Source organism: Kiritimatiellia bacterium (genome assembly GCA_026417735.1).
In the GTDB taxonomy this organism is placed as follows: Bacteria; Verrucomicrobiota; Kiritimatiellia; order PWTM01; family PWTM01; genus CAACVY01.
Genome location: JAOACR010000007.1, coordinates 57,672 through 173,014, shown reverse-complemented (window position 1 = coordinate 173,014; position 115,343 = coordinate 57,672). Strand labels below are relative to the sequence as shown.

Sequence of the window (115,343 nt, the reverse complement as noted above, 5' to 3'; positions counted from 1 at the left end):
GAATCTTCACCCGCCCGATGTCGTCCTCCAGCGCATGATGGCTGCAGGCCTCCGCGATCAGCACGCGATCGCCGTCCTTCAGCCGATCCACCGCGCGCACTCCGCGGACCGCGGCGGCCAGATCGCCCTTCAGTCGCGTGAAGAGAATGGAAAACGTGGTACAGCGCACCTCCGGCGGCGTGTCCGCGACGACCTTCATCACCACTTGCGAATCGCACACCACCAGATCCGGCGCGCTGGCCAGCCGGCGCAGCAGCGCGGCGTATTCCCGTTCCTTCACCACCAGCCCCGCCGCGTCATGGTCGAGCAGATCCCGAAGCGCCTGCACCTGCGGTAGGATCAGCCGTCCCTTCGGCGCCTGCAGATCGATCGGCACCACCAGCACCGCCAGCCCACCCGGCGGCACCAAGTCTCCCAAAAGCGGTGGCGTGCGCGTTCGCTCTGGCGGCAGCGCCCGCTCGATCGCCCGCTTCAGCTCCTCCAGCCGCTCATCGCGGTCCTCCGTGCGGACCGCACTGAGCACCACCACTGCCGCGCACCGTCGCCGCAGCTCCGCCACAAACGCCGCCGACGGCGCGCGAACGTCGGACTTGTTCACCACCGCGACCACCGGCAGCGCCCGCGCGCGCGACTCCGCGACGACCTCCTCCTCGAACCCCGTCCAGACCTCCGACTCCACCACCAGCAGCACCACCTCCGCCCGGTCGAGCACCTTCCGCGCTCGCTCGATGCGCAGCGCGCCGAGCTCCGAGCGGTCGTCGAGTCCGCCGGTGTCCAGCAGCGTGACCGGTCCCAGCGGCAGCAGCTCGATCGGCTTGGCGACCACGTCGGTGGTCGTGCCGGGCAGCGGCGAGACGATGGAAACCGGCTGGCCCGCGATCCAGTTCACGAGGCTCGACTTGCCGACGTTCGCGCGGCCGAACACTCCGATCTGCAGCCGCAGACCTGTGGGCACCCCACTCATTCGCTCGACCGGCGGCCGGCGGGCGCCAGCAGGCGCGCGGGCGATAGCGCCTCCGCCACCGTCGCCTCGCCCAGCCGCGCGATCAATGCCGCTCGCACGTCCGCGACACCCTCCCGCCGCAGTTCCAGCGCCAACTCCTCTGCACGACGGTAACCGAGCGCCGGCACCAGCGCCGCGACCAGCGCCGGACTGCGGTCCAGTCGGCGGCGACACTCGGCCTCGTCCGCCTCGATCTCCCGGACGTGCGTCGCCATCACCCGCGCCGCCGCCCCGACCAGATCCGCCGCCTCCAACCACGCGTCCGCGAGCGCCGGCATGAACTCGTTGATCCGCTCCGACCCCTGCGCCGCATATTCCCCCACCAGGCCGCAGAGCGCCGCCGCGCGCGTCGCCGCGGAAATCACCGCCTCCGGAATGACCGGGTTCACCTTCCCCGGCATCAGCGACGACCCCACCTGCCGCGGCGGCAGCCGCAGCTCGCCAGCGAAATGACGAATGCGCAAATCGCGCGCCATCTTGCCCAGATTCGCGGCACCCGCGGCGATCATGCCGGCGGTCTCGACGAGGCTGTCCACGTTCGACGTGCCGTCCATGCCGTTCTCCGCGCGCGTCAGCCCGTAGCCGGTGAGCTCCCGCAAACGTTCCACAACGAGAAACACGTAGTCCCGCGGCGCGCCGAGCCCCGTGCCCACCGCAGTGCCGCCGAGGTTAATGACCCGCAGCCGTTCCTCGCTCTTGAACGCCCGCCAGCGGTCGCGCGCAAACGCGTCCGCATACGCACCGAACTCCGCGCCCAGCACCACCGGCACCGCCTCCTGCCACTCCGTGCGCCCGATCGCTACAATGCCGGCGAACGCCCGCTCCCGGTCCTGCGCAGCGCCCTGCACCGCCTCAAACGCAGCGCTCAGCGAGCGGGCCGCTGCGATGGCTGCCAACCGTACCGCGGTCGGTACCACGTCGTTGGTGGACTGGTGCAGGTTCACGTGCTCGATCGGATGCACCGTCGCGTAGTCGCCCCTCGGTCGACCGAGCCGCTCCAGCGCCAGGTTCGCGAGCACTTCGTTCATGTTCATGTTCAGCGAGGTGCCCGCCCCTCCCTGCAGCGCGTCCACAGGGAACTGGTCCGCCCAACGGCCCTCCGCAATCTCGTCACACGCCGCCGCAATCGCGTCCGCAACCACGGCATCGAGATCGCCAAGCTCGCGGTGGGCGAGCGCGGCCGCCTTTTTCACTAGCGCGAGACCCCGAACAATGCCGGGGTGAACTCGGCGACCGGACAACGGAAAGTTCCGGATCGCACGAGCGGTGTGGATGCCCCAGAGCACATCGGCCGGCACCGGCAGTTCACCCAGCGCATCTCGCTCGATCCGCCACGCCGGATTGGCGATTTCTTCCCGCAGCATATCGCCAACCTACCACAGCCCATCCAGCCTCGCGACCCCCCCCTCCCGCCCCTTCGCCCCTGGCGACGCGATGCGCAGTTCTCCCGGGCCACCTGTGGGTCGCCCACAAACGGTCACACCGGGCACCCGGCCTCCGGTGCCCGCCGGTTTCCAGGGAGCACCGATGACACGGCGCCATCCAGAGTGTGGCGACCTCACGCGATTCGCTCCAATCTTTGGATCACACCGCCGCATCGAGCTCCAACCGTTGGACCGCCCAGCGCACGTCGCCTCGCGTCTTGCCACCCGCCCGCCGAACGCAGAGGATGACCCACCCATGAAGGAGCCCCGCGATCTTCTGCACCGGCCCGCCGGCCTGCTTGAGATTGCGCGCGTCGCCGCCCCCTTGGCGGTCGGAACCCTCTCGCTGGCGTTGATGCAGTTCTTCGACCGTCTGTTTCTCGCCGGCCACAGCGATGCCGCGATCCGCGCCGCGCTACCGGCGGGGATCCTCGCCTTCACGATGATGAGCGGCCTGATCGGTCTGGTCGCCTACGGGGGTACCCTCGTCGCGCACGCGCACGGCGCCGGCGACCGACGGCTCTGCGCGCGGGCCGCCGGTCAGGCGGTCCTGCTGGCACTGGCGCTCTGGCCGCTGTTGTGGCTGACACGGCCGCTCGGCCATGCGATCCTCCGGCGCAGCGGCCACGGCGCGGACGTGTTGCCGCTGGAACTGGCCTATTTCGACGTGCTGATCGCCGGCGGCCTCGGTCCGCTCCTCACGCACGCCTTCGCCGGTTTCTTCAGCGGCCGCGGTGACACTCGCACCACGATGTGGGCGCATCTCAGCAGCAATCTGCTCAACATCGGCCTCGACTGGGTGCTGATCTTCGGTCGGTTCGGTTTGCCCGCGATGGGCATCCACGGCGCAGCGATCGCCACCGTGATCTCTGGTTTTGTCAGCGCGGGCGTGCTCGCCGCCCGCTTTTTTTCGCCCGCCCATCTCCGAGACTACCACACCCACCGCGCACTCCGGCCGGACCTCCGCCTGCTGGGGCGGCTGCTCCGGTTCGGCGTACCCGCGGGCCTGCACATGTGGCTGGACCTGACCTCGTTCACGTTCTTCGTGCTCCTCACCGGGCGGTTCGGTGCCGCGGAGCACGCCGCCAGCAACATCGCGCTCGCCATCAACTCGCTCGCGTTCATGCCGACGCTCGCCATCGGACAGGCCGCCACCATCGTCGTGGGCCAGTACCAGGGCCGCGGCCGCCCGGACCTCGCCCGCCGGGCCGGCTGGAACGCACTCGCCATGGCCGCCGGCTACATGGGGGCGGTCGGTCTCTCCTACGTGCTGGCGCCGGAGATGTACATCGCCGTATTCACCGACCGCGGCCGCGGCGCGGTGCCCCACGCGGCGGTCGCACCGATCGCACGGCGGCTGCTCACAATGCTGGCGGTCTGGAGCACTGGCGACGCGGCGGACCTTGCGATCGCGGGCGCATTGAAGGGCGCCGGCGACACCCGCTTCGTGATGACCTTCTCGCTGCTGATGGCCTACGGCGTGTTTGTCGGTGGATTGCTGGTGATCGTCGGTGTGTTCGGCGGCGGCTTGATGGCCGCATGGCTTTGGTGTTGCGTGTACATTCTGGTGATGGGCGTCGGATATATCGCACGATTTCTCGGCGGGCGTTGGAGCTCGATCCGGGTGCTGCCGCATGACGGCGCCACGCCAGACGGAGTCGCGCCGTGCTGAGAAAGCCTGCTCGCCCGATCGCGTCGTTCGCGCTCGCGGCGATCACGGTGGCCGGCTGCGCGCGGCGCGGCCCGCCCCCGGAACCGGCCGCGCTGGACGGCGCGCGCGCGTTCGCGGAGACCGCCGCCTTCGTCGCGCTCGGCCCCAAAGCCGCTGGCACCGACGGCGCCGCACGCGCCGCCGCCTGGCTCCGCGACCGCCTCGAGGCGCTCGGCTGGACCGTGGAAGTGGACCAGTTCACCGAACCCGCGGCCGGCCGCCCGACGACTTTCCGCAACATCGTGGGCCGGCGACCCGGCGCGAAGCCCGACATTGTCATCTTCGGTGCGCACTACGACACAAAGGACGGCATTCCCGGGTTTCAGGGCGCGAACGACTCCGGCTCGGGCGTCGGTGTGCTGCTCGAGATCGCGCGCGCCGGCGCCGCGTGGCGATGGCCGTGCGAGCCGTGGCTGGTGTTTTTCGACGGCGAAGAGTGCCGCGTCGCCTACGGCCCGGCCGATGGACTGCACGGAAGCCGGCGACTCGCCGCCCGCCTTGTGCGCGAACGCCTCCACCGGCGCGTGCGCGCGGTGATCATCGTGGACATGGTCGGCGACCGTGACCTGGGCTTCACACTCCCCCGCAACAGTTCGCCTGAACTGGCCGGCGCACTGATGCGCGCTGCTGAGCGGCTCGGCGTGCGCGATCTGCTCCGGCTCGCGCCGGGGCCAATCCTCGACGACCACGTCCCCTTTCTCGAAGCCGGGATGCCCGCGGTCGACCTGATTGATTTCGAATATGGCTCCGCTCCCGGCCGGAACGACTACTGGCACACACCGCAAGATACGCTCGACCGGCTCTCGCCGCGCAGCCTCGAAATCGCCGCTCGCCTCGCGCTGGCGACCGCGTTGGACGCCCTCGCCCGGGCTCCAGCGGAACACGGTCAATCCCGCTGAACGCGACCGAACGCCGACCCTCCCCCCACTCCTGATTCCGATCGGCGCCGCGGGGAACCTCACACAATCCCGGCGAGCTCGATCAAATACATCTGGCGCCCGTCCCCTCCGTGCGCAGAGTCGATGCAGACCCGGCGTCCGTCACGGCTGCTGCGCGGATGAAGATCGCAACGCCACTCGCCCTCGTACACCTCCGGGGAAGGAAACCGACCCAACACAAGCCGGCGGCCGCTGGGGACGTGGACCACATAGAGGGCCTGTTCGCGTCCGCGCCGGCGGTCTGGGTACGTGTCGCAAAGAATCCACTCGTTCCGCCGTCCCGGCAGATAGGTACAGTGGCCGTCGACCTTCAGCATCCCGGCCACCGGTGCCGCCTCGCGCGTACGATCTTGAAACACTTGGAACGCCCACTGCCTCGCCTCGTCGCCCACTCCCGCATACGCCAGAATGTGAAGCGGATCCCTCCAGACGAAGTGCGACACCTTTCCGTTCGGGATCAGCACATGGAGGTCGCGCCCCTCGGCCGAGGCGGTGATCATCCGCGTCTTCCACGACGTGCCCTCCGCCGGCGAGCGCCACCGGTGCAAGAACGCGAAGCGAGCGCCGTCCGGCGAAACGAGAAGATGATTGGCCCAGTGCTTCGCGGACGCCGGGAACCCGCCCGGCGGCGGATCCCAGGCGACCATCGCCGCAAAGGAGAGGATCAATGTGGAGCGGCCCGTCTCCAGTTCAACGCGCCAGATGCCGGTGTCGTCTGGCGCGGAAACGTCCGCGCGCGGATCCGGCACTCCCGCGTATCCGTAACCGGGACGCACGTCATGCAACCGGCGGAAGTCCGGCGCCACCGCCCACCGACCGTCGGGCGAGATGGCGTAGACCGGCGATCCGATAACCCGCTCCGCGCCGGTGCGGACATTTCGAATCCGCGCGACGAAGTCATCGCCCTCGCGGTCGTTCCAAATCACCTCATCCGGGTGCCCGGGCCGCCACTGCAGCATGCACCCCTGCTGCCAGTTCCACGCCCGCGTCGAGCCGAGGCGCACCCATCGGTCGCCGTCCTGCAGATCCACCATCCCGAGCTCGATGCGGTCCTCTGCGGTCGGCGAGCGATGCTCGAACGTCACCCGATTGCCCAGCACCAGCCGGCCATCGGTGGAAAACTGCTCCTTGTCGTAGTAACCAAACCAATGAAACCCTGGGCCGCGCGTGATCGGCCGCACCGGCGCGTGACACTCCTCCTCGTCCTTCGGCGTCGCGGCGCGGAGCACGCCCGTGCCCGCCCCCACTCCCGCCACGCACGCCAGCCACTCTCTCCGGCTCCAATCGCGTTTCATCGTCGAACCGCCGCATTCCATCCCGCGTGCGCTGCGGCGTCAAGCATCGCCCGCTTGCGGCGACGCGGAGCGCCACGGACAATGACCCCATGGATCTGGCCCGCATCTTGCCCCGTTGGGACGGTCTCTGGGACTGCCACGCGCACCTGCAGGATGCGGTCTTCGACGGCCGCCACTCAGAGATCCTTGCCCGTGCGCGGGCGGCGGGAGTTGCCCGGATCGTCGTGAACGGCACTTCACCGGACGACTGGCCGGCCGTCGCCGCGCTCGCCGAACGGTTTCCCGAAATGGTGTTGCCCGCGTATGGCGTCCACCCGCTGTATGTCAACCGCGCGGCGCCCGGCTGGCACGACGAGCTCCGGCGGCGTCTAGAGGCCGATCCGCGGGCCTCCGTCGGCGAAATCGGTCTGGACCGCGCCGGGGCGGCCGGCCCGATAGAGCTCCAGCTGGACCTGTTCGAGAGGCAAGTGCGCCTTGCGATCGATCTCCAACGGCCGTTCACTGTGCACTGCCGCCGCGCGTGGGATCTGATGCGAGCCCGGCTTGAATCGCTAGCGCCCTTCGCGCACGGTTTTGTGCTCCACTCCTACGGCGGTGGCGCTGAGCAGGTGCGCTCGCTGGCAGCGCTGGGCGCGTACTTTTCCTTTTCCGGCACTCTGACGTGGCCGCGAAACCGTCGAGGTCCCGCCGCCGTCGTCTTGGCGCCACCGGACCGGCTGCTCGCAGAAACCGATGCACCCGACTTGCCACCCTGGCGGGAGGCGACGCCGTCCCCCCAGCTCCCCAACGAGCCGGCGAACCTGCCCCGCGTGGTCGAGCGCATCGCCGAGCTACGAGGTGGCACGACCGAGGAGTGGGCGGCGCGTCTTGCCGCAAACGCGCACCGCTGTTTCAACGGCGAATGACCCCGAATCCTCCGCCGCCCATGTCCGCCGATGCGTGCTTTTCCCGAACGCTCGCGCTGCTGGGACCGGCCGCGATGGAGCGGCTGCGCCGCGCGACGGTGCTCGTCGCCGGTCTTGGCGCGGTCGGTTCCTACGCGGTCGAGGCGCTCGCGCGCGCCGGCATCGGACGGCTGCGACTGGTGGATTTCGACGTCGTCCAGCCAAGCAACCTAAACCGGCAGCTCTTCGCGCTCACCTCCACCCTTGGCCGGCCAAAGGTGGAAGTCGCCGCGGAGCGCGTCCGCGACATTCATCCCCAGTGCACGGTGGAGACGTCGCGACTCTTCATCGCCGCCGACACCGTCGGCACGCTCTTCCGGGAGCCGCCGGACGCGCTGGTGGACGCGATCGACAGCCTTGGCCCGAAGGTCGCCCTGCTTGCCACCGCGCATCGCGTGGGTGTGTGGACCGTCTCCGCGATGGGCGCGGCCACCCGCACCGACCCCCTCGCCATTCGCGTCGCGGATATCTCAGCGACCGAGCGCTGTCCGCTCGCTCGATGGGTGCGCCGCCGGCTTCGGGCGCTCGGCATCGAGCGCGGCATCCGCTGCGTGTACTCGCTGGAGCCGGCACCGCGGCGCGCGCTGGCCGCCGCCGACCCGCCGCCTCCGGAGTTTGCGTTCCGCCGCGGCCGCCCGCGCCGCGCGCTCGGCAGTCTGCCGACCCTCACCGGCATGTTCGGCCTGATCGCCGCCAACGAGGTGATCCTGCACCTGGCCGACGCGCGCAGCGCCACTGACCGGTCACGCGACGGCGCCGCCGGCTGATCGCGACCGGGCCACCGCCCTTGCGGCGCTCAACGCTCGAAGTACGTGTAGCCGCGCAGACCCGCCTCGTACGCGTCCATGATCTCGCGACGCTCCTGCGCGCTGATCCAGCCGTTGCGCACCGCGCGCTCCGCGGTGGCCCGCACCCGCTCGACCATTTCTGCCGGGTTGTACTCCACGTACGAGAGCACGTCGGCGACGGTGTCACCATCGAACTCTCGAACGTACTCGATGCGGTTCCCCTCGCCGACGCGGATGTTCGCAACGTTTGTGTCGCCGAAGAGGTTGTGGAGATCCCCGAGCGTCTCCTGATAGGCACCGGCCAGAAACACACCCAGCACGTACTCCCGGCCGTCAAGCTCGTGCAGCGGCAGCGCGGTGCGCACGTCGTGCAGGTCCACAAAGCGCGTGATCTTTCCGTCGCAATCGCAGGTGATGTCCGAGATCGTGCCCAGCCGGGTCGGCCGCTCGTTCAGCCGATGGACCGGCATGATCGGGAACAGCTGGTCAATCGCCCACACGTCCGGCAGGGACTGGAACACGCTGAAGTTCGCGTGGTAGACGTCCGCGAGCGCGGTGGGGATGCCGCGCAGCTCCTCCGGCACATACGTGCACTCGCCCAGCAGCTCGTTGATGCGGACCATCACGCTCCAAAAGATGCGGTCCGCAAGCGCGCGGGTACGCAGATCGGTCAGGCCGTGCTCGAACAATGCGCGAATCTCGTCCCGGTAGAACACCGCGTCGTGATAGCACTCCTGCACGTTCTTCACGTTCAGCGAGCGCAGCACTTCGTGGAGATTCGCAAGCGCCTCCGGCGCACCCTCGGGCAGCCGGTCCGGCGGTGGCGTCGCCTCGAACCGCGTGACGCCGAGCACGTTGAACAGCAGCACCGAGTGGTGCGCGACGACCGCGCGGCCGGACTCGCTGACGAGCGTCGGATGCTCCACGCCGCTCTCATCCATGGCGCGGCCGACCCACTCGACGATGTCGTCCGCGTACTCCTGCATCGTGTAGTTGCTGCTGCAGGCAAAGCTGGTGTGCGAACCGTCGTAGTCCACCGCCAGGCCGCCGCCGACGTTCAGATAGCCCATCGGCGCGCCCTCCGCGACGAGGCCCGCATACAGCCGTGAGGCCTCGCGGCAGGCGTTCTGGATGATGCGGATGTTCGGAATCTGGGATCCGATGTGGAAGTGCAGCATTCGAAGGCAGTCGAGCAGACCGGCCGCGCGTAGCCGGTCCACCACTTCGATGACCTGGGAGATCGTCAGCCCGAACATGCCGCGGTCGCCCGCGGAGTCGGTCCAGTGGCCACTGCCGCGCGTGGAGAGCTTTGCGCGCACGCCGAGCACCGGCCGCACGCCCGCGCGCCGTGCCCGCTCGATCACCAGCGGCAGCTCTTCCGGCCTGTCGAGCACCAACACCGTCTGCAGACCGAGCTTGCGCCCATACAGCGCGAGGTCCGCAAACTCCTCGTCCTTGTAGCCGTTGCACACGATCAGCGCCTCTGGATCGTCCAGATAGGCCAGCGCCGCGATCAGCTCGGCCTTGCTGCCAGCCTCGAACCCGTAGTGCCAGGCGCGACCGAACTCCGCGATCCGCTCGATCACCTGCTGCTGCTGGTTCACCTTGATCGGATAGACGCCGCGGTACACGCCGCGGTAGCCAGCCTCCCGGATCGCGTGCTGGAAGCTCGTGTTCAGCAGGTCGATGCGCGACCGCAAAATATCCTCAAACCGCACCAGCACCGGCAGCGAGAGCCCGCGGTCGCGCAGTCCCGAGACGATGTCCATCAAACTGACCGCCGGTGCGTCCGGCCGGCGTTCCGGTCGAACCAACACCTCGCCCTCGGGCGAAATCTCGAAGTAGCCCCGCCCCCAATGACGAATGCCGTAGAGCTCCGCCGCCTGTTCCGTCGTCCACCGCGCGAGAACGTCGGTATTCATCCTCGTGGTCTGCTCTCCCGCTCGCACCGCCAAAAACTCCGCGCATGGTAGCTGCGCGGCGGCGGCTGGCAAGACGCCTCCATCAGTAGCGGTCCGGCACGAACAGTTGAGTGTACTTCGGCGCGCGTCGATAGCCGCGCGGCGGCGGCCGCGGCGGCAGCCGGATCCGCGGACGCGGCACCGACCGGTACGGAATCTGCTCGAGCAGATGCCGGATGCAGTTCAGCCGCGCCCGCCGTTTGTCGTCCGCCTCCACCACGTGCCAGCGCGCCTCCGGAATGTCGGTATAACGGAACATCTCGTCCTTCGCCCGCGAGTATTCCTCCCACTTCATCCGCGCGGCCAGATCAATCGGGCTGAGCTTCCAGCGCTTCGTTGGGTCGCGCAGCCGCGCCTGAAACCGCCGCTCCTGCTCCTCGAGGCTAACCGAAAACCAGTACTTGATCAGTCGGATGCCGGAACGGACCAGCATCCGCTCGAACTCGGGACAGGAGCGGAAAAACTCCTCCACCTCCGCCTTCGTACAAAATCCCATTACGCGCTCGACGCCGGCGCGGTTGTACCAGGACCGGTCGAAGATCACGATTTCGCCCGCGGCGGGCAGATGCGCGACATACCGCTGGAAGTACCACTGAGTGCGCTCGCGCTCGGTGGGCTTCGGCAACGCGACCACCGTGCAGCCCCGCGGGTTCAGACACTCCGTGATCCGCTTGATCGCCCCGCCCTTGCCCGCCGCGTCACGGCCCTCGAAGACGAGCACCACGCGCAGCGCCTTGTACTTGATCCAATCCTGCCAGCGCACCAGCTCGCGCTGCAGCCGCGCCAGCTCGCGCTCGTAGAACTTTCGCTTCAGCTTCGGGCGGGGGGCCGGTGCAATGTCACCCAGCTCCTCCACCCGTTCTGACCGGCCCCGTTCGCTCACCCCGCTGCGGCCTCCGGTTCACTGGCGGGCCACCGTGGCCCCCCGCATCGAAATAGTCCACCCCCAGCATCAGGTCAATCCGCGCCGCGACCCGCCGGTTCGGGCGAGGTCTCCTCCGCACGCAGCCGCAGCGCCCCACCCTCCGCCGAGGCGGCGTCGGCCACCGGCAACAGCGCGTCCGCGCGCACCCATCCATCGCGTCCGTCGAGCCGGATTCGCCGCCACTCCCCGCGAACTTCCACCACCTCCACGACCGACCCGAGCGGCAACGTGAAATGGGCACGCGCAGTGTCGAGCGGCGCAAACTGCGCGCTGCGGCCCGCTGCCACCACGACGTGCTCCGCGTCGAGCCGCCGACCGTGCCAGACGGCCGCCCCCCCCAGCGCCGCCGCGCACGCCGCCACCACCGCCGCCCGCCGCAGCCATGGCGCCGCCGCGCTCGCGCCCACCGCCCGCGCCGCCGTCAGCAGCCCCCACAACGCCCACCAGCCGGCCTGCCCCAACCATCGCGCTTCGTCCACGGACAGGCGCTCCAGCATCTCTTCGTACCAGCGCCGGCGGGGCGGCGACGCACCGCCCGCCTCCATCGCCAACCGGAGGTTCCCCAGAATCTGCGGATCGCGCGGTGCCAGCCGCCATGCACGACGGAACGCAGCAACCGCCGCACCCAACCGGCCGAGGCGGAACCGCGCGTTGCCGACGTTGAACCAGAGCGCCGCGTCGTCCGCTCCCTCCCGCAGCGCCCGCTCCCATATCGCCGCCGCCTCGGCATACCGCCCCCCATCGTAGGCCGCCGCCGCCTCCGGCCACCTCGGCTCCGCCCCCGCTGCGACCGCGGCAAACCACAGCGCCAGCACCGCCATCGCCGTGTGTGCGGCCACCCTCACCGCCGCACCCGCTCGCAACGCGCGAGCACCCCGAGCAGCCGGTCGAGCTGCTCCCGCCGCACCGACGCCGGCGCCTCTCCCCCCCCAAACCGCGCCGACGCACACTGCGCGAACAGCTCCGCAATGGCCCGCCGCACAGGTTCCTCGATCGCCGGTCCGAATGCGGCGAGCACCCGCTCCGCGTCCACATCGCCAGGTGGTAGGTTCAACCGGTCGCCAAAGTAACTGGTCAGCGCGCTCCACATCGCGTCGTAAAACTCTCTCGCGTTTCCTCCCACGGCTTCGCGCATCCGCCGGACCGCCGCCCGCGCCGCCCGGGGCGCGCGCGCGCGTCGCGCGAGCGCCGGATCCGATGCGATCCGCTCGCGCCGCCGAACCCAACCGAGCACCGCGGCCGCCAGCAGCGGAGGCGCAACCACGTTCAACGCGACGCCCACCGGCGAGGGCTGAAGCCCCCGTCGCGGGCGCACCGGCACGCTCTTCAAATAAGCGATCTCCGTCCCTTCCGAAACCACCTGCGGTCCAGTCGCTCCCCCAACCGGCACACTCACCCGCAGCGCGGCGGCACCGTTGGTCTGGGGCCGGACAACCAGCGGAAAAGGCCCCCGCACCAACTCGCGGTACTTCCCTTCGATGGGATCAAAATAGGCGAACGCCAGCGCGGGAATCTCGCGGGCGGTCTCGTCGCGCGGAATCACGATCTGCTCGAATACGCGCTCCCTCTCGTCCCGACCCGGCCGCGACACCAGACGCGGTTCATACACCCGGAATTCCGGCCCTAGCCGCACCGTCGGCGCGCGGACGGTGTCGAGGTTCGCGTCACCCCGGATCGTCATCGTGATCGTCACCGGTTCGCCCGCGTTCACCTCCATCGGACGCACCTCCACATCCCACGTGCACGCCCCGACCGCACCACTGAACGACTCCGGCCGACCTTCCAGCGGCAGCGGCCGGACCGTCAGCGTCACCGGCGCGGCCGGCAACACCACAGGGCGGCGCTCCACGCGCTCAAAGGGCGTGCCCACGAAGAAATCCTCAAACGGGCCGAACAGCGGATCACTGGACCGGCGGCCACGCCGCACGATCGCCTGCGCACTCAGCACCGGTTGCAGAGGCAACTCTCCAGAGTTCAGCGCGCGTGCCTCCGCTCGGAACGTCCGCACATCGAACACCTCCCCCTCCACGATTTCGCGGCGCAACGGCAGTTCCGCAAACGGCCCGATCTTCAGACCGGCGGTCGGCATGTTCTGCAGCTCCACCTGCCGGTCCAGTTCGACGCCGTGGCTGAGCAGGTCAATCTCAATCGTAAACGGCTCGTGCACATACACCGACGATTTGTTCAGTCGGAGGCGTGCCATCGCGCGAGCCTCCACTCCCGCACCGGCGCCAGCGGCCGCCGGCGCCACACTCAGCCGCACCGCCGGAAGCTCCCAGACGCGCCCCCCCGCCGCCACTCGCAACGGCCCGATCGTGTGCTCGCCGGCTTTTAGCGCGGTCAACGCAAACTTGTGAACGACCCACCGATCCGCCGCCCCGCCGCTCATCTGCAACCGGTGCTCCACGCCTGCAGGCTCGACTCGAAAGGCGTCCGTCGAGGGCGGCGAGGGGGCGTCCGCACCATCCAGATTGCGCAGCATGATCGTCGCCAACGCGGTCTCTCCGACCGCCAGCACGCGCGGCTGAACGTCGAAGAGCACGGCCGGCTCGCCCGCGACCACCGGCTCGCGGAGCGCGAGCATCAGCGCGGCGGCCGCCACACAACTACCCAGCCCAATCTTGATCCGCCCCCGGAACATCGCCACCGTGAGTTGGACCACGATGCGGCGGCTGCGTTCGAGACGCAAGCGCCGCGCCTCCCTCGTGCCGCAGCCTCCCCCGACTCCCTCAAAACAGCAACGCCGCCCCTTCGCGAGGGCGGCGTCGCGTCCGGCGCACAGCGGAGTGAGAGCTTAACGCCGCCGCCGGCGTAGTGCTTTGACCAACGTCGCGCCCAGCGCCAGCATCGCGACAGACCCGGGCTCCGGCACCACCGCCAGCTGGAAGTCGTCCACCGCCAGCCCCGGCGAGGAGGTCCCCGTCTTGTACCAGCGCAGCATCAGATACTGGCCACTGCCCAGCGAGCCGGACGACGCCAGCGGCACACTCGAGAAGGACACCTGGTTCGCCGGGCTGTTACCGTCAATCGCACCTGCCGAGCCCACTTGCGGCCCCGTGAAGTTGAGCGCCGTCTGAGGAGTCCACGTCCCGCTCAAGGTGTTCGCGATCGGAGACGAGGAGATCTGGTAGCTGAAGGTCAACGTCTGCGCGGCGGTTTGCCGTCGCCACTGCTCGCCCACATAGCTGATCAGAATGTTCGCGAGCGAAATCGGGCTGCCCGACCCGTTGACAAACTGCACACCGATACTGATGTCGGTTCCCGAGGAGGAGAGTGCGCCGATCGCGCGTTCGCTGCTGCCCGACGCCCCGTAGCTGTGACCTGCACCCGTCGTGTCCGTTCCCGGATCGGCGATGTAGCCGTAGCTATCGGGGTTCCGGGCCGCGTTGTTTGAATCCCACCACCAGCCGGGAATGGTCGAGTTATCCGTCCAGGAGTTCCCGCTTCCGCTGCTGGCGAGCGTGTTGAAATTCTGGGAGTATGAGAACGACGTCGCGTTGTTGATGTTGATGATCTGCGCGCGCGCCGCCCACGCGAGCGCAACCAGCCCCAATACGACCTTCCGGCTCATACCTCTCTCCTCAAAACTGCAGCGCCCCGCAGAGCGCCCCAGCTTCTGGCCCATACGATCGCAAATCGATCCCGCTCGCGCAAGAGGGCAATTGCAAGAAATTTGCTAAATTTTTCCCGCACTCCGAGCAACCCGGAAAGAGCGCCCGCCCGCCGCTTACCAGTCTTTCTCCACTGGTACTGGAGGAGCGCGAGAACGTGTCTTCCAGCGAATCGCCGCCTCCTCCGCCTTGATCTGATCCAGCAGCATCTCGGCCTCTTCCGGCGTCATCCGGCCTCGGCGCCGTTGCGCCGGCATCGTCTGCGGCCCACTCTCGCCGCTCGCCTCCGCCGGTTGCGGTGCGGCGTCGGCCGGCTGGCTGGCGTCCTCAGAGCGGGGCTGCGGCGTGGACTGGGGAGGCATCTCGTTGCCGGATTCGGCCGGCTGAGCGGACTCTTGCGGTGCGCCGGCCGGCGAGCTGCTGGGCTCGGGCTGCGTCGGCGACGGCGCGTTCGTGATTTGCCGTGTAATCTCAGCCAGCAATTCGCGCGCGAGCTCGTAGTTGACCCGTGCGTCGTGGTCAGAGGGGCGCAGCAGCAACACGTCCCGAAAATCGGTGAGTGCCATCGCCGCGTTCGTCTGCGCCTCCGGCAAACGACCGCCCTCTCGGGCCGCGGATGCCCGCTGCGCGCGCATCCAGCCACGGTTATAGAGTGCATCGGCCAACAGCGAACGGTCGGCGGTCCGCATCGCGTGCTCCAGCGCGGTCTCCGCCGCGGCGCTCTCGCCCGCACGCAACCGGGCGAGCGACTCGTTAAGACGGGCGGCGGCCGCATCGAGCCGCTCGGCCGGCGCCGCCTTCGCGGCAGCATCGAACGCGGCGGCGGCCTCGTGCCAACGATTGGCGCGGAAGTGACGGAGACCTTCCTCCATGCGCTCCCGGGCCCCACCCCCCGCCGCCGGCGCCCCGACCGTGGAGAGCAGGAGCAACGCGGCCGCACCCCCCGCCCGCACCGCCGGCGGTGTGCCGCGGAGCACCACTTCCAGGATCAGCATCAAGGCTGCCGCGGCGAGGAAGAGCGAAAACCGCTCCTCACCGGTGCGCAGTAGCCGGGCTTCCTGCTCCGCGCGCTGAAGCCGGCTCACATGCTCCTCGTAGAGCCGGTCCAGACCGAAGTCGCCCGGCGCCGCACGCACATACGCGCCGCCGCTGCCCGCGGCGAGTTTTGTGAGCACGTCTTCGCGGAGCCCTGCCTTCACCACACGGCCGGCGCGATCTTTCAGAAAACCTCCATCCGGCAGCGGGATCAGCTCGCCCTCCGGAGACCCAACGCCGACCGCATACACCCGCACTCCCCGGGCGCGCAGCTCGTCGAGCGTCTCCAGCGGATCATCCTCGTGGCTCTCCCCGTCGGTGACCAGCATCAGCACCCGGTCCCCGCCGGCCTCCGCATCGAACGCAGCCAGCGCGGTGCGGATTGCCGCGCCGACCGCGGTGCCGCCGCGAGGGATGGTGTCGGTGGACACATCGTCGAGCAGGATCAAAAACGCGCCATAGTCAGAAGTCAGCGGGCACTGCACAAACGCGTTGCCCGCAAACGCAACCAGGCCGATTCGGTCGCCGCGAAGCCGCGCCACCAAATCCCGCACACCCCACTTCGCCTGTTGCAGGCGGGACGGTTTCAGATCCGTCGCCAGCATGCTTTTCGAAACATCCAACGCAACGACAATCTGCAACCCCCGCCGCCGAGCAACCTCTTCGCGCTCCCCCCACTGCGGCCGCGCCAGTGCAACGCCGATCAGCGCCAGCGCCGAAAACCGAAGCGCCAGCCGCCGGCAGACGCGGCGGCGATCATGACGCGGGACCACAGCGGGCCATAGAGCGGGCTCGATCAGCTCGGCGAGCGCCCGCTCGCGGCGGCGCAGCATCCACCATGCCACCCGCGCCAGCAGTACGCAGACGGGCAGTAGCCACAACAGCCCCGGCCGCCCCCATGCGATCACGGCGGCAGCCTCCCAAACCGCGAAAGCCCTAGCACCGTCTCCAGCAGCAACAGCAGCGCCGACGCGACCGCCCAACCGCTGAAGCGCTCCTCATATCGAAGATAGCGACGACTCTCGATCGGCGTCTTCTCCATCCGGTCGATTTGCCGATACACCTCCTCCAGCGAGGCGAGATCCGTGGCCCGAAAATACTGCCCCCCCGTCTCCGCGGCGATGCGCTGCAGCAGCGCCTCGTCAATCTCCACCGCCTGGGGCACGTACTGTACGCCAAACGGCGTCTGCACCGGCACTGGGGCAGTGCCGCGCGTGCCGGCGCCGACTGTGTACACCTTCACCCCAAGCGCCGCGGCCGCCAGCGCGGCGTCGTCCGGCGATATCGAGCCGGCGTTGTTCATGCCGTCGGTCAGCAGCACCACAACGCGACTCTTCGCGCGGCTTTCCCGAAGCCGGTTCACCGCGGCGGCCAGCGCCGAGCCGATCGCGGTACCGTCGCCGACCATCCCGACGCGCAGTTCCGCAATCCGCTGTCGCAACCAGGCGTGGTCCACCGTCAGCGGTGCGGCGGTGTACGGCCAGCCCGCAAAGACAACCAGGCCGAGGCGGTCGTTCGCCCGCGCCCGCACAAACTCGTCCATCACCCGCTTGGCGGCGTCGAGCCGGTTCATTCGCCGTTGGCGCGTGGAGAAGTCCTCGGCCGCCATCGAGGGCGACACGTCCGCAACCAGCACGATGTCCACCGCATCGGTGCGCACGACGCTGTCTTCGAGTCCCCGCTGCGGCCGCGCAAGCGCAACAATCAAACACCCGAGACCCGCACCGTGCAGCAGCGGAAGCAGCGCTGCCACCCGCGTCGCCGGCGTCGCCGGCAGCCGCGCGAGCGCCGCCCCGTCCGAAAACCATACCCGCCCACGCGCGGCCGGTCGCGCGCAGAACCACACCGCGGCCGGTACCAGCGTCAACGCCAGCAGCCACCATGGATCGTGAAACGTCACCGCGGCTGCTCCTGCGCCGCCCCCGCGGCCGGCGCCGTCTCCTCGACAAACTGCCGCGCCGTCTCGAAGGCGGAGAGCATCTCGTCTGCCCCTGGCCGCTCCCGAGCGAATTTCACCAAGTCACAGGCGGTCAAAAAGTTCTTCAGGCAGGCCTGATGTGTCGCGGCCAACGCGCCAGACTCCGCCGCCTCGCGGAGAAACTCCTCCGTGGTGCGTTCGGGCGCATGCAACCCGAACCGCGCCTCCAGATATGCGCGCACGATGCGGGAGAGCTCCACGTACACATATTCCGTCTGCCCAGCCTCCATCGCACCAGATGCACGCAGTCGCTCCAGCGCGGCCAGCGCCACACGATCGGGCGGCGGAGGCGGCGGCGGGGGCGGTGGGGGCCGTCGAAGAAGCCGTGCGGTTCCCCAGCCGAGCGCAGCAGCGAGGGCGGCGATCAAACCGAACACCCACAGCCACCGCGGAAATCTGCCCGGCCAGACGGCCGGCCCCTTCAGCGGCCCCCAGTCGCTCTGACGGGCGTCCCGGACTGGCACCACGTCAATCGCGGCGGGACACACCGGGAACTCGACCCGGCCTTCAGCCGCCACAACGACGGGAAAACCGGTCCACAGCGCGTGACGCCCAAACTCAAACGAGGTCACGCGCCACCGCCACTCGTGAACCGCCCGTTCTCCCCGCCGCCGGCCCGGACGCACCTGCCGTTCCAGCACGATCACCTGATTGCTCGCACCCGCCGGTTCGACCACCGCCGGCGTTCCTCCCACGGGGTGGTCCACCCACAGCCGCACCCGGGCCGGTTCTCCCACACCGAACTGATTGGTCGGCCATTCGACCTCAACGCGCACCGGCCCGTTCGTCTCCCTCCATCGTGCCGGCCTCGGCGTGGGGTCAGCGCATCCCGCCATCAACAGCAGCACGAAGGCGGCTGGACGACTGCGGCAAGCCGCAACCATCGCGGAAAAACCAACCATCGTCAGAGACGCTGCCGGCGCTCACGCTCGCGGAAGAAACGCACCAACGCCCGGTCGTAGGGTTCCCCCGTGGTGACTTCAATCGCGTCGGCGCCGACCGCACGCAGCCGGTCCAGCCACGCCCGCCGGTGTGCGGTCGCGGCCTCGGTGAGCTGCCGGCGCACACGGGCGTTGGAGGTGTCCACCAGTCGGCAAAGCCCGGACTCCACATCCCACCACTCCACCACGCCGGCGCGCGGCCAGGCCAGCTCACGCCGGTCTTGGACGATCACCGCGATCAGGTCGTGTCGACGCGCGGCGACCGCCAGCGCACGCCGCCGCGGCTCGGGAAAGAGGAAATCGCTCAACAGAAACACCACCGCCCGCCGGTGCAGGGCGTGGTTCAGGAACTCCACGGCCGGCCCCACGTCCGTACCCCGCTGTTCCGGCTCGGCCGCCAGCACCTCCCGAATCACACGAAGACCGTGGGCTACGCCCTTGCGCGGCGGCACAAACCGCTCGACCTGGTTGGAAAAGAGCAGCACCCCCACGCGGTCGTTGTTGCGGATCGCGGAAAACGCGAGCACCGCCGCGATCTCCGCAATCAGGTCGCTCTTCAGCTGCGCGCGGCTGCCGAACCGGTTCGACGCGCTGACATCTGCGACCAGCACCACCGTCAGCTCCCGTTCCTCGACGTACTTCTTCACGAACGGCTGGCCCATGCGGGCGGTCACGTTCCAGTCGATCGTGCGCACATCATCGCCGATGGTGTACTCGCGGACCTCGTCGAACTCGATGCCGCGGCCTTTGAAAACGCTGTGGTAGCTGCCCGCAAAGACCTCGTTCACCAACCGGCGCGACCGCAGCTCGATGCGCCGGACCTTGCGCAGCAGCTCCTGCGGGATCATCGCACCGCGCGGGCCGCGCGCGCGGCACGCCGCGGCACGCTCCGGCGGGCGGTCGCGCGGCCGGACGGCGCCGACGCCGTCACCGCGCCGCGGCGCGCGGCCGGACGGCGCTGCGCCAGCGCGTCCGCGAAAGCCCGACCGTGCGCAAGAATCTGCAGCACTCTCGGGGGATGCAGCATCTGAGTTCTCCAGAGGAGCTCGATCAGATGCAGACAGCGGTCCGCGGCCTGCTCCAGCTGCTGCCAGAGACGGGGATCACGACACGGCAGCCCGCCGATGCTGTTCCACGTCTCGACGAAACGCCGGTGCGCGGCCTCCAGCTCCACGCTCAGCGCCTGGCCCGCCAGATCGTCGCGGGGCAACACCTCCACCAGATCGCGAATGCGGGCGATGAAACGGTCGGCCGCTTTCGGCAAATCGGAGATCTCGTACACGTCGTCCTCCTTCGTCGCACCGGCGCCGCTACGGCACCGGCAGTTCGCTGAGGACCCGGTTGATCAACGCATCGGGCGTGATCTCCTCGGCCTCAGCCTCATACGTCGGCAGTATGCGGTGGCGCAGCACGTCGGGCGCCACACTCTTCACATCCTGCGGTGTCACATACCCGCGCCCCTCGAGGAACGCGCGCGCTCGCGCGGCGAGCGTGAGATAGATCGTCGCGCGCGGCGAGGCGCCGTACCGGATGAACGGTGCAAGGTCGAGCTTGAACGCGGCAGGGTCGCGCGTCGCGGTGACAATATCGAGCACATACTCGCGGATCTTCTCGTCCACGTAGATTTCGTCCACCACCGCCCGGGCAGCCAGAATCGCCGCCGGGTCAACGACCGGCCGCACGTCGCGAACCTTCCGTGTACGCGCTTCCGCCTCAACGATGCGCCGCTCCTCCTCGCGGGTGGGATACCCCACCCGCACCTTCAACATGAAACGGTCCACCTGCGCTTCGGGCAGCGGATACGTTCCTTCCTGCTCGATTGGATTCTGTGTCGCGAGCACCAGAAAAGGCTCTGGCAGCGGATGTGCCTGACCCGCAATCGTCACCTGCCGTTCCTGCATTGCCTCGAGCAGCGCGCTCTGCACCTTTGCGGGCGCACGGTTGATCTCGTCCGCGAGCACAATGTTCGCAAAGATCGGACCGAGCCGAACGCTAAATGTGCCGTCTCGAGGGTTGTAAATCTGCGTACCGATCAGATCCGCGGGCAGCAGGTCCGGTGTGAACTGAATCCGCTGAAATTTCGTGTTGAGCGCCGCCGCCAGTGTCCGGACAGCCAGCGTTTTCGCCAGCCCCGGTACGCCCTCCACCAAAATGTGGCCATCGGCCAACAGCGCAATCAACATTCGGTCCACCAAATGCTGTTGGCCGATGATGACTTTCGCGATTTCCGCGCGCAGCCGCTCCACAAGCCCCGACTGCGCCCTAACCTGTTCGTTAATCCAACTGATTCCGCCGCTCATCCAAAAGGCACCGGATACACCCTTTGTCAGAAGGAGTGCACCGCCCATTTGACGTGTTCAAACCCCATAACGTTCGATTTAGTTTGCCAAAAAACCGGGAGTTTGACAATCCAATTTTTCCAAACCGTTATTCATCAATAGATTGTCAATGACGGCCTCTGCGCGACGAGCCGCACCACCCCGCCGATGTCAGATCCGTCTACGCCGGCTCCGCCTCAGCGGCGACGCAGCGGTGGCACTCGCCGGTCGCGGGGCGGCGCGCCGGGCAGGCGCAGCAGTGGCGTGGGTGCCCGAGCGGGCGCCGAGGTGACGCTCACGGTGCGGCTTTGCGCTAGCAACCGGTCCAGCGCCTCTCGCTCGATCACCGCAAAGCGCGTGGCCGGTGCTCCGGGGTAATGTTGGGCGAGCGCGCTCAACCCGTCGCGAACCGCACGGAACGCGTCCAGCGATACGGCAGCCCACTCCGCCGCCAACCACCGTTCAAGTTCGTCCTCCGCACGCCAGCGGTCGCGGACCCAGGGATTGCGCTCCAGCGCCCGAGCCACCTGCCGCAGTTCGACCTCCGCCGCAACGCCGCAGAGCCCGAAGCGGGGATCTTCGCGGATCGCCTCAACAAGCTGCGCACTGCGCTGCGGATCAGCTTCTGCGGCGAGCGCACGACGCGCGTCCGCCCACCACGCCGCAACCTCTGGATGCACTCCCTCCCCGCCATGCTGGCGGTAGAGGAACTCCGCCGCCAGCCACGCGTTGAGCCGTGGCGCCGAATCCGGCACCTCGTGGCCCTCGCCGAGATACATCTCGAAGGTGACGCTGGCCCCCAGCAACCGGTAGTACGCGGCCGCACGCCGGGCCGCCGCAAGGTTGGGATCGTGCTCGCCGGCTCCAAGGTAGACACGCTGACCCTTGAACGCGCCGGCCGGCGGCGACGGATCGCCCGAACGCCGCCCGGCAAGGAGCACGATGAGCCCAGCGTGGTCCGCCGGACGGCGGTCGTGCAACGCGGCGGCGGTCCAGCCACCCATGCTCACGCCGCCCAGGTAGAGCGCGGCGGGAGCCAACGGTGCGAGCGCGGCGACCCGGCGCCGCACCTCGGCCAGCAGCGCGCGCTCCGCCGCAAGCCACGCTTCGTGTTCCGCCCGACTGCGAGCCACCGCCTCCGGCTGCGCGTAAGCCATCCCTATGAGCAGGGCGTTCGATGCGGCCGGCTGCGCGAGCAGTGGCGCCACCGTCGGCCGGCCGTTCATGCCGTGATAGAAAAACACCGCCGGCCACCCCGGAGTGGGCGGGCGACCGTCCGGCACGTACACGACGACCGGATCCCGCGCGCCCGGCACCGCCAGCTCCCGCACCCTCTCGCCGGCCGCCACCCTCGCAGCTGCAAAGGCGGCCGCCACTAGCGCGACAAACGCCACCGCGTTCACCGGCGAGTCTCCACCAGGCGATGTATCGCAGGTTCGGCGCAGGAACAAGCCGCCCGCCCACCCTCGCAATCGGCTCCCACACCTGCCGCACACCGGCGGGGACCGGCTCAGTCGAACAGCACCAGCGCGCGGCGCCAATCGCCCTCCCTCGCCCGCGCAAGCGCCGCCTCCCGCAGCCGATCCCGCCACGCGAGATCGTCGAGCAGGCACTTCATCGCCTCGCTCCAAGCATCGGGGTCGTCGCGTTCCACGATGATGCCGGACCCATGCGACCGGACGATCTCCGGCGGCCCGCCCCGGCCCGCAACGATCGCGGGCAGCCCCGATGCGTGAGCCTCAATCACCGCGTTGCCGAAGGTGTCCGTGAGACTCGGAAACACGAACACGTCCGCGCTCGCGTATGCGCACGCCAGCTCCTCCCCATACAGCGCGCCGGTCCACACGATGCCCGGTTCGTTCGCGTACCGGCGCCGCATCGGCTCCAGTTCCGGCCCATCGCCCACCAGCACTAGCGCGACGTCCCGCCGTGAGCGCGCAAGACGCCGATACGCCTCAACGAGCAGCTCGAGATTCTTTTCACGTGCGATGCGCCCGACGTACAGGAACTTCGTACCGCCGTTGACGCCGTACCTCTTCCACAGGTCAGGATTGCGTCGGCTCGGACTGAACTGGTCCAAGTCAATGCCGCGGGGCATCAGCGTCAGACGCTGCGGGTCCAGCCCCATCGCCACCAACTGCTCGAGGGTCGCCCGGCTGGGAACATAGACACGATCGAGGCCGCTATAGAACCAGCGCATATAGCGAACGGCCAGATCGCGCATCAACTCGTCGTCGGTCCACAACCGGATGTAGTCGGGAAAGTCGGTGTGGTAGATGCCGGTCTGCCGCAGCGCGAGCAGCCGCGCCGCCCACAGGCCGCAAAGGCCGACGGGGCCCGGTGTGGAAATCAGCACGTGGTCAACACGCTCGCGCTCCAGAAACTCAATCACATCCAGCACCGGCGGGATGCGGAGCGGCTGCTGAGGATATTCCGGCAGCGTGAACTCGCCCATCGGCTCAAACACCTTGAGCGGATAGTCCGCCGCGGGCACCTCGCGCTGGCAGGTAACCACGACAACCTCGCGGCCCTCGCGGTGCGCGAGCGCCGCCAGCGACCGAACGGTGCGCGCAACACCATTCAGATCGGTGAGCGTGTCGGTGAGCCAGGCAGTGTACCGGCTGCGACGACGATGCGCAGCCGCACCCGGGATTCGGTCGGCGAGCGACTGCAGAAACGCTTCATCCTTGTGTTGCGCGGCGACCGCGGTCAGGTACGGAGCGGCCGCCAGCGCGAGCGGGCCCAGTGAGGCCCCCGCCTCGATCGCGTCGAGGATGCGGCCGGCCCGCAACCGCTCGAAGAAGCGCTCCGCAAACACCAGTGCCAGCCGGTGCGCGACGCGGGTCGCGCGGCGGAACGCAATCGTTTCCGGGTCGCTGTCTTCGACCCCGGCGTCGGGCGGCGGGGTTTCCGCGAGCGCGAACAGCTCCTCCGCGAACTGACGCTCCGCCGGCGGCAGCCGACGGTGCCGAACGCGGCGGACCACTGCAGCGACCGCCCGACGCAGCCGGTTGGGACCCGGTGCGGGTCGCTCCACGCCGCCGACGCGAGCGAGGACGGCACCGAGCAGGCTGCGCTCCCCGGCGAGCGCGGGAAATTTCGCGCGCAGAAACTCCGCGGCAATATGCAGCACGCTGTGCGTGAGCCGCAGACTGCTGCCGGCACGGCCGCCCGGCTCATGCCGACCCGCTCGCAGGTGGTCAAGAAACTCGGCAACGGTCACAGCGGGCGGCGTCGTCGTCCACGCTTCCGCAAGGTACAGACCGCTGTGATCGTCGCTACCGCCGGTGCAGCGTTTGCGTTCGGGCGCCAGCAGCGGGTTCGCGATGCGATGCCGCTCCGCAAACCTCGCCAGATCCTCGGTCGTCAGCGCGGCGAGGATCGCCTGAAACACCACGCCGGCGCGAGGATCCCGGGACCCGTTCACACCCTCGAACGTATCGAACAGCACCAGCAGCCGCTCCACATGGTCCGCGGTGAGCCGACCATCCACGCGGAACAGTGGGTGCGCGACCGCGTGGGGTAGCCGTTCCCTCCGCAGCCAGGCGCACAGCTCGTAAACGCTGGGCCGAAGTGACTGCACCGTCGCAAACTGCGCTTCGGAGAGGCCCCAGATCAGCACGTGCAGTTTCGCGCCGTCCTCGGGAAAGTAGCTGGTCGCCTCCACCGAAAGAAACACCCCCGGCCGGTCCGCGATCTCGAGGACGCCGTCGAGAGTGTTGTGATCGGTCAACGTGACGAAATCCATCCCGCGCTCGCGGCAGCGGCGGTACGCCTCTGCCGGCGCCAGGAAGCTCTCCGGGGCACCGATGCGCCGCAGAAACCATTCGCTCGGCCGGTCGGACGCCCGGCTGTGTAAATGCAGGTCAGCGCGCTCGGAGTTGTGCGGTGTCATCGCGGTCACCTTCAGCGAGGGGACGCATCCGCGCCCCAATCCCATCGTCGCCGCGGCCGGTTAACTTCGGATTGCGATTCGGCGAGCAAACCGTACGTTTCGCGTCGCGTCGTTCGTTCCCAGCCGAGCCGCCCCCCGAGCGGGCAAGTGGGCCGCGACTCCGCTCAGCGTCAACGGATGCACTCCGCAGGCCTCTCGACATTGGGAACATGCGGACGGCCGGCGGCAGCCGCATTTCATCGGAGACAACGGCGGCGGGATGCGGAGGCTCCAGCTGGACCGCTGCGCCATGTTCGTCTGCGGCACAGGATTACACACCGGGCTGCTGCTCCACCCGGCGTTCGTTCGATCGTCAGGCCGCCCGCCGCCGCTTGAACTCAGGCCCGGCCCTGCTGATTGCCGTGGAGAACCTCGTCCGCCGTGCGGACGCCGGCCGAATCGGGCAGAGGGACTGAATCAGCACGCACGGAAATGTGATCCACCGGCAAAAGGGCCACCCCGATAAGTCCCCGCGGAAACGCCTCGCCAAGGTCTGCGCTCTCCGGCTGCTTCCTGTACCGCACGCCATCCTTCGGATGACCCGCACACAGCCGCGGAATGCCGGTCCGCGCCCCCCCGCAGCCGCAGGCGCAGCTCTCACGTCATGCGGGATTCGCAGGGTCCGCTGGCGGCGGAGCGGACGGGGGTGGCAAATCATCCACCAGGGCGGGCGGCTCGACCGGGCGACGGTCCTCGCCCGGTGCGGAGTGCCGATGGCGGTGGTGCCGACGGCGCTTATTGCCGCTGTGCGGTCGGAACTCGTTGCCAAACCGCGACGGAGCGCCATATCCCCCCCCGGGATAGGCGTTTCCGTAGTTGCCAGTGTAGGCGCCGTAGCCGGTGGCCCGGTTATAGATCGAATTTCCGCGCCCTCCTCCATTCCCCCTCGCTTGTAGCTCATTCGCGATGTCGCGCAACAGGCGGGCCAGTTCGTGGAGCGGCATCTGCCGCAGGTCCATTCTCATCGCGCTCTCCATTTCTGCCCCGGCCCTACGGCCCTCGCCAAAGGGCGGCCAGGGTGTCGCCGATCCCTCCGCCGCACGGCACGTCGGCAGCCGCACGGCCTTTCACAGTTCGCGCAGACGGATGCCCGGCGCCCGGCCGGACATCGCCGCCCCGCTACACTGCGGTGAAGCAAAGCGTTGCGTTGTGTCCGCCAAATCCGAGCGAGTTTTTCAAACACGCCCGCACCCGCATCGGACGCGCCTCGTTGGGCACGTAATCGAGATCACAAGCGGGGTCGGGCGTCGTGTAATTGATCGTTGGCGGCACGACGCCCCGATGTATCGCCAGCGCGCACACGATCGATTCCACGCCGCCCGCGGCGCCCAGCAAGTGGCCGATCATGGACTTGGTTGAGCTGATTGCGACTCGGCGCGCGGCGCTCTCGCCGAGCGCCGCTTTGATCGCCATGGTTTCGCAACGGTCGTTCAGCTCGGTGCTGGTGCCGTGCGCATTGATGTAGTCCACCATGTCCGCGCCGATGCCGGCGTCGGCCAGCGCCAGCCGCATGGCCCGCGCGGCGCCTTCGCCCTGCTCGTCGGGAGCCGTGATGTGAAACGCATCGCAGGTGGCGCCGTAGCCGGCCAGTTCGCAGTAGATGCGCGCCCCCCGCCGCCGTGCGTGCTCATACTCCTCGACCACCAGCGCGCCGGCGCCCTCGCCAATCACAAATCCGTCCCGATCGCGGTCAAACGGACGGCTTGCCCGCGGCGGGTCGTCGTTGCGGGTACTCAGCGCCCGCATCGCGCAAAACCCCCCCACCCCCAACTCCATGACTGCCGCCTCGCTGCCGCCGGCAATGATCACGTCCGCCCGACCATCCCGGATCATCCTCATCGCCTCGCCGAGCGAATGGGTGCCGGTTGCGCAAGCGGAAACAATCGCGAAATTCGGCCCCCGCAACCCAAATTCGATCGCGATCAGCCCCGGCAAGATGTTCGTGATCATCTGCGGGATCATGAACGGCGAAAACCGGGATGGCCCCCGGTCGTAGAACACCTTCGTCTGCTGGAAGAGGATGTACAGCCCGCCGATGCCGCTGCTCATCAGCGCACCGGCACGGGTCAGGTCCTCGCGGCTCCAGTCAAGACCCGCATCCTCGACGGCGAGCTTCGCGGCCGCCATGCCATAGTGGCAGAACGGGTCCATGCGCCGCTGATCCTTCTTCGGGATGAAGCGGTCAATGTCGAACCCACGGACCTCACCGGCGATGCGGGAGTCAAACGCGGAAGCGTCGAACTTGGTGATCGGGCCAATACCGGACTCGCCCCGGAGCATGCGCGACCACACACCCTCGATGTCGCACCCCAGGGGGGTGACCCATCCGAGGCCGGTGATCACAGCCCTGCGGCGGTCGGACACGTGCCCCTCGTCATCCGGTATGTGAAGATCGGCCGGCGGCGAAACTTGTTCAGTTGAACCCTTTCTCCTTCAAGTAGTTCAACACCGCGCCCACCGTGGTGAGCTTTTCGGCATCCTCATCCGGAATCTCAACTCCAAACGCTTCCTCGAACGCCATCACCAGCTCCACGGTGTCGAGGGAATCGGCACCCAGGTCTTCAATAAACGACGCCTCGGGCGTGACCTGTTCCTTGTTCACGCCGAGCTGTTCAGCGATCAGATCCCGGACCTTGTCTTCGAGTGACATGTTCGGTTCTCCTTCCTCGGCTCGTGGCGGGTCAGGCCATCACCATCCCCCCGCACACGGAAATCACCTGGCCCGTCACGTAGGCCGAATCGTCGCTGGCCAGAAACAGAACCACGCGCGCCACATCATCGGGCTCGCCGAACCGCGCCAGCGGTATCGCGCTCAACATTCGGGTTCTCAACTCCTCCGGGAGTTTATCAGTCATCGCGGTCCGAATAAAGCCCGGCGCGACCGCGTTCGCCCGCACGTTCCGAGAGGCAAGTTCGCGGGCGACCGTGCGAGTGAACGCGATGAGCCCCCCTTTCGACGCCGCATAGTTGGCTTGACCGGCGTTGCCGATGATGCCGATCACGGAAGCGATGTTCACGATCGAACCGGAACGCTGCTTCAACATCCAACGACTCGCCGCCTTGGTGAACAGGAACGCCCCCTTAAGGTTCACGTTGAGCACCGCGTCCCAGTCGGCCTCGGACATGCGCGCGAGAAACGTGTCGCGGGTAATCCCGGCGTTGTTGACCAGCACATCGAGCCGGCCCCATGCCTTCGCGACTGCGTTCACCCCCGCCTCGACCTGGTCGGCCCGACTGACGTCGCACGCAAAGACCTCGACGCGGCGACCGGCCTGCCGGATCCCGGCCGCCGTTTCCTCCAGCCAGCCGGTTTCCAGATCGCACACCGCGACGTCGGCGCCGGCTTCGGCCAGACGCAGCGCGATCGCCCGCCCGATTCCGCGGGCGGCCCCGGTCACCAGCGCTGTTTTTCCGCTCAGATCCGCCATCGGTGGTCACCTACCTGCGCGCCACCACGCCCCTCACGCCCTCGCGGAATCAACCGGCGCCGGCAAGCGTCCGGACCACCGCATCCAACGTTGGGGAGTCGCAGATGTTATGGATTTCCGCATCCCTGTCAATGCGTCGAATCAGGCCCGACAGCACGCGGCCGGGGCCGGCCTCAATGAACCGGGAAACACCCATCGCGCGCATCGTTTGAACACAGTCCACCCACCGAACCGGCGAGGTGACTTGCTCCACCATTCGGGCACGGATCTCCTCGGGCGTTCCGTGCGGCTGCCCGGTCACATTGGACAACACCGGAAAGCGGGGTGACCGGATCGGCACACCAGCCAGCAGTTCCGCCAGCCGGCGGGCCGCGGGCGCCATCAGAGACGAATGAAATGCTCCGGCGACGTTCAGCGGAACGACCCGGCGGGCGCCACGCTCGGCCGCCAGACGCGCGGCGGCCTCGACGGCCTCCCGCCGGCCCGAGAGCACCGTCTGCTCCGGCGAGTTCAGGTTCGCGATCTCCGCCCCGCTCGCCGCCGCAATTTCTTGGAGCGTCTCCTCTGGCAGACCGATCACGCTCACCATGCCGCCGGGATTCGTCTCGCACGCCTCCTGCATGAAGCGGCCCCGCGCGGCCAGCACGCGAACGGTGTCTTCGAACGAGAGCGCACCGGCCAGCCACAGCGCCGTCCACTCTCCGGAGCTGAGGCCGGCCGCGGCCGCCCAGTTTGGCCGCGACACCTCCTCGGCGAGCGCCTCCGCACAGATCGCGCTGACCACGAAAATCGCCGGCTGCGCGCGGTCGGAGCGCGTCAGTTCCTCCACCGGTCCCTCCGCGCACAAGCGGCGCAAGTCCAACCCCAGCACCGCCGACGCCTCCTCAAACCGCGCCGCGGCCGCCGGGTACCGCGCCGCCAGGTCCGCTCCCATTCCAACGCATTGTGCCCCCTGCCCAGGGAACACCGCCGCCGTCGTCGGGGTGTTCATGTGCGGCTAGTCCACTCCATCACGGTCGCCCCCCACGTGAAGCCGGCGCCAAACGCAACCATCAGCACAAGGTCGCCATCGCGAATCCGCCCGTCGCGCACCGCCTCGTCCAGCGCCAGCCCGATCGACGCCGCGGAGGTGTTGCCGTACTTCTCCACATTCACGATGAATCGCTCGGCCCCGCAGTGCAGCTTCTCTCCGATCGCCGCAATGATCCGCAGGTTCGCCTGGTGGGGAATCACCCAGCGGATGTCCGCCATTGTCAGACCCGCCCGCTTCAGCGCCGCGAGCGCAGCATCGGCCATGTGCGTGACCGCGTGACGAAACACCTCCCGGCCACGCATGCGCAGATAATGCTCACGCGCCGCGACCGTCTCCGCGGTCGTCGGCCGCCGGGAGCCACCCGCCGGCACCATCAGCAGTTCCGACAGCGACCCGTCCGACCCCAGCACGGAGGAGAGGATGCCGCGGCGGCCGGGCGGGGCCGGCCGCAGCACCGCCGCGCCCGCGCCATCACCAAACAGAACGCAGGTGGAGCGGTCACTCCAGTCGAGCACTGCGCTCATCTTTTCTGCGCCAATCACCAGCGCGGTCTCCACCGCCCCGGCGGCGATGTGCCATCGCGCGGTCTCCATCGCGTACAGAAAACCGGAACAGGCGGCCTCCAATCCCATGCAGAACGCCCGCTCGGCCCCGAGCCGGCGCTGCACCAGACAGGCCGTGTTCGGAAACGGATAGTCCGGCGTGATCGTCGCGACCACGATCATGTCCACATCGGCCGGCACGACACCCGCCGCCTCCAGCGCACGCCGGCCCGCAACAGAAGCCAGATCGGAGGTGGCCTCGTGGTCTGCCGCAATCCGGCGTTCCCGCATGCCGGTTCGCGTCACGATCCATTCATGGGTGGTGTTCACGATCCGCTCGAGGTCGTGATTCGTCATCACCCGCGCAGGCACATAGGAACCCACGCCGGCAATCGCGACGGGGCGCAGCATCGCGCCCGCGCCCGGAGGCGATGCGGCCACGCCCTTCACGAACGCCCCCAACTCCCGATGCCGCGCTCGATCTTTTCCGGCACGCGACGGCGTACCGATTCGATCGCCACCCGGATTCCGTTCGCCGCCGCACGAGCGTTGGAAGCGCCATGCGCGATGATCACCACTCCGCGCACGCCAAGCAGCGGCGCGCCCCCGTAGGAGGAGGCGTCGGCCCGTTGGCGCAGCTCGGCGAGCCCGCGGCGGATCAACAGCGCCCCCAGACGCCGGGCCCAAGTTTGCAGGAGCGTCTCCTTCAGCGCATGGCCGAAAAAGTGCGCAACGCTCTCGCACGTTTTTAGCACCACGTTGCCGACAAAACCGTCGCACACCACCACATCCACCCGCCGCCCAAACAAATCGTGCCCCTCCACATTGCCCTCGAACCGCAACGGCGAATCCCGCAGTTTCGCGAAGGCCTCACGGGTGATCTCATTCCCTTTCGTTTCCTCCCCGCCGATGCTCAACAGCCCCACCCGCGGCTCCGCGATGCCGAGGATCTCCCGCGCGTAAACCGCTCCCATCACCGCGAACTGGACCAGCAGATCCGCCGAACAGTCCGGCGTCGCGCCCGCATCAATCAGCACCCAGGGCGTGTCGGCGGGCCCCGGCATCGAGGTGGCGATCGCCGGCCGCAGCACACCGGGCAGCGTCCTGAGTTTCAGCGTCGCACAGGCGACGACGGCACCCGTGTTGCCGGCCGAGAACATCGCATCCGCGACCCCGGATTTCACCAGCTCCATCGCGCGGTTGATGGACGAGTCGCGCTTTCGCCGTACCGCCGCGGCCGCCGGCTCCCCCATCTCGATCACTTCGCCGGCCGGCTCGATGCGCACGCGCGGCGGCAGCCGCCCCCCCGGCATCACCCCGAGGATTTCGGGCTCCCGCCCGACGAGAATCAACTCCTCCACATCCGCCGGCAAATCCGCTGCGGCCATCGCGGTGCCGGCGACGATCTCCCGGGGGGCATAGTCCCCCCCCATCGCATCAATCGCGATCCGCATAGCCGCCCGGCGGCATCACTCCGTGGTGACCGTCTCGACCTGCCGGTCCCGGTAGTATCCGCAGGTGGCGCAAACCCGGTGCGGCTGCGCCCACGCGCCACACTTTGGGCAGCGGCTCATCGGCGGCTTAGGATGCCGATGCGACCGAACCCGCATTTGCTTCCTGCTCTTCGACTTCCGTCTTTTCGGAACACCCATCAGCTCATCTCCTTACCGGTCGGCGGCGGCACGGCTTTCCACTTGTCCAACGCCGACCAGCGCGACTGGTTGGGTGACCCGCGCGGTTCACATCCGCAGGGACCGCTGTTCAGATCCCGACCACAACGCGGGCACAAACCGGCGCAGGCCGGCGCGCACAGCGGATGCGGATCCAACCGAAGCAGCAGCGCTTCCCGCAACTCGGGAGTCACGTCCACATCCCGCTGCCCTTCGCGCGTCTCGTACTCGTAGAGAAAACACGATTCGCGCAAAAAAGTCGAGAACGACCGAGCACACCGTCGGCAGCGCGCCTGAAGACGAATCTCCACGGCGCCGCTTACGACCAGCCGCCGCCCCACCTTGCGCGCAATCAGCCGATACCGGATCGGCTCCGACACCGTGTAGAGGTCGTTCGCACTCAGCTCGAGCAGCGCACCGTCCTCTTCTCCCTCGAAGAGCGAGCCCTCCGCGGAGACTTTCGCAATTTCGATGATCACTGCGGCGAACCTCCGGTGCGAGAGGCCGGCAACCGAGACTGGAGTGCCAGCCACGCACAGTGGGGAACAAATCGGCGCACATCTCCCCCCAGCTCCGCAATCTGCCGAACGGTGCTCGAACTCACATAGCTGTACTCCTCCGTCGGCATCAGAAACAGCGTTTCAATGTCCGGCGCCAGCTTCCGGTTCGTCAGCGCCATCTGAAACTCAAACTCAAAGTCCGAAAACGCGCGCAATCCCCGCACCAGCACCCGCACGCCCCGCCGACGCGCGAACTCCACCAGCAGCCCGTCGAAGAGCTCCACCTCCACGTTCGGAAGTTCCCGGACCGCCTCTGCGGCAATCGCCGCACGCTGCTCCGGCGTGAAAAGTGTTCGTTTCGGCGGGTTCTTCGCAACCGCCAGAATCAGGCGGGGAAAAATCGCCGCCGCGCGCCCGATCAGGTCCAGATGTCCCAGCGTGATCGGATCAAAGGTGCCGGCGTAAATCGCGGATCGGTTCATGGGCTCCCGCGGCTCCTCGTCCGCCGCGCCTCCCGGCCGGTTCAACGCCGCCTCCGTCGCTGCGCCGCGCGCGTCCGCGCCAGCTTCCGCCCCCGCGGCCTCGCCGCGACAGATCGCCGGCGGCGCGTCTTCGGCCGTTTGGACGTCTTGGCCGGCGTCGCCGGCGCCTCGGCAACGGCCGGCTCGTCGTGGAAGAACGGAGAATCCGGCGGCGGATAGTTCGGATGCGGCACTTTTTCCTCCAGCAAGTCCCTCAGCTTCGCGAGCGCCGAGTTCTGAAGCTGGCGCACTCTCTCGCGCGTGATTCGAAACCGCCGGCCAACTTCTTCCAGGGTCTCGACCGGCGCGCCGCGAAGGCCAAACCGATATTTCAGAATTTCCCGCTCACGGTACGGAAGATAGCGCACCAACGCCTCGGCCTGCGCACGAAGCTGCTCATCCAGAAGCTCCTCCGCCGGTGTCCGCGCCCTTTCGTCGCCAATGATTTCTCCAAATGTGCTCCCGTTTTCGTCCCCAATGGGCGCATCCAGCGAAGTGGGCCGAATCGCCACCGTCTGCCAGTGCGTGATGGTCGCCTCGTCCAATCCCATTTCCGCGGCGATCTCCGCATCGGTCGGATCGCGACCAAGCTCCTCCGCGAGCTTGCGCTCCGCCTTTCGCATCCGCGAGATCTTGTCCACTAAGTGCGCGGGCAACCGGATCGTCTTGCTCTGGTTCGCCAGCGCCCGCTTGATCGCCTGCTTGATCCACCACGCCGCATACGTGCTCAACTTCCCGCCCTTGCGCGGGTCGAACCGTTCCACCGCTTTGACCAACCCGATGTTGCCCTCGGAAATGAGATCGAGCAGCGGCAGTCCGTACCGCGCGTAGTCCTGCGCGATCTTCACGACCAGCCGCAGGTTCGCGGCGATCATGCGCTGCCGTGCCTCCATATCGCCCTTGCGGATGCGGGCGGCCAGCTCAATCTCCTCCTCCGGCGTAAGCAGAGGCACCTCACCGATCTCCTGAAGATAGATCCGAATGGTCTTGTCGCCGTCGCTCATGCTGCGTTCCGCCGTCGGCTGTCCCAACCGAACCGGCTGCCTCAACGACGCGCATTCTTCCATACGCGCGCCGCGAACGAAAGCCGCCCCGCCCGCGCTTCCCCGCTCACCGTCGCTGCACCGCATCGAATCTGCACCGGCATCACGGGAACGTCCTCGTATGGCCCCACCAACCCCCTCGACTGTGCGGCCATGCGATCGGCGATCTCCATGCCACCCACCACTGGCGCGAACACGCCGTACCCGTAGCCCTCGACGGTGGAGGACCCATAGTTCAGCGCCAAATTGTCGGCCAGATTGGTGAACACCTGCGCGGCCGCGCTGTGCGGATCCGGCGTGCGCGCCACGCGACCGTTCCATGCCGGCTCGTTACCCCATGGGCCGCAACATTGCGGATTGGCGGACGGGTTCGCTTCCCGCGCATGCCAGTGTGCCCTCTCCCCCTGAATCACGAACCGGGAATCACACTGTGGAAGATCGTACCGTCGTAGTGGCCCGCCCGAGAATATGCGGCGAAGTTTCGTGCGGTGTTCCGCGTGCATTCACGAAGGAGCTCGATCTCAATTTCTCCCGGGCTGGTGCGGATCGCCGCGCCCGCCGGCAGCCTGGCCACCTCCGGCTCCGACGACGCTCGCCATGGCGGGCTCGATGTATCCATCGCCGCTTCCCCCGACGTTCGCCCACTGCCCTCCACCACTGCCGCGCTGATCCGCGCAATCGTGGCGATCCGCATCGATTTCATCGCCGCCTCCTCGCCTCCACAACGCCCAGCATGGCGGGGACACCCTGCCCCGACGAGACACAAAACGGTCGCACGCGCTTCAGCAGCAGCGAACACCCTGCCGCCGCTGCCCCTCTGTGCGGCAAACAGCTCAGCCCGGGGCGGGCGCGCCCGAACGCCGTCTCCAATCCTTGGAGCCCCTCCATCCGCTCGCATCCAACGATCGGAACTGGCGCTCGCGGCCGCACCACTCCGGTCAAACATCCCGCGACGCGCCCGTTCGGACGGCCGCTGAGCTCCGGCGCCGAGGGGCGGTCCGCTGAGGTTGTTCAGCCGCCGCTGCGACTGCGGTCGAGGCGGTCTGCGCTGCCCCGTCGCAGGTGCGCCGCCTCCGGTCTTGCACGCATCGTCCCCTCCTCTTTCTCACTGCCCGTCAGGTGAAAGCAGCTCGATCTCGGCAACCGCTGCGTAGGGCTCCAAGCCACGGCCACGCAAAAAGCGGAGGGTCAACCCCCGGGTGCGAACCGGCTCCGCGAAACGCAGCTCCAGCGGCGCCACGTTCGTCGGCGAACGCTCCACGAACACTCCCGGTCCGTTCTCGCCGTCCGCGGTCAGCTGGACCTGTGCGAAATGACCGCCACCACGCTCCTCCTGACGCGGCCAGATGCGCACACCGGCAATGACCGTGGGCTCCGCCCAACTGAGCCTCAGCACATGCGGATAGGGTTTTCGCGCCGGCTCCCACGGCGAGTGCCAGATGGTCGAAAGACGACCATCCAGCGCCCGCCACGCCTCAAATCCGCGTTGTTCGCCATCCGCGGAAATCCTCGCCCGCAAACGTTCCGCCAGCGACGGCGGACGCACGAGCCCGCGAATTTGTTCCAGCGGTACGTCGACCTTCGGCTGGAACGCACCAGACATCAGATAGTCAAAGAGGCTCCGCCGAAACTGCCGGGCCGCGGCGCGACGGTCCAGATCGTTGTCCAGGTCCATCGAACACACCGCGAGACGCCCCTCTTCGACCCGTGCTTCAAAGAGCAAACCAAGCCGATGGCTGCGGAACCATGTGTCAATCGGTTGAACGAGCGGGCGCAGCTGGGGCGGCAGGTCGTCCAACACCATTGCGGCCGCGCCACGCAGCAGCTCCCACCACTGCCAATCGCAGTGTTCCGCCGTTGGAAACGAGGCGAAGACGGGGTGGCGGGGGTCGCAAAGCAGACCCAGCGTGTGGGGCGGCTGCCCGCGCGTCCAGGCGGTATTCCAAAACACGCTAGAAAACCCCAGTTCGACATCGGTCCGCACCGCCTGCGGAGGAACCAGCCACAGGACCGGGCCGCCGCGGCGGAGCGCGGCGACTGCGGCGTCATCAAGTTCACGAACCAGCGTGAGCCCTTGGGGGGGCGGGGCGTCGGGCTTCGGCGGGAACACCCAGACATCCCAGGAGTTGCGCGCGAGTTCGTTTGTGGATGCGTCCCCGGCCCCAAGCCCGACTTCGAGCGTCCAGCGCGCCGGCGAGGGTCCCGCCGCGGTGTTCAAGCGGGCAACGCCGGCCGTCACCAGCCCCACCGGCGCAACCGCGAGACCGAACTGCCCCGAGGCCTTGACGGCTCCACCCGCCGGACCGAACCACCAACGCACCGCGAGATCGCGCAGCTCGCGGCCGGCGTACTGCGCCACCTCAATGGACACCTCCATTTCTTCTCCCGCTTCAAGAACCCGGCGCGGAAGGCGGGCGAGCGGTACCACCGGCCCGCAGAACCGGCGAAACTCCGCACTGGTCACATAGCCTTTCTCCTCCCAAAACGCGTCCAGCACGCCGACCAGCGCTGTCCCCTGGCCAGGGAAGTCCTGCAGAGACAGAAGCTGAAATCCGGACAGCCCCGGCGTGCGCAGCGCCGCCTCGATCTCCTCCTTGTAGCAGATCGTCTGCAGCCGGCCAGACGCGAGCAGAAACGGCCGCGCGAGGTCGGCCATGTGCCGGCGCGCGAGCAAATCGCGGAAGATTTCAAAGTTTTTCGGCTTCAGGGGACCCGAGTACTTCGGAATTTCATCAAAGTTCGGGAACGCGCACCACTGGCCGCTTTCATGCGCAATGACCGCCGAGGGCAACGAGGCGACAATCCGCCGGAAGTCACTGGTGGTCTCGGGCGGCCTCGAATTGAGACGGGAGTTCAGCCCCTCCCCCCACTGGTGGAGGCGCGGCCTCGGTGTGACATGCACGTGTTCGTTGGTCAGGATCGGCCAGCCGGCAGCGCCCACGTATAGCCGGCGCGAATCCCGCTGTTTCCACCGTTCGACCCAGTCGGCGAGCCACGCCGCGTGACGGCGACCGGCGGGCTCGTTGCCATGGCAGAGGATCAAAAACGAAGGGTGGTGGCCGTACCACCGAACGATGCGCTCCGCCTCCCGCTCCACCCATGCGTCCAGGGGGCCACCGTCTCCGATGGTCGCGCCGCTGTTGGGCCAGGTGCCGCACTCCACGTGCAAATACACACCGGCCTCGTCCGCGGCCTCGAACGCCGCCTCGGGAGGACACCAGGAATGGAACCGCACGTGGTTGAAGCCATACTCGCGAATCTTCGCCATGATTCGGCGCCAGTCCGCGGGCGCGGTCGGCGGATAACCCGTTTTCGGAAAAACGCAGCAGTCGAGCGTACCGCGCAGAAACCGCGGAATCCCGTTCACGAGGATCGCACGGTCGCGCACCTCGACGTCCCGAAGACCAAACAGCAACCGCCGCGACTGGCTCCCGCCCGACGGCGCCTCCCACGCCACCTCCAGTGCATGGCAGTTCGGCGAGATGTCGTCCCACAGCGGCGTGTGCTGAGGCAGTTGGAGCACGACGTGAACCAGTGCACCGGTCGAGGTGAGTTCCGGCTCCAGCCGCGCCCGCGGGCCGTCGGGGACCATCCGCACTTCCAACCGGCCCCGACGGCCCACCAGGTCCGGCCGCGCGGCCAGGCGGACTTCAACGACCACGCTCCGGTGCGCCGCGGATGGATGGACGCTCGCCCATTCAATCCAGGCGCGAGGAGTCGCGCGCAGATGAAGGTCGCCCACCACGCCGTTCCAGTTGCCCTGTGTGTGGTCAGAGACACTGTGTGAGTTGGAACCAACATTGATTGCGAGACGGTTATCCACCCGGATCGTCAGCCGATGGCGACCGGGCTGTGCGTCGCCCAGGTCGAACACATGCGGGGTGGAGAGCGAATCGCTATCGCCGACCCGTCGCCCATCCCACCAGACGGTGGTGAACCAGTGTGGACGCTCCAGCGCCAGCTCGAGTCGTCGGCCGGCCGTCTCTGGAGGGATCTCCACTTCCCGCTGGTACCAGGCAGCGCCCACGTAGCAGACTTCCGGCTGGAGCCAGAACGGTACGCGAATCCGGCCGGGCTGTCGGTCCGCTTCGAACTCGGGCGCGGTGAACCAGGATCGATCAACGATGGTGCCCGTCCATGGGGTATGCAAACCGATGGGATCGCCGATGCGCTGCTCCACCAACGAGCCGGGCAGCCGGACGGGCTGGGTCTCCTCAACATGCTCAAACCACCGCTGACGTTCGCCCACGTCGGTCGGATCAAGGCGCAGTCGCCACCCACCGGCCAACGGCAGTTCCCATGCTCCGACGAGGGTCGCTGCGGTGGTCATCGTCACCGCCAACTCATGGCGGTACGCAGTAACGAACTTTCCGACTATGTGAGTGTGCGAGCAGCTCATGAAGCACCCCGTCCAGCACCCTGAAGTATCCCAACAGATGATCCTTCCACCGGCGCAACTGACTCTGCCATCGGACGGCAACCGGCAGTCTGTGCGCTCACGACAATGTCACCTCCTCCACCCCTCGCATGATGAATGCGTCTGCGATCCGTACCGCAGTGCTTCGCCACTCCTCAGCCGCTGGTTGCGACACTGTTACGGGCGCGCGGCGCTGGCGGCGATCCGCAGTTCCAGCACGCGAAGGTAACGGCGCGCATGCTCGTCCTCCGGCATCCACCGCAGCGCCTCTCGCAATGCTTCGGCCGCCTCCTGCAGCCGGCCCATGCGCTCAAGCTGCGCGGCGAGCCGCACCCGGAAATATGGGCGGTTGGGGTAGTCCGCGACGAGGCGCTGAAACGCTTTCAGTGCTGCCGCGTCGTCGCCGCGCAAGCTGAGGACCTGTGCTTGCAGATGTGCAAAACCCGGCTCGCGAGGGTTCCGACGAAGCCCCTCCTCGCAGAGCGTTGCCGCCTGTTCCAGCAACTTCGCTCGGCGCGCTGCGTCGGGCTCCGTCCGCGCCATCTGAATCGCCACCTCGGCCCGGGTCAACAGCGGAGCGATCGCGCGCGGATCCCAAGCCTCGGCGCGTTCCGCCGCGCGACCGGCCGCGACCAGGTCTCCGCGCGCGAGAGCGCGCTCGGCCGCGACAGCCACCCAGAAATGGGCACCCAGCGCCCGCACCGCGACAACCAGCGCCAGCACCGCCACCGCACCGCCCACCAGTGAAACCGCGCGTGCAATCCAGGGCGGCGGCAGACGGTTGCGAAGCTCACCGCTCGCATGCGCGACCGAGGCGACCGCTCCGATCGCCACCAGCAACGTGAGGCTGTTCCCGAAAATGTGCAGGTTGAAGTCCACCAGCGACTGCGCCAGTGCAGCCGCGAGCATGCCCAGCGCACCGGCCGCCAACCGCGCGCTTCGTTCGTGCCGGCTGCGCAGCACCAAGCGCAACAGTCCAACGACCATCGCAACGCCCGCCATCACCGCCAGTCCCAATCCGACCACTCCGTACTCGGCGGCGACATGGAGATAGTCATTGTGCGCATGCACGGCGGCCCGGCCCGGATGGAGATTCACATAAAGACTGTCGACCAGATGAAAACTCCCTCCACCGTGTCCCAACGCGGGCGCATCACGGATCATTCGGAGTGTGCCCCGCCACATTTCCACGCGCAACTGGAGGTCCTCCGGCGAGCGCTCCAGGCGCCCGCGCAGATCGTCCGCCCGTGTCCAAACGACCACTCCCACCACCACCGCGAGGACCGGCAGCGCCAGCAGTGCGGCGAGCGCGGCCTTCACGCCCCGGCGAGTTGACACCAGCATGCCCGTCAGCAACGGCGCGCCGATCGCACACGCGACCCCGGAGCGCGACTGCGAAAGGATCAGAGGCCAAGGCACCAATACCGCCGCATACGCGGCGATGACTTTCAGCGTCCAGCCGACCTCCGGTGCGGTCAGCACACCCGTCGCCAGTGCCGCGGTCATCGCGAGCAAATTCGCAAAATGGTTCGGGCAGACGTAGGTGCCGCCCATGCGCATTCCGTAGGAGCTGTCGCGCTCGATCCACAACACTGCGCGCGAGCCCTGTGCGTGCTGTGCCCAGGCGTAGACCGCATTGAGGGCCGCGAATGTCAGCAACGCGCCGAGCACCCACTTCCACCGGCCGGACCGGCCCGCCAGATTGGCCACCACCACATAGGCCGCCCAGCCGGCGCCGATCATCACAACGCGCAGCATCGCCTCGTAGGGTGCCACCGCGTTCGGAATGCGCGCGACCGCGTAGGCGAGAAAGAGCAAACCCGTCAGCGTTGCGGGCGGTTCGGACCATGGCACCATTGCCCGGAACACCAACGGCCGCAGCGCCAGCAGCAGAAACGCGAGCCAGGCGGAGATGCTCAACGGCAGAATGGACCACAGCCGCACTGCCCCGAACAGAACCGGACCGAGCAGCGCAGGCAGCACCGCGAGCGTGAGGGCGATCAATTCGTACGTCGCCGCCGCTGCGGGACGCCGCCGGATCCAGTCAGCCGGCACCTGGGCGCTATCAGGCATCGCCGGAGGGCGTGGTCAATACCAGGTGCGTTTGACGACGATCGTGTCGCCCGCTTCGATTTCGATGTCCTTTTCCGGGTTCCGCTCGATTTCGCGGCCGTTCAGACGGTAGGTCTTATCGCCGCGGGTCAGCCGAATGTCGCTGATATCGGCGAAGTCCGTGAATCCGCCTGCGGCGGCGATCGCCTGGAGCAGCCGAACCGAGCCCATCAGCGGGAACCGCCCCGGATTGCGAACCTCTCCGCGCACGAAATAGCTCCGGGTCGGCACGAGCACGTTCACGGTGATGAATCGGTAAATTTTTCCGTCAATGTAGAGCTTCTGGATCTGGTCTTCGACCTCGCGAGCGGTGCGACCCGCCGCCCGCACCGCGCCGATGTACGGCAGCTTGATGTCGCCGTTTTCGTCCACGACCATCTCGAACTGTTCGGACTGTACGGTTCGCAAAATCACCACGACGCTGTCACCCGGCCGTAGTCGGTAGGCTGCGCCACCTGCAGAGGGGATCATCTCGGCGGTGGTCTCGCCCGGGCGCGTGACCGGTGCCGGCTCCCCCTCCGCCGGCGTACGGTTGGTGCTCGCCCCGCTCGGCACCGCGGCGGTTTCCGCAGGAAATGGCGACGAACCTTCCAGCCGCAACGGCGGCAGATCCCCGCGGCGCCCCAGTCCTCCGTGACACCCGGCCGCCCACAGGAGCGCGGCGAGCGCGATGCCCACACTTCGGCAACCTTGCGTTGTTTGCTTCATGCTTGCCGATGCTCCGTCGGACCCGCCGGCTCAGGCCGGTTTCCCCGCCTCGGCCTTCGCCGCTTCCTCGGCCGGCGGCGCATGCTGATAATAATAGTTCGAGTAGTAGGAGTGGTAGTAGTAGTAATAGTCGTCGCGCAGGATGTTGATGTTGTTCAGCACCACCCCGACAATGCGGCCGCCCACATTTTCGATCATTCGCTTCGCGCGCAGCGACATGATTCTCGGGTATTTCCGGTACTGCACCACCAGCAGTACACCGTCCACCTCGCTGGCGAGAATGGAGGCGTCGCTGACGCCGATCACCGGCGGCGCATCGAAGAACACGTAGTCATAGCGCGCGCGAAGGTTTTTGATCAGCTCACGCATCCGCTGCGTGTTCAGTACGCCGACCGAGGACCTGGGGAGCTTGCCGCTCGGAAGGAAATGAAGGTTCGGCACGTTCGGCACCGCCTTGATCGTTTCCTCGATGGGCACGTCGCGCATCAGCACGTTGGTGAGGCCGAACCGGTTCGGCATGTTCAGAATCGTGTGCTGCACCGGCCGTCGCAGATCGGAGTCCACAATCAGCACCTTGTCGCCCATCGTCGCACACACATAGGCCAGATTGAAGAGGGTGGTGGACTTCCCCTCGCCCACGCCACCGCTGACGATGGCAAACGCGCCCCCTGGCACGCCCTTGTTTGAGAACAACAGATTCGTCCGCAGCACGCGGTACGCCTCCGCGTACGAGCAGTCGGGACCATCGAGAATCATCGGGCGGACTTTTTGCGGGATGATGCCGATCACGGGCAGGCCGAGGTACCGCTCCACGTCGTCCACCGTCTTCACGGACGTGTCGAGGTACTCGATGAAGAACGCGATCCCGAGGCCGGCGATGGTACCAATCATGAGGCCGAGCAGGATATTGAAGAGATGTCGAGGTCCCACCGGCCGCACCGGCGGTTCGGCTGGATCCACCAGCTCGACCGGCGTGCTCGGCACCTCGAGTTTGATGGCCTCCTGTCGCACGCGCGCCTCCAGCACCTGCAGCACGTTTCGCTCCAAGTCCAGCTCGCGCTCAGCCTTCGCAAACGGTAGGTACTTCTCGCCCTCCGCGGCGATGTCCGCCTCGCGCGCAGCCTTCAGCTCCTGGTCGAGCGCCTCGTACCGCGCGAGGCTCACCTCGTAGTCCGCCCGCACACCCCGTTTCAAACCGTTCAGCGCGTTGGTGAGCTTCTGCTGCAGCTCCTCGCGACCCGCGCGGAAGCGGACGACCTCCGGATGGTTCTCACCGTAGGTCTGCAGCAAAAGCTTCAGCTGCACGTCGGTGTCCACAAGTTGCCGCCGCAGCGTCGCAATCTCGGAGTCTTGCACGATCAGCGAGGCGGACTCCATCAGCTCCTCCGGCGTCATCGCCTCCAGCTGCTCCATCCGAGCCTTCCGATACAACATGTCCACCCGCGCCGCGATGCGATCGGCCTCCAACTGCTGCAGCCGCACCTTGTCCACGCGGAAGCCGCTGCCCGGCTGGCCCATGGAGCCGATCACTGCGACGCCCAGCTCCTTGCGGAGCCGTTCCACCTCCGCCTCCTTCGCCGCGACCCGCTCCCGCTGCTTTTCCATTTCCGCGCGCACGGCATCCAGCGCGCGACGCAGCTCGTTTCGCTTTACGTTCAACCGCTGGTCTCGATAGACCTGGGCCACCTCGTTCGCAATCCTCGCGGCCTCCTCCGGGTCACGGCTTCGCACGCGGATCGCGATGAGGCTGGTATCGCGGGACTGGTCTACCTCGAGACTCCGCATCAGATGTTCATACACTTCGTCCTTCGAGAGCGGTCGCTTGTCGGCGCGGAACCGTTCCCCCCAAACCTGCGCGAGGTTCAGGTTCGCGGCCACCTGGTAGAGGATCGGACGGGACTTGATGAGCTCGAACTGCGTGCGCAGAAAGTACGGGTTCCACCCGGTTTGAAACTCCCGCTCGAAGACCGGCAGGTCCAGCGCATCTTCTCGCACAAGGATGCGCGCCTGCGCCATGTATTCCGGTTCGAGCGAGAAGGTGTAGATCACCGCTGTGACGACCGTCAGCAGCAGTACGGCGAGCACCACCTCCTTGCGAGAGCGGATCACCCGCCAGTAATCAAAAAAATGAAGACTCGAATCGCTGGCTGTCGGTTGCTCGTCCATCGCGGACCTCTACGTCGTTGCGCCGGCGGCAATCACCCGCGGCACGCGACGGCGGGGGCCCGCGCCCCCGCCGCCCTCGTCCGGACCGCTGCGGATCCCACCCCGTTTGGCGACCACGATCCGCTTACAGCCGGATTTTCCACGCCACGTCGTACCGATTCCGGTCCACACCCTCGGCCAGCCGGAAGTCGGAGTCAAAGTTGCTGTACGAGTAGCCGAGGTCGATCCAGTTGTTCCGATCCAGCCGGTAGCTCACCCGAACGCCGAGCGAGGAGCTCGTCTCGGTGCCGTCCTGCACCTCGGCGACCGGCACCAGATTCACCGAGTCCTCGGCATCGTAGTCCGACTGATAGTACGCGCCCAGCAGCGAGAGCGTGATGCGCGAAGTCAGATCGTGTGCGAGGCTCGCGGAGAACGTCGTGCGGGTCTGGTTCGCGAAGGTCTGCAGACCCGACTGATACAACGAATATGCCGCCGACAGAGTCAGGCGTGTGGTCGGCACCGGGATGATCGTCACCTGCGCTTCGCCGTACGGCGAATCATCATCGCTCTGGTTGGCGGCCTCCATGTCCTTGTACGTATACCCACCGCGCACCCGGCCGAGCAAATTCGGGCTAAACACCCGCTCCACACCCAGCCCCACGTTGTACGTGACCGCGTCGCGGTTCGGAATCTGGTCCACGATCTGGCGGTTGTAGCCCGGCATCACCACCGTCTGCGTTTTGCCAGACCCCTCGTAGGCGATGTCTTCGATCGTGCCGTCCACATAAACGGTCGTCGCCTTGCCCAGCTGCGTACCCAGCGACGCACCGTACGCCCAAATGTCATAGTCCTCGCGGTCGGCGATCAGCTGATCGTCATACCGGAAGAGCTGGTGGCGCAGGGAGCCGCTCAGCCGCAACGTCGGCGTCAGCAACGCGGTCAGTGTACCGGCCGCCGTGTTGTAGATGTACCCGTAGTTGGGCTGGCGCAGCACACCGTCGCTGTCCACCACTTCCGAGCGGTCATACTGGATGAACGTCTCGGCGACGGCCAGCGAGAGCCGGCGGCCGAGCATCTGCAGCCAGTTGACGTCCACCGCATGCGTCCACTCGGTTTCCGAGTCCCGACCGAGGTCCTCATACCAATCGAGTGCCGGCCGATAGCGCAGCCCCAAGAAGCCGGTCTCGTACGTCTTGTCGAACGACAGCGCCAGCTCTTCGCGGATGAAGAACGTGTCAATCTTGTTCTGCTCCGCGTAGGTGACGTTGTCGTCGTAGCCCAAGCGCAGATAACTCTCCACATGGAAGGGACGTTCCCCCTCCGCCGCCATCGCGATCGCGCCGGCCGCCATAACTGCCGCGACAACTCCCCACCCGCTCATCCGCTTCATCGTGTGGCTCCTTTCCGACCTGTTTAAATGCTCAATCACAGCATCCGCCCGCCGCTCATGTCGGCGTCACCGGACGGGGCGGCGGACCCGGCGGCGGCACCCGCCGCGGTCCAGCCACGTCCGGGAACGCGATCGTGTTGATGAGCGCAGCCGCCGTAGACTCCGGGAGATACCGGCGTGCCAGCGGCTCGGGCGTCACTGAAAACAGCGGGAGCGCCTGCAGCGCATCCGCAAGGGGCGAGAGCGCCGCGAGCCCCGCCCCGACCGTGTCCGTCGGGACCTGGACGTCCTTCAGCACCTTCAGCCAGTTCTGCGGATCCCCCTTGTCCCCTTCAACCTGTCCTTCAAGCCGCAGCGCCCGAACCAGAACCACCGCGAGGTCCGCGAGGCTCACCTCTTTTGCCGGATCCAGGCTCCAGCCCGGCGCGGGGTTCTGCTCAGTTGGTGTCAGCGTCGGCGATGGGAACACGCCGTTCTGCGCCAGCAGAATCATGCATTCGACATCCGTCGGGTTCGCAGCAACGAACCGGTACAACCCGAGCTTTCGAACCAGAAGTTGAGCCAGCTCCCCGTGGGTGAGCAGCTTCGGTGCGGGTTCCTGTGCCGCCGCCTGCGCCGGCGCCTGCGCGGGTGGAGATGCCGGCGGGTTCTGCGCCGAGGTCTCCCACCGGAATGCGGCGACCGCCGCCGCGACCACCAACCAACCAATGTTCGCCTTCCTCATGGCTCCTGCTCCTTTGTGCTCGCTGATAATCCGCCGCCCGCTATTCTCACTAAACACTCTTTTTCCTCCGCCGTCAAGGCCGGATACCGGCCCCATCCATTCGTACACACACTATTAGATCACACTTGTCCGCACTTTGCAACCTATCCGCGCGATTCTGCACCCCCCCCTGCTGAAAAGATGGTATCTGCTTGTCGTACCTCGCTCAGTTCCGGATCGTTCGCGATCCACGGCCGCGTGGTCTGCGCCCGTCCCAGCGTCCGGACCCCCGATCCCAGCTCCGAAACACCCGGATCGCGGTTCACCGCCTCCACGAGCGCGCGCAGTTGCCGTGCCACCTCTGGCTGATGGGGCGCGACGTCCCGCCGTTCCCCGACGTCTTCGGCCAAATTGTCGAGCTCTCCGCTGCGCACAAAGAGCTCCACGGCCCACGGCGAACCCCTTCGAGGTGAAGAGCCCGGAAGTAGAGAAACACGCTACGCGGAGGCGACAGTTCCACCCCGCAACACCGGCCCGATGTCCACACCGTCCATCCGGCGCCAAGCCGGCAGTGTCGCGCCCGCCAGCCGCGCGGAGGTCGGCAGGATGTCCATCATCGTCGAGATCGGGTCGGCGCGCGTGCCGGCGAGGATGCGGCCCGGCCACCATGCGATCGTCGGCACGTGCATGCCTCCCTCCCACATGCTGCCCTTGCCCCCACGCAGCGGGCCGTTGGGTGAACCGTGCTCCGGCGCACCACCGTGGTCGCCGTTGAAAATGACGAGAGTGCGCGCGGCCAGCCCGCGCGATCGCAGCTCGCCGAGAATTTGGTCGGTGTTCTCGGCCACTTCCAGCACCCAGTCACCGACCAAATTGCGTCCCGAACGGCCGACAAAGACCGGATCCGGTGGAGAGCGGAAAATGCACCGCCGACTGCGCCAGATACAGAGAAGAATGGCCGATTCGCGTTGCGGCGGACGAACTCGGTCGCGCGTTCGGTGTACCTACCGAGGAGCAGGGCCCGCTCCGCTGCGTGCACACGCGCGACGACCCGCTCGTTTTCTAACAGCGGTAGCGACGCTTGCTCGGCGCCGAGGACGCCATCCTTGGGCGGGGGCACCGATGGTGGGGGGCGATCCTCCGCCGGCAGCGGTTCTCCGGTTTTGCTCTTTGCCCCAGCCCACGCAGGCCCCATGTCGATGGAGTACGGCAGACCGTAGTCCTCGTCGAGTCCCTGCCGCGTGGGCAAAAACTTCGGCTGGTCTCTCAGATGCCACTTGCCACTCTACGCGGTCGCCTAACCGGCAGACTTCAGCACTTCTGCCGCGGAAACCTCGTCCGGATTCAGCCAGAGCCGCGCCATCGGGAACAACACGTGAGGAATCGGCAGCCCGCCTTTCGGCTCGCCGCCGGTCATCAGGGGGCACGAGACGGCGAGCAAACCGGTGTGGCATCGGGCGAACGCAGCAGCCGCCCCTCGCGAGCCTTGCGATCGAGATGCTGCATCGGATACTCGGCGCCGAACGGCCCGATCTCCGCCCAGCCCAGATCGTCGACATTGATCAACACAAAGTTGGGTTGGGGGGCACCTTCCCTCTGCACCGGCCGAGACGCCGCGCGGCCCCTTGGCCGGGCGGAGTTGAACGCAGGATCGGGGCTGGGCATTTTCGCCCCGACCGCCGCACGCCGGCGCGCAAGCTCCTCGCGCAGCGTCCGCACGCGCTCGGCTTCACACGCCGCACAATTCATAGTCTCGCCGAGGCCGTCCCCGAGATAGTACAACTCCGCACGATCGTCCCCGTACCATGAGTTTCCAGTCGCCGCGGCGGACCGCGTTGCCGGGCGAACCTCCCTGACTCCCGTAACGGGGGTAGTGCCAGAACAGCGGCCGGTCCGGCGCCGACTCACCCCGCAGCGACGACGCAAGGGATACGCTGTTCGCCACTGCTACGCTTCCTAACCACCGCCTCACAAACGGTTCCAAAGATGTCTGGCGTGATCAGCGGGCCAGCGATCACCGAACCGGCCCGCGCAACGTCGAGCCAGCGGACGATGGGGGTACCCGAAGCCCGCCCTCGTCGGGCCATCCTTTGGCAGCGCGCAGCGGGAAGTTCGAGGTCGGCCAACCCTCGCGGGCGGCGAGGCAACCGTTGTCGCTGGCGAACAACACGAGGGTCGAACCGCTCAGTCAGAGCTCGTCCAGATTTGCCAACACCGTGCCCCACCGCGCGGCCCATGGTCTCGACCATCGCCGCGCAAAGGGGATGTCAGCCGCACGTCTCGCTCATGATCTCGGTCCCACCGCGCCCCGAGGCCCATCCGGAGCCGTTCCGCTCGAGGAACTCGGCGATCTCGGCGGCCAGCCGCAGGCAGATGTGCTCTCCGGCTGGACCATTGGACAATCAAGGGTTTCATAAGGCGAGAAATACTTGTTGCCGCCGGACGGCTCTCCGAGCTCGATGCCGCCGACGTTGTGGTCAACCCCCTGATCCTCCGGCACTAGCCCACCGGACCGACATGCCACTTGCCCGCAAAAAGGTCGTTTGGGCGGTCGCTTTTCCACCTTCGCAAGCGTGACTCCCTCACGGGCGAGCCGGTCGGCTTACCGCGCGGGTCACAGCCGCGGTTTGCCGTGCCACTGCTGAGGTTGCGCCGCCCCAAGAAAGTCGGTGACGAAGGTGCGCGATGGCCAGCGGCCGGTCATCAAACTGGCGCGGGTAGGAGAGCAGACCGGACTGGCCGCATAGGCAACGGTGACGCGCGCGCGCCTTCGGCGGCCAGCCAGTCGAGCGCGGGCGTCTCATAAAACCTGCTCCCCTCCCAGCCCGGATCGGCCTATCCGAGATCGTCCGCCACCACAATCCGCACGTTCGGCGATGGGCGGCCGACACGATCGTCGCCGCCCCCCGCGAGACGACCGGCGAGGCCCAGCGCAACGAGCAGCTGAACTAGAGCACGATGCACGTTTGTAACCTCGTCGGGCCTTGCCTCTCGTAACCGCCGAGCGGATGATGAAGGGCGGCACGTTGCGCCGACAACATCGCGTGCGCGACCGCGGCCTCCTCAACCAGACGCCGCCGGCCGATCGTTGGCGGTGTCCGGCGCCGCTGTCGCCGACCGTCGTCCGCCGCATTTGAAGATACCGTGCGGAGGAGTCCTGCGCCCGGCCATCATGCGGATCTTCTTCCTCGAAGGGCAGCGCAAGCGGGGCGCGATGCCAATCCGCGTGTTTTCGGAAGAGCTCCTCAATGTCCTGTGGAATTTCGCGACCTGTCGCGGTACTTCAGAAACCGCGTCCACTGCGCTCCCAGATTGTACCGATACGCCACGCATTCAATCTCATCGGCAGGGACGGCGCCCGCCTCGAGCGATGCCCGCACCCGCTCCCAATCTCTCTGGCGGCCGACCCGTAGGGCCAGCAGCGCCAGCGGCAGGGGACGGACCACGGACAGGGGAATGTCCGTCACGTTGCTCTCCTCCGCGGTCTTGACAGCCTCCCGCGCCAGCGCATCGTAGGCCACGACGAACTTGAGCGGCCACTCGCGAACACGGATCGCCTCGCCTTCGGCAGGGTAACCCGCCTGCTCACAAAACCGGCAGATGCGCCGCAAGACACTAGCCGTTCCCCCTCCGGCACAATCACCAGTACCTCTGCATCCAGCGTCGCGACCGGCTCCGTAGAGCGCGCGTGTGCCAGCGCACCATAGAGCACGTAGTCACGGATCACGCCCTGATCGCACATGCGGTTGAGCAACTGAGCGACTTCCTGCATCACTTGCCCGCTTCGTCCCAGGGGGCACTCCGTCGTGTCGCTGGCAGCTCCCCACCCGCTGCGCGCCGGCGCGGCCGCACAAATGTCCACCCCGACGCGAGCCCGTCGGCGAACAGGCGCGTCGCGCGCGTCAGCGCGAGCCGAGCAAGTGCGGCGGCAGGCCAAGCCCCCGGCTCCGGCAGCCGCGCCGCCAGCGGCAACAGAGCAAAGCGCCCCATGCTCGAGACGACGAACAGCGCGTGATGGTTCACCCATTGGAACGGCCCCCACTCCCAGCAGGCCGTGCCGATCGCATGCGCGAGCGCACCACCGGTGAGCGCGGCGATGGACTGCACCACGCCCGTGACGAGGCCGCGCACCGCCAAGCACGCGGTTCGATGGCGTTCCGGAGCCACCGCGAGCGCAAGATTGAAGTGTGCCAGATTGAAGCCCGGCCATGCGATACCGGTGAGCACCGCATCCAGCCAGATCGGCCAGAGCCGTCCGGGCGCAGCCAGCAACCACAACAGTGGCAGTCCGGCGACCGCGGCGGCGGTGATCACGAGCGTCGGCCGATGCCCCGCCCGGTCGGCCGCGCGCCCCCACAGCGGCTGAGCGGCAATACCGGTCAGCCCCGCCAGAATCGAATAGACCGCAACTGTGCGCAGCGGCATTTGCAGCTGACGCTGCATGTGCGGCGCGAAGAAGGGCGCCGCGATGCCGCAGACCAGTGCCCAGGCGGCGGAGAACACGATCAGACGGCGGAATGCCGGCGCAGCCCAGGCCGCAGCCCACATCTGATGCATCGGCAGCGGCGCCTCGACGCGCCCCGGCGGTTCCCACTGGCGCGTGTAGAGCCAGGTGGTCAACAGCGCGAACACTGCCGACGCGACGAAGAACGGCGCCACCGCGGCCGCGCCATCCGCTCCCCGGCGCCGCACCTCCGTCGCCAGCCAGCCGACCGCATAGGTGGCGGCCATGCCGACGCCGTTCACGATCGCGTTGCGGAGAGCAAAGTAGCGGCCCCGGCGGTCCGGCGGAACCAGCGCGGCCATCCAGGAAATCCACGGGTTTGCGGCGAAGTTCACCAGCAGACTCGAGATGAACATCAGCGCCAGAAACGTCCAGAGCCGAGCGCTTGCGCTGATCGGCACCCACGGCAGCGCCGCGGCCAGCGCCGGACATAACCGGCTGGCCACGGAGGGACCGATCACCAGGGGTTTCCATCGGCCGAGCGCGCCGGTCGCGCGGGCGCCCAGCAACCCGCCGGCGGTCGCCAGCGTGCCGAGCGCGGAATAGAGACCGAGATGCAGATCGCTGGCCCCCAGCGCCAGCAGAAACGCGATCACCAGCGCCTCGCCGCTCAGCGCACCGAAAAGCGCCGAGGAACAGCCCTCCCAGATCGAGATGCGTAGACTGCGCGCCGGTTCACCGGGTGGCGGCGCGGTGGGCAATGGGCGGGCCTCCATCGCGGCGCCCGCCGGCCTCAAAACAGCCGGCCCTGACGTGCGGAGGGCGGCACCGCCCCGATCGCCTCGTACGCGCGCTCGGTGGCGATGCGCCCCTGCGGTGTGCGCTGAAGATAGCCCTCCAAAATCAGATAGGGCTCGTACACTTCCTCGATCGTGCCGGGCTCGTCGCCCACCGAGACCGCCAGCGTGTTGATGCCAACCGGCCCGCCACCAAACTTGTGGATCACTGTCTCGAGAATCCGCTTGTCCATTTCGTCCAGTCCGCGTTCGTCCACGTTCAGCATCGCCAGCGCCGCAGCGGCGACGTCCCGGGTGATCCGGTTGCCAGCCTTCACCTGCGCGTAGTCCCGAACCCAGCGCAGCAGGTTGTTCGCGATCCTCGGCGTACCGCGCGAGCGGCGCGCAATCTCGAGCGCGCCCTCCGGCTCGATGTCCACGTTCAGAATCCTCGCCGAACGCTCCAGAATCCGGGCGAGGTCCTCCGCGGTGTAGTAGTCCAGCCGAGCGGTCATGCCGAACCGCGTGCGCAGCGGCGCGGTGAGCAGGCCGCTGCGCGTGGTCGCGCCAACCAACGTGAACTTTTGAAGATTCAGCCGCACCGAGCGCGCGTGCGGCCCCTGGTCGATCATGATGTCGATCACGAAGTCCTCCATCGCGGAGTAGAGGTACTCCTCGACCGCCTTCTGCATGCGATGGATTTCGTCGATGAACAGAATGTCGCCCCGCTCGAGGTTCGTCAGCAGGCCGGCGAGGTCGCCCGGCTTGTCGATCACCGGTCCGGAACTGGCGCGGACGTTCACGCCCATCGCCTCGCCGAGGATGTAGGCGAGCGTCGTCTTGCCCAGTCCCGGCGGCCCGCAGAGCAGCACGTGGTCGAGCACATCACCGCGGCCGCGCGCCGCCTCGACCATCAGCTCAAGCCGCTCGCGCACCCGCGCTTGGCCGACGAAGTCCGCGAAACGGCTCGGCCGCAGCTTCAGGTCGAACTCGCGGTCCGGCCGGTTCAGTGCCCGGCTGACCGGTGGCTGGGAGGAGCCCGGCATCGGCCCCGCAGACTAGCGAAGCGGCACCGCCCGCACAAGCGGGCGGCACTCAGCGGGCAGCACTCGCGGGCGGCGGCCGGTAGTGAAAGCTCTCCCAGTAGGCGCGGTCGGTCGCGTAGGGGTCCACCGGATCGCGTTCGCTCAGCCCCGCGGGGAGGATGCCGAAACGCTGCATCTCGCGGACGTAGTGCCGGTTCGGGCGGAACCCCGGCATGTCGAACCGGCGGACCTGCTGCAGCGTGTTCGACGCCGTCACGATCGCGGAGAGGATCTCGCGATAGTCGGGCGCGTCCTTCGACGCGAACCCCGGGCAGAGGCCGAGGCCGCCCGCCTCCTTCGCCAATGGCGCGCGTAGCAGGATCGAGCGCTCCGGTTCGTCGAGGTTGCACAGCCACTCCGGCCGGACGCCGAACGACCACTGCTGGACCGGCTGGCCGCGGGAGTCCTTCGCGTCGCGCAGATGGCACTCGCCGCATCGCCGCAGCGCGGCGGCGGGCAGCCGCACCGGGGCCTCCCCGCTGCCGAGCGCGGCATAGGTTCCGGGGTAAGTCGCGCTGGTTTCAATCCAGAGTCGCAGCACGCTCAACTCGCGCGCGTCGAGCCGCACATTGTGGTGACCCGCCCGCAGCACCTGCAGCAGCCGGCTGGCGGAGGAGCCGATCGAGCGCGGCGGCCGGTTCCCCCGCGGCTCGTTGCGGCCGTCCGCAATCAGGCGGCGGCGCACGATGTTCTGGTAGCTGGTGCGATAGCGAGGCGTTCGGCCACCGGTGAGATCCAACCGGCCCGCGTACTGTTCGGGGTTGTGGCAGCGGACGCAGTGCCGGTCCAGAACCGGCTGGACATCCCGCGAGAAGTCGAGCACGTCCGGCACACCGGGCACCGGTTCGATGCGATCCGCCGGGCGGCGCGCCGCGGCCGGCGGCTGCGCGACCGGCATTGCGTGCGTGCGCGGTTCGTGGCAGCCCACACAGCCGATCCGCTCCCCCGGCTGCACCGAACACCAGCTCTGCATGCGTTTGACCGCAAGCCCCTCCGCGTCGAGCGCGACGAAGAACACCGGCCGCAGCGCGGGCACCTCGAACCGCGCGGAGCCGTCCGGCTCGACCGGCACGGTACCGAGCACGCGCGCCAGCGTGAACGACCCGCCCATCGTCAGCGGCTCCATACCGCCAGAAAAGTTCACCGGCTTCGGCAGCTGTTCGAGCACCAGTAGCGACCGGATCTCCCCGGGCTTCACGCCGGTCATGTTGCGTCCGAGATACACGTTGTGCAGCACCATCTCGCCATGCGCGCGGGCCAGATCCACCCGATCCGGCACCCGCGCCTCGCGTGCACGCCGGATGACCGGACGGGGCTCGTGCGCGTCGCGACGGGGAGACATCGCGGCCAGCGCCGGCGGCCGGCGCCAGACGACCTCGCGGCGGCCGTCGCCGTCGATCACCGAGATGCCGTCGCGATCCGCAACTAGAAAACAGTTCGTCCCAAACGCCCAAGGGTCGCGGATGTCCGACCTGGTGCCGATGTAGCGGACCGCGGCGGCGTGGTCGGGACCGAAGCGCGGATCCACCACCGCCAGCCGGCCTTCATGCTCGGGTCGGCCGTGGCCGGGCGAGAACGACGCGACGATCAGCGGCGTGCCGTCAATGGGCTTCGCGTCGAGCATCACGTTGCCCGGGTTCTGGTTGCCGAAGAAGGCGAGTACCTGCGTGCCGTCCGGATTCATCGTCCAGAGATGGTGAAAGTCGAGCTGTGAACGGTCCACGTACTCCCATCGCATGTAGAGGATCCGGCCGTCCGGCAGCGGCCAGGGTGTGTTTTCGTGTTCGAGGTTCGGCGAGAGCATGCGCACGCCGGAACCGTCGGGCGCGCAGGTGTAGAGCGCACCGACCCGCGTGTGCCAGCAATTGACGAACCGCCGGCAGCGCGCAGAGATAAACACGATCCGGCCGTCCGGCAACCACGTCGGCTCGATGTCATCGTCCGGTCCATCGGTGAGCTGCCGGGGCGGCGCGTGGCCATCGAGCGGCATCTCGTAGAGGTGGTGGACGTGGGTGCCGCCGCGCCGCCAGGAAAACAGCACGCGGTCGCCGTCGTAGTGCACCTGCGGGTCGCGGATCCCGCCGCGCGGATCGTCGAGCAGCACGCGGAGCTCACCGGTGCGCAGGTTCAGCCGGCAGAGCTGGGCGCCCTCCCCATAGGCCCAGTAGACACCGTCCTCGAACTTGAACGCCCGGTCTTTCGGCTCCCGCAGATCGCTCGCATAGTTGCCAAAGTTCGCATACCAGTGATCCCGGCCGGAGACCCGGATCGCAAACACGATGTCCGTGACGCCGGCCATCGGGCCGGCGAGCATCGCGCGCAGCAGCCCCGCCGGCTCCCCCGGCGGCGGTGCGGCGGAGGCGGCGATCGCCAACGCCGGCAGCAGATTTCGTACACGACGCAGGTTCACCGTTGCGTCTCCCTGGAACCGCCCGGTCCGCCGCGCATGTAGCACAGGCTCCCGGCGGCATGCAATTCGTCGCGCAGGTTGCGCCGCACTGGGCGCAAGCGGTATTGGTGGCGAAGTACGCGCCGGCGGCAAAGGGCGGTCCGCCAGCGCTGCGCGGCATCCGAATGTGGTCGTTTCTTCAGCCGACGTTTCTGTGGGCCGGCCTCGCGGCGGCGATCCCGCTGATTCTGCATCTATTGGCGCGGCGGCGATCGGTGCGCATCCGGTTCCCGACGGTCCGATTCCTTCGGCTCGCCCAGCATCGCTCGTCGCGGCGGATCCGAATGGAGAACTTCCTGCTCTGGCTGCTGCGCACGCTGCTGATCGCGCTGCTCGCGCTCGGTTTCGCGCTGCCGGTGGTCCGCAGCGGCCGCTTCGCGGCGCTCGGCGCCGCGCGGCGCGACGTCGCAATCGTCTGGGACGTTTCGGCGAGCATGACCTACGAGAGCGGGGGCCGCAGCGTCTGGACGGACGGGCGCGAGGCGGTGCTGGAGATCCTGCGGGGGCTGGCCAGCGGTGACCGAGCCGCGGTGATTCTCGCGGCGGAACGAGCCGAGCCGCTGGTCGCGCGCCCGACCGCGGACCTCGCCTTCGTGATGGATCTCGTGCGGCGCCAGTCGCCGCGCCCGACCGGCTCCTCGCTGATGCCCGCGCTTCGCGCCGCGGTGCAGGCGTTGGCGGAGTCCGGGCCGCGGGAGCGGGAGTACTACATCGTCACGGATGGCCAGGCGCGCGCATGGGAGGAGTTCGCCGGCACAACGAACGTCACGGGCGGCGCATGGGACCCGGCGCCGATCGAGCAGCGCGGCACGCTGATCGTCGCGCTGGTCGGCGCCGCCTCACCCCACAACGCGGCACCGGTCCATGCGCAGCTGCAACCCGGCCTGCTGCTGGAAGGGCGGGCCGGGCGGTTGTCGGTGCGCGTGGCGCGTTCGCGCGCGGAGGACGCGACGCCGGTGACGCTCGAGGTTAACGGCCGCGAACTCGCCCGGCAAATTCTGCCCGCTGGCGCTCCCGCGGCGGAAACAGTCTTTGCGTTGCCGCCGCTCGAACCGGGCCGTCACGCGCTGGTTGTTCGCACGCCGCCGGACGGTTTCTCCGCGGACGACGCGTTTCATCTGCTGCTCCACGTCCGCGACCGTGTACCGGTTGTCTGCGTCGGAGAGGAGAGCGATCTGCTCTTTGTGCGCCGCGCGCTGCAGCCGGGTGGCCGCGAGTCGGGAATGGATGTGCGCCTGGTGCGGCCGGCGGCGTGGGACAGCGCCGCCTTGGATCGCGCGCTGTGCGTGCTGCTCGTCAACGCGGTGCCGTTGCCCGGCCCGGCGCTGGTGGATCTGGAGCGATATCTGCGCGCGGGGGGGGTCGTCGCGGTGTTTCCCGGCGATCGCGCCGCCCCCGCCGACTACGCAAACCTCAGCTGGCTGCCGGCGCAGCCCCGCGCCATCGAGGACATCCGCCCCGGACAGGGGCGGCGCACGCTGCGGTTGCGGGCGCCATCGGATTCGCTCTTTGAGGAACTGCGCCTGCCCGCCGGCGCAGTGCCGACCCTCGCGTTGCGTCGGTGGCTGGTGCCCGGCCCGCTCGCGCCCGACGCGGAGACCCTGATCGCGATGGAGGGCGACGCGCCCTTTCTGCTGGCCCGCCCGCTGGATGCCGGCCGCGCGCTGCTGTTTACCGTTGGCGCCGATCGCGACTGGAGCAACCTGCCGCTGACGCCCATCTTTCTGCCGCTGCTGCATGAAATCGCTCGACACGGCGCGCAGCGCGTCCGTGAGCCGCTTTGGGCGGTCTCTGCGGCGGAGCTGCCGCTGCCCACCCTCGGCGGGACGGTGCCGGAGCGGCTGTCGGGGCCGGACGGCGTCACGGTCAAGGTGCGGGCGGTCCGCCGCGGCGGCCGCGACGTTCCGCTCATCGAGGAGCCGCCCTGGCCCGGCATCTACTGGACGGAGATGGAGGGTGCGCGGCGCGCCGTACTCGCGGTGAATCTGCCGCCGGTCGAGTCCGATCTGGCGCCGGTGGACCCCGCGACGATCCCCGACCGCCTCGGCGTGCGCCGGGCGCAGGTGGCGCGCGGGCGGGAGGAACTGGCGCGCCGGATCGAGGAGGTGCGGGTAGGCCGGCCGCTGGGCGAGCTGGTGCTGTGGCTGGCACTCGGGGTTGGCACCGCCGAGTTTCTGCTCGCCAATCGGGTGAGCCGCCGCACCGCGGCGCGGCGAATGAGGTGGATCGTCGAGCCCTCGGGGCGTGTGCGGAGCGCGGCGCCCGGATGAGCGGCTGGCCGGACATTGTGCTGGAGCACGCGGTGCCCACCGCGGTGTGGGCCAGCGCGCTGGCGGTGATCGCCACCGTCGCGGTGATCTCGGCGGTGCGGATGCTTTCGCTCGACCGAATCGGCATCGCGCTGCTGGCGGTACGACTGGCCTGGCTCGGCGTGCTGGGCTGGTGTCTGCTGATGCCGGCGCGGCGCGAAACGCTGCGGGAAGAAGTACGTCCGCGCTGGATCGTGCTGCTCGACGTGTCGGCGAGCATGACCAACGTGGCGACCGCCGAGGGCACCACGCGCTGGCACATCGCACGCACCGCGCTCGACGGCCGCTGGGTTCGCGAGGCCGCGCGACGCTGGTCGGTGGACGTTCATCCCTTTGCGGAGGACCTTCGCGGCCGGCTTGACCCCGCGGACGCCGCGCGTCTCCACCCCGACGGCACCGCCACCCGCCTGCGCGACGCGCTCGCACGCATCGGCGCGCTGCACCGGGGCCAGCCCGTCGCTGGCGTGTTGGTGCTCAGCGATGGCCTCGACACCCGCGAACCGCGCGACGACTGGGCCTCCGGGCCCTGGCCGTTCCCAATCTACACTCTCGAGATCGAAACGCCGGCCGTCGTGCCCACCCGCCCCCCCGACCTGCGAGTGGACGCGCTGGACACGCCGTTGCGCGTGGTCGCGGGCTGGAACAGCCGGCTCACCGCGACCATCTCCGGCGAAGCGCCACCCGATCGCGCGATCGCAGTGCGGCTGTACCGCAACGATCAGCTCCTGCAGGAGATCCCCACCCAGCTGGGCCCCGGCGGCGGCTCGCGCGACGTCGTCTTCCACCTCGACAACCCCGCGGTCGGAATCGTTCGCTACCGCGTCGAAGTGCCGCCGCTGGAGGGAGAGACGCGGACGAACGACAACACCGCCGCGGTCACCGTGCAGGTGGTCGACGCGCAGAACCGCCTGCTGTACGTCGAGGACGTGCCGCGCTGGGAGTCGAAGTACCTGATTCGCGCACTACGCGCGGGCAGCCCCGTGACGCCGCTGGCGTTCGTGCGCGGGCCGGACGGCCGTTTTCTCACCTACGGCGGCCGCGGCGGCATGACGCTGGATCTCACGCCCGAGCAGCTGGCCGGCTTCAAAACCGTGGTGGTCGGCGATCTGGACATGCCGGCGCTCGGTGAGGCGCGCGCTCGCCACCTCGTGGACTTCGTGGAACGTGGCGGCCGACTGGTGCTGCTGGGCGGCCCGAAGGCGTGGGGACGGGACGGCTTCGAATCCGGCCCGCTGCGCGCGCTGCTGCCGTTCGACCGCCGCGGTGTGGCGCCACCGCTGGAAGGCTCCTTCGAGGTCGCGATCACCGACGAGGGCCGCGCCCACCCGGTGTTCGGCGGCACGGACCAGTTTGAGGGAGGGTTGCCGCCGGTGCTCAGCGTGTTTCCGGGCGCGATCGCGAAGCCCGCCGCCGAGGTGCTGGCGGAGGCGCGGACTTCCGCCGGTCCACATCCCCTCATCGTCGTGCACCGCTACGGCCAGGGGAAGGTTGCGGCAATCCTCTCGGAATCGCTATGGCGGTGGTCCCTGGCACCGGGGGAGACGGATCTCTACCGGCGCTTTTGGAACCGGCTGCTCGACTGGCTTAGCCCGGAGCAGGAACAGTTGGCACCGTTCGAGGTGGATTTGTTCGCGGGCACCGCGATGCTCCACGCCGGCGAGCCGATCCGCCTCTGCGCGCGGGTCGGTGGCCCCGACGGCGCGAAGGCGGAGGTCACCTGCCGCATCCGCACCCCCGACGGCCGCTGGCTCCCATTCCGAATGTCCTCCCGCCCGATCGAAACCGCCGACGGCCGGACAATGCCGGGATTCGAGCTCATCTTCACACCGGAACAGCCGGGAGCCTATCAGGCCGTGGCAACCGCCGAACTCAACGGTCGGCGCGCGGACTCTCCACCGTACGACTTCGCCGTGCGAACGGTCGGCGCAGAGGCGACGGGCCGTCCCGCGAACCTCGAACTGTTGCGCAGGCTCGCCGAGTCCTCCGGCGGGGCCATGGTGCGGCCGGACGCCCTCGACGGGGCTATCGCGGCGGTGCGCGGCGAGGGACGCGAGGAAGTGCGCACGGTGTGGCGGTCGCTGTGGAACCACTGGCTGGCGCTCGGCGCACTGTTGGCGCTGGCGCTGCTGGAGTGGACCATCCGCCGCCGCGCGAACATGGCCTGAGGGCCGACCCGCGCTGGCGGTCCAAGCGTTGGAAGCGCATCGGCCGGAGACGTCCCAGCGTTGGAGGCGCCTTGCGCTCAGCCGTTCGGTGGCGCGGTGGACGTCGCCTGGCTGTCCACGGGGGCGGGTGCCGGGGCCGCCGGCCAGGTCGCCTCGCAGAACGTGCGCCAGTCGGCCTCCAGCCGGTCCAAGTCCACACCGAACGCCTCCTCGACGTACAGCCCCAGATCAAAACTGCTGTGCGCCCGGACCGCCTCAAACAGCCTCGGCAACCGCTCCGCATAGGGCGGGCGCTCCTTCAGCATCCGGAAAACGGTCACCAGCTGCCAGTAGTCGCGAACGTTCACCGGACGCGCCGAGCACAGTTCCCGAAGCGGCCGGGCCGCGTTCGAAGCCAACGCGCTGCGCACCAGCGCATCGAAGTTCGGCTGTGGGAACAGCTTCAACTGGAGGTAGCTGGCGACCGCCTCGTGTAACCAATGCCCCTCACAGGCCAGTCCGCCCGCCTGCGCGAGCCACGCGTGCGTGAACTCGTGGAAGTAGACGGGGCGCAGGGACCCTTTCTGCGGGTCCCAAAACGATGTCGCCACGCCGGCGACGGTGTACCCATCCGTGGTCGGCTCCGCCGCAATCGCCCCCATGCGCTGTGCGAGCTGGCCGGGAAACTTCCGGTACTGTGCGCGGTCCGCGAACACCAGCAGCACCGGCGGCCGCGCCGGCGCCGGCAGAAACGGCAGCAGCCTCCGCAGTTCCCGAGTCAGTTGCCCCATCACCGTACGGATCGCCGCCAGGTCGAGCTCCGCGCAGTCGGTCATCACGGCGGACTCCGCATCCCGCACCAGCCGCACCGTACCGGTCGGGGCGCCGGGGAAGGCGATCTCGCGCAGCTCCTGCAACGAGATGTCCGGTCCGCAGCCCTCCGCGCACACCACCGTCACCGCGTCGAGCTCCGCGGTCACCGCCTGCCGAGCGTACAGGCTGAAATGGCGCACCTGCCGCCATTCGGGCAGCCGTGCGCCGGTCGTGCGGAAGAAGCGCAGCGGCAATTCGAACGCCTCCCACTCGGAGTTGCTCAACGTCACTTTGCGCCAGAACCGCGAGCGGCCGTCCGGCTCGATGAACTGCACTTCGATTTCGGCGGGCGTCGCCCCCTGGCCCCCGATGCGCCGCAGCCACAGACGAATCGCGCAGGCCTGCGCAAGGCCGTCCGGTACCTGGCTCAGCAGCACACCGCCGCCGGCCCCCGCACTGATGCGCAGCGCATGGCCCTCCGGCCGCGGCGCCGGCCCCCCGCCGCCCGCCGGCGCAACCGCCTCCACCACCTGAACCGACGCGCCGCGCCCGGCCCTCCACGCGGCGCCGGCATCGGAACCCTCGAAATCCAGCCAGGGCCGAACTTCTGCACTCACCCAATGACTGCCCGCGGCGGCGGTCAACATCCATGCGAACAAGCGGTTCATTCGCGAGCCCAGCCCGAACAGCGTATGCTACAGACTGCGGCGGGTACCTGTAAATCTGCAGCGAGTCCCGTCCAGCGGAGCGGTCGAAACGGAAGATGACCGGGACATGAGCCGCACAACGCTCATCCGCACGGCGACGCGCGGAATGCGCCGGCCGCCGGTTCTGCGAGCGCGCCGGTTGCCGGCGCGAACGGGCGCGAGCGCGGCGGCCTGGCGACTGCGGCGCCAGCAGCCGCCACTGCAGAAGTACGCCGCGATCGCATCGTTGGCGATCCATGGCGCGCTGCTCGCGGTGCTGGGGAATGTGGTCGTCGTGCGGCGGCCGGCGACGAACGGCGATCGACCTGTGGTGGTGGCGGTGGACGTCGGCCGGTGGGTGAGCTCGCCACCGCGCGAGCCGCCCCCGCCTCCGCTGCCCGAGCTGCCGCCGCGATCGATCTCGGCTCCGGAGCCGCTGCCGATTCCGGAGCTGCCCGCAATCGAGATCGCCGCGGTTGAATGGCCACGCTCGAGCGCGGAACCTGCGCCGGACCTCGATCGGGCGCTCGAGGAGCTGCTGGCCGCGCTCGAGCCGCCGCCCGCCGAGCAGCCACCGAGCGTGCCGCCGGAGTCTCCGCGCTGGCAGGCGGTGCGAGAAGCGATCATGCGGGCGCTTCGCTACCCCGAGGCCTCGCGGATCCGCGGCGAGGAAGGGCGCGTCTGGATCGTGCTGCGGCTGCGCGAAGACGGCTCGATCGAATCGCTCGAGGGCGCCGGCGACATCCCGCGGCTGGTCGCCGCCGCGTTGGCCGCGGTGCGGCGCGCAGCGCCGTTCCCAGGCTCCGGACCGGCAACCTACCGGATTCCGGTGAGCTTCCGACTGGTGGAATCCCGAAGCGCGAACGCCCGCCCGCCATTGCCGCTGCTGTAACGCGGCGGCCGGAACGGACGTAAGGAGATAGTGATGAACCGTGGAGCGCTGATCCGCACGACGCTCACCACGCTGCTGCTGCTGGGCGTCGCCATAGCGACGTCCGCGCGCGCCGCCCCTGCGCTCGAAAAAGTGCGCGTGAGCGCAACGCGCAAGACGATCGCCAGCCGCAAGGGGCCCTCCCAGCAGCTCGCGCAGGTCTCGGGCCGCGTGGATGAGGACGAGGTCGTGTACCGCTTCGAAATCCAGCGCCTGGCGCCGGACGTGCCGGAGAATCTCCGCGTGCGGTACCTCGTGGTGATCCAGGGTGCGACCGGCAGCCTGCGCCCGGGCGTGATGAAGGAGGAGGAAATCGTGCTGGCCGGCGCCACACCTGCCACCTTCGAGACCGAGCCGGTGACGCTGCGGCGGATTGAGTGGAATCGCAGCGGGCCGGGATCCGGTGAGCTGCGCGAGAAAGCCTACGGCTGGGCGATTCGCGTTACCGACGAGCAGGGCCGCATCCTGCTTGAAAAGTGCCAGCCAAAGGACATTGAACCCCAGCTGGAACGCTTAATGAAGGAAGCGGCCCGGCCCGCGGACGCGGCGACCGAGCCGCTGCGGCCGTTCCGGGAACGTCGGCGTTGACCACTCAACCGGTCCCGTGGTTTCCATAGGGCCGCTTGAGCACGCCGTTCCATACAGGCGCAAGTGCGAGGGATCCGCGCTCCGGTCGCGCACAGGCGGTCTGCGCGCTGGCCGGTAGCGCACTGGTGCTCGGCGCGCTGACGGTGATGGTGCTGCGGCATCACTCGATCCGCGCCTGGTCGGACCCCGTCAACTGGTTGGTCTTCGCGCGGGAGCTCGGGAGGGAGTTTTTCACCAGCCGCCACGCCTGCGGATATCCCCTGTTTTTGCGCCTGATCCTCCCGCTGACCGGCCCCTACGGGATCTTCTTCAGCAACCTCCCGTTGATCGCGGGCGTGATCGCCGGCGCGGGCATACTCGCCGCGATGCTCACGCCGGGTCCGCCGGCTCGTCGAGCCGCGGCGGCGGCGTTCGCGGTTCTGATTCTCGCGACGTTCGACCCCTGGTTGATCCAGGCGATGACCAACCCGTACCGCGACCCGCTCTCCCATCTGTTGCTGCTCGGCGCGATGGGCCTGGCGGCCGCCGAGCTGCCTCGTGAGCGCTGGCGCGGTACACGGGCGATCACCGCGGGTACGTTGTTCGGACTCGCGTTCAGTGTGCGCGAGCCCGCACTGCTGGCGGGCGTTCCGCTGGGGGGGCTGGTGCTCACGCGCGCACGGCGGGTCGGTGCGGCAGCGGGACGCGCGGTCGCGCTCGCACTGGCCGGCGCGCTTCTCGGGGCCGCACCACTGCTCGCACAGGGTCTGTTGCGACGGGGCGGCGGGGGCCTGCTGCCTCCACAGGCGCTCGCGGAACAGCGCTGGCTTCCCGGGCTGCACTGGGTCGCATTCGGCGAGGTCGCACCGCAGGTGTTGGAGTATCTGACCCAATGGCCGCGCGCCGCGCTGCTGTTCAGTGCGCCGCTGGTGTTGGGACTGGTTACGGTGGTCCGCGAACGGAACAGCCCGGCCGCAGTGATGCTGGCCGCACCAACAGCGATCTACACGCTGTTCTATTGCTTCTACTGGACGTTCGTTCCACGGTACCTCTGGATCGCCGTCGTGTTTGGGTCGGCGTTGGGAGGCATCGGCGTGACCGCTGCGCTCGGCGCGCTGCTGCGTCGATCACCATGGGGCGAACGAACGGCCGCGGTGGTGGCGACGGTTGCCTGCGCGCTCGGCGCGGTCTGGCTCCTGTCGCTCCGCCCCACCGAGCGCCGATTCACGGTCCAAGACGCCCGAGCGCTCGCCCGGGAAGTGGCCGCGCGGATCCCCGCCGGCACCAAGGTTCTTGCGCGCCGACACTTTTGCGAGATCATCCGATGGTTCAATCACCTCGACGCGTACCCCGCCTCCTGGCACTGGGCCGCGAACGCGCATGATCCATCCGATAGTTTGCGCGAACGCCTCGCGCCGGAGTTTGCGTCCGGCCGGCCGGTTTGGTGCGCGGAGGTCCGTTCCGGCGGCCGGCGCGACATCGAATGGGCGGCGGTGCGCCGCGCCTTCGACGTCATTCCCGCCGGCGTCGAGCCGCTGGATCTGGCCGACTTTTCGCTGACGCCGGCGCGCGTGGATTTCTGGCGCCTCCGGCCTTGGTCTTCCACCGGCACCGTGTTGGAGGTGTATGTGCCGGAGCCGGGGATGCGCCTGGAACTCGACGCCCGCGCGGTGGGGGCCGGTGCGCGACTGATGCTCCGGCGGCGCCCCTCCCCCGCGAGCACGGAAGTGCTGGCGGACCGCGCCGCGGTCCGGGGAGCGAACTTTTTCGCGCTGGGTACTCACACCGGCCTGCTCGAGGTGGTGCTCAGCGCGCCGGCCGGTGTGCCGGCGGTGCCCGGCATCCGGCTCTACCGCGCCGCCGAACCCGTGCTGCTCGACTTTGACCCGACCGCCGAACCGTGGTGTGGCGCAACGCTCGGTGAGGGATTTCTTCTACCGCCGTATGGCCAGAGCTGCCCCCGAGTCTTCGGACGGGCCGAGGTGCGTGTCCCCGCGGACCTGGTCGGCCCCGACGGTGCGGACCTTCAACTGCGCTGGCGAGGGACTCGACTGGACCGCGCTCGTTCCATCGGCCTGCGGGTCAGCTCGGGCTCGCACTCGGTGGAGCTGCGCGCTCCCTGTGACCGCGCATTTCGGATCAGCGACGCCCGCGCCGCGCCGGCAGATCCGGACGGGCCAGTTGCGCGGCTCCACCTCGAGGTGCGGCCGGAGATGCCGGGACACGGCATCGAGATCGAATGGATCGCGGTGCGTGCCCGCCAAGCCGCCAAGCGTTGAGGCGTATTGTTTGCGGCGCACCGCCGTTTCGGCGATGATCACGGCGGTATGCACCCGAACGAATCAACCTCGTCGCTTGCGCCGCCGCCGTGGTGGCGGTCGCGCCGGTGCGCGGACGCCATCGCGACCGCCGCGGGTGTGGTGTTTTTGGTGCTGTGCATGGCGTTGCCGCTCGTCGGTCCGGCGGCGGCGCGGGGCTCCGGTTCGCCCGGCGCGACCCGCGCCGCACACTATCCGAAGAACGTCACCGCATTTCTGCTGATTTGGGTGCTCGCCGCGACGCTGACCGGCCTCGGCATCGCACTGCACCGCGGCCAGCGCGCCGATCGCGCGCGCCGCCACGTGCTGGCCGCGCTGATCACGCTGGCGGCATTGCTGGCGGGAATTCTTATCGCGTTCCTCACCGGGGCGCTGGCGGCCTGACGGGGCCGGGCGGTTCGCCCTCTGTGCCGGCTTCGGAAGTGTCGTCCACCACCAGCTCCGCATCCAGCGCAGCGCCGAACCCGCGAATGCGGCAGAGGTGCGCACCGACTTCAAGGAGCGCCCAAGAGGGCTCCTCGGGCGCGCTGTCCACGAGCCCCGCCACCGTGTAGTACAGTGCGCGGCCGATGCGCCGTACGTTCGGTTCATGACGATGCCCTTGGACGACAAGCACCGGTCGGCCACTCGTCGCGATGAGTCGACGCACCTGCGCACTGTTGCGCACGGCGAAGGGATCCGGCGGATCGAGGTCGAGCACCTGGTGCACCGCGATGAGCGCCAGCCCGCGCCCTCCCGCGAGTTCCCGCTCGAGCCACTCCATCTGCCACCCCGGAATCGTCGGATCGGTCCAGTTCAGATGACCGTCTCTCAACGGCGTCCCGTCGGGACGGAAGTTCGCGTCGAGCACGAGCCACCGCCACCCGCACAGCTCGAGCGCGAACGCGCCAGCGCCGGGCGGTGCGCCCGCGGGCTGACGGATCAGCGCAAGAAACTCATCCTTCGTGAAACAGTCCACGTCGTGGTTGCCGACCACGTGCAGCGCAGGCAGCCCCGCCCCCTGGAGGATTGCCTCCACGCGTGCGACCTCCGCAGCGGACCGCGCCCGGTCCGGTGGCCCGCACTCGTCCAGATCTTTCAAATCGCCAAGCTCGATGATCGCGCAGGCGCCGAACTCTCGGGCGCGGCGTACTACCGCCGCCAGCATCGAGGGCGCCTGCCGGTAGTGACGCCCGAGGCGATCGTCGGTCTCGCAGTAGTGGATGTCGCTGACCAGCGCGAAACGCCGAAGTGGGTAAAGTGGCTCTGCCATGGTCCACGAGCGTACACCGGGGATGTGGGCGGGACGACTGCCACCGCGGCGTCGTTGCGTTCAGCCGCCGACAACTGAACGCAACGCGCGACGCAGCCCCTCGAGGCTGAACGGCTTTTGCACAAAAGCGGCGAAGCCAGCGTCCGCATAGCGCCGCGCGACGTCGTGCTCGTCATAGCCGCTGGCCAGCACCACGGGCACGCGCGCGCTGATCGCACGCAGCTGGCGGCACGTCTCCGCGCCGTCCAGATGCGGCATCGTCAGATCAAGGATCACCGCCGTCAGCCGATCGTGGTGCGCACGGAAGACGCTGATCGCCTCGCGGCCATCCGCCGCGGCGATCACCTGAAACCCCAACCGCGTCAGCAGCCGCGAGGTGACGGAGCGCACAATGTCTTCGTCGTCCACCAGCAGCACCGTCCCTTGTCCGGTCCAGTCCGAGGTGGCGCCCACAGGCTCTTCCCCCAGCGGCGGGGCGGGCTCGGTCTGAACCGGGAACAGCACGCGGAAAATCGAGCCGAGGCCCGGCTCGCTCTCCACACCGATCATGCCGCGATGCGAGCGCACGATGCCCAGCACACAGCTGAGCCCCAGGCCGCGTCCCAGCATCTTGGTCGAGAAGAATGGCTCGAAAATGCGTGTGAGCTGGGCGGGCGAAAGACCGCAGCCGGTGTCCGCCACCTCCAGTACGACGTATCGGCCCTCCGGCCGGTCCTCCTGCAGCCGGTAGGACCGCAACTCCTTGCGGTCGAACGTGCGGACCTCGGTGGAGATGGAGATCAGACCGGTTCGCTCGCCGATCGCTTCCGCCGCATTGATGACGAGGTTCATCACCACCTGCTGGATCTGCGCGGGATCGCCTCGAATCGGAGGCAGATCGGGAGGGCAATGGAAGTGCAGCTCAATCTTGCGGGGTACCGACACCCGGAGCATCGGTTGCATTGCGAGCACCAGCTCGGACAGGTTCACCTGGCGAGGCGCAATCTGCGCGCGGCCGGCATACGCAAGCAATCGCTGGGTGAGTTCGGTTGCCTGACGCACCGCCCGCTCGGCCGCGAACAGGTCGGCACGTGCAGCAGAATCGGCGGCCAGGCCATCGGCGGCCAGCGAGATGTGCCCGAGCACCGCAGTGAGCAGGTTGTTGAAGTCATGCGCGATGCCACCCGCTAGCAGCCCCAGACTCTCCAGCTTCTGCGCCTGCTGCAGATCGCGTTCCAGCTCCACCAGCCGCTCGTTCGCCCGCTTGAGGGAGGTGATGTCCGCCAGATAACCCTGCCATTCGTCCGGCTCCCCCCCTTCCAGCCGCACCACCCGTTCCCATACCCAACGGGTTTCACCCGCCGCCGTCCGAATCGGATACTCGCCCTCCCAGGCACCGCGCTCACGAATCGTCGCCTCCCGCTCGCGTTCCACCGCCGCCCGGCTGGTTGCCTCGATCATCGCATCCAGCACACGGCTGGCCGGCGGCAGAAACTCGGTGGCCGGCAACCCCACCAGCGCCCGCACGCCCTCGCTGACAAATTTCAGCATACCTGGGCGGTCGGGACGGCCGCGGTACACGACGCCGGGCAGATTCCGGACCAGCGCGGACAGTTCCGCCTCGCGTGACTTCAGCTCTGCTTCCATCCGTTTGCGCTCCGTGATGTCGAGCGCGGTGAAAAGAACCTCCGCCTCTTCCGATGCGGGGCGCAGCATCACCGAACTCAGCCAGATGTCGCGCAGCTGGCCGTCCGCCCGCTGCCAGCGCGTCTCCAGCGTCGTCCGGCCAGTTTGGCGAAGCTCCAGGTAGTGCACCCGGCCAACGCGCTCGAACTCCGCGTCGTCCGGATACAGGATTCTCGTGCTGCGCCCGATCAGCTGGTCACGCGAATAGCCCGTCATTTCGCAGAGCCGTTCGTTGACGTCCTGGACGACGCGCCGACGGACCACGCCGATGCCGACCGGTACGGCCTCGAGCGTGCCCCGCAGTCGTTCCGCGGTGGCTTCGCGTAGCCGCACGGCTTCCTCCAGCGCGCGCGTGCGCTCGCGCACCAGCCGCCGCAAGACCGCGATCGCGGCGATCGCTCCGCCCCCCAGGATCAGGGTCGTCGCCAATACCGACACCACCATCTGCACCCAGTGGGCGTGCAACAGTGGCCGCCCGAACCATCGGCTTCGCAGCGCCGCATCCTCCGCGCGAGAGATCCGGTCGAACCCCGCCGCCACAACCGCGGCCAGGCCTTCCTCCCCCTTGCGAACCGCGCGGTGAAACCGGCCGGTATACATCATGAAGCCGATGCGGAAATGGTCCGCGTATCCCCATCGGAAGAGGTAAAACATCGCCGGTGGCCGGTCGACCGTGAACACGCGGACCACGCCTGCCGTCGCCGCCGCGAGCACCGCCTCGTAGCTCGGATACAGCTCTATGCGCGTCACGCCGTGCTCGCGCAGCCAATCCACCGCCGCATCGCCCGCTTTCGCGGCAACCACGAAACCACGGAGGTCCGCCGGGCCGGCCACCCCGCCGATGTCGCGGTGAACAAACAGTGGCACCTCGATCTCTGTATATGGCGGCAGAAACTCATACAGTTGGCGGCGCTCTGGTGTTTCAAAGATCGTGTCAATCACGTCCGCCTTGCCGCCCAGCAGCAGCTGCCGAGCCGTCGCCCAGTTCGTTGCCAGGAGCCGCGCCTCAATGGACGTCTTTTGCGACCACAACGCCCACAGCTCCGGGAGATAGCCGCGCAGTGCGCCGCTCGAATCGCGGAAAATGAAGGGGGGATAGTTGTCGTCCACCGCAACAGTGATGGAACGCAGCTGAAACTGCGCCGGGATCTGCTCATCGGAGCGCATGGAGAGCGATGTGGTTGCGCTCAGCAGCACCGCCAGGCACCACCAAAGACCCCTGCACCCCCCAATGAGCGGCTGTGCGGCGCTCCTCCCTCCTTTCACGTTCAAACTCGCGGTCTCAACCATGCCCTCGCTCCAGCAATGATTTTGAACCATTTGGGAAGATCGTCAAGTGACAGCCGCGCGCCAGCAGCAACGCCCCTTTCCCCCTCCATTCGCCAATCGGGAGGCTGGAAAAACCGGCGGCGAAATCACGCAACGGCCCACCGGCCTACCGAAAAGGTCCTTCCGCCAGCTGTTCCGATCCACGTTCGCCCTCGCCCCCCCCTCCGCGACTCTCATTCTGCTTGCGCCGCGCCGCCCGGGGCGGTATTAGGGCCACTTCGACCCGAGCCTCGAGGGCTCGCGACGCCTGTGAGGTGGACGATGGTGACGACATTGAAGTGTCCGTCGTGCGGTACCGCCCTGAAGTTGCGGGAAGGCTTCGTGAAGACGTTGAAGGAGTTCAAGTGTCTCCGTTGTGGAACGCCGATTCCACTTGGGGGCGTGGCGTCGCCTCCGGATGCCGCAACCTCGACACGGCACATCCCGGCCAGACCGATTTTACCCGATCGGGAGCCTGCGGCGCCGCCACCCGCCCCGTCGCCGACGGCCGGCGCCATTCAGGTGCCCTGTTCAGGTTGCGGGCGAGTGATGACCTTGCGGGCGGAACTCGCCGGCAAGAAGGTGCGATGCAAGCAATGCCAGGCGGTCACCCTCGTGCCGGAAGCGAGCGCATCGGCAGCCCCCGACGCGACCGCAACAGCCGCATCGCCCCCCCCCTCGGAAACCAGAGCCACGCCGCCGCCCCCACCGCCAGAGCCGGATGCCCAGCCGGTGGCGTCCGCCGTCCCCCCTCCCCCTTCCCCCGCGACGGCGGACGCCTCCGCTGCGTCATCCGTTAGCCCCCCTGCGGTTGACGAGCTGCGCCGTCGCGCGGAGAAAGCCGAGCTGGCGCTGCGGGCGCTCGCCACGCAACATGCGGAAAGAACCGCCGAGCTGTTGCACCAGATCGAGACGCTCAAACGCGAGCTCGCGGAGGCGCGCGCAGCCGGGAGCCTTTCGAAGGAGGCCGTACTGAAAGCGCTGGCGGAGTGGTCGGCCGAGCGCCGGCGACGTCTGGAGGAGGAGATCGCCGACCTCACACGCCGGCTTGGGGTCGGGTGAAAGTCGCCGCCGCGTGCCGGATCCCGCATGGAAACGGCGGCGTATCGCTCGTATAGTGAACAGATGAGCAGTCCGCGCTGTTGCAGTTGCACCGCCGGGCCTCCCGGACGGCCCCGCTGGGATGTCGAGGCGGCGCGGCGCGACTTTCCGGTGCTGCAGCAGACGGTGCGGGGCCGCCCGCTGGTTTATCTCGACAACGCGGCGACCAGCCAGAAGCCGGCCGAGGTCATTCAAGCGGTCTGTGAGTATTACGGTACCTGCAACGCGAACGTCCACCGCGCCTTTCACTTTCTTGCGGAGGAGGCGACCCGCCGGTACGAGGATGTGCGCCGCCGGGCGGCGGCGTTTTTCGGCGCGGGATCCCCGCGCGAGGTGGTGTTCACCCGCGGCACCACCGAAAGCATCAACCTCGTCGCATGGGGCTGGGGGCGCAAGCACCTGCGGCCGGACGACGCGATTGTCCTCACTGAGATGGAGCATCACAGCAACCTTGTGCCCTGGCAGATGGTCGCTGCGGCGACCGGCGCCCGGTTGCGGTTCGTACCGGTGCTCGGCGACGGCACGCTGGATCTCGCCGCCCTCGACCAGCATCTTGCCGACGGCCGGGCGCGGATTGTCGCGGTGACGCACGCCTCCAATGTGCTAGGGACCGTGAATCCGGTGGCCGAGATCGCCCGTCGCGCGCATCGCGCCGGCGCGCTCTGTCTGGTGGATGGCGCGCAGAGTGCTCCCCATCTGCCGATCTCGGTGCGGGATCTCGAGTGCGACTTCTACGTGTGTTCCGGCCACAAGATGTACGGGCCGACGGGGGTCGGACTGCTGATCGGCCGCGCCGCGCTGCTCGAGGCGATGGACCCGTTCATGGGCGGTGGGGAAATGATCGACCGCGTGGAGCTCGAGCGCTCCACCTGGGCGGAGGTGCCCCACAAGTTCGAGGCCGGAACACCGAACATCTCCGCCGTGATCGGTCTGGGCGCGGCCATCGCCTATCTCGAGCGCACGGACCGCGACGCGATCACCGCCTGGGAGGCCGACCTCACCCAGCAGGCGATCCGGACGCTGAGCGGGATGCCGGGCGTCCATGTCTTTGGCTCCGCCGCGGAGCGCCTCGGCGTGATTTCATTCTCGGTGGACGGCGTCCATCCGCATGACCTGGCCCAGTTTCTCGACGGCGAGGGCATCGCGGTCCGGGCCGGTCATCTGTGCTGTCAGCCTCTCATGCGGCGACTCGGCGTAGTCGCCGTCACCCGAGCGAGCCTCGCGTTATACAACACCCCCCTCGACATTGAACGTCTGGGAGCGGCAATCGTCCGCGCCCGCGCATATTTCTGCCGTGGAGCTTGACGATCTCTATCAGGAGGTGCTGCTCGACCACTACCGGTCGCCCCGACGCGCCGGCGCGGTCAACGACGAGGAACTTGCGGCGGAGGAAGTGAATCCTTCCTGCGGCGACCACATCCGCCTGGCCGTGCGAATTGAAGACGGCCGAATCGCGGACGTGCGCCATCAGAGCCGGGGCTGCGCAATTTCGATGGCCTCGGCTTCGATCATGGCCGACTTCGCGGCTGGGCGGACGCCGGCGGAATTCCGTCGCGCCGCCGACACGGTGATCGCAATGCTCCGCGGCGAGCGGCCGTGGGATCCGTCGGCAGTTCCGGATCTGGAGGCACTGGGCGGCGTGCACCGATTCCCGATGAGAGTCAAGTGCGCAACGATGTGCTGGCACGCAATGAAGAAGGCGCTGGACGCGCGCGGCGTCTAAGCGTGCCCGAGTCAAAGCATGTAAAAGTTAAAGACTCGTGGTCATCTGTTTGTGAGTTTCTATTTGAAGTAAATCAATGCTCATTTGTATGTTGACACGGAACCCATGGTATCTGGCTTCGTTGTGGATCTCTTTCTGCTGATACGTACGCGCTGGTCGACAACTTCCTTCCCGAATGGACGTCTTTCATAGGACCTCTTCGTCATTACCTCGCTTTTTGTAATTTGATCCGAGGCTTTTTCGGTTGACATCTCAGCAGACCTGTGCAATTATGGTCCAAAAACAGGACTGGAGCGCTGAGATGATAGCTCAACCATCGGACGGTGCGCAGGCGTTGATTCGATGCCTCGAAAACGAGGGCGTCGAATACATCTTCGGTTACTCAGGTGGGGCGGCCATCCCGATTTTCGACGCGATCGTCACCACGAAGACGAAGATCCGGCTAATACTCGTGCGCCATGAGCAGGGAGCCGCGCACATGGCCGACGGATATGCGCGGGCGACCGGCAAACCCGGCGTGGTGCTGGTGACCAGCGGGCCGGGCGCGACGAACACCATCACCGGCATCATGACCGCGCACATGGACTCGGTTCCGATCATCGTCATCAGCGGTCAGCAGATCCGTTCGATGATCGGGAAGGATGCCTTTCAGGAGGCGGACATTTTCGGCATCACGATGCCGATTGTGAAGCACAGTTACCTGGTGAAGGAGACCAATGACATTCCGCGGGTCGTGCGGGAGGCGTTCTACATCTGCAGCACGGGCCGCCCTGGTCCGGTAATCATCGACATTCCGAAGGATGTTTCGGCGGGGCCGTTCTCGGGCGATCTGCACCCGCCGATGGATCTGCCGGGCTACTGCCCGCCGGGCGACCACGTGGACGAGGGGGTGATTCAGCAGATTGCGGAGGCGCTGAGCAAGTCCCGGCGGCCGGTGCTGCTGGCCGGCCACGGCGTGTTGATCGCGGGCGCGACCGCGGAGCTGCGGATGCTCGCAGAAACCCTGCAGGCGCCGGTGGTCACCACGCTGCTGGGCAAGGGCGCCTTTCCGGAGTCGCACCGGCTTTCGCTCGGCTGGATGGGCATGCACGGCACCGCGTACGCGAACAAGGCGGTGGTGGAGTGCGATCTAATCATGTCCATCGGTTCCCGCTATGACGACCGCATCGTCGGGCAACCGTCCCGCTTCTGCCGCAACGCGACGCGGATTCACATCGACGTGGATCCGGCCGAGATGGACAAGATGATCCCCTGCCACATTCACTGTGTCGCGGATGCGCGGGTGGCGCTACGAGCGCTGTTGCCCCACGTCAGCCGCCTGCCCACGGAGGAGTGGCTGGCGCACCTGGACGAATACAAGCGCCGCTACCCGCTGCACTACAAGCGCAAGGGCGGCCTGAAGATGCAGCACGTGATTGACGAAGCCTGGAAGCTGACCGGTGGCCGCGCGATCGTCGTCACCGACGTCGGTCAGCATCAGATGTGGGCTGCGCAGTTCTACCGTACCGACTACCCGAACAATTTTCTGTCCTCCGGCGGCGCCGGAACGATGGGATACGCGCTGCCGGCCGCGATCGGTGCACAGTTTGGCCGGCCCGGCGAACTGGTGCTGGTGTTCTGCGGCGACGGCGGCTTCCAGATGACGATGTACGAACTGGCGACTGCCGCGCTGCACCGACTGCCGCTGAAGATCATCCTGTTGAACAATCACTATCTCGGCATGGTCCGCCAATGGCAGGAACTTTTCTATGACGACCGACGCTGCGGGGTGGACCTCGAGGGCAATCCGGACTTCGTGCGGCTCGCGACCGCCTATCAGGGTGTGCGCGCGTGGAACCTGCGGCGCGCGGGCGACGTCCGACGCGTGCTGGCCCGCGCGTTCGCGTACAACGACGGTCCGTGCCTCATCAACGCGGAGGTGGAAAAGACCGACAACGTCTTTCCGATGGTGCCGGCCGGCAAAGCGCTCGAAGACATGATCATCGAGCGGCCCCGCCACCGCATGGAGAAGCCGACCGGCTCGACCTGAGCCAGGAGATGGATCGATGAGCCCGACGAATCCCCGAATGGAAACTCACACGATCAGCGTCTACGTCGCGAACAAGCCCGGCGTGCTCGCGCGCATCGCGCAGGTGTTCGCCCGTCGCGGCTACAACATCGATGCGCTCGTCGTCTCGCCGGTGATTGATACGCACTTCTCCCGCATGACGATCACCCTCAACGGGCATCCCGACGGTCTGGACCAGGTGATCGCGCAGACGAACAAGCTCGTGGACGTGATCCGCTGCGTGGAGCACAGTGGCGAGGACTCGGTCGTGAAGGAAATGGCGCTGATCAAAATCGCGGCGGGGGAGGGCGACCGTACCGCCGCGCTCCAGATCGCCGCACACTTCGGCGCAAAGACGGTGGATCTGACACCGACCTCGATGATCCTGCAGGCGACGGGCGACTCCTCGAAACTCGACGCGATGATCTCGCTGCTGGAACGATTCAAAATCATCGAGCTGGTCCGCACCGGCAAGGTGGTGATGGTCCGCGGCGACCAGGTGACCTGAGCGGACCGCTTGGGCTGCGGCGCCGGCTTCGTGTAGGATCGCGCCGCGGAACATGTGGAGGGCACGGCCATGAGCGACCTCCCCCGGGAAAGCTCCCCGTTCGAGTTGCGCGCCGCGTTTCGTGACCCCTTCCGGCAGCGGCTGTTCGATCTGATGCGCGGCTCGCTCGAGCGGTTTCTGCAGCTCGACCAGCTCGACCGCCTGTACCGTGCGACGGTTTCGGCCGCGGGTCGGGAGGACTTTCTGGAAGCCGCGATGAGGGCGGTCGGCGTGCGCGCGGAGCTCTTGGAGGACGATCGCCGCCGCATCCCCGCCGAGGGCCCCGCGATGGTGGTTGCGAACCACCCGCTGGGCGGGGTGGATGCGCTGGTGCTACTGGTGCTGTTCCGCCGCATTCGTCCGGACGTTAAGCTGCTCAGCAACTATCTGCTGCAGCGGATTCCCGAAATGCACCAGTACGCGATCTTTGTGGATCCCTACGGCGGCTCCGAGGCCGCGCGCGCGAATCTGCGGCCGATGAAGGAGTGCGTCCGCTGGCTGCGGGACGGTCACGTGCTGATCGTCTTCCCGTCGGGCGACGTGTCGCGCTTGAAGCTGCTCGAGGCGCGGGTGACGGATCCCCCCTGGAACGCGACCGTCGCAACCATGATCCGGATGGCCCGCTGTCCCGTGCTGCCGGTGTTCGTGGAGGGCCGCAACAGTGCCTGGTTCCAGGCGCTCGGCCTGCTGCATCCGCGGGTTCGTACCGCAATGCTGCCGCGCGAGTTTATCCGCAAGCGAGGGCACACGATCGGCGTTCGGGTTGGTTCGCTGATCCCGTTCGCGCGGCTGGAGCCGTTGGCCGACGACGATCTCGTCGCCTACCTGCGGCTTCGCACCTATGTGCTGCGCGGCCGCAGCGAAACGCGCGGCGGGGCCGCGCCGCCCCCCACCCCGGTCGCCCCCCCGCTGCACCCCGAGACCATCGCGCAGGACGTGATGCTGCTGCCACCCGATGCGTGCCTGCTGGAGGCGGACAAGCTCGCAGTCTACTGCGCGCCCGCGGACCGCATTCCCAACCTTCTGCATGAGATCGGCCGTCTCCGTGAGATCACCTTCCGCGCTGCCGGCGAGGGGACCGGCCGCGACATTGATCTGGACCGCTTTGATGCCCACTACCTGCATCTCTTCCTTTGGAATCGTGCCACGCGGGAGCTGATCGGCGCCTATCGCATCGGCCCCACCGACCTGATCCTGCCACGGTTCGGCAAAAAGGGCCTTTACACCAGCACGCTGTTCCGCTACTCCCGCCGCCTGCTCGACACGATGGGGCCGGCGCTGGAACTGGGTCGCTCGTTCGTGCGGCCCGAGTATCAGCGCACATACTCGCCGCTTCTGCTGCTCTGGAAGGGCATCGGCCGATTCATCCTCCGCGAACCCCGCTACCGGCATCTCTTCGGGCCGGTCAGCATCAACAACGAGTACAATTCCCTTTCACGGCAGATGATGGTGCAGTTTCTTCGCGCCAACCGTCTGGACACCCGCTGGGCACGCCACGTGCGCCCGCGTCATCCTCCTCGCGTCCTGCCGCTGCGCGAACGGTGGAACCCCGAGCTGTTCCGCCGGGTGGTGCGCGACACCGACGACATCGCGGAACTGATCGCCGACATTGAGCGGGACCAGAAGGGCATCCCGGTGCTGCTGAAACAGTACCTCAAGCTCGGCGGCCGCCTGCTCGGGTTCAACGTGGATCCGAACTTCAGCGATGTGCTCGACGGTCTGATCTGGGTGGATCTGCTCGAGGTGGACCCGAAGATTCTGGTCCGGTTCCTCGGCGAGACGGACGCGGCGCGCTTTCTCGCCTTCCATGGCCGCCGACTGCCCGAGAGCACGCCGTCGGCCTGAGGCGCACCGCAGCGCTCACCAGAACGCTACATAGAAGCCGCCCACCGCCGCCAGTACCGCGGCCCCTGCCGCGAACACCAGCGGCGAGGTGTGCGCCTCGAGCGGCCGCCGCTCCGGCAGCATGCGCGGTTCGCGTAGCGGAGCCCACAACGTGATCAGGCCGATCAGGAGCAGATCCAACTGAAACGCCACTGCAACCTGGACCAGAAAATGCAGATTCGGCGCCCACCGTTGGAACACGCCGTAGAACAGCGGCCCGGCCAGCAGCCCCGCCACACCGGCCGCCGGCGGCGCGTGCGGCACAAGGAACCCCGCCACGAACACCGCGACCACGCCCGGCCAGATGTACCCCTGAAACTGCTGAATGAACTGAAACACCCCACCCCAGCGGGGGTCGTCCAGGCGGGGCGCCAGCATTGCGCCCAGCGCGACAAACGTGAGCGTCAGCACGCGGCCGATCGCCACCAGCCGGCCTGGCGGCGCGTCCGGATCGAACCAGCGCTGATACACATCCATCGTCACGATCGTCGCGGCGGAGTTCAGCATCGACGCCAGCGAGCTCACGACCGCGCCCGCAATCGCCGCCAGCATGAAGCCGCGCAGCCCCGCTGGAACGAGCCGACGGATGAGCGTTGGGAACGCGTCATCCGGCCGTAACAGTTCCGTCCCGTACAGGTGCTGCGCCATGATCCCGGGCATCACGATGGCGAACGGCACCAGCAGCCACAGTGCGCCCGCGAAAATCACGCCCAACTGCCCATCGCGCAACGAACGCGCCGCGAGGTTGCGCTGCACGATGAACTGGTTCAGTCCGCAGTAGTACAGTTCGACGATCCACATCCCTCCCACCACCCCGGTCCATGGCAGCCCTGCGTGCTCCGCCGGCAACACCATGTGCAGCCGCCCCCCCTGGGCCGCCACCAGCGCCGCCCATCCCCCGCAGGCGCGCAGCCCCAGCCCAAACACCAAGATTCCGCCGAGCAACAGCGCAATCCCCTGAAACAGATCCGCCCACGCCACCGCTCGCAGACCGCCCCAGCTCGTGTACAGCGCCGCGACCGCCGCCACCATCCATGCTCCCCGCTGGAGCGGGATCCCGAAAATCGCGCGCAGCGTCAGTGCACCCGAGTACAACACCGCGGTGAGCAGCACACCGACGTACACCACCACCGTCAGCACCGCCATCAGCGAGCGCGCCGCCGCGTTGTACCGGTACTCCAAGAACTCCGGCATCGTGTAAATGCCCGCGCGCAGAAACCTCGGCAGCAACGTCCAGGCAATCAACACGACTGCGACCGACCCCATCAGCTGCCAGTTGCTCACCGCCAACCCAACGCCGCCCGCCCCCTGGCCCGCCATGCCGACGAACTGCTCGGTCGAAATGTTCGCGGCAACTATCGAAATGCCGATCAGCCACCACGGCAGCGCCCGGCCGGCCAGAAAATAGTCCGCGCTGTCCGGCCGCCGTGCGCTTTTCCACAAACTGACACCGATCACCACCGCGTAAAACGCAGCGGCCACCATCCAGTCCCATCCGCTCAGCCCCATCGCCACCTCGCCGAGCCGCCGCTCACCGAGAATGCGGCGACGACTCGCAAAAACCGTGCACCGCGCCCGACGCGTCCGACACGTACAGCCAGCCGTCCGAGACCGCCACCGATCCCGCAATCGCCGCCCCCAACTCGTAGCTCCAGAGCACGGCGCCGTCTTGCAGCCGCAGCGCCCGCAGCCGTCCGTCGTCGGCCCCCACCCAGACCGTCTCGCCCGCGACCACCGGCGAACTGTCCACCGCGCCGCGCACCTCGCGAACCCATGCGACCCGGCCACTGTCTCGCCGCACCGCGACCACACGTCCGCCGCGATCTCCGATCACCACCAGTTCGCGCGTCAGCGCTGGGCTCGACACAAACGCCGTCGCGTTCGTGTCGGTCAGGCGCCATCGGACCTCCCCCGACGCCGTGTCAATCCCCAACAGTTCCGCGGCGTGCGTGGCGACCACCACCAAGCCTCCGTCCACCGCCGGCGAGGCCGCCACGTAGCTGCCAGCCTCCACCACCGAACGCACGGCGCCGTTCGAGAGCGACAAGATGTACAACCGGCCGTCGCAGCTGCCGACCCACACGTCCGCGTCGGCGAGCGCGGGCGTCGCATGGAGGTAACCCTCTGCGGAAAACTTCCAGAGCGAGCGGCCACTGGAGCCGTCCAGACAGTGCAGCGTGGCGTCGTATGAGCCGACCAATACGCGCCAGCCGCCGTCCACGCGCGCCGCATTCGCAGAACCTGCAATGCGCCCCTGACCACGGTGACGCCAAAGCTGCCGACCATCGGCTTGGCGCACCGCGAACAGCCCCCCCTCGTCCGTGCCCACCGCGACGATATCGCCAAACGCGAGGGGTGGCGCATCGGCCGCGCCCTCCGTCGGCGCAGTCCACAGCCGTTCCCCTGTCCTTCGGTCCAGCGCCACCAGAGCGTTCGACAGGCTGCCGATGTACACGCGCCCCCCCGCAACCACGGGCGACGAGTTGGGCGCCGCGCCGACCCTCGCACTCCAGACGCGGCGAAGCGGGGCGGAGAGCGGAGCTGCCGCAACACCCCGCAGCGCCGCGTCGCCACGGTGGATCGGCCAGTCATTCGCCCCCACCGCATCGACGGCGCAAATGCTCAGCAGCGCAGCGCCCCACGAATGAAGCCGGTACATCACGTCTCCACCATTGCATGCCCGGCTCGGCGTCCGCAATACTTTACGGCCGCCTGCCACCTCCGGCCGGTGGCCGTCCCTTCCCGCCCCGCGGCGCCATCGCCCGAGGGATTGGCGGCCATCCACCGTGTCCAATCCCCAACATGGTTCGCCCTCTCCCTTCTGCCGCCCCGAGGTGGCCGCTCGTCGCGCTCTGCTCCCTCCACGGGCGGCGCGGACCGCACTCTTCAGCGCTGGCCGACCCTCTTTCGCGACTTGCGAAGAAACAGCAACGCCTCCTCCGCTTCAAGGTTGTCGTCGTCGCGCATCGGCCGGACGGTGCCGTTCGCACAGGCGTAGCCACTGAGGATCTCCACCCCCTCCCGCGCCGCCCACTCGAGAAAGTCGCGCAGCGTGAAGAGGTGAATGTTTGGCGTGTCGTACCAGCGGTAGGGCAGCCGCTCCGTCTCCGGCATCCGCCCCTCGAGCATCAGCGACAACCGCACCCGCCACCACGCGAAGTTCGGAAACGAAACGATGCCCTGCCGACCCACCCGCAACATCTCCCGCAGCACGGTCAGCGGGCGATGCAGCGTCTGCAGCGTCTCCTCCAGCACGACGAAATCGAACGCGCGGTCCGCAAAGCCGGCTAGCCCCTGGTCCAGGTCGCACTGGAAGACCGGCACGCCGCGCTCGATGCACCGCATCACCTCCGCGGCGTCCAGCTCGATGCCCTGCGCCCGCACGGCCCGCTGCCGCATCAGCGCGGCCAGCAGTTCGCCGGATCCGCATCCCAGATCGAGCACGGAAGCACCACGCGGAATCGTGCGCACAATGATCGGGTCCTGCCAACGCCCCGGCGACGTTGCCACCCGCCGCGTCACGTACCGGCGGTAGCGGTCCACCAGATCACCCCGCCCCGACGCCGCCTGCAGCGCCGGGTCCAGCCAGCACAGCACACGTTCCGCTTCTGCACATCGGCGACAACGCACCGCCGGCACCGGTCGCCGCCCGCGCCGCTCAACACCGCTGGTCATGCGCACCCACCCGACTCGAGAAACGCCCGGACGAGACGTCCGACCTCGTCCACCTGCACTAAAAACGCGTCGTGCCCGAGATCCGAGGGCACCTCGACGTACGTGACCGTTTTCCCGGCGCGGCACATCGCCAGCGCCAGCTCCGCGCTTTGCCGCGGCGGGTAGAGCCAGTCCGACGAAAACGATAGCAACATCGTGCGAGCCCTGACTCGCCGACACGCCCGGACCAGATCACCGCGGCCCCAGGCCTCCGCCGCATCGTACAGATCCATCGCGCGGGTGATGTAAAGGTAGCTGTTCGCGTCGAACCGCTCGACGAAGGCGCGTCCCTGGTGCGAGAGATAACTTTCCACCTCGAACGCGATCCCAAACCCGACCGCCTGGCCTGGATCGCCCCAGCGCCGCCGCCCAAACTTCAGATGCATCCCCCGCTCGGAAAGATAGGTGATGTGCGCCATCATCCGGGCGACCGCCAGACCGGTGTTCGGCTTCGGGCCTCCATCGTAGAAATCCCCGTTTCGAAAGTTCGGGTCGGTCAGAATCGCATGCCGGCCGACTGCATTGAACGCAAGCCCTTGCGCGGACAGCCGCGCCGATGCGCATAGCACCAGGCAGTTGTTCACACGCTCCGGATAGCGCAGCGCCCACTCGAGCGCCTGCTGCCCGCCCAGCGACCCCCCGATCACGGCGTGCAACCGTTCGATGCCGAGGTGGTCCAGCAGCATCGCCTGCACTCGCACCCAGTCGCCAACAGTCACCGTCGGAAACCGCAACCCGTAGGGCCGCCCGGTCTCGGGGTCCGTCGAAGCGGGTCCGGTGGTTCCATAGCAACTCCCGAGCACGTTGGAGCAGATCACATGCCAACGCCGGGTGTCGATCGCCTTGCCCGGCCCGATCATGCCGTCCCACCACCCCGGCCGCCGCAACCGCCAGGTGCGGCCTGTCCGCCGCGCGTTCCGGTCCCAACCGGCCGCATGCGCATCACCGGACAGCGCATGTAGCACCAAGACCACGTTGTCGCGGTCGGAGTTCAGTTCCCCGTAGGTCTCGTACTCAACGTCCACCAACCTGAGCACCCCGCCCTGCTCGAGGTGGAAGGGTCGCCGTGCGTCCGCCAGCCGAACCGTACGGGCCTCCGTCCAGCCCACCGATGTGGGACTGTCCGGCGGATCGTATTTGCGCGTTCGACGCATCAACGTGTGAGGATGACAATAAGACTTTAGATTAGCGCAGCTCTCGGTCCCCGTCCATTCGGCCGGCGCCAGCTGGCGGCAGCCGAATCGCATTGGTGCCGCGGAGATGCTAGAACAACCGGCGTGGATAAGACCGCCGGCACAGCAACGCCGCGTCCCATCGCCTGGCTGGGCCAGGGCCGCGTGTGGAAACGACTGCGCGGCGCGCTGGAGCGAACGGGGATCCCCATTCACTCCCTCACCGCCCCACCATTGCGCCCCCAAATACCTGCAGGCGCGGTGGTCGTGATCGAGTCGAGCACCGACGAGGAGATCGCGGAGCTCTGGACACTCGCCGACGAAGCGCTCATCTCGCTACCCCTGCTGTGGATCATGCCCTCCGCGCCGCCCCCATCGGCCCGCGATCCGCGCATCGTGTACCTGCCGCCCACCGCGTTGTCGCCGGCCGGTGGTGTCGAGATTCTCCGCGGCTGGTCGCTGTGGGCCAGCTGTCCCGGTGCGGCTCCGCCCAACTACCTTTGTGATCATCTCCCCGCCCCACTCGCCCGATTGGCGCCGGACGGGCGCCTGGTGGCCGCCAACCTCGCGCTGCGCAAGCTGCTGGCCGAGGACGATCCCGCGGCGCTGGCGGACTGCCTCCACCCCGACGATCGCGCCCGCGCGCAGGACGCCTGGCGACGACTGCAGGCCGGTGAATCGCTCGTGCACTTTGCCGCCCGCTGTCGGCATCACGATGGTTCGTGGCGCGCGTTTTCGTGGAGCGCAACCCGCGCGCCCGGAGACCCTCCCGTCGTCATGATCGGCCGGGACGTCAGCGTGATCATAGCCGCAGATGAGCGAATCCGACAGCTTGAAGCCGCGGTGGAGGCCGCCGCGAACGGCATCCTCGTCACCGACGCTGATGGCCGGATCCAGTGGGTCAACACGGCGTTCTGCACCATGACCGGCTACTCACGGGAAGAGGTCATCGGCCAGTTTCCCCGTCTGCTGAAGTCCGGACGCCACGACGCCGCCTTCTACGAACAAATGTGGGCGACGATCCTCCGCGGACGGGTGTGGCGCGGCACACTCGTGAACCGGCGGAAGGACGGCTCGCTGTACACCGAGCAGATGACCATCACGCCGCTGCGGCGAGCTGATGGTTCGATCGACCGGTTCATCGCGATCAAGGAGGACGTCACCGAGGCGGAGACCATGCGCGAACAGCTGGCGCAGGCCGCGCGCATGGAGAGCGTCAGCCGGCTCGCCGGCGGCATCGCGCACGATTTTAACAACCTGCTGCAGACGATCCTCGGATACCTCGAGTTCGTCGCCCCTCGCTTTCCGGAGAACGATCCAGGGCGTGCAGACATCGAGACGATCCGCTCCGCCGCACGACAGGCGGCAGACCTGACGCGCCGCCTGCTGGCGTTCAGCCGACGGCAAATCATCGAACCTCGGCCGATTCAGCTGAATGACGTGCTGCGCAGTCTCACCGAACTGGTTCGGCGCGTGATCGGCGAACAGATCGTGGTGACGTTGCAGCTGGATCCGCAGCTGCCGCTGGTGCTGGCCGATCCCGGCCAAGTGGAGACCGTGGTGCTCAACCTCGCGGCGAACGCGCGGGACGTAATGCCGCAGGGCGGCCGGTTGACCATCTCGACCCGGCCGGTCACGTTCCAAACCGAAGATGTCGCCATCTACACAGATGCACGCGCCGGCACGTTTGCATGCCTTTCCATCAGCGATACCGGACCCGGAATCCCAGAAGAGGTTCGCCGTCACATCTTCGAGCCGTTTTTCACCGCGAAGGGCTGGGGCCGCGGCACCGGTCTGGGGCTCGCGACTGTGTATGGCATTGTGCACCAGCACGGCGGCTGGATCCACGTGTACAGCGAGCGGGGACAGGGCGCGTGTTTTCGCATCTATTTACCGACCGCCACTGCAGAGGCGCCGCCGACCACGCGTCCGCCGCCGCCCAGCCGGCCACGACACATCTTGGTGATCGAGGATGAGGTCAGCATCGCCCGGCTCGCGACGCGCGTACTGGAGGAGGCGGGCTATCGGGTCAGCTTCGCTCAGAACGCCGCGGCCGCACGCGCGCTCTTCGAGCAGCAAGCGCAGAGCGTGGATCTGATCTTTTCGGACGTCGTGTTGCCGGACGGCAACGGCATCGAGCTGGTGGACGAATTCCGCCGGCTCCGCCCCGACGTTGCCGTGCTGCTCGTCAGCGGATATCCGGACGATTACTCCCGCTGGGAAACGATCCGTGAGCGCGGATGGCCGTTCTTGCAAAAACCCTATCCGGCCGCCGACCTCCTGACGGAGGTGAATCGCGTGCTCACGAGTGCGCAGGCGCAGGGATCCTCGGCGTCGAACCGCTGAGGCGAGCGCGGCCCGCGCAAACAATTTTTACGCACGCTCACACGTCAAGGGAACATGCCCGGCAGAGCGCGGTGGCGGTTGGGTTTTGTGTTGATCTCGCTGAACGCCCCGGCGCCCTGGTGCGCCCTCAGCGAGCCGACTGCGGGTCTGCGAATGGACCCGCTCGACGAGCAGGCGCTCCGGTGGCAGGCCGTGACGGCCGCGGTCCGAGGAGTGCTGGTGAGGCCCGTCGGCCGGGGGCCGTTTCCCGGCATCGTGGTCAGTCACGGTCTCGGGGGCAGCGCCGCATCATTTGGACTCGCCAAAGCACGCGAGTTCGCCCGCTGGGGAATGGTCGCGGTCGCACCCGACTACACCCACGCTCGCGCGGAAGACGGCCCCGGCGGTCCATCCGCCGACCGCACCACCTTCGGGGCGAGTGCCGAGAACGTGCGACGCGCCCGCTTCTGCGTCGAGCTGCTGCGCCGTCATCCGGACGTCGACACACACCGACTCGTCGCCTACGGACACAGTATGGGTGGCTTCGTGACCATCGCGCTGGCGGCAGAGGAGCCGCTGAACGCGGCCGTGATCACCGCCAGCGGCATCGCACCGCGGGAGGGGTTTCCCGCCCCCGCGCCAACGGTCGCGCGGCGTATCCGCTGTCCGATGCTAATGCTGCACGGAGCGGACGATCGGGTCGTGCGCCCTGAGCAGTCCGAAGCGCTGAAACGTCTGCTGGACGAGGCCGGTGTGCGCAATCAACGAATCGTCTGGCCGAGTGCCGGCCACGATCTGGACCGTACCCATGCAGCCGAGCTCGCCTCTACGGTCCGCGCATGGTTGCAGGACCACGGACTTCTGCCAACATCGCCGCGGGCGGCCCCAGCGGCTCCCCCCGCGCCTACCGATGCGCCGTTGTGGCGCTGATCAGCGCCGTTGACTTCACCACCCCCCTTGAGGATGTTCTGGGCGGATGGAACAGAGTGCGCCACAGTGGTATCTGCGATCGAATGTGGCGGGCGCGATCTTCGGACCGGTCGCGCCAGAGGTGCTGCGCGAGTGGGCCCGCGACGGCCGCGTGGGCCCGGAGGACGAGGTCTCCCCGGACGGCCAGCACTGGGCCAGTGCACCGCAGATCGCCGAGCTTGAGCTGCAGTGGTGGATGAAGCTGCCGGACGGCCGCTGGTACGGTCCGGTGCACCTGCAGGCCGCCGCCGCCCTGGCCGAGGAGCACGGCCTGCCGACCGACCTGCCGGTCCGTCGCGGCGAAAACGGGGTCGAGCTGCCGCTGTGCCGCGCGCTGGCTCAGCAGACCCCGTCTTCGTGGCAGGCGCCCCCTCTGGATGAACGCCGAATGCTCGACGATCTCCATCGCGCGCTGGGCATCCGTCGCCGCGACTGAACGGTTCTCGCCCTTCGGATCGCGCCCCCACGTCGGATGTGGTAACGTTGCGGTGGATGAAGAAGGGAGTCGCGTCGATGCAACTCCGGAGGATGTTCGCAGCGTGGCTGGCGGCCGCCGGGGCGGCGCTGGGCGCCGACCCCTGGCGCGTCGCAGTCCTTGAGTTTGAGAATCAGACCGGCGCGCGGAGCGAACCGGCGCTGGGTGGCGCGGTCGATCCGGCGGCGCTGGCCGCGAAGGGAGTGTCCGCACTCGGCCGTTTGTGGGCAAACCGGCCCGGTTTTGTGCTGGTGGATCGCCGAGACCTCCTCGCGCAGATGACGAATGCCCGACCATCGGACCCGACCCCCGCGCCGATCCGGATCGCTCAGGCGGTGAATGCGGACCTATTGCTGCGGGGCTCGCTGCAGGCGCTGTCGGTTGGCAAGACCGCGATCCGTCAGGGCGGTCACCAGGTGGATATGGCGACGGTCACATTGCGCGTCGGGCTCGAAGCGCTGGACGCGACGGACGGCGCCGTGATCGCGTCCGCGGTCGGCAGCGCCAGTCGACAGGTCCGCCAAACGGAAAACCTTCAGACTGTGCTGGGCGAGGCGGAGCTGCTGACGATGCTCGATGAAGCGCTGGCGGCCGCTGCCCCGGAGATGGAGAAGGTGCTCGCGCAGCGCCGCGCCGAAGTCGCGGAACGCCCGACTGTGCGGGTCAGCATCCGCACGAGCGCGGACCCCGCGCTGGTGGAGCTCGACGGCATGCTGATTGGCACCACGCCGATCGAAAACTTCCGCGTGGCGAAGGGCGACCACGTGCTGACCATCGGCCGTGCGGGCTACCGGGACATTCGCAAGCGCATCTTGTTCGACCGCGACCTGCAGATTGAGGTGCCGATGATCCGCACCGAACTCACCGCCGAGGAGCTGAAGGACGTCCTCGACAAGGCTCGCGTACATGCGGTGATCGGAGAACCGGGCCTGACCATTCTGCCGCTGCAGTGAGCGGCGCCGCCCAACCGCCCGCCGGCCCGACCGCACCGACCGAAGCGCGGCGGGGCGTTCATGACCTGCTGCGGGACCCGGCGCAACGCTCCTGGGCGAAGTATCGGCGGGCGGTGGTGGGCGAAGTGGGTACCGGGGCCTTCCTCTGGTACGAACTGTGCACCGGTCTCTTCGGCGATTGGCCCGGTGCGCTGGGGTACTGGCTCCGCGGGAGGTTCTACCCTTCGCTGTTTCGTAGCTGCGGCCGGCAGGTGATCTTCGGCCGCGGCCTGACGCTGCGGCACCCGCGACGGATCACGATCGGCCACCGCGTCACGCTCAGCGACGGCGTGGTGCTGGATGCCAAAGGCAATTCCGGCGAGGGAATCGTCATCGGCGACGAGGTGTTCATCGGCCTCCACACAGTGGTGACCACCACCGATGGCACCATCGAGCTGGCGCGCGGCTGCAACATCGGCGCCTGGTGCCGGATTGGATCCTACGGGCGGACCCGTATCGGGGAGAAGGCTCTGCTGGCCGCATGGGTGTATGTGGTCGGCGCCGGTCACGAAACGAGCCGCACGGACATTCCCATCCTCGATCAGCCCTACACAACACGAGGAGGCGCCGAGGTCGGCGACGGTGCCTGGATCGGTGCAAAGGCCACGGTGATGGACGGCACGAAGGTCGGCGCCCATGCGATTGTGGGGGCGCACGCGCTGGTCACCGCCGACGTGCCGGCCTGGGCGATTGCGGTCGGCATTCCCGCGCGCGTGACCGGCTTCCGGCCCGGCGCACCGGTTTCCTGAGTCCCGACCCCTAGGGAACGGTCGCGCGCGCCGCGGCGGACAGCACCGCGGGTTCCGGCTATAGCAGCTTCAACCGCGGCAGGTCCTGCAAGTCCACCATACCGACGACCCGCCCTTCGCGATCCACTACGACAAGATCGTCAATCGCGTGTTCGCGAAAGGCTCTCAGCACATCGACCGCCAGCCGGTCGGCCTCCACGCACACCGGATCCCGCGTCATGACCTCCGAGATCGGCCGCTCACCCGGATGGATGCCCGCGGCCATCTGCCGGCGCAGATCGCCATCGGTGAAAATGCCGGCCAGACGGCCCCGGTCATCCACGACGGCGACCGATCCGGCGCGGGCGCGCGTCATCGCGAGCACCGCGTCGCTCACCCGCGCCGTCACATCCACCGTCGCCAGACGTGAACCGGTGCGCATGATGTCGCGCACCCGCAGCAGCAGCGCCCGGCCGATCGCACCGGCGGGATGAAGCTTCGCGTAGTCCTCCCGGCCGAACCCCCGCGCCTGCAGCAGCGTGATCGCAAGTGCGTCGCCCACCGCGAGCATCGCGGTGGTGCTGGCGGTGGGCGCGAGATTGAACGGGCAGGCCTCGCGACGCACGCGCACGCGAAGCACCGCATCGCACAACCGCGCCAGCGGGCTGCGCTCATCGGCCGTGAACGCCACGATCGGTGGTCCGAGGCGCCGTAGCGCGGGAACCAGCTGCAACAGCTCGTCCGATGCGCCGCTGTAGCTCATCGCGATCACCGCGTCCATAGGCTGGATGACCCCCAGATCGCCGTGCATGGCGTCCGAGGGATGCATCACCACTGAGGGGGCGCCGGTGCTGGTGAGCGTCGCGGCGATCTTCTGTGCGATCGGCAGGTTTTTGCCCACACCGGTCCACACCATCTTCCCCCCCTGCGCCAGACGCCCCAGCAGCAGCTCGACCACACGGTTGAAGCTGCGGCCGAGGTCCCGCTGCACCCGTCGCAGTTCCGAGATCTCCACCTCGAGCACCCGCCGGGCGACCGCCGCATGGTCCGGCGCGCCGCGCGACCGCGAGCGCGCCGCGTTCCGCCGTCTTCTGTTCATCGCACCCATCCCCAGCGTCGGGACAGCGGCCAGTACACCGCAAACGCGGGTCCCACCAGGTCGGCCGCTTTCACCGGGCCAAAGTAGCGACCGTCCAAACTCGACCGCGTGTTGTCGCCCAGCGGCAGATACTCCTCGGGGCCCAGCGCCAGCACGTCGGCCGCATCGGCGAGCTTCGGACGGCGGGGCGAGGGCCCCGTCGCCAGCTCGTAGCCGTGATAGCGCGGATCGCGCAACAGCCGGTGGAACGGATACGGCGACTCCACCGGCCGGCCGTTGACCACCAGATGAGGGGGGTGAATCGAAATCTGTTCGCCCGGCAGGCCGGCGAGCCGCTTGATGTAGAAATCGCCGCGCAGGCCGGGAAAATCCACGCGTGTGACATCGAACACGATGATGTCGCCACGGCGCGGCTTCAGAAAGTTGTAGCGGACCTTGTCCACGAACACGTGGTCGCCGATTTTCACCCGGCCGGACGCCAGCAGCTCACCCTCGGTGACAAACGCACCCTCCGCGGCGCGACGCGGCAGGTTCGCGCGGGCGCGATGGAGCACCGGCGGAGCTAGCGCAGGAACGCCACGTCGGGGCGGCTCCGCGAACACGGGGATCAGGTCATACTCGTCGTCCGGGGAGCGACCGGCGAGCCCGACGTAGCCGTTGCAGCGCGCCCGAACCTCCACATAGCCCTCGCCGAACAGCGCCCAGCCGACCCACGAGAGCGGCGGCCAGTCGTACCAGCGCCGCCCGACCTGATCGCGGATCTGCACACCGTACAGGGTCGGCATCATCGAACCCGTCGGAATGCGGAACGGCTGCACGAAGTAGCAGCGCAAAGCCATGGCGACCGCGCCGGCGACCGCAGCAATCTCGACGAACTCCCGGGCGCGCGGCCAGCGGCGCGGCGGCGCAAGGCGGCGCAGCGCCCGGTCGAGCTCTTCGAGCGCCGACTCCACCTCTTCGGCGCGGCGAGCGCGCAGCGCGGCGGCCAGCCGTTCCTCCGCGGTCCGCGCACCGGCGAGCTCCGGCGCGCCGGCAACATCCTCCCGCATCGCCCGCACATGTCGGGCGTGCTGCAACGCCTCCCGCGCGGTTTTTCGCAGTCTCCGCCACTGCCACCACCGCATCGCGGCGCCCAACACTCCGCCCACCCCCGCCGGCCGACCCTCCCCGCCAACGGCTTCGCCCACGCGCTTCATATGTCCGCCTTCAGCACCCGCACGAACGCCTCCTGCGGGATGCCCACCTCGCCGACCTGCTTCATGCGTTTTTTGCCCTCCTTTTGGCGCTCCAGAAGTTTGCGCTTGCGGGTGATATCGCCGCCGTAGCATTTCGCGGTGACGTCCTTTCGGAAGGGGCGGATCGTCTCCCGCGCAATGATCGTGCGGCCGATGGCCGCCTGGATCGGTATCGCGAACTGGTGCCGCGGGATCGCTTCGCACAGTGAACGGCAGATCTGCCGGCCGCGGGCGGCCGCCTTGTCGCGATGCACCAGACACGCAAACGCGTCCACCGGCTCGCCCGCCACCAAGATGTCCAGCCGCACGATGTCCGCCGGCGCGTACCCCGCCAGCTCGTAGTCCATCGACGCGTAGCCACGGCTCAGGCTCTTCAGCCGATCGTGAAAGTCCACCAGTACCTCGTTCAGCGGCAGCGTTGCGGTCAGCATCACACGGCGCGGGTCGAGCGATTCGGTCGTCGCGACCTGACCGCGCTTGTCCATGATCAGCTGCATCAGATCGCCAATGTGTTCGTTGTGGCAGATGATGCGCGCGCGGATGATCGGCTCCTCGATCCTCTCAATGCGGGTCGGATCCGGCAGCAACGCGGGGTTGTCCACTTCCTGCACCACTCCGTCCGTGCGGTGCACGCGGTAGACAACGCCCGGATACGTCGCGATCAGATCACAGTCGAACTCGCGTCGCAGCCGCTCCTGTACCACCTCCATGTGCAGCAGCCCCAGAAATCCGCAACGAAAACCGAGCCCCAGCGCCGAGGAGGACTCGGGTTGATAGTGCAGCGCACTGTCGTTCAGCGCGTAGCGCTCGAGACTCGCCCGCAACTTCTCATAGTCGGCGCTGTTCACCGGGTACAGGCCGCAAAAGACCATCGGTCGGATCTGCCGGAAGCCGGGCAGTGGCTCGGGTGCGGGCCGCAGCGCATCGGTCACAGTGTCGCCCACCCGCACCTCAGAGGGGTGCCGGATCGTCGCCACGAGGTAGCCGACCATCCCGGCCGCCAGCGCCTCCGCGGGCACCGGACGCGGCCGGAACTGGCCGACCTCTTTGATCTCATACTCCGCGCCGGTGCTCATCAGGCGGATGCGCTGGCCCACCGCCAGCCGCCCGTCCACCACCCGCACATATGGCACCACACCGCGATACGCGTCATACGCCGAATCGAACACCAGCGCGCGGACCGTGTCGGGCCGGCCCGGGCGGGGCGGCGGCACCCGGCGCACAATCGCCTCCATCACTTCGTCCACCCCTTCGCCGGTCTTCGCGCTCACCGCCAGCGCCTCGTCCATCGGGATCGCCAGCACGTCCTCCACCTGGCGGCAGACGCCCGCAATGTCGGCACCGGGCAGGTCAATCTTGTTCAACACCGGGATGATCTCGAGGCGGTGCTCCATCGCCAGCAGCGCGTTTGCAACGGTCTGCGCTTCCACGCCCTGCGTCGCATCAATCACCAGCACCGCGCCCTCGCACGCCGCGATGCTGCGCGCCACCTCGTAGGAAAAGTCCACGTGGCCGGGCGTGTCGATCAGGTGAAACGCATAGGTGCGGCCGTCGCGCGCGGTGTACGGCATACAGACGGGGTGCGCTTTGATCGTGATGCCGCGCTCGCGCTCCAGGTCCATGGCGTCGAGCACCTGCGGCATCGCCTCGCGCGGAGAAATCAGCCCGGTCCGCTCCAGCATCCGGTCGGCTAGCGTGGACTTGCCGTGGTCAATGTGCGCGATGATGCAAAAGTTGCGGATTTGGTCCGGAGGAACAATCATCCGGCCCCCTCCGCCGCGGCGCAGGCCGCCGCGCGCAGCCGTGCAATCGCGGCGGCCATGTCCGGCGTGCCAAACAGCGTCGTGCCGGCGATGAGCAGGTTCGCGCCCGCCCGTGCGCAGGCGGCGCCGGTCGCTTCACCGATACCACCATCCACCGAAATCGCCAGGGCCGGCCGCGCCGCGCGCAGCGCGGCAATCTTCGGCAGCACCCCTTCGAGGAAGGACTGGCCCCCGAACCCCGGATGCACGCTCATCAGCAGCACCTCGTCCACCAGCCCTTCCGAGAGATACGGATCTCCCAGCTCCAGCGGCGTCTCCGGGTTCAACGTCAGCCCCGGCCGCGCACCAAGCGCGCGGATCTCTCTCAGCGCACCGGCCACGTCACATCGCGCCTCCACGTGGATCAACAGCGTCGCCGCACCGGCCTCGACGAACACCCGCACATACAGGTCTGGCCGATCAAGCATCAGGTGCACGTGCAGCGGCAGGCCGCAGCTTCGCCGCGCGACCCGCACGATCTCCGGGCCAAAGCTGATGTTCCGCACAAAATGGCCATCCATCACATCGAGGTGCAACGCGTCGGCGCCCGCCGTCTCCGCGCGGCGACACTCCTCGGCGATGCGGCCAAAATCGGCGGCAAGCAACGAGGGCAAAATTTGAATGGGCAGCGGCATGTGGAGCCTTTCCGCGCATCGCGCGGCCGGGCTACGCTATCGGCGCGGCGCTTGCCGGTCAAGACGTTCGGCTCCCACCACTGACAGGTTCTCCAATCCTTGGACGCTCCCAAGCCGCCGGCGTCCAACGAATGGACACCGTCGGCCCTGTCCGCGTTTGCGCGCGCCCGCCCGGCTGCTCTACCGTCTTGTGGGGCAGATGACGCGAGCTATGCGGCTGGCCGTCGTCTCGGACATTCACTCGAACCTGCCGGCCTGGCAGGCAGTGCTCACCGACGCGATCGCGCGCGGCGCCGACGCAATAATCTGCCTCGGCGATGTCGTCGGCTACGGACCGTGGCCGGTCGAGGTGCTCGCCAGCGTGCAGGAGCGGTGCCGGCTGTGCGTGCTGGGCAACCACGAGGCGGCGATGGTCGGGCGCATCTCTATGGAGCGCTTCCGCCGCGGCGCACGGCGCGCGGCACGGTGGACGCGCCATCAGCTCGGCGAGCAGGCGCTGGAGTTCTTCCGCGGCCTACCGCTGTCAGTCGAGGTCGACGATCTCTTGTTTGTCCACTCAGAACCCGCGGCGCCAGCCGAGTTCGGCTACGTCGACGACGCCGCCGACGCGGAGGTCTGTTTCCGGGCCACCGATGCCCGGCTGATCTTCATCGGCCACACCCACGTGCCAGCGGTATTCATTCTCAGAGATGGTCACGTGGAGCCGGCCCCGGCCCATGACCAGCCCCTAGATCCGCACCTGCGCTATCTGATCAACGTCGGATCCGTCGGCGATCCGCGAGACGGCAGTTCGGCGGCCGCCTATGTGATGTTCGACGACGCCGCCGGTTGGCTCGAGTTTCGCCGGTGCGCGTTTGACGTGGCGGCGTGCGCGGCAGCTTGGGCCGGCGCGACCGAACTCGAGCTGCCCGCTTTTCTGCGAAGCGGTCGACCGTTGCCCGCCGCGCATGACGCAGCGATCCGAGCACCCAAGGTCGCCCGGCTCAAGGTGGGTGGCGTGGTTGCCCCAGCGGTCTACCTGCATGCGGCCGATCTCGCCGCCGGAGCGCGAACGCCACCGACGGCGGCGCGGCGCACGCCGCTGCACTGGCCGCGGACGACCGCCGGACGGGTCGCGCTGGCGCTAGTCGCGACGGGCCTGGTCACCGTACCCATGGCGATCCGCTCATCGCGCGCACGTCGTCTCGCGCCCCCCACTCCACCACCATCTCCACCGGTCACGACCGCGCGCGCGGAGCGGCCCGCGCCGGAGAGCCGCGAGATCCTGCTGCCGGCAGCGCGTGCCGACCGTTACGGCACAAAGTTCCGCATCGAAGAGCTCGGCGGCCGAGCCCACATCGGATACTGGTCGGACGAACGCGACTACCTGGTGTGGCGGTTTCGCGTCCCGCAAGAAGCGGAGTACGAAGTGGTGCTGGAGTACGCGCGAGGCGGGGCGGCGCCGGACAGTCGCGTGCTATTGGCCATCGGCCGCCAGAGCCTACGGTTCACGCTGCCGTCGACCGGCAGCTGGAGCACCTTCACCGAGCGTACGGTGGGCCGGCTGCGGCTGCCGGCCGGCCTCACCGTGCTGGAGGCCCGCCCGGACGGCCGGCCCCGTGCCGGCATCATGAACCTGCGCGCTGTGCGGCTACGCGAGCTGCGAGCGGATCACCCGCCCGCCACTGCGCAGCCGCCCGGCGACGGCGTGCGATAACTCACCCGACGGGATACGATCGCGGCCGATGATCAGCTCGCTCGAAGGCCGGCTCGCAGAGAAGCACCCCACCCGCATCGTCGTGGTGTGCGGTGGCGTCGGCTACGAGGTACACATTCCGCTCAGCAGCCACGACCGCCTGCCGCCGGTGGGCACCGAGTGTCGCATCCTCACCCACCACCATGTCTGGGCCGACGGCCAGGCGCTCTACGGCTTCGTCACCGAGCCGGAGCGCGAAATGTTTCGGCTGCTGCTCCAGGTCAGCGGCATCGGTCCCAAGACCGCGCTCAGCGCGCTCAGCGCACTGTCCCCGCGCGATCTGGTCACCGCGATCGTGAACGGCGATGTGAAACGGCTCACCGCAATCTCCGGCGTCGGCCGCAAAACCGCCGAACGGATGGTGGTCGAGCTGCGCGATCGCATCTCGAAAGGCGAGGCGCTGGCCGCGGCCGCCGCATCGCCCGGCGGCGCGGAGGCGACGGCGGAGCCGCGCGTCCGCGACGCGCTCGAGGCGCTCGTGTCGCTCGGATACAAACTTGCCGAAGCGCAGGCGATGCTCGCCGCGCTGCCGCCAGACGCTGTCGCGAACGCGGAGGCGGGCGAGCTGGTCCGTCTCGCCCTCCGCCGTCGCTGACCCGGGCGGGCGGAGGCGCCGCGCCGGGCGGCCCACACATCGGCACTGTCGCCGGGTTCACACCGGCGGCGGAAGCCGGCTATACGCGATCCGGCACCACGAACGGCGCGCGATATTCGCGCGTCAACATCGCGTTGGCCTCGGCGTCATGGGGGAACGTGAGCGTTTGCGGATCGAACTCGAGCGACCGGCCCAGCCGGTACGCGATGTTGCCCAGGTGCACAAGCACGCAGGTCAAAAAACCCTCCTCTATGCTTTGATTGAACGTCGCCGGATCACCAGAACGGATGGCATCCACAAACACCTGGTAGTGATTGCCCACCCCAGAGCCGGTCGGACCGGGCTCACGCTGCTCGCCCATAAAGGTCGCCCAGCGGCTCACGTCCTTCACCATATACCCCTTGGAGCCGAAAAACAGATTGCCGATCGTGTTGCCGGCGCTGGTGGCGGCATATCCCGCGGTGCTCACCGGACGCATCCACATCGCGTCCTCGCGGTTCGTAACCCAGTGTCGGACCTCAAACTGGAGAATCTTCTTTTTGTCGCCACCACCCGCGGGATTTGGAAACTCGTAGGCCACGAACAGCACGTTCGGCGTCTGTTGATCGTCATCGAACATCACGTGCGCGCCCGAGGCGACAATGCGAGTGGGCAGCCGGACCCCGAGCCCCCATCGCCCAATATCCAGCTCGTGCACGCCTTGGTTGCCAAGGTCGCCGTTGCCGTAGTCCCAGTGCCAGTGCCAGTTGTAGTGAAAACGGTTGCGATTGAAGGGCCGTTTCGGCGCCGGCCCCAGCCATAGGTCGTAGTCCACCCCCGGCGGCACCGGCTCGTCCGGATAGCGGCCGATCGTGTTGCGCCACTTGTAACACAAACCCTTCGCCAGATAGACCTCGCCGAGGCCGCCCTCGTGCAGGAACTTCGCCATCGTCTGCGCACACGGATTGCTGCGCTGCTCGGCGCCATCCTGCACAATTACGCGGTACTTTCGGGCGGCCTCAACCAGCTTTTGGCCCTCGTACACGTTGTGGCAGCAGGGCTTTTCCACGCTGACATGCTTGCCGGCCTGAATCGCCCAGATTGCCGCAAGCGCGTGCCAGTGGTTCGGCGTGACGATCGAAACGGCGTCAATCTCCCTATCCTCATAGAGCCGCCGCAAATCGGTGTAGGTTTTCGGCGGCCGCAGACCGCGCTGCTCGAAGTGTTCCTTGATCACGGGCGCGAAGAGATTCGAATCCGGATCGCACAGCGCGGCGATCTCGACGTTCGCGAGCTTCTGGTATTCCTGAATGTGCGACCGGCCCATCCCGTGGATACCGAGAACCGCGACGCGAACCCGGTCGTTGGCGCCAGCCCAGGCCCGGCTGGTACCCCACAACATGCCCCCCAGCCCGAGCCCCGTCTCCGCTAGAAATCTTCGTCGGCGAACATACCGCGTTTTCATCGTCGATCCCCTTGAAGTCACCCGCCGGCAGGCACGCCGGACCGGCCCGCATCTCATCACGCCCGTCCGACCCTGGTCAAGCGTCCGCCGCGGGCGGCTGCGGGCCTTGATCGCCGCCAGTGGTCATGAGAGGCTCGAAGCGGTCCGTGCCAACTGCACAGTCGCAGGCCATGACGAACGGGCAAACATCGGAGTACTTCTACGCGGACGGCGGTACTCCCCGGGGGCCGCTATCGGCGGCAGAGCTGCGGGCGATGGCATCCGAAGGCCGCATCGGACCCGAGACGCTGGTGTGGCGGCCGGGTCTGGCGGACTGGGTCCGCTATCGGGAGCTGGCGGAAACAGAGCTTGCGGCCGTCGGCCAAAAGACTGCTCGCCGCTGCGTCGAATGCGGGCAGCTGTTCTCTGAGTCCGAGATGGTGCGGCTTGGATCCGCGTGGGCGTGCGGGGGCTGCAAAGCGCTCGTTGCGCAGCGGCTGCTGGAGCAGGGCCAGCTGCGAACCGGTGCCGCCTTTGCGGGATTTTGGGCACGGTTCGCCGCCGCGATGCTCGACAGCATTCTGATGGCGGTCGCGTACTACTCGATCTACATCCCCGTCATGTGGAGTGCCGTCCGCAGAATTGGGGAGGTCGGTTCTCCGACGGAGCTCGTCACGTTGGGCGGGGTCGTCGCTGTGATGTGGCTGCTGTCCGTGGCGATGTTCGCGGTCTACGAGATCTGGATGGTTGGCCGATTTGGCGCGACGCTCGGCAAGATGGCCCTGCGATTGCGGGTGGTGCGTGCGGACGGCTCGCCGCTCGGATACGGTCGGGCCGCAGGCCGCCACTTTGCGAAGTATCTGAGCCAGCTTACCGCGGGCGTCGGTTACCTGCTGGCCGCCTTTGACCGCGAAAAGCGCGCGCTGCACGACATGGTCGCGGACACCCGCGTGATCAGAACCTGACTCGCTGACGTGACGGTAGCCGGCGAACACTGCCCACGATGTGGCGGCGCGTGGCGACCGCCGTCGGCTTCGCAGGAGCACTTCGAATGTCCCGTATGTGGCGTGCCCACCGAGGTCACACGGTTTGCCGCTTGGGCGCGCCCGCCCCCTTCCCTCGCGGCGGACCTGCTGCCGAAAGGAGCCGAATGCTATCGGCATCCCGGCCAGGGTGCCTGGATCGTATGCCCACACTGCGGTCGGTTCGCCTGCAAGCTGTGCGCGGTGGAAGGCGACGATGAGCGGCTGTGCGCAGAGTGCTTCGAACGGGATGTGAGCTCGGGTGGTCGCTCGCTCCGCTACGTTCCGCACCTGGTGCAGTACGACAGTCTGTGCCTCTGGATGGTGCTGCTACCGCTGCTGGGTGTCGTCACCTCCGGGTTCACGATCTTCACCGCCCCACTCTCGCTGGCGCTGATCCTTTATCACTGGCGTAGTCCGACGAGCGTACTACCACGCAGTCAATTTCGTCGCTGGCTGGCGCTGTTGCTGGCGGGCGGGGTCTCCCTGGGCTGGCTGGTGCTGATCGGCTGGGTGATCCGCGTAATCATCACCGCTCTCGGTGCGCAGAACGACGTTCGATGAGCCCGTCGTCCCCATCCCGGCGGCGCCCGTCCTATCGGCGGCTACCGGGCCGCTGGTATGGCGTTGCAACGAAAGCGACGGCGTGGCTCGGCCCCGACCACCTGCTGGTGGTCGAACGCGCATGGTTCGTGGAGCACTACCGGCGATTGCAGTTCCGCGACATCGAGGCGGTGATTCTGCAGCGGACGCGCGCGCGGGAAATCGGCGCTTCGCTCGGCGCTCTGTCGCTGGCAGCAGGGCTGAGCCTCGCGCTCCTGTGGACCGGGCCGCTCACCGCGCGAGTGGTAGGGGCGCTCATCGCTGCGGCCGGAGCTGTGGCACTCGGATTGGAGCTCAGCCGGGGGCGCGGTTGCGCCACCACCGTCCGCACGCGCACCAGTTCCGTGCTCGTTCGCGCCTGGAGCCGGGAGCGGCCCGCCCGGCGCGGCATTGCCCGCCTCTGCCAGGCGATTGCCGTCGTCCAGCCGCCCCTGACCCCAGAGATGCTCGCGGCCGCGGCCGCCTCACGCCTCGACCCTTCCGCGGCCACCCGCAGCGCCTTCCCGCCGGCCGTCCCGCCGCCGTTGCCGCCGCTTCCCCTGCCACGGCGATGGGCTGGGGCGCTGTGCGCGCTGTTGATCGTCGAAGGACTTGCGGCGGTCGCCGGTCTGAGAGTGCAAGCGCTCCCCGCCACACTGGCGACACTGGCGATTACCTCGATGGCCCTGCTGGTTGGATCCGTGATGATGCTCGGACGAACCACCGCCACACACGGGGCGAAACTGCGACACTGGGCGATCGCCGTCATTTTGTACTGGACGCTGCGCGCCGTCGCGTTGTATGTGTTGTCCATCATGGCCGGACTCGGCTACACCCCAACGGGCAGCGGCCTCGAGCTGCTGATGAAGCCGCCAGGCGTCCCGGCACCGGCGATGGTTTCCATGCTGGGCGTGATCGCGTCCGTGTCGCCGCTGCTGGCCATTTGGGGTGGTCTAGCGGCCCGCCGGTCGAGATGAACGCGCTCTCCGCGAGGCCCGGGAACGAGAACACGCGGACGGACCTCGCCACCGGCTGCCGCAATCATCCCGCCCGGCCGGCCGCCGCCCGATGCCCGGAATGCGGCGGTTGTTTTTGCCGCGAATGCGTCACGGAACACCAAGGGCGCATGTTGTGTGCCATGTGTCTGGGGGGGCCGTCTGCCCGCGCCCGGCACGACCGCCGTGTTCCGGGCGCGATGGTGTTGGGGCTCGCCGGTTTCGCGGCGCTGTGGGGCGCCCTCTATCTGCTGGGCCGGCTGCTGTTGGCCATCCCCGCCGAAATCCACGAGCGCGCGGAGGGGGCCGCCGGGGCGTCAGAGGTGGATCGGTGAGCGCTCTGCGGCCTGTGGACGGCCACTCTCCGGTCGAGCTCGTGGAGGAGGCGCTGGCCTTGTTGCGGCGTACCCCGATGGCGCTCGCATGGCACTTGGCCGGCGCGGTGCCATTCTGGCTTGGTCTGTTGTGGTACTGGACCGACATGACCCATGGTGCGCTCGCCCGTCAGCGCTGCTCAGCCGGCGCGCTGGTGGTTGCCATGCTGTACCTCTGGAAACGCGTCGCCCAATCGCGGTTGGGCGCGTGGGTGCGAGCGGCGGCGGCGGACACAGCACCCGAGCGCTGGAGCTGGCGCGACTGGATCGCGCTCGTCGGCCTGCACGCGAGGTGCTCCACATGGTCGCTGCTGGCGGGGGTGCCGGCACTGCTGGCAGTCGCCCCCTTCGGATGGTGGGTCGCGTGGCATGAGAGCCTGACCGCGGTGTGCGAGCGGCCTGCCGCGGAGGCTACGACTGCCCGGACGCGCGCATGGGCGCTCGCTCGCAGCGATCCGGCACAAAACCATCTGGCGCTGGGCATCTTTTCGATCGCCGCACCACTTGCCGCAGTCAATCTCGCGGTGATGTTCGCCGTGCTGCCGGAGCTCGCCAGAACGCTGTTCGGCGTGCGAGGGACGTTTTCGATGAACGAACTGTGGGTGCTCCGAGGGTCGTTCGCGCTGATTCTCGTCGCGGCCACCCATCTGCTGCTCGACGCACCGCTGAAGGCGCTGTATGCGGTGCGCGCATTCCACATCGAAGCGCGCCGCACGGGCGCCGACCTGCGCGCGGAATGGCGCCGCTGCCGCGCGGCCGCGCTGGCCCTCGCCGCGATGCTCGCACCCCCGTCGGTCGCCGCTCCTGTGCCGCCACCTGCTGCCACGCCCACAGTGGAGGAGTTCAACGCAGCGGCCGATCGCGTACTGGCTCGGCCGGACTTTGCCTGGCGACTGCCGCGCGACGCGCAGCCCGCCGCGGGCGAGCCGACCTCCCTCTTCGAGCGGGCGTTGCGCTGGCTCGGCCGACAAGTCACCGCGCTCGGCCAGAGCCTGCGGCGCCTGCTCGCGCGTATCGAGGAATGGCTGCGCCGGCGGGCCGGCGAGCCCGGGAGCGCGACAGAGCGGAACGCCGGCACCGGTTGGGTCCGACCTGCCGCCTGGGCGGCGGCGATCGCAGCGGGCATGCTGCTGGTGCTCGGGCTGGTCCGCCACGCGCGTTCGCCTGTGCGGCCCGCGACCGGTTCGCACCCGGAGCCGCTCGCCGCCCCCGTCGATGCAGAAACGACGCTCGCCACCGCTAGCCCCTCCGACGAATGGAGCCAGCTGGCGCGCCACCTCGCCGCGGCCGGCGATTTGCGCCGCGCGGTGCGCGCCGCGTTCCTCGCGATGCTGGCCTCACTGGCGGCACACGGATGGATCACCGTTCGGCCCGCACGTACGAACCGGGACTACCGCCGCGAACTCGAACGCCGCGCCGACGTCCCCGCAAGGCTGCCGCAGCGCTTTGCGCACTGGCTCAGCGTGTTTGAGCGCTGCTGGTACGGCGACCACCCCGCGGACCGGGCGACGGTCGAGGCGATGCTCTCGGAGCTGGAAACGTGGCATGAGCGCGCGGCGTGATCTGTTGGCGATCGCGACGGTGATGCTGCTCGGGCTCGCGTTCACAGTCGGCACCTACCACATCCTCTCCTGGCAGGCCACCGCAGGAGATGACTTCCCGCCGTACTCGACGCTGCGCAGCGATCCGCTCGGCCTGCGCGCGCTGTACGAAACGATTGCGCTGCTGCCGGGCATGACCGCGGTGCGGTGGTACGAACCGCTGGCGGACCGGTTTCCCGAGGGCCCCGGCACGCTCGTGGCCGCTGGTCTCACGCCCGCCGCGCTGCGCTTGATGCCTTCACCGGAACGCTTTGCGGCGTTCGCCCGCGCCGGTGGCGTGTTTGTCGGCGCGTTTTCCGCAGACGCCGTCGTCCCCACCGCGGCCACGACCCGCCGGCCGGCGGGCGAGGCGACGCCGGAACTGCTGCACGCTTGGGGAGTGGAACTGTACCGTGCAGGAGCGAGCGGGAACACGGCGCGGCAGGCCTCGGATGGATGGCCATGGCTGTCGCCGCTGTACTTCGTCTGCACCTCGCCGGCATGGGAGGTGTGGCTGCACTGCGAGGGCCGGCCGGTTCTGATCTCGCGCCGGTGGCAGGGCGGCCGGCTGATACTGGCCAGCGACTCGTACCTGCTGAGCAACGAAGGCTTGTTCCGGCACCGCCGCACGGAACGGCTCTGCGCGATGTTTATCGGGCCGAACGTGTGGTTCGCCGAGGCCCATCTGGGCGTCCGTCGCACACCGGGCTGGGGCGAGTACGTGCAGCGGCTGCGGCTGCACCCCACCCTGATGGTGCTGCTGACCCTGGGGTTGCTCGGCCTTTGGCGCACGTTGGTGCCGCTGCTGCCGCCCCGCCCCGCCGCATCGCCGCTCGCACTAGAGGACCGCACCGACCTGCGCGACGGCTTTCTCGACCTTCTGCGCCGCCACGTGCCGCCATCCCATTTGGCCGAGACATACCTCAGGGAGTGGCGCCGGTTCTGCGCGCCCTCCCAACCCGCGGCGGCGGCGCGCCTCGCCGCCGTCGGGCCGCCGCCGAGCGACCGTCCGCCGCTGGAAGTGATCCGCGATCTGCACGCCCGCATTCACCAAAAGGAGTAACCGATGCCCCTCCAACTCAACCTGTTGCTGGACCGGATCTGCGCGATCCGCAGCGAACTGTGCCGCGTGATCATCGGCCAGGCCGAGGCGGTGGATTTCTGTCTGGCCACCGTGCTGGCCGGGCAGCATGCCCTGATCGAGGGTGTACCGGGTGTCGGCAAGACGCTGCTGGTGCGCGCGCTCGCCCGCGCCCTCGGCGTCGAGTTCGGGCGCATCCAGTTCACCCCCGACCTGATGCCGGCCGACATCACCGGCACAAACGTCTTCAACCTGGCGCGCAACGAGTTCGTCTTCGCGCCGGGACCGATCTTCACCACGTTTCTGCTCGCGGACGAAATCAATCGCGCGCCCGCGAAAACGCAGTCCGCCCTACTGCAGGCGATGCAGGAGCGTGCGGTGACGATTGATCGCACCACCCACCCCCTCTCGCCGGACTTCACCGTGTTCGCGACACAGAATCCCGTGGAATTCGAGGGCACCTATCCGCTGCCGGAAGCGCAGAAGGACCGCTTCTTTCTCCGCATTCCGATGGGGCCTCCGGAACGCGACGACGAGCTATCGCTAGCCGCGCGCACGCTCGGCGCGGATGCGCCGGAACAACTGGTCGAGCGCGGCGAGGTCCGCCCGCAGATTCCACCAGGGGGGCTCGGAGAGCTGCGCGCCGCCCTAAGGTCGCTCACCGTTCGACCAGAAATCATCGGCTACATTGTGGACATCGTGCGCGCAACACGCCGCCACGAAAGTGTACTGCTGGGCGGCGGCCCGCGCGCAACGCAGGCACTGGCGCTCGCCGCCCGCGCGGCCGCGGCGCTCGAGGCGCGGGATTTCGTTACGCCCGACGACGTGCAGCGGATGGCGCCGCACGTGCTGGGTCACCGGCTGATCCTGCGTCCGGAGTTCGAGGTCGAGGGCGTGCAGGTCGCCGAGGTGGTGCAGTCGGTGCTCTCGGAGGTGCCGGTGCCGCGATGATTGTTCCGTCCACCACCCTCATTCGCTGGTTCGGATGGGTCGGGCTTCCGCTGGCGCTGATGGCGGCGGTGGAACCACGGCTGGGCGAGCCGATGGGTGCGTTGGCGGTGGTGGCGATTGCGCTGAGCGTGCTCGATGCGCTGCGCGCACTGCCCCGCGCGCAGGGCGTGAGCGTCTCGGTGCGTTCGCCGCTGAGACTGGTCGTGGGCGAGGCCCAGGCCGTGCCGGTGCACTGGGCCGCGCGAAATGCCGGCTCGCGCATCGAACTGGCGGTGGACTGGCCGGCCGCGGTGGGGGCGGCGACGATCCAGTGCGCCGCGGAGCCGGCGCCGTGCGGCGTGGTGCGATGGCCCTGCCGGCCAGCCGCACGAGGTCGGTACCGGCTCGGCGCCGCCGCAGTCGCGGTACACTCGCCGTGGGGTCTGTGGGAGGTCCGGCGCCGCATCGCGCTCGATGCGGAACTGCACCTGCTGCCGAACCTGCGGGATGAACGTCGCCGCGTCGCTGCGCAATTTCTCGTGAGGGGCGGCGCCGGCCTCCGCCGCCGCCGACCGGTCGGCAAAGGGCGCGAGTTCGAGAAGCTTCGGGAATATGTGCCAGGTGACGACTACGGCGACATTCACTGGAAGGCAACCGCGCGCCGACGGCATCCGGTGACCAAGCTGTTTCAGATCGAGCGAACCCAGGAGGTGGTCATTGCGGTGGACGCCTCGCGACTGGCGGGCCGACCGGCCCCGCGCCGCGCGGGCGAAGCGGGCGCGCCGACGCAGCTGGACCGGTTCGTCGCCACCGCGCTGATGCTCTGCGCCGCGGCGCGCGAACAGGGCGACCGGTTCGGCCTGCTCCTCTTCGACCGCACGGTCCGGCAGTTCGTCCCCGCCGGCCACGGGGCGGCCCACCTCCACCGCTGCCGCGACGCCCTGCTGGGCGCTGCGCCGGTACCGGTCTCACCGGACCACGCCGAGCTGTTCGCGTTTGTGCGGGGACGTCTGCGCAAACGCGCGCTGATCGTGGTGCTGGCCGGTCTCGACGATGCGGCCGCGGCGGCGGGGTTCGCCGCCGCGGCCGCCGCGGCAGCACGCCAGCATCTGGTGATCGCGTTCACGCTTCGCGCCCCCGACGCGCGTCCGCTCTTGTCCGGCCCTCCGCCCGCAACGCTCGACGAGGCCTACCGCCATCTCGACGGCCACGAACGATGGCGGCGGATCGAGGAACTACGCCGCGCGCTGCGCCGGCTCGGCGTCGTGTTCGAAGCGGTGGACGACGAGCGTCTCAGCGCGGCGGTCATTTCGCGGTACGTCGAGGCGCGAGAACGGCAGCGACTGTGATTGTGGACCTACCACGCTTCGTGGAACGCCGCCGCACACTGTGGCGCGAATTTGAGCAACGGATCGCGGAGGTCGCGGACGCGCCGTTCCGGCGGCTCGAGCTCGATGATCTCCGCCGGCTGCTGACGCTCTACGAGGAGGTCGCGGCCGACCTCGCCGACGTGCGCGACTTCGGCGGCGAATCAGAGTTGCGAACCTACCTCGAGGCGCTGGTCGCCCGCGCCCACGCCGAAATCCATGCGCTGCGGGAGCCCGCCGTGCGCTGGCGTCCTGGCCGATGGCTCGGCGAAGGATTGGCGGCCACGATCCGTCGTCGATGGCGCGCGGGCACCGCCGCGGCCGCGATCTTTGTGGCCGGCGCGATCTTCGGCGCGGCCGCGCTGATTTCCGACCCCGCCGCGCGCCGACACCTGCTGCCGTTCGAGCACCTGCGGATGCCTCCCGCCGAACGCGTGGAAATCGAACAGCGCGAAATGATGCGGCCCGGCGGCGGCGAGCGCGAATATCGCACGTTTGCTGCGTACCTGTGGGTGAACAACGTGCGCGTGGCGGTGCTGCTGCTGGCGCTCGGCATGACGTTCGGTGCCGGCACCGCGGTGGTGCTGGCGCTGAACGGCATGCTGCTGGGCGCGGTCGCTGCCGACTACGTGGTCGCCGGCCAGAGCCAGTTCCTGCTGGGCTGGCTGCTACCGCACGGCGCCGTCGAAATTCCCGCGATTCTGCTCGCGGCGCAGGGGGGGCTGGTGCTGGGCGGCGCGCTGCTCGGCGCAGAAGGGCCCCGTCACCGCCCCCTCGCGGAGCGGTTGGGCGCGGTGCGCGGCGACGTGCTTTCCCTGATCGGCGGCGCCGCGCTGTTGTTGGCGTGGGCGGCCGGCGTCGAGTCGTTTCTTTCCCAGCACCACGAACCGCGACTGCCCTACACGATCAAGATCGCGATCGGCCTTCTGGAGCTCGGCGCACTCGCGTTGTATGTCGCGCGGGCCGGGAGCGGCAGCACGGAGACCACCGCGCAGTGAGCGATGCGGTCCCACGTCTGGAGATCCGTACGCCGGAGGGGGTTGTTTTCTCGCTGCCGCTCGCCGGTCCGGTCTCGCGCATGCTGGCCTGGCTGGTGGACCTGGCGGCGGTCGCCGCGATTGTTTTGCTGGTTGACCGCGCGCTCGCGCTGATGCGGCTGATCTCGCCGGACACGTCCGCCGCGCTGCGGTTCATCGGCATATTCGTCGTTTCGATCGGCTATGGCATCGCGCTGGAATGGCGGTGGCGCGGCGAAACGATCGGCAAGCGGCTGCTGCACATCCGCGTCGTGGATCGCCGCGGGCTACGGCTCTCGCGGGAACAAGTCGTGCTGCGAAACCTGCTGCGCGCGGTGGACCAGCTACCAATCTTTCAGCTTGTCGGCGGCGTGGCGGCGTGGCTGAGCCCGCTCGCGCAGCGGCTTGGTGACATTGGCGCGAACACGGTGGTCGTGTGCGCGCGCGCGCCCGCCGTTCCGGATCTGGAGCGGCTCGAACCGGAACGCTTCAACAGCCTGCGGGAGCGGCCCGATCTGGAAGCCCGCCTGCGCCGTCGGCTTCCGCCCGCCGCCGCGGTTGTCGCACTCCGGGCGGTGCTGCGCCGAGCGGAGATGGACGCGGACGCGCGCGCGGCATTGTTTGCAGAAATCGCGGCCGATCTGCGCGCCCTCTGCGAGCTGCCGCGCGAACACACTGCGGAGCTCTCGGACGAGCAGCTGGTGCGAAATGTGGTCGACTCCTATTTCCGGGGGGCCGGCCGCCGCACCCCCACCGCGGCGAGGAGCGCACGCGGTGTGCGCTGAGCCTCCGACTCGATTGCGCGTGGCCGTCTCGCCGCTGGGCAGCGTTGCGCGGACGCCCCGCAGCTGCGCGCAACCCCGTCGCAACAGTTCTTCCCTTAGGTCACGGCCGGCGATCTCCACCAGCACACAGTGGCGCGATCGACGGCTGCGGCCCCCCGCGCAGGCGTAGCGCGTGCGGATCGTAAAGCCGCCGGCCAGTGACTCCTCGACCCACCGTGCCGCATCGCGGCCGGCCGCGAGCACACCGCCGAGCGTGGTGCCGAAATGCTCGCTCTGTTCCCGCCCACGCTCGGAGAACTCCAGTGCCCGCGCCGCCGCATCCACGAGGGAGAGCCGCGCAACAAAGCGCTGGGCACCGGCCTCAACGACCAAACTATCTGCGTCGTTGCTGTCGTCCGCCACAGATCGGCATCCCATCAACACCAGCCACGGTCGCGGCTCCGCGGCGGTGGCGGACGGACCCGCCGAGGGCATCATCAGCAGCGTGGCGACCGCCTTACCGCACCTCTAGGGGGGGCAGGAGCCCTGGAGCGGTGGTCACGGCGTGGTCTCCCTGCCGACGCACCACAGCGTACGCTCACCCCGCAGCAGCAGTCGCGAACCGAACGGCACCGGTGTCGCGCGGATCGATTCTCCCATCGGGACCCGAGCGACCACGCGGAAACGCGGCCGCAGCTCCGCGACGAACACCACTCCATCATCCCGCGCCGCGTAGAGCCGGTCCGCCGCAATGAGCGGCGAAGCATAAAAGGGAGCGCGGTTCTGTTCGAGCAAACCGCTCCAGAGCGTCCGCCCGTCCTCAGGGTCGATTCCCTGCACCTCGTGACGGTCCCTCAGCAGCACCACTTGACCCCGCCAGGCCAGCGGGGTTGGCACGTAGCTGCCCGTGTCGGTGCGGACCCAGCGGTGCGCCGTGGCGGTGACATCGCCGGCGCCAGCCAGCTCGAGGCCGAACAGCCGGGTCCCCCGACCGTACGGCACGATCAGCCGTCCGCCGATCCTGAGCGGCGAGGCAACCGGCGGCCAGTTGGGGCGCCGCTCGGGGTTCAGCCCCCCGCAGTCCCATAACACCGCTCCATCGCGAGCATCGTGCAGCGTCACGTGCTCTGCGTTCCAAACCAGCACCACCTCGCGACCTTTCCATTCGAACACCAGCGGAGTCGTGTAGCCCTGGTCGGCCTCAAACGCGCACGGATAGCTCCTCCGGACACTCCAAAGCAGCCGGCCGCTCTCGCGGTCCCAGGCCGCCAGGTGCGAACGCGGGCCGTTCATCACCGACAGCACCACCGCCTCCGAGGTCAGCACCGGCGAGGTGCCGATGTCCCACACCAGCTCGTCCCGTCCGAACCGCTCCTCGACGTTCACCGACCAGCACACGCGACCGTCGTCCAGCGCCAGCGCCGCCAGCGTCCCGCTCTTGTAGTACACCCAGACGTGGCGGCCATCGGTCACCGGCGAAGGGTTGCAGCTGGAGGCAGCACGATGTTTCGGGGGGCGGGCCGGCCCGAGCATTGCCCGCCAGACCTCGCGCCCATCGGCATCAAACGCCAGCGCGCCGTCGCGACCGTCGATCGGCACGGTGACCACGATGCGGCCGTCCCAGACGATCGGCGTGGAGGCGCCCGAACCGGGCAGCGCCACCCGCCACGCAATGTTTGACGCGGGCGACCAACCGACCGGCAGCGGCGTCTCCACCACCGCGTTGTCGTTCGGACCCCGCCACCGCGGCCACCGGATTGGCGGGCCGCTCGCGGCGGTACCCGCCCTCGCAACACCGGCCGGCAGCAGTACCGCAAGCAGACCGAGCACATGACCCACCGGCATCTTCACGGAGCCGTTCCGTCCCCGTCCCCTGTCGACCGCCGGCCCAGCCGCAGCGCGGCAGAGCGCGCATGGCCCGGAAGATCTTCCACCGTCGCGAACGCGTCGATGGAGGGCCACATTTCCTCGAGATCTTCTCGTCGGAGCTCCAGCACGCTCATCCGCCGCCGGAAATCGTCCGCGGTAAGGCCGGAGAAGAATCGCGCGGTGCCGCCGGTCGGCAGCACATGGCTGGGCCCCGCGACAAAGTCCCCGGCGCTTTCCGGCGTCCACCGCCCCAGAAACACCGCACCGGCACAGCGAATGCGGCGCAGCCACCGTCGCGGCCGCGCCGCGAGGATCTCCAAGTGCTCCGGTGCGAAGCGGTTGATCGCGTCGCAACCGGTCACGAGGTCCGGTACCACGACAATCAGCGAGCGCCGGTGCAGCACTTGGCGGATCTTCGGCCAGCGGCGAAGACGACGGCCCTGCACGGCCAGCTCCCCGGCAACCTCGCGGGCCAGTGCCGCGGAGGTGGTGACCAGGAGCGTCCGCTCATGGCCGGTGCCGTGTTCCGCCTGCGAGAGCAGATCGGCCGCGATGCAGTCGGCGCGCGCGCTCGCGTCGGCGAGCACCGCGACCTCACTCGGGCCGGCGACCATGTCCAGCGCGACTTCGCCGTACACCGCGCGCTTCGCCGCGGTCACAAACGGGCCGCCCGGTCCCACGATTTTGTCGACGCGCCGGATCGTCTGGGTGCCATACGCGAGCGCGCCAATTGCCTGGATGCCACCGAGCCGGTAGATCTCGGTCGCGCCGGCCTCCGCGATCGCAACCAACACGTGAGGATCCACGGATTCGTCGGGGCCGCATGGTGTGGTGGCGACCACCTCCGGCACTCCCGCGATCCTGGCCAGCGGGATGGTCATCAGCGCGGTGGAAGCCAGCGGGGCCGCACCCCCCGGCACATAGACGCCGACGCGTCCCAACGGAACCCATTGCTCGCCGAGCCGCCCCCCTCGTGGAGTGCGGATTTCCCACGATGCGCGCAACCCCGCGCGCGCAAAGCGGCGCACCCGCCGCAGCACGTCGGCGACCGCCCGCAGAAACGAGGCCGGCACCCGTGCGCGCGCGGCGCGTATTTCCTCGTCGCGTACGCGGAATCGCTCCGGAGCAAGCCGGACGCCATTGAAGCGGGCGGTGAAGCGCGTCACCGCCCGATCGCCGTCGCGGCGCACGGCGGCCAACACGCGCCGCGCCAGCGCCTCCGCGCGGGGCGCCACCGGCGGCGCGCGCAGAAACCGCTCAAACGCGGCGGCTCCCACCGGCTCCTCCCATCGCACAATCGGCGGTATCGCTCTCATCGCTGAATCGCCTCGTTCAAGGCGCCGCATCCGGGGCAGGCCGAAAGCGGCACGTTGCGCTCATCCTCATAGACCCGACCACAGCGTTCACAGCGGTACAGCGATGCCACGCGGCGCCGCCGCCGAAGCGCGTCGGTCACCGCGGAGTGTAGCCACAGCGCACCGACCGCCACCAGCATCCCGATCACCCAAAGTCCTACGTGCTCGGAGAACAGGCGCCTCACCATCGCTCCTTCGCGGCGACGCCGCCGTGCACCAGTCGCACGATGACCTCGCGAGTGGTTTCTGACGCCGGCCATCGCCAGCGCACGATTTTGGCGGCGGCGGCCGACCGAGCGGCAGCCGGCGCATCGGCCGAATCCACCCACACCGACGCGGGCCAGCCCTCCGGCGCAACGTGGATCGTCACCAGCGCGCTCCACGGCAGCGCGCCGGCCTCCTGTGCGGTGAGCGGCCACCCGGCATGGTCGGGCAGCTCTCCGTGCACCGCGTGCAGTCCGGAAGCAGGTGCGGGCAGATGCCGGTGCGGCAAGCGAGATGCATCCAACCAATCCACGGGCGACGCTCGGCGCGTTGCCGTGCGCTCGGGAACAGAAGACGTGACCAACGCCGACGGCGACGGCACGGGCACATCCGGCGGATCGACGGGCGGGCCGATCGTCCATTCCGGCGGTTGGATCCGACTGAACCCCAGCGACGAGGGCCATGCAAACAGAACGGGCGACCAGATCACGGTCGAGAGCGCCACCTCCGCCGTGGAGGGCTCCGCCCGGCGGTGTGCGATTCGTGCGCGCGCCGTGCCCCCTGATGGCGGAAGGCTCTCTGGCGGCGGGGCGAGTCTGCCGCCGAGCAGCGCACCCCCGGCACAGGCCGCGATCACCGCCGCGATCAGCCAGCGCCACGCCCCCCCGTTCCCCAGCGCTCTCATCGCGAGGTCTCCGGCGCGCTACGCGCCGGCATCTGCGTGGCAATCTCCGCGCGTCGAATCCCGACGCGCGCGGCCAGGTCGTAAATCCGCACCAGCAACTCCTGCGGGACGCGGCGATCGGCCTCAATCAACACCGTCGTGTCCGGTCGCTCGCGGACCGCCGTCTCGAAGTGTCGTGCCAGCTCTGCGAGATCCACCGGCCGGTCGCACGCGAACATGCGGCCGTCCGCCGTGACCGCGACGATCAGCGTGCCGTAGCGCACCGGTTCGGCGCTTGCGGCAGGCGGCAGCTCGATCGGCACTGCCGGTTGTGCGATGAACGGCATCCGCAGGATCCACCACGTCGCCGCTGCCACCAACACGCTGGCGACCGCTGCCGCATCCAGCGGCGAGGGCGAACGCGCCAGCCGCGTCCGAAACGTTCGCTCAAACGTGCCCGTTCGCAGCGGCTGGTGGTTCACCCGACTCTCCCCGCCGGTGGTGCGCCGCCGCGCTCGACGCGCTCGGTCACGCGGCGCAGCGCGTCCTCCATGTCCACCAACACCGACTCCACCATCGCCACCAGCAGCTGGTGCGCCGCCCAACACGGAATGGCGACGGCCAGACCGATCGCGGTGCACACCAGCGCCTGCCACATTGCGGCAGCCAGATCGCCCGCGTACACCAGCGGCGCCCGCAGTTCAATCCGCTGGCCCGCGTTGATCAGCGCCAGTACCGTGCCGAGCAGACCGCTCAACGCGGCGAGGCGCGCGGCGGCCGCCGGCACCCGAACGCGGCACTCGAGTCGCGGAATCTCGGCGGTGCCTGCGGCGACCATCGCCTCGCGCGCGGCCGCCGGTCCGTCGGCCAACCGCAGCAGGGCGGCGCGCACCATCCGAGCCACCGGCCCGGGCGTGTCGTCGCACAGCGCGACGCCCTCCGCGATGTTCCCGCGCTCAAGCACGTTGAAGATGCCGCGGAGGAAGTCGTCCAGCGGGACCCGCGCCCGCCGCAGGAACAACCAGCGCTCTACGCTCACCGCGACCGCAACGATCCCGATGCCGACCGCCAGCCATGCCGGCCAGCCACCAAGGTTCAGCCAGCTAATCATCGGGACTCTCCTCCTGAGCGCTCCGTCACTGAGTCTCCGGATGCTGGCTGAGTAAACGCCGGATCTGCGCCGCCGCGTCCGCGGACGCCGGTCCTCCGTCCTCGACCACTCGCCGGTAAATCTGGACCGCTTCCTGCCACAGTTCCGCCCGTTCCTGCAGCGCGGCCGCCGCGAACGCCGCGCGCGCAAACCACACCGGTGCTCCTGGCCGACCAGCTGCCCGCTCTTCGAGGTGGCGATACACCACCGCGAGGTAGCGCTCGATCGCCGCCGCGGAGCGTCCCAGCAGTTCTTCGCAGCGACCCGCCTTGTACACCGCCTGCAGCCGCACGTCCACGGCTTCCCGCTCACGGTCGGCCACCACCCGATAGGCTGTCAGCGCCTGTTCGTAGCGCGCCGGTGCCTGGGCGCCGAGCGTGAAATGGCAGTCGCCCTTCCGCCCCCAGGCCAGCGTCGCCAACGTCGAGTCGGGCGCAGCCCGGATCACCTCGTCGAACGAAAGTACCGCGGCATCGAACCGGCCCATCTCCGCCAGCACATCCCCCTGGGCGAACCGTGCTTCCAGGAGCACCGGGCTACCCGGATGTTCCTCCGCCAGGCGCTGGAAGTGCTGAAGAGCCCTCGATAGCTCGCCCGCCGCCGCCGCGGCACGGGCCGCCCGATACCGTGCAATGTCGCCCGGCGGCCTTCCTCGGGTCAGATCCGCAACCTCCACGTACTCGCGTTCCGCCGCTTCAAACCGTCCACGATGCCAGTTCAGATCCGCCAACCACAACCGAACCTCCGTCGCCCGTGGCGAACGGGGCCAACGCTGCAGGAACTGCTGCGCCACGCCAACCGCGGCCGCCTCATCGCCAAGGAGGTGATGACACCACACGCGCAAGACCTCAGCCCGCTCGGCCACCTCGTCCGCCGCATCCCGCCCCCCGAGCGGTTCCAACACGCGAAGTGCCGCCTCGCCATCTGCGCGGCGGTAGTGCAGCAGCGCCAGGCCCAGCCGCGCCCACCGCGCCTCCGGTGCGGAGGGATGCAGCTCCAGCAACTCCGCATAGGCGCGCTCCGCCGCGTCCCAGTCGCGCCGGCGCTCGTGAAGACGAGCGCGCCGAAGCCGGGCCGCCGCCGCGAACGGCCCCGTGGTGGCGGCGCTCAGCCGCTGCAGCGCCTCGTCCTCTCGCCCGAGCTGCGCCAGGCATTCCGCCGCCAGCACCGCGGTGCCGCCGACCGCCGGATGCTCCGGGTTCGCCCGCAGGAACGCTTCACAGACGTTCAGCGCCTCCGCCCAGCGCCCCGCTTGCGCGAGCGCCTCCGCGCGTTTGAGCTCGGCCGCCATCCTGGCCGACGGCTCGCGCAACGTCACCGCCGCCCGCTCAAACGCGGCGGCCGCCTCCAGCGGCCGTGAGAGTGCCACCAGGCACTCGCCCTTTCCCATCAGTGCCTCCGCCTGGCCGGCGGGATCCTCCGACATCTCCAGATAGGCCTGGAAGGCCTCCAGCGCCGCCGCCGCCTCACCGCGCGCCCGAAGCCGCCGCGCCAGATCCAGCTGCAGCTCCACCCCCCAGCGGTGTCGTGGATGCCGCTGAAGCCCCCGCCGAATGAGTTCGCGCGCCGAATCGAGCTGGTCCATGTGCAAACGGTACGCGGCCAGCTCGAACAGGATGTCCCCCTCCGTGCCGGAGCCCTCCGCGAGCCGACGCGCCTCCTCAAAGGCGGCGTCCGCGGAATTTGCACGACCCGCCGATGCCTCCGCCTTCGCCCGGAGCAGCCAGGCGCTGGCCCGCATCGACCGAGGGCCTTCCTCGCTTTCGATGAGCGGGCGCATCACCTCCGCGGCGTCCGCGGTGCGCCCCACGTCGAGGTACGCACCGCCCAGATCCAGCCGGATGAGCCATCCCTCCGGCGGGGATGCCGCCGCCAACTGTCCTTCCAGCAGCTCGACCGCGCGCTGCGGAACTCCCGCCTCACGCCAGCGCAGCGCCAGCCGGCGCGCCACCGTCACCGCGCACGGCCCCAGCACGGGCAGCGCAAATTCCAGCGCGGCCAGCGCCTCGTCCGTCTCACCGCGCGCCCACAGCAAATCCGACCAAATCATCACCGCGCGCGGTCGGTCGGACGCGGAAAGATCGTCCCATCGAATCCGCCCGATCGCCTCCCGCGCACCCGCCTCATCTCCGCCCCGCTGACGAAGCGCCGCTCGCCGCAGCCACACCGCCGCCGCGTCGCGCCAAGCCGTCGGCACCTTTTCCTCCAGCTGCGCCGCGGCAGCCGCCGCATTCAGCTCCATCTGCGCATCGGCCAGACCCAACGCCGCCTCCACGCGGATCTCGTCCGAGGGCGCGTTCGACCACGCCTGTTCAAACCAGCGTGCCGCGACTGTCCAGATCTGGTCACGCATCGCCTCTCGCGCGCGCCGCAGCAGCTCGTCCGGGCGCTGTGCTGCGACCACCGACGCGCCCAGCGCCAGCACCAGCTGGTAGAGCCGAGATGGTCTCATGGTGTCTGGGCCCTACTCAGCAGCGGCCGCAGCGCCGCGCCGGTGTGGGAGCGTGGCTCTGCAGCGATGCGCTCGGGCGGACCCGCCGCGACCAGCCAGCCCCCGGCATCACCTCCCTCCGGACCAAGATCCACCACCCAGTCCGCCCGTTTGATCACGTCCAGATTGTGCTCGATCACCACAACGGTGTTCCCCGCATCGCGCAAACGTTCCAGCACCGACATCAGCCGTTCGACGTCCGCGAAGTGCAGCCCCGTGGTCGGCTCGTCCAGCAGGTACAGCGTGCGACCGGTCTCCCGGCGGCTGAGCTCGGCGGCCAGCTTCACGCGCTGCGCCTCGCCGCCGGAAAGCGTGGTCGCCGGTTGCCCGAGCTGCAGATACCCCAATCCCACCTCGACCAGCGTCCGCAGCCGCCGTGCGACCGCCGGCACCGGAGCGAACAGATCCAAGGCCTCCGCGATCGTCATGTCCAGCACGTCCGCGATGGATCGCCCACGCCATTTCACCTCGAGCGTTTCGCGGTTGAACCGCCGGCCACCACATTGTTCGCAGGGGACGTACACGTCGGGCAGAAACTGCATCTCCACCTTCAAAATGCCATCCCCGCGACAGGTCTCGCAGCGCCCGCCCTTCACGTTGAAGCTGAAGCGGCCCGGCCGGTAACCCCGCTGCGCAGCCGCCGGTGTTGACGCGAATAAATCGCGGATCGGGTCGAACGCACCGGTGTAGGTCGCCGGGTTGCTGCGCGGTGTCCGCCCGATCGGCGACTGGTCCACGACCACCATCTTGTCGATATGCTCTAACCCCTCGATCCGCTCGTGCCGGCCGGGCGTCTCGCGCGCACCATAGAACTGCCGCGCGATTGCCCGGCGCAGCACCACGTCCACCAACGTGCTCTTGCCGCTACCCGACACGCCCGTCACGCAGGTCAGCAGTCCGACCGGCAGTCGGATCCGCTCCCCCTTGAGGTTGTTCTCCCGCGCGCCGACGATTTCGATCCACCGGCCGTCGGGCTGACGCCGTTGCGCGGGGACCGCGATCGCACGTTCGCCCCGCAGGTACGCGCCGGTCAGCGTCGGCGCACGCTCCAGCTCCGCGACCGGTCCCTGGAACACCACGTGGCCGCCCTCACGGCCGGCACCGGGCCCCAGATCGATCACCCAGTCCGCCGCGCGAATCGTCGCCTCGTCGTGTTCCACGACCACCACCGTGTTGCCGCGATCGCGCAGCCGCCGCAGCGTTTCAATCAGTCGGCCGTTGTCGCGGGCATGCAGCCCGATGCTCGGCTCGTCCAGCACGTACAGCACACCGACGAGACCCGACCCGATCTGCGTCGCCAGCCGGATGCGCTGCGCCTCGCCGCCGGAGAGCGTGCCGCTCTCGCGATCGAGCGTCAGATAGTCGAGCCCGACATCCCACAAAAACTGCAGCCTCGCCCGGATCTCCCGAACGACCTCCGCGACCACACGCGCACGCGTCGGATCCAGCCCCGCGGTCGCTCGCTCCAGCCACTCCGCGGTCTGTCGCACCGACATGCGCAACACGTCCGCGATCGAGACGCCGCCAACGGTGCACGCCAGGCTTTCCCGCCGCAAGCGGGCCCCGCGGCAGTCCGGGCAGGGCCGCCGGGAGAGGTACTGGCGCAGCCGCTCGCGCACCTCGTCACTTTGCGTCTGCTCCATTCGGCGGCGCAGATTCGGAATCACGCCCTCAAACGGCCGCCGCAGCCGCCGCCATGCGCCACCGCGCCAGTAGCCAAACTCGACCAGCTCCTCCCCGGACCCGTACATCAACCGCTGCCGGAACTCCGGGGGAAGCTCGCGATAGGGCGTGGTCATGTCCACGCCATAGTGCCGCGCCACCGCTCGCAGCACCATCTTGTAGTAGATCAACAGGCGCCGCCCGCCACGCCGCCAGGCCTGAACCGCCCCCTCCTCCAGCGAGAGCTCCGGATTGGGCACGATCAGATCCTCGTCGAAGACCTCGACCGATCCGAGGCCATGGCAGGCCGGGCAGGCGCCGTACGGGCTGTTGAACGAAAAGTGGCGCGGCTGCAACGTTTCGAAACTCAGCCCGCAGTGCAGACAGGCGTTCGTCTCGGAGTAAAGCGTCTCAAGGGTCGCTCCCCCTTCGCTGGTCAGCGCGACCAGCCGCCCCCCGCCCGCGCGCAGTGCGGTCTCCACCGAGTCGTTGAGGCGGGACCGCACCTCGGGCGCGAGCGTCAATCGATCCACCACCGCCTCGATCGTGTGTTTGCGCCGGGGGTCCAGCGCCGGCGCCGACTCGATCTCCACCACCGAGCCGTCAATCCGCGCTCGCACAAACCCGTCCTTCATTGCCTGCCGCAGCACCGCCTCGTGACGGCCCTTGCGCCCGATCACCAGCGGTGCCAGCAACGTCAGCGCGGTGCCGCGCGGCCGTTCCAGCAACCGCTCCACGATCTGTTCTGCACTTTGGGGCGTGATCGGGCGGCCGCACTTCCAGCAGTGCGGCTGGCCCGCGTGCGCAAACAGCAATCGCAGATAGTCGTGGATCTCCGTCGTCGTCGCAACAATCGAACGCGGATTTGCTCCGGCGGTCCGCTGTTCGATCGCGATCGCGGGCGGCAGCCCCTCAATGTGATCCACATCCGGCTTCTGCATCTGTCCGAGGAACTGCCGCGCATATGCCGAGAGGCTCTCCACATACCGCCGCTGCCCCTCCGCATACAGCGTATCGAACGCGAGGGACGACTTGCCCGAGCCGCTCAGGCCCGTGATTACCGTCAATCGTCCGCGCGGAATTCGAACCTCGATGTTCTTGAGGTTGTGCTCCCGCGCGCCGCGAACGTGGATGTCGCCGTCGGCTGCGGTCACCGCGTGACTCCTCTGCCGCCCGCACTTCGGCGGACTCCGCGCCGGCGTCGGCGCCGGTCGTGCAGGCCGCCCCTCACTGTTTCGCGGCAGAAAACGTCCCCGAGTAGAGCACTGTATTTGTGCCGCTACCGGCGGAGCCCTCGATGCTGCCGACGATCCGCCCCCCCACGAGCGTGCCGATGTAGCGGACCTCTCCGTCCGTGCCCGGCACCCTCACCGGCGCGGTCAGGACAAAGCCGGTTCCGGACAGGCGGGTTTGCATCGCCACGCCGGGATGCAGATCGCTGCTGGAGACGGTTCCATCGTCCGCAATTCGGATCGTCGCCGGCCGCGTTTCACACGTCGGTGCGGCGCCCGTGAGCGTCTGGCAGCGGGTTGCGGTACCCACATAAGTGCCGGGCGCACCGCCCGGCACGTCCCCGCCTCCATCCCCGTCCCCGCTGTTCGCCGCCCACACCGCCACCCCGCCAGCGGCCAGCGCAACCCCCCCACCGATCAGCGCCGGCGTCACCCACCCCGGCCGTTCGCGCGCCGCCTCCCCGCTGGGCGCCTGCAATCGCACCGCCACCCACGGCGTCTCCGCGGTCGCGCCCCGGTCGTCCTCCGCGGAGATGTAGTAGCTCACTCGGTCGAGCACCGCCAGCACCCCCGCCGGAATCGTCCCCACCCACACGCCCGCGCCGGTGGACTGCATCGGCACCGCGAATGGCGCCGCATCGCGGGAGGTGCTGTAGTGCAGCTGAACGGCCCGAACCGCGCGGCCCCGCCCGTCCACCTTCGCCCGGATCATCAGCGGTTCGCCCTTCACGCCGACGGTCACCGGCGTGTGCTCAATCTGCGGTGCCGCCCGGACCATCGCCGCCGCCAGCGTCACCGCGGCCGCCACCCGCCGCATCCATCCGTTCATCGTTCGAAGCTCCGCAGCCAGAGTCTACCGGATCACCGCCGCGCACGCCAGCGGCCAGCCCGCCGGCGCACTGTTGCCGGCAACCCCGCCGGTTGAGATTGGTATTACCTGGTACTACAATTTTTCTATGGGCTCGACATCGCGTTCGTCGCTCCGGGTGATCACGTTCAAGGCAGAACAGAAGCTGGCGCAGGCGCTGCAAGTGTT

98 protein-coding genes and 1 pseudogene (2 of these 99 cut by a window edge) are annotated in these 115,343 nt (G+C 68.5%); 35 read left to right on the top strand and 64 right to left on the bottom strand.

The features are described 5' to 3' along the window. Both hydF and N2652_03250 read right to left on the bottom strand, forming a co-directional pair. Window positions 1–964 carry the 5' portion of a [FeFe] hydrogenase H-cluster maturation GTPase HydF gene (gene hydF / locus N2652_03255; GenBank protein MCX7818216.1) on the bottom strand. 284 nt of this gene lie to the left of the window's left edge, so 964 of the gene's 1,248 nt are visible here — the first part of the coding sequence; its start codon is at window positions 962–964; its stop codon lies beyond the left edge, outside the window. Between the two features lie 392 nt (window positions 965–1,356). Further along, window positions 1,357–2,367, bottom strand: a pseudogene (locus tag N2652_03250) (lyase family protein). Window positions 2,368–2,683: 316 nt separating this feature from the next. On the opposite strand from N2652_03250, the gene N2652_03245 reads away from it, so the two are divergent. Continuing rightward, window positions 2,684–4,099, top strand: a complete 1,416-nt coding sequence (locus N2652_03245; protein ID MCX7818215.1) for an MATE family efflux transporter — start codon at window positions 2,684–2,686, stop codon at window positions 4,097–4,099. Next, window positions 4,093–5,037 carry a M28 family peptidase gene (locus N2652_03240; protein ID MCX7818214.1) on the top strand — a complete coding sequence of 315 codons (945 nt, stop codon included), beginning with the start codon at window positions 4,093–4,095 and terminating at the stop codon, window positions 5,035–5,037. Before N2652_03245 ends, N2652_03240 begins: the two co-directional genes overlap by 7 nt. A 59-nt stretch (window positions 5,038–5,096) precedes the next feature. Here N2652_03240 and N2652_03235 read toward each other — a convergent pair whose 3' ends face one another. After that, a complete protein-coding gene (locus N2652_03235; protein MCX7818213.1) occupies window positions 5,097–6,371 on the bottom strand; it encodes a hypothetical protein in 1,275 nt (424 codons plus the stop codon). A gap of 89 nt (window positions 6,372–6,460) precedes the next feature. Here N2652_03235 and N2652_03230 point away from each other — a divergent pair, with 89 nt between their 5' ends. Both N2652_03230 and N2652_03225 read left to right on the top strand, forming a co-directional pair. Next, the gene (locus tag N2652_03230) at window positions 6,461–7,276 is read left to right on the top strand and encodes a TatD family hydrolase (protein MCX7818212.1); all 816 of its coding nucleotides are present in this window, start codon (window positions 6,461–6,463) and stop codon (window positions 7,274–7,276) included. Next, the gene (locus N2652_03225) at window positions 7,273–8,082 is read left to right on the top strand and encodes a tRNA threonylcarbamoyladenosine dehydratase (protein MCX7818211.1); all 810 of its coding nucleotides are present in this window, start codon (window positions 7,273–7,275) and stop codon (window positions 8,080–8,082) included. The genes N2652_03230 and N2652_03225 overlap by 4 nt, the downstream gene beginning before the upstream one ends. Window positions 8,083–8,111: 29 nt before the next feature. Here the strand turns inward: N2652_03225 and speA are convergent, their stop codons facing one another. From speA to N2652_03045, 36 genes are all read right to left on the bottom strand, one after another. Then, window positions 8,112–10,025: a biosynthetic arginine decarboxylase gene (gene speA, locus N2652_03220; GenBank protein ID MCX7818210.1), complete on the bottom strand. Its 1,914-nt coding sequence runs from the start codon at window positions 10,023–10,025 to the stop codon at window positions 8,112–8,114. 82 nt (window positions 10,026–10,107) lie between these two features. Beyond that, entirely contained in the window at window positions 10,108–10,920 is an 813-nt protein-coding gene (ppk2, locus tag N2652_03215; protein MCX7818209.1) for a polyphosphate kinase 2, read from the bottom strand. Between the two features lie 101 nt (window positions 10,921–11,021). Then, the gene (locus tag N2652_03210) at window positions 11,022–11,828 is read right to left on the bottom strand and encodes a tetratricopeptide repeat protein (protein MCX7818208.1); all 807 of its coding nucleotides are present in this window, start codon (window positions 11,826–11,828) and stop codon (window positions 11,022–11,024) included. Window positions 11,829–11,830: 2 nt separating this feature from the next. After that, a complete protein-coding gene (locus tag N2652_03205; protein MCX7818207.1) occupies window positions 11,831–13,678 on the bottom strand; it encodes a BatD family protein in 1,848 nt (615 codons plus the stop codon). Between the two features lie 105 nt (window positions 13,679–13,783). Further along, window positions 13,784–14,560, bottom strand: a complete 777-nt coding sequence (locus N2652_03200; protein ID MCX7818206.1) for a PEP-CTERM sorting domain-containing protein — start codon at window positions 14,558–14,560, stop codon at window positions 13,784–13,786. A 156-nt stretch (window positions 14,561–14,716) separates the two neighbouring features. Then, complete coding sequence (locus N2652_03195; GenBank protein ID MCX7818205.1) at window positions 14,717–16,543, bottom strand: VWA domain-containing protein; 1,827 nt, start codon at window positions 16,541–16,543, stop codon at window positions 14,717–14,719. Then, entirely contained in the window at window positions 16,540–17,535 is a 996-nt protein-coding gene (locus tag N2652_03190; protein MCX7818204.1) for a VWA domain-containing protein, read from the bottom strand. The genes N2652_03195 and N2652_03190 overlap by 4 nt, the downstream gene beginning before the upstream one ends. Then, window positions 17,532–18,515, bottom strand: coding sequence for a hypothetical protein (locus N2652_03185; protein ID MCX7818203.1), 984 nt, complete (start codon window positions 18,513–18,515; stop codon window positions 17,532–17,534). Before N2652_03185 ends, N2652_03190 begins: the two co-directional genes overlap by 4 nt. A 2-nt stretch (window positions 18,516–18,517) precedes the next feature. Next, entirely contained in the window at window positions 18,518–19,402 is an 885-nt protein-coding gene (locus N2652_03180) for a DUF58 domain-containing protein (protein MCX7818202.1), read from the bottom strand. Continuing rightward, window positions 19,399–19,836: a hypothetical protein gene (locus tag N2652_03175; protein MCX7818201.1), complete on the bottom strand. Its 438-nt coding sequence runs from the start codon at window positions 19,834–19,836 to the stop codon at window positions 19,399–19,401. The genes N2652_03180 and N2652_03175 overlap by 4 nt, the downstream gene beginning before the upstream one ends. A gap of 28 nt (window positions 19,837–19,864) precedes the next feature. After that, a complete protein-coding gene (locus N2652_03170) occupies window positions 19,865–20,854 on the bottom strand; it encodes a MoxR family ATPase (GenBank protein MCX7818200.1) in 990 nt (329 codons plus the stop codon). Window positions 20,855–21,069: 215 nt separating this feature from the next. Next, the gene (locus tag N2652_03165; GenBank protein ID MCX7818199.1) at window positions 21,070–22,275 is read right to left on the bottom strand and encodes a hypothetical protein; all 1,206 of its coding nucleotides are present in this window, start codon (window positions 22,273–22,275) and stop codon (window positions 21,070–21,072) included. Window positions 22,276–22,382: 107 nt separating this feature from the next. Beyond that, window positions 22,383–24,767 (bottom strand): glycosyltransferase, encoded by a 2,385-nt coding sequence (locus N2652_03160; GenBank protein MCX7818198.1) that lies wholly within the window; start codon window positions 24,765–24,767, stop codon window positions 22,383–22,385. A gap of 641 nt (window positions 24,768–25,408) precedes the next feature. Continuing rightward, the gene (locus N2652_03155; GenBank protein ID MCX7818197.1) at window positions 25,409–25,771 is read right to left on the bottom strand and encodes a hypothetical protein; all 363 of its coding nucleotides are present in this window, start codon (window positions 25,769–25,771) and stop codon (window positions 25,409–25,411) included. A gap of 154 nt (window positions 25,772–25,925) precedes the next feature. Further along, on the bottom strand, window positions 25,926–27,170 hold the full coding sequence (gene fabF, locus N2652_03150; protein ID MCX7818196.1) for a beta-ketoacyl-ACP synthase II: 1,245 nt from the start codon (window positions 27,168–27,170) through the stop codon (window positions 25,926–25,928). A 49-nt stretch (window positions 27,171–27,219) separates the two neighbouring features. After that, window positions 27,220–27,456 carry an acyl carrier protein gene (gene acpP, locus N2652_03145; protein MCX7818195.1) on the bottom strand — a complete coding sequence of 79 codons (237 nt, stop codon included), beginning with the start codon at window positions 27,454–27,456 and terminating at the stop codon, window positions 27,220–27,222. Between the two features lie 31 nt (window positions 27,457–27,487). After that, window positions 27,488–28,234, bottom strand: a complete 747-nt coding sequence (gene fabG, locus N2652_03140) for a 3-oxoacyl-[acyl-carrier-protein] reductase (GenBank protein MCX7818194.1) — start codon at window positions 28,232–28,234, stop codon at window positions 27,488–27,490. Between the two features lie 49 nt (window positions 28,235–28,283). After that, complete coding sequence (fabD, locus tag N2652_03135) at window positions 28,284–29,225, bottom strand: ACP S-malonyltransferase (protein MCX7818193.1); 942 nt, start codon at window positions 29,223–29,225, stop codon at window positions 28,284–28,286. Beyond that, window positions 29,222–30,220 carry a ketoacyl-ACP synthase III gene (locus tag N2652_03130; protein ID MCX7818192.1) on the bottom strand — a complete coding sequence of 333 codons (999 nt, stop codon included), beginning with the start codon at window positions 30,218–30,220 and terminating at the stop codon, window positions 29,222–29,224. The genes fabD and N2652_03130 overlap by 4 nt, the downstream gene beginning before the upstream one ends. 35 nt (window positions 30,221–30,255) lie before the next feature. Continuing rightward, window positions 30,256–31,263 carry a phosphate acyltransferase PlsX gene (gene plsX, locus N2652_03125; GenBank protein ID MCX7818191.1) on the bottom strand — a complete coding sequence of 336 codons (1,008 nt, stop codon included), beginning with the start codon at window positions 31,261–31,263 and terminating at the stop codon, window positions 30,256–30,258. A 15-nt stretch (window positions 31,264–31,278) separates the two neighbouring features. After that, the gene (rpmF, locus tag N2652_03120) at window positions 31,279–31,461 is read right to left on the bottom strand and encodes a 50S ribosomal protein L32 (protein ID MCX7818190.1); all 183 of its coding nucleotides are present in this window, start codon (window positions 31,459–31,461) and stop codon (window positions 31,279–31,281) included. Further along, window positions 31,461–31,958 carry a DUF177 domain-containing protein gene (locus N2652_03115; GenBank protein ID MCX7818189.1) on the bottom strand — a complete coding sequence of 166 codons (498 nt, stop codon included), beginning with the start codon at window positions 31,956–31,958 and terminating at the stop codon, window positions 31,461–31,463. Before N2652_03115 ends, rpmF begins: the two co-directional genes overlap by 1 nt. Then, complete coding sequence (gene coaD / locus N2652_03110) at window positions 31,955–32,461, bottom strand: pantetheine-phosphate adenylyltransferase (protein MCX7818188.1); 507 nt, start codon at window positions 32,459–32,461, stop codon at window positions 31,955–31,957. The genes N2652_03115 and coaD overlap by 4 nt, the downstream gene beginning before the upstream one ends. 41 nt (window positions 32,462–32,502) lie before the next feature. Continuing rightward, window positions 32,503–33,504, bottom strand: a complete 1,002-nt coding sequence (locus N2652_03105) for a sigma-70 family RNA polymerase sigma factor (GenBank protein MCX7818187.1) — start codon at window positions 33,502–33,504, stop codon at window positions 32,503–32,505. A gap of 41 nt (window positions 33,505–33,545) precedes the next feature. Then, window positions 33,546–33,851 carry a hypothetical protein gene (locus tag N2652_03100; GenBank protein ID MCX7818186.1) on the bottom strand — a complete coding sequence of 102 codons (306 nt, stop codon included), beginning with the start codon at window positions 33,849–33,851 and terminating at the stop codon, window positions 33,546–33,548. 101 nt (window positions 33,852–33,952) lie between these two features. Then, a complete protein-coding gene (locus N2652_03095; protein ID MCX7818185.1) occupies window positions 33,953–34,246 on the bottom strand; it encodes a peptidylprolyl isomerase in 294 nt (97 codons plus the stop codon). 402 nt (window positions 34,247–34,648) lie between these two features. Further along, on the bottom strand, window positions 34,649–37,942 hold the full coding sequence (locus N2652_03090; GenBank protein ID MCX7818184.1) for a glycoside hydrolase: 3,294 nt from the start codon (window positions 37,940–37,942) through the stop codon (window positions 34,649–34,651). A gap of 195 nt (window positions 37,943–38,137) precedes the next feature. Continuing rightward, window positions 38,138–40,015, bottom strand: coding sequence for an O-antigen ligase family protein (locus N2652_03085; protein ID MCX7818183.1), 1,878 nt, complete (start codon window positions 40,013–40,015; stop codon window positions 38,138–38,140). A 33-nt stretch (window positions 40,016–40,048) separates the two neighbouring features. Then, window positions 40,049–40,780, bottom strand: coding sequence for a polysaccharide export protein (locus N2652_03080; protein MCX7818182.1), 732 nt, complete (start codon window positions 40,778–40,780; stop codon window positions 40,049–40,051). Window positions 40,781–40,810: 30 nt separating this feature from the next. Further along, complete coding sequence (locus N2652_03075; protein MCX7818181.1) at window positions 40,811–42,946, bottom strand: polysaccharide biosynthesis tyrosine autokinase; 2,136 nt, start codon at window positions 42,944–42,946, stop codon at window positions 40,811–40,813. A 124-nt stretch (window positions 42,947–43,070) separates the two neighbouring features. Then, on the bottom strand, window positions 43,071–44,318 hold the full coding sequence (locus N2652_03070) for an outer membrane beta-barrel protein (protein MCX7818180.1): 1,248 nt from the start codon (window positions 44,316–44,318) through the stop codon (window positions 43,071–43,073). A gap of 55 nt (window positions 44,319–44,373) precedes the next feature. Beyond that, window positions 44,374–45,042: a hypothetical protein gene (locus N2652_03065; protein ID MCX7818179.1), complete on the bottom strand. Its 669-nt coding sequence runs from the start codon at window positions 45,040–45,042 to the stop codon at window positions 44,374–44,376. 143 nt (window positions 45,043–45,185) lie between these two features. Next, entirely contained in the window at window positions 45,186–45,455 is a 270-nt protein-coding gene (locus N2652_03060) for a hypothetical protein (GenBank protein ID MCX7818178.1), read from the bottom strand. A gap of 63 nt (window positions 45,456–45,518) precedes the next feature. Continuing rightward, complete coding sequence (locus N2652_03055; GenBank protein MCX7818177.1) at window positions 45,519–45,893, bottom strand: sulfatase-like hydrolase/transferase; 375 nt, start codon at window positions 45,891–45,893, stop codon at window positions 45,519–45,521. A 544-nt stretch (window positions 45,894–46,437) separates the two neighbouring features. Then, on the bottom strand, window positions 46,438–46,740 hold the full coding sequence (locus N2652_03050) for a sulfatase-like hydrolase/transferase (protein MCX7818176.1): 303 nt from the start codon (window positions 46,738–46,740) through the stop codon (window positions 46,438–46,440). Between the two features lie 1,116 nt (window positions 46,741–47,856). Then, entirely contained in the window at window positions 47,857–47,985 is a 129-nt protein-coding gene (locus tag N2652_03045) for a hypothetical protein (protein ID MCX7818175.1), read from the bottom strand. A 44-nt stretch (window positions 47,986–48,029) separates the two neighbouring features. On the opposite strand from N2652_03045, the gene N2652_03040 reads away from it, so the two are divergent. Beyond that, complete coding sequence (locus tag N2652_03040) at window positions 48,030–48,158, top strand: hypothetical protein (GenBank protein ID MCX7818174.1); 129 nt, start codon at window positions 48,030–48,032, stop codon at window positions 48,156–48,158. A gap of 108 nt (window positions 48,159–48,266) precedes the next feature. Here N2652_03040 and N2652_03035 read toward each other — a convergent pair whose 3' ends face one another. The 4 genes from N2652_03035 to N2652_03020 form a co-directional block, all read right to left on the bottom strand. Further along, window positions 48,267–48,632 (bottom strand): hypothetical protein, encoded by a 366-nt coding sequence (locus N2652_03035; GenBank protein MCX7818173.1) that lies wholly within the window; start codon window positions 48,630–48,632, stop codon window positions 48,267–48,269. A 160-nt stretch (window positions 48,633–48,792) separates the two neighbouring features. Then, a complete protein-coding gene (locus tag N2652_03030; protein MCX7818172.1) occupies window positions 48,793–50,241 on the bottom strand; it encodes an MFS transporter in 1,449 nt (482 codons plus the stop codon). Window positions 50,242–50,258: 17 nt separating this feature from the next. After that, window positions 50,259–51,287, bottom strand: a complete 1,029-nt coding sequence (ruvB, locus tag N2652_03025) for a Holliday junction branch migration DNA helicase RuvB (protein ID MCX7818171.1) — start codon at window positions 51,285–51,287, stop codon at window positions 50,259–50,261. A gap of 49 nt (window positions 51,288–51,336) precedes the next feature. Continuing rightward, the gene (locus N2652_03020; protein MCX7818170.1) at window positions 51,337–53,736 is read right to left on the bottom strand and encodes a hypothetical protein; all 2,400 of its coding nucleotides are present in this window, start codon (window positions 53,734–53,736) and stop codon (window positions 51,337–51,339) included. A 59-nt stretch (window positions 53,737–53,795) separates the two neighbouring features. Between N2652_03020 and N2652_03015 the strand changes: the two genes are divergently transcribed. Together N2652_03015 and N2652_03010 are read left to right on the top strand one after the other, a co-directional pair. After that, entirely contained in the window at window positions 53,796–56,045 is a 2,250-nt protein-coding gene (locus N2652_03015) for a BatA domain-containing protein (protein MCX7818169.1), read from the top strand. Continuing rightward, the gene (locus N2652_03010) at window positions 56,042–58,249 is read left to right on the top strand and encodes a glutamine amidotransferase (protein MCX7818168.1); all 2,208 of its coding nucleotides are present in this window, start codon (window positions 56,042–56,044) and stop codon (window positions 58,247–58,249) included. The genes N2652_03015 and N2652_03010 overlap by 4 nt, the downstream gene beginning before the upstream one ends. A 77-nt stretch (window positions 58,250–58,326) precedes the next feature. Here N2652_03010 and N2652_03005 read toward each other — a convergent pair whose 3' ends face one another. Beyond that, the gene (locus N2652_03005; protein MCX7818167.1) at window positions 58,327–59,709 is read right to left on the bottom strand and encodes a hypothetical protein; all 1,383 of its coding nucleotides are present in this window, start codon (window positions 59,707–59,709) and stop codon (window positions 58,327–58,329) included. Window positions 59,710–59,815: 106 nt separating this feature from the next. Here N2652_03005 and N2652_03000 point away from each other — a divergent pair, with 106 nt between their 5' ends. Genes N2652_03000 through N2652_02985 form a run of 4 tightly spaced genes read left to right on the top strand, consistent with a single transcriptional unit; the run spans window position 59,816 to window position 63,927 of the window. Further along, window positions 59,816–60,619 (top strand): TonB family protein, encoded by an 804-nt coding sequence (locus tag N2652_03000; protein ID MCX7818166.1) that lies wholly within the window; start codon window positions 59,816–59,818, stop codon window positions 60,617–60,619. A gap of 33 nt (window positions 60,620–60,652) precedes the next feature. Further along, window positions 60,653–61,246: a hypothetical protein gene (locus N2652_02995; GenBank protein MCX7818165.1), complete on the top strand. Its 594-nt coding sequence runs from the start codon at window positions 60,653–60,655 to the stop codon at window positions 61,244–61,246. A gap of 35 nt (window positions 61,247–61,281) precedes the next feature. Then, on the top strand, window positions 61,282–63,504 hold the full coding sequence (locus tag N2652_02990; protein MCX7818164.1) for a hypothetical protein: 2,223 nt from the start codon (window positions 61,282–61,284) through the stop codon (window positions 63,502–63,504). 48 nt (window positions 63,505–63,552) lie between these two features. Beyond that, window positions 63,553–63,927, top strand: a complete 375-nt coding sequence (locus N2652_02985; protein MCX7818163.1) for a hypothetical protein — start codon at window positions 63,553–63,555, stop codon at window positions 63,925–63,927. On the opposite strand, the gene N2652_02980 is transcribed toward N2652_02985, so the two are convergent. Further along, window positions 63,905–64,795: a metallophosphoesterase family protein gene (locus N2652_02980; protein MCX7818162.1), complete on the bottom strand. Its 891-nt coding sequence runs from the start codon at window positions 64,793–64,795 to the stop codon at window positions 63,905–63,907. The genes N2652_02985 and N2652_02980 overlap by 23 nt on opposite strands. A 60-nt stretch (window positions 64,796–64,855) precedes the next feature. Continuing rightward, on the bottom strand, window positions 64,856–67,750 hold the full coding sequence (locus N2652_02975; protein MCX7818161.1) for a transporter substrate-binding domain-containing protein: 2,895 nt from the start codon (window positions 67,748–67,750) through the stop codon (window positions 64,856–64,858). A gap of 750 nt (window positions 67,751–68,500) precedes the next feature. Between N2652_02975 and N2652_02970 the strand changes: the two genes are divergently transcribed. From N2652_02970 to N2652_02945, 6 genes are all read left to right on the top strand, one after another. Beyond that, window positions 68,501–68,830, top strand: coding sequence for a hypothetical protein (locus tag N2652_02970; protein ID MCX7818160.1), 330 nt, complete (start codon window positions 68,501–68,503; stop codon window positions 68,828–68,830). A 63-nt stretch (window positions 68,831–68,893) separates the two neighbouring features. After that, window positions 68,894–70,174 (top strand): cysteine desulfurase, encoded by a 1,281-nt coding sequence (locus N2652_02965; GenBank protein ID MCX7818159.1) that lies wholly within the window; start codon window positions 68,894–68,896, stop codon window positions 70,172–70,174. Beyond that, window positions 70,164–70,592, top strand: a complete 429-nt coding sequence (locus tag N2652_02960) for an SUF system NifU family Fe-S cluster assembly protein (protein ID MCX7818158.1) — start codon at window positions 70,164–70,166, stop codon at window positions 70,590–70,592. Before N2652_02965 ends, N2652_02960 begins: the two co-directional genes overlap by 11 nt. Before the next feature lie 301 nt (window positions 70,593–70,893). After that, window positions 70,894–72,621, top strand: coding sequence for a biosynthetic-type acetolactate synthase large subunit (ilvB, locus tag N2652_02955; GenBank protein MCX7818157.1), 1,728 nt, complete (start codon window positions 70,894–70,896; stop codon window positions 72,619–72,621). A 16-nt stretch (window positions 72,622–72,637) separates the two neighbouring features. After that, a complete protein-coding gene (gene ilvN / locus N2652_02950; protein ID MCX7818156.1) occupies window positions 72,638–73,147 on the top strand; it encodes an acetolactate synthase small subunit in 510 nt (169 codons plus the stop codon). Window positions 73,148–73,216: 69 nt separating this feature from the next. Next, window positions 73,217–75,031 carry a lysophospholipid acyltransferase family protein gene (locus N2652_02945; GenBank protein ID MCX7818155.1) on the top strand — a complete coding sequence of 605 codons (1,815 nt, stop codon included), beginning with the start codon at window positions 73,217–73,219 and terminating at the stop codon, window positions 75,029–75,031. Window positions 75,032–75,046: 15 nt separating this feature from the next. Here N2652_02945 and N2652_02940 read toward each other — a convergent pair whose 3' ends face one another. From N2652_02940 to N2652_02925, 4 genes are all read right to left on the bottom strand, one after another. After that, on the bottom strand, window positions 75,047–76,579 hold the full coding sequence (locus tag N2652_02940; GenBank protein MCX7818154.1) for a sodium/solute symporter: 1,533 nt from the start codon (window positions 76,577–76,579) through the stop codon (window positions 75,047–75,049). A gap of 22 nt (window positions 76,580–76,601) precedes the next feature. Continuing rightward, entirely contained in the window at window positions 76,602–77,729 is a 1,128-nt protein-coding gene (locus N2652_02935) for a PQQ-binding-like beta-propeller repeat protein (GenBank protein MCX7818153.1), read from the bottom strand. Between the two features lie 227 nt (window positions 77,730–77,956). Beyond that, on the bottom strand, window positions 77,957–78,745 hold the full coding sequence (metW, locus tag N2652_02930; GenBank protein ID MCX7818152.1) for a methionine biosynthesis protein MetW: 789 nt from the start codon (window positions 78,743–78,745) through the stop codon (window positions 77,957–77,959). Further along, on the bottom strand, window positions 78,742–79,938 hold the full coding sequence (locus N2652_02925) for a homoserine O-acetyltransferase (GenBank protein MCX7818151.1): 1,197 nt from the start codon (window positions 79,936–79,938) through the stop codon (window positions 78,742–78,744). Before N2652_02925 ends, metW begins: the two co-directional genes overlap by 4 nt. Window positions 79,939–80,061: 123 nt before the next feature. Here N2652_02925 and N2652_02920 point away from each other — a divergent pair, with 123 nt between their 5' ends. From N2652_02920 to N2652_02900, 5 genes are all read left to right on the top strand, one after another. After that, window positions 80,062–82,302 (top strand): PAS domain S-box protein, encoded by a 2,241-nt coding sequence (locus N2652_02920; protein ID MCX7818150.1) that lies wholly within the window; start codon window positions 80,062–80,064, stop codon window positions 82,300–82,302. Between the two features lie 54 nt (window positions 82,303–82,356). Then, entirely contained in the window at window positions 82,357–83,211 is an 855-nt protein-coding gene (locus N2652_02915) for a dienelactone hydrolase family protein (GenBank protein ID MCX7818149.1), read from the top strand. A gap of 46 nt (window positions 83,212–83,257) precedes the next feature. Then, window positions 83,258–83,686 (top strand): hypothetical protein, encoded by a 429-nt coding sequence (locus tag N2652_02910; protein MCX7818148.1) that lies wholly within the window; start codon window positions 83,258–83,260, stop codon window positions 83,684–83,686. Window positions 83,687–83,763: 77 nt separating this feature from the next. Continuing rightward, the gene (locus N2652_02905) at window positions 83,764–84,678 is read left to right on the top strand and encodes a PEGA domain-containing protein (protein ID MCX7818147.1); all 915 of its coding nucleotides are present in this window, start codon (window positions 83,764–83,766) and stop codon (window positions 84,676–84,678) included. Continuing rightward, the gene (locus N2652_02900; GenBank protein MCX7818146.1) at window positions 84,675–85,466 is read left to right on the top strand and encodes a hypothetical protein; all 792 of its coding nucleotides are present in this window, start codon (window positions 84,675–84,677) and stop codon (window positions 85,464–85,466) included. The genes N2652_02905 and N2652_02900 overlap by 4 nt, the downstream gene beginning before the upstream one ends. 58 nt (window positions 85,467–85,524) lie before the next feature. Here N2652_02900 and N2652_02895 read toward each other — a convergent pair whose 3' ends face one another. From N2652_02895 to rpe, 4 genes are read right to left on the bottom strand one after another with little or no spacing between them, the layout of a single operon-like run. Continuing rightward, complete coding sequence (locus tag N2652_02895) at window positions 85,525–86,544, bottom strand: KpsF/GutQ family sugar-phosphate isomerase (GenBank protein MCX7818145.1); 1,020 nt, start codon at window positions 86,542–86,544, stop codon at window positions 85,525–85,527. Beyond that, window positions 86,541–87,740, bottom strand: coding sequence for a signal peptidase I (gene lepB / locus N2652_02890; protein MCX7818144.1), 1,200 nt, complete (start codon window positions 87,738–87,740; stop codon window positions 86,541–86,543). The genes N2652_02895 and lepB overlap by 4 nt, the downstream gene beginning before the upstream one ends. Continuing rightward, window positions 87,737–89,542 (bottom strand): translation elongation factor 4, encoded by a 1,806-nt coding sequence (gene lepA / locus N2652_02885; protein MCX7818143.1) that lies wholly within the window; start codon window positions 89,540–89,542, stop codon window positions 87,737–87,739. The genes lepB and lepA overlap by 4 nt, the downstream gene beginning before the upstream one ends. Continuing rightward, window positions 89,539–90,216 carry a ribulose-phosphate 3-epimerase gene (gene rpe / locus N2652_02880; protein MCX7818142.1) on the bottom strand — a complete coding sequence of 226 codons (678 nt, stop codon included), beginning with the start codon at window positions 90,214–90,216 and terminating at the stop codon, window positions 89,539–89,541. The genes lepA and rpe overlap by 4 nt, the downstream gene beginning before the upstream one ends. Before the next feature lie 199 nt (window positions 90,217–90,415). Here rpe and N2652_02875 point away from each other — a divergent pair, with 199 nt between their 5' ends. Both N2652_02875 and ruvA read left to right on the top strand, forming a co-directional pair. Then, window positions 90,416–91,912 carry a metallophosphoesterase family protein gene (locus tag N2652_02875; GenBank protein MCX7818141.1) on the top strand — a complete coding sequence of 499 codons (1,497 nt, stop codon included), beginning with the start codon at window positions 90,416–90,418 and terminating at the stop codon, window positions 91,910–91,912. Window positions 91,913–91,940: 28 nt separating this feature from the next. After that, on the top strand, window positions 91,941–92,546 hold the full coding sequence (gene ruvA / locus N2652_02870) for a Holliday junction branch migration protein RuvA (GenBank protein ID MCX7818140.1): 606 nt from the start codon (window positions 91,941–91,943) through the stop codon (window positions 92,544–92,546). A gap of 79 nt (window positions 92,547–92,625) precedes the next feature. Here the strand turns inward: ruvA and N2652_02865 are convergent, their stop codons facing one another. Then, window positions 92,626–93,990, bottom strand: a complete 1,365-nt coding sequence (locus tag N2652_02865) for a Gfo/Idh/MocA family oxidoreductase (protein ID MCX7818139.1) — start codon at window positions 93,988–93,990, stop codon at window positions 92,626–92,628. Between the two features lie 170 nt (window positions 93,991–94,160). On the opposite strand from N2652_02865, the gene N2652_02860 reads away from it, so the two are divergent. The 10 genes from N2652_02860 to N2652_02815 all read left to right on the top strand — a co-directional run bounded on the left by N2652_02860 (window position 94,161) and on the right by N2652_02815 (window position 103,701). Continuing rightward, entirely contained in the window at window positions 94,161–94,934 is a 774-nt protein-coding gene (locus N2652_02860) for an RDD family protein (protein MCX7818138.1), read from the top strand. A 102-nt stretch (window positions 94,935–95,036) separates the two neighbouring features. Further along, window positions 95,037–95,555, top strand: coding sequence for a hypothetical protein (locus tag N2652_02855; protein MCX7818137.1), 519 nt, complete (start codon window positions 95,037–95,039; stop codon window positions 95,553–95,555). Further along, window positions 95,552–96,550 carry a hypothetical protein gene (locus N2652_02850; GenBank protein MCX7818136.1) on the top strand — a complete coding sequence of 333 codons (999 nt, stop codon included), beginning with the start codon at window positions 95,552–95,554 and terminating at the stop codon, window positions 96,548–96,550. Before N2652_02855 ends, N2652_02850 begins: the two co-directional genes overlap by 4 nt. Window positions 96,551–96,699: 149 nt before the next feature. Next, on the top strand, window positions 96,700–96,903 hold the full coding sequence (locus tag N2652_02845; GenBank protein ID MCX7818135.1) for a hypothetical protein: 204 nt from the start codon (window positions 96,700–96,702) through the stop codon (window positions 96,901–96,903). Continuing rightward, on the top strand, window positions 96,900–98,504 hold the full coding sequence (locus N2652_02840) for a DUF4129 domain-containing protein (protein MCX7818134.1): 1,605 nt from the start codon (window positions 96,900–96,902) through the stop codon (window positions 98,502–98,504). The genes N2652_02845 and N2652_02840 overlap by 4 nt, the downstream gene beginning before the upstream one ends. Beyond that, window positions 98,488–99,585 carry a hypothetical protein gene (locus N2652_02835; GenBank protein MCX7818133.1) on the top strand — a complete coding sequence of 366 codons (1,098 nt, stop codon included), beginning with the start codon at window positions 98,488–98,490 and terminating at the stop codon, window positions 99,583–99,585. Before N2652_02840 ends, N2652_02835 begins: the two co-directional genes overlap by 17 nt. Window positions 99,586–99,588: 3 nt before the next feature. Then, window positions 99,589–100,554 (top strand): MoxR family ATPase, encoded by a 966-nt coding sequence (locus N2652_02830; GenBank protein MCX7818132.1) that lies wholly within the window; start codon window positions 99,589–99,591, stop codon window positions 100,552–100,554. Then, window positions 100,551–101,882 (top strand): DUF58 domain-containing protein, encoded by a 1,332-nt coding sequence (locus tag N2652_02825; GenBank protein MCX7818131.1) that lies wholly within the window; start codon window positions 100,551–100,553, stop codon window positions 101,880–101,882. The genes N2652_02830 and N2652_02825 overlap by 4 nt, the downstream gene beginning before the upstream one ends. 2 nt (window positions 101,883–101,884) lie before the next feature. Next, window positions 101,885–102,898 (top strand): stage II sporulation protein M, encoded by a 1,014-nt coding sequence (locus tag N2652_02820; GenBank protein ID MCX7818130.1) that lies wholly within the window; start codon window positions 101,885–101,887, stop codon window positions 102,896–102,898. Next, window positions 102,895–103,701 carry an RDD family protein gene (locus tag N2652_02815; protein ID MCX7818129.1) on the top strand — a complete coding sequence of 269 codons (807 nt, stop codon included), beginning with the start codon at window positions 102,895–102,897 and terminating at the stop codon, window positions 103,699–103,701. The genes N2652_02820 and N2652_02815 overlap by 4 nt, the downstream gene beginning before the upstream one ends. 537 nt (window positions 103,702–104,238) lie before the next feature. Here the strand turns inward: N2652_02815 and N2652_02810 are convergent. From N2652_02810 to N2652_02770, 9 genes are all read right to left on the bottom strand, one after another. Further along, entirely contained in the window at window positions 104,239–105,525 is a 1,287-nt protein-coding gene (locus N2652_02810) for a PQQ-like beta-propeller repeat protein (protein MCX7818128.1), read from the bottom strand. Between the two features lie 2 nt (window positions 105,526–105,527). Then, window positions 105,528–106,865, bottom strand: a complete 1,338-nt coding sequence (hisD, locus tag N2652_02805; GenBank protein ID MCX7818127.1) for a histidinol dehydrogenase — start codon at window positions 106,863–106,865, stop codon at window positions 105,528–105,530. Further along, on the bottom strand, window positions 106,862–107,092 hold the full coding sequence (locus tag N2652_02800) for a hypothetical protein (GenBank protein ID MCX7818126.1): 231 nt from the start codon (window positions 107,090–107,092) through the stop codon (window positions 106,862–106,864). The genes hisD and N2652_02800 overlap by 4 nt, the downstream gene beginning before the upstream one ends. Next, window positions 107,086–107,793: a hypothetical protein gene (locus N2652_02795; GenBank protein MCX7818125.1), complete on the bottom strand. Its 708-nt coding sequence runs from the start codon at window positions 107,791–107,793 to the stop codon at window positions 107,086–107,088. The genes N2652_02800 and N2652_02795 overlap by 7 nt, the downstream gene beginning before the upstream one ends. Next, a complete protein-coding gene (locus tag N2652_02790) occupies window positions 107,790–108,254 on the bottom strand; it encodes a biopolymer transporter ExbD (GenBank protein ID MCX7818124.1) in 465 nt (154 codons plus the stop codon). Before N2652_02790 ends, N2652_02795 begins: the two co-directional genes overlap by 4 nt. Continuing rightward, window positions 108,251–108,883 carry a MotA/TolQ/ExbB proton channel family protein gene (locus tag N2652_02785; GenBank protein ID MCX7818123.1) on the bottom strand — a complete coding sequence of 211 codons (633 nt, stop codon included), beginning with the start codon at window positions 108,881–108,883 and terminating at the stop codon, window positions 108,251–108,253. The genes N2652_02790 and N2652_02785 overlap by 4 nt, the downstream gene beginning before the upstream one ends. A 25-nt stretch (window positions 108,884–108,908) precedes the next feature. Then, window positions 108,909–111,374 (bottom strand): tetratricopeptide repeat protein, encoded by a 2,466-nt coding sequence (locus tag N2652_02780; GenBank protein MCX7818122.1) that lies wholly within the window; start codon window positions 111,372–111,374, stop codon window positions 108,909–108,911. After that, complete coding sequence (uvrA, locus tag N2652_02775) at window positions 111,371–114,229, bottom strand: excinuclease ABC subunit UvrA (protein ID MCX7818121.1); 2,859 nt, start codon at window positions 114,227–114,229, stop codon at window positions 111,371–111,373. Before uvrA ends, N2652_02780 begins: the two co-directional genes overlap by 4 nt. A 73-nt stretch (window positions 114,230–114,302) precedes the next feature. Continuing rightward, complete coding sequence (locus N2652_02770; GenBank protein ID MCX7818120.1) at window positions 114,303–115,136, bottom strand: hypothetical protein; 834 nt, start codon at window positions 115,134–115,136, stop codon at window positions 114,303–114,305. Between the two features lie 127 nt (window positions 115,137–115,263). Between N2652_02770 and N2652_02765 the strand changes: the two genes are divergently transcribed. Then, on the top strand, window positions 115,264–115,343 hold the beginning of the coding sequence (locus N2652_02765) for a CopG family transcriptional regulator (GenBank protein ID MCX7818119.1). Its footprint extends 223 nt past the window's final position; only the first 80 of its 303 coding nucleotides appear in the window; the start codon lies at window positions 115,264–115,266; its stop codon lies beyond the right edge, outside the window.

Bases quoted from the DNA above. Each gene is read 5' to 3' on its own strand.
- N2652_03230 (MCX7818212.1), top strand. From the start codon at position 6,461: ATGGATCTGGCCCGCATCTTGCCCCGTTGGGACGGTCTCTGGGACTGC.
- N2652_03200 (MCX7818206.1), bottom strand. From the start codon at position 14,560: ATGAGCCGGAAGGTCGTATTGGGGCTGGTTGCGCTCGCGTGGGCGGCG.
- N2652_03105 (MCX7818187.1), bottom strand. From the start codon at position 33,504: ATGAGCGACGGCGACAAGACCATTCGGATCTATCTTCAGGAGATCGGT.
- N2652_02945 (MCX7818155.1), top strand. From the start codon at position 73,217: ATGAGCGACCTCCCCCGGGAAAGCTCCCCGTTCGAGTTGCGCGCCGCG.
- N2652_02830 (MCX7818132.1), top strand. From the start codon at position 99,589: ATGCCCCTCCAACTCAACCTGTTGCTGGACCGGATCTGCGCGATCCGC.
- N2652_03075 (MCX7818181.1), bottom strand. From the start codon at position 42,946: ATGGACGAGCAACCGACAGCCAGCGATTCGAGTCTTCATTTTTTTGAT.
- N2652_02935 (MCX7818153.1), bottom strand. From the start codon at position 77,729: ATGTACCGGCTTCATTCGTGGGGCGCTGCGCTGCTGAGCATTTGCGCC.
- N2652_02985 (MCX7818163.1), top strand. From the start codon at position 63,553: ATGCACCCGAACGAATCAACCTCGTCGCTTGCGCCGCCGCCGTGGTGG.
- N2652_02770 (MCX7818120.1), bottom strand. From the start codon at position 115,136: ATGAACGGATGGATGCGGCGGGTGGCGGCCGCGGTGACGCTGGCGGCG.
- N2652_03160 (MCX7818198.1), bottom strand. From the start codon at position 24,767: ATGACACCGCACAACTCCGAGCGCGCTGACCTGCATTTACACAGCCGG.
- acpP (MCX7818195.1), bottom strand. From the start codon at position 27,456: ATGTCACTCGAAGACAAGGTCCGGGATCTGATCGCTGAACAGCTCGGC.
- N2652_03245 (MCX7818215.1), top strand. From the start codon at position 2,684: ATGAAGGAGCCCCGCGATCTTCTGCACCGGCCCGCCGGCCTGCTTGAG.
- N2652_02895 (MCX7818145.1), bottom strand. From the start codon at position 86,544: ATGAACAGAAGACGGCGGAACGCGGCGCGCTCGCGGTCGCGCGGCGCG.
- N2652_02925 (MCX7818151.1), bottom strand. From the start codon at position 79,938: ATGCGTCGAACGCGCAAATACGATCCGCCGGACAGTCCCACATCGGTG.
- N2652_02910 (MCX7818148.1), top strand. From the start codon at position 83,258: ATGGAACAGAGTGCGCCACAGTGGTATCTGCGATCGAATGTGGCGGGC.
- metW (MCX7818152.1), bottom strand. From the start codon at position 78,745: ATGACCAGCGGTGTTGAGCGGCGCGGGCGGCGACCGGTGCCGGCGGTG.
- N2652_03015 (MCX7818169.1), top strand. From the start codon at position 53,796: ATGCAATTCGTCGCGCAGGTTGCGCCGCACTGGGCGCAAGCGGTATTG.
- N2652_03155 (MCX7818197.1), bottom strand. From the start codon at position 25,771: ATGAGAATGGACCTGCGGCAGATGCCGCTCCACGAACTGGCCCGCCTG.
- N2652_02850 (MCX7818136.1), top strand. From the start codon at position 95,552: ATGAGCCCGTCGTCCCCATCCCGGCGGCGCCCGTCCTATCGGCGGCTA.
- lepB (MCX7818144.1), bottom strand. From the start codon at position 87,740: ATGAAGCGCGTGGGCGAAGCCGTTGGCGGGGAGGGTCGGCCGGCGGGG.
- N2652_03170 (MCX7818200.1), bottom strand. From the start codon at position 20,854: ATGAGCGGCGGAATCAGTTGGATTAACGAACAGGTTAGGGCGCAGTCG.
- N2652_02785 (MCX7818123.1), bottom strand. From the start codon at position 108,883: ATGATTAGCTGGCTGAACCTTGGTGGCTGGCCGGCATGGCTGGCGGTC.
- N2652_03030 (MCX7818172.1), bottom strand. From the start codon at position 50,241: ATGGAGGCCCGCCCATTGCCCACCGCGCCGCCACCCGGTGAACCGGCG.
- N2652_02780 (MCX7818122.1), bottom strand. From the start codon at position 111,374: ATGAGACCATCTCGGCTCTACCAGCTGGTGCTGGCGCTGGGCGCGTCG.
- N2652_02995 (MCX7818165.1), top strand. From the start codon at position 60,653: ATGAACCGTGGAGCGCTGATCCGCACGACGCTCACCACGCTGCTGCTG.
- N2652_03000 (MCX7818166.1), top strand. From the start codon at position 59,816: ATGAGCCGCACAACGCTCATCCGCACGGCGACGCGCGGAATGCGCCGG.
- N2652_02915 (MCX7818149.1), top strand. From the start codon at position 82,357: ATGCCCGGCAGAGCGCGGTGGCGGTTGGGTTTTGTGTTGATCTCGCTG.
- N2652_03040 (MCX7818174.1), top strand. From the start codon at position 48,030: ATGATGAAGGGCGGCACGTTGCGCCGACAACATCGCGTGCGCGACCGC.
- N2652_03005 (MCX7818167.1), bottom strand. From the start codon at position 59,709: ATGAACCGCTTGTTCGCATGGATGTTGACCGCCGCCGCGGGCAGTCAT.
- N2652_03065 (MCX7818179.1), bottom strand. From the start codon at position 45,042: ATGAGGAAGGCGAACATTGGTTGGTTGGTGGTCGCGGCGGCGGTCGCC.
- N2652_03130 (MCX7818192.1), bottom strand. From the start codon at position 30,220: ATGCTGCGCCCCGTCGCGATTGCCGGCGTGGGTTCCTATGTGCCTGCG.
- N2652_02800 (MCX7818126.1), bottom strand. From the start codon at position 107,092: ATGGTGAGGCGCCTGTTCTCCGAGCACGTAGGACTTTGGGTGATCGGG.
- N2652_02810 (MCX7818128.1), bottom strand. From the start codon at position 105,525: ATGCCGGTGGGTCATGTGCTCGGTCTGCTTGCGGTACTGCTGCCGGCC.
- rpmF (MCX7818190.1), bottom strand. From the start codon at position 31,461: ATGGGTGTTCCGAAAAGACGGAAGTCGAAGAGCAGGAAGCAAATGCGG.
- N2652_03070 (MCX7818180.1), bottom strand. From the start codon at position 44,318: ATGAAGCGGATGAGCGGGTGGGGAGTTGTCGCGGCAGTTATGGCGGCC.
- N2652_02975 (MCX7818161.1), bottom strand. From the start codon at position 67,750: ATGGTTGAGACCGCGAGTTTGAACGTGAAAGGAGGGAGGAGCGCCGCA.
- N2652_02980 (MCX7818162.1), bottom strand. From the start codon at position 64,795: ATGGCAGAGCCACTTTACCCACTTCGGCGTTTCGCGCTGGTCAGCGAC.
- N2652_03225 (MCX7818211.1), top strand. From the start codon at position 7,273: ATGACCCCGAATCCTCCGCCGCCCATGTCCGCCGATGCGTGCTTTTCC.
- N2652_02865 (MCX7818139.1), bottom strand. From the start codon at position 93,990: ATGAAAACGCGGTATGTTCGCCGACGAAGATTTCTAGCGGAGACGGGG.
- N2652_02965 (MCX7818159.1), top strand. From the start codon at position 68,894: ATGAGCAGTCCGCGCTGTTGCAGTTGCACCGCCGGGCCTCCCGGACGG.
- N2652_02835 (MCX7818133.1), top strand. From the start codon at position 98,488: ATGAGCGCGCGGCGTGATCTGTTGGCGATCGCGACGGTGATGCTGCTC.
- N2652_02940 (MCX7818154.1), bottom strand. From the start codon at position 76,579: ATGGGGCTGAGCGGATGGGACTGGATGGTGGCCGCTGCGTTTTACGCG.
- N2652_03095 (MCX7818185.1), bottom strand. From the start codon at position 34,246: ATGAAATCGATGCGGATCGCCACGATTGCGCGGATCAGCGCGGCAGTG.
- N2652_02860 (MCX7818138.1), top strand. From the start codon at position 94,161: ATGACGAACGGGCAAACATCGGAGTACTTCTACGCGGACGGCGGTACT.
- speA (MCX7818210.1), bottom strand. From the start codon at position 10,025: ATGAATACCGACGTTCTCGCGCGGTGGACGACGGAACAGGCGGCGGAG.
- N2652_03180 (MCX7818202.1), bottom strand. From the start codon at position 19,402: ATGATCCCGCAGGAGCTGCTGCGCAAGGTCCGGCGCATCGAGCTGCGG.
- N2652_02875 (MCX7818141.1), top strand. From the start codon at position 90,416: ATGACGCGAGCTATGCGGCTGGCCGTCGTCTCGGACATTCACTCGAAC.
- ruvA (MCX7818140.1), top strand. From the start codon at position 91,941: ATGATCAGCTCGCTCGAAGGCCGGCTCGCAGAGAAGCACCCCACCCGC.
- coaD (MCX7818188.1), bottom strand. From the start codon at position 32,461: ATGAACCGATCCGCGATTTACGCCGGCACCTTTGATCCGATCACGCTG.
- N2652_03090 (MCX7818184.1), bottom strand. From the start codon at position 37,942: ATGAGCTGCTCGCACACTCACATAGTCGGAAAGTTCGTTACTGCGTAC.
- ilvN (MCX7818156.1), top strand. From the start codon at position 72,638: ATGAGCCCGACGAATCCCCGAATGGAAACTCACACGATCAGCGTCTAC.
- fabD (MCX7818193.1), bottom strand. From the start codon at position 29,225: ATGAACACCCCGACGACGGCGGCGGTGTTCCCTGGGCAGGGGGCACAA.
- fabG (MCX7818194.1), bottom strand. From the start codon at position 28,234: ATGGCGGATCTGAGCGGAAAAACAGCGCTGGTGACCGGGGCCGCCCGC.
- rpe (MCX7818142.1), bottom strand. From the start codon at position 90,216: ATGCCGCTGCCCATTCAAATTTTGCCCTCGTTGCTTGCCGCCGATTTT.
- ruvB (MCX7818171.1), bottom strand. From the start codon at position 51,287: ATGCCGGGCTCCTCCCAGCCACCGGTCAGCCGGGCACTGAACCGGCCG.
- hisD (MCX7818127.1), bottom strand. From the start codon at position 106,865: ATGAGAGCGATACCGCCGATTGTGCGATGGGAGGAGCCGGTGGGAGCC.
- lepA (MCX7818143.1), bottom strand. From the start codon at position 89,542: ATGATTGTTCCTCCGGACCAAATCCGCAACTTTTGCATCATCGCGCAC.
- ilvB (MCX7818157.1), top strand. From the start codon at position 70,894: ATGATAGCTCAACCATCGGACGGTGCGCAGGCGTTGATTCGATGCCTC.
- N2652_02825 (MCX7818131.1), top strand. From the start codon at position 100,551: ATGATTGTTCCGTCCACCACCCTCATTCGCTGGTTCGGATGGGTCGGG.
- N2652_03235 (MCX7818213.1), bottom strand. From the start codon at position 6,371: ATGAAACGCGATTGGAGCCGGAGAGAGTGGCTGGCGTGCGTGGCGGGA.
- N2652_03080 (MCX7818182.1), bottom strand. From the start codon at position 40,780: ATGAAGCAAACAACGCAAGGTTGCCGAAGTGTGGGCATCGCGCTCGCC.
- plsX (MCX7818191.1), bottom strand. From the start codon at position 31,263: ATGCGGATCGCGATTGATGCGATGGGGGGGGACTATGCCCCCCGGGAG.
- N2652_03010 (MCX7818168.1), top strand. From the start codon at position 56,042: ATGAGCGGCTGGCCGGACATTGTGCTGGAGCACGCGGTGCCCACCGCG.
- N2652_03185 (MCX7818203.1), bottom strand. From the start codon at position 18,515: ATGGTTGGTTTTTCCGCGATGGTTGCGGCTTGCCGCAGTCGTCCAGCC.
- N2652_02905 (MCX7818147.1), top strand. From the start codon at position 83,764: ATGCAACTCCGGAGGATGTTCGCAGCGTGGCTGGCGGCCGCCGGGGCG.
- N2652_02795 (MCX7818125.1), bottom strand. From the start codon at position 107,793: ATGAGAGCGCTGGGGAACGGGGGGGCGTGGCGCTGGCTGATCGCGGCG.
- N2652_02845 (MCX7818135.1), top strand. From the start codon at position 96,700: ATGTTGTGTGCCATGTGTCTGGGGGGGCCGTCTGCCCGCGCCCGGCAC.